General features: G+C 65.1%; 111 protein-coding genes, 2 pseudogenes and 1 riboswitch. Of the genes and pseudogenes, 41 read left to right on the top strand and 72 right to left on the bottom strand.

Features of this window, described 5'->3' with window-relative positions:
• Window positions 1-332: 332 nt before the first annotated feature.
• Window positions 333-3,437, bottom strand: a complete 3,105-nt coding sequence (locus tag E4K64_RS30180; protein WP_167772345.1) for a DEAD/DEAH box helicase — start codon at window positions 3,435-3,437, stop codon at window positions 333-335.
• Between the two features lie 795 nt (window positions 3,438-4,232).
• Between E4K64_RS30180 and E4K64_RS30175 the strand changes: the two genes are divergently transcribed.
• Both E4K64_RS30175 and E4K64_RS30170 read left to right on the top strand, forming a co-directional pair.
• Window positions 4,233-4,469 (top strand): hypothetical protein, encoded by a 237-nt coding sequence (locus tag E4K64_RS30175; protein ID WP_135166727.1) that lies wholly within the window; start codon window positions 4,233-4,235, stop codon window positions 4,467-4,469.
• A 126-nt stretch (window positions 4,470-4,595) separates the two neighbouring features.
• Window positions 4,596-4,880: a hypothetical protein gene (locus E4K64_RS30170; protein WP_135166726.1), complete on the top strand. Its 285-nt coding sequence runs from the start codon at window positions 4,596-4,598 to the stop codon at window positions 4,878-4,880.
• A 1-nt stretch (window position 4,881) separates the two neighbouring features.
• Here E4K64_RS30170 and E4K64_RS30165 read toward each other — a convergent pair whose 3' ends face one another.
• The gene (locus E4K64_RS30165) at window positions 4,882-5,274 is read right to left on the bottom strand and encodes an NUDIX hydrolase (protein ID WP_167772337.1); all 393 of its coding nucleotides are present in this window, start codon (window positions 5,272-5,274) and stop codon (window positions 4,882-4,884) included.
• A gap of 110 nt (window positions 5,275-5,384) precedes the next feature.
• Entirely contained in the window at window positions 5,385-6,470 is a 1,086-nt protein-coding gene (locus tag E4K64_RS30160) for an AI-2E family transporter (protein ID WP_135166725.1), read from the bottom strand.
• Window positions 6,471-6,742: 272 nt separating this feature from the next.
• Here E4K64_RS30160 and E4K64_RS30155 point away from each other — a divergent pair, with 272 nt between their 5' ends.
• Window positions 6,743-6,970, top strand: coding sequence for a hypothetical protein (locus tag E4K64_RS30155; protein ID WP_126257550.1), 228 nt, complete (start codon window positions 6,743-6,745; stop codon window positions 6,968-6,970).
• Window positions 6,971-7,119: 149 nt separating this feature from the next.
• Window positions 7,120-7,422: a hypothetical protein gene (locus tag E4K64_RS30150; protein ID WP_028136298.1), complete on the top strand. Its 303-nt coding sequence runs from the start codon at window positions 7,120-7,122 to the stop codon at window positions 7,420-7,422.
• A 255-nt stretch (window positions 7,423-7,677) separates the two neighbouring features.
• On the opposite strand, the gene E4K64_RS30145 is transcribed toward E4K64_RS30150, so the two are convergent.
• Window positions 7,678-7,896, bottom strand: a complete 219-nt coding sequence (locus E4K64_RS30145; protein ID WP_135166724.1) for a hypothetical protein — start codon at window positions 7,894-7,896, stop codon at window positions 7,678-7,680.
• Between the two features lie 543 nt (window positions 7,897-8,439).
• On the opposite strand from E4K64_RS30145, the gene E4K64_RS30140 reads away from it, so the two are divergent.
• The 3 genes from E4K64_RS30140 (at window position 8,440) to E4K64_RS30130 (ending at window position 10,064) form a co-directional block, all read left to right on the top strand.
• Window positions 8,440-9,027, top strand: coding sequence for a formyltransferase family protein (locus E4K64_RS30140; RefSeq protein WP_135166723.1), 588 nt, complete (start codon window positions 8,440-8,442; stop codon window positions 9,025-9,027).
• Window positions 9,028-9,223: 196 nt separating this feature from the next.
• Window positions 9,224-9,574, top strand: coding sequence for a hypothetical protein (locus E4K64_RS30135; protein ID WP_100174819.1), 351 nt, complete (start codon window positions 9,224-9,226; stop codon window positions 9,572-9,574).
• Entirely contained in the window at window positions 9,519-10,064 is a 546-nt protein-coding gene (locus E4K64_RS30130; protein WP_167772336.1) for a hypothetical protein, read from the top strand. The genes E4K64_RS30135 and E4K64_RS30130 overlap by 56 nt, the downstream gene beginning before the upstream one ends.
• 50 nt (window positions 10,065-10,114) lie before the next feature.
• Here the strand turns inward: E4K64_RS30130 and E4K64_RS30125 are convergent, their stop codons facing one another.
• The gene (locus E4K64_RS30125; protein ID WP_135166721.1) at window positions 10,115-10,513 is read right to left on the bottom strand and encodes a RidA family protein; all 399 of its coding nucleotides are present in this window, start codon (window positions 10,511-10,513) and stop codon (window positions 10,115-10,117) included.
• A 150-nt stretch (window positions 10,514-10,663) separates the two neighbouring features.
• Between E4K64_RS30125 and E4K64_RS30120 the strand changes: the two genes are divergently transcribed.
• Window positions 10,664-11,539 carry a DMT family transporter gene (locus E4K64_RS30120; protein WP_135166720.1) on the top strand — a complete coding sequence of 292 codons (876 nt, stop codon included), beginning with the start codon at window positions 10,664-10,666 and terminating at the stop codon, window positions 11,537-11,539.
• Window positions 11,540-11,740: 201 nt separating this feature from the next.
• The gene (locus E4K64_RS30115) at window positions 11,741-13,171 is read left to right on the top strand and encodes a caspase family protein (RefSeq protein WP_135166719.1); all 1,431 of its coding nucleotides are present in this window, start codon (window positions 11,741-11,743) and stop codon (window positions 13,169-13,171) included.
• A gap of 278 nt (window positions 13,172-13,449) precedes the next feature.
• On the opposite strand, the gene E4K64_RS30110 is transcribed toward E4K64_RS30115, so the two are convergent.
• Together E4K64_RS30110 and cysK are read right to left on the bottom strand one after the other, a co-directional pair.
• On the bottom strand, window positions 13,450-13,692 hold the full coding sequence (locus E4K64_RS30110) for a BrnA antitoxin family protein (protein WP_135166718.1): 243 nt from the start codon (window positions 13,690-13,692) through the stop codon (window positions 13,450-13,452).
• A 3-nt stretch (window positions 13,693-13,695) separates the two neighbouring features.
• Window positions 13,696-14,673 (bottom strand): cysteine synthase A, encoded by a 978-nt coding sequence (gene cysK / locus E4K64_RS30105; protein ID WP_135166717.1) that lies wholly within the window; start codon window positions 14,671-14,673, stop codon window positions 13,696-13,698.
• Window positions 14,674-14,895: 222 nt separating this feature from the next.
• On the opposite strand from cysK, the gene E4K64_RS30100 reads away from it, so the two are divergent.
• Window positions 14,896-15,114, top strand: coding sequence for a hypothetical protein (locus E4K64_RS30100; RefSeq protein ID WP_135166716.1), 219 nt, complete (start codon window positions 14,896-14,898; stop codon window positions 15,112-15,114).
• 1 nt (window position 15,115) lies between these two features.
• Here E4K64_RS30100 and tgt read toward each other — a convergent pair whose 3' ends face one another.
• Window positions 15,116-16,261 (bottom strand): tRNA guanosine(34) transglycosylase Tgt, encoded by a 1,146-nt coding sequence (gene tgt, locus E4K64_RS30095; RefSeq protein WP_135166715.1) that lies wholly within the window; start codon window positions 16,259-16,261, stop codon window positions 15,116-15,118.
• A 181-nt stretch (window positions 16,262-16,442) separates the two neighbouring features.
• On the opposite strand from tgt, the gene E4K64_RS30090 reads away from it, so the two are divergent.
• From E4K64_RS30090 to E4K64_RS30075, 4 genes are all read left to right on the top strand, one after another.
• Window positions 16,443-17,651 carry a patatin-like phospholipase family protein gene (locus E4K64_RS30090; protein ID WP_135166714.1) on the top strand — a complete coding sequence of 403 codons (1,209 nt, stop codon included), beginning with the start codon at window positions 16,443-16,445 and terminating at the stop codon, window positions 17,649-17,651.
• A 128-nt stretch (window positions 17,652-17,779) separates the two neighbouring features.
• Window positions 17,780-18,526: a TetR/AcrR family transcriptional regulator gene (locus E4K64_RS30085; protein ID WP_135166713.1), complete on the top strand. Its 747-nt coding sequence runs from the start codon at window positions 17,780-17,782 to the stop codon at window positions 18,524-18,526.
• Between the two features lie 251 nt (window positions 18,527-18,777).
• On the top strand, window positions 18,778-19,380 hold the full coding sequence (locus E4K64_RS30080; RefSeq protein WP_167772335.1) for a PepSY domain-containing protein: 603 nt from the start codon (window positions 18,778-18,780) through the stop codon (window positions 19,378-19,380).
• Between the two features lie 247 nt (window positions 19,381-19,627).
• The gene (locus E4K64_RS30075) at window positions 19,628-20,665 is read left to right on the top strand and encodes an aspartate-semialdehyde dehydrogenase (protein ID WP_135166711.1); all 1,038 of its coding nucleotides are present in this window, start codon (window positions 19,628-19,630) and stop codon (window positions 20,663-20,665) included.
• 82 nt (window positions 20,666-20,747) lie between these two features.
• On the opposite strand, the gene queA is transcribed toward E4K64_RS30075, so the two are convergent.
• The 5 genes from queA to coaD form a co-directional block, all read right to left on the bottom strand.
• On the bottom strand, window positions 20,748-21,821 hold the full coding sequence (queA, locus tag E4K64_RS30070; RefSeq protein ID WP_135166710.1) for a tRNA preQ1(34) S-adenosylmethionine ribosyltransferase-isomerase QueA: 1,074 nt from the start codon (window positions 21,819-21,821) through the stop codon (window positions 20,748-20,750).
• 143 nt (window positions 21,822-21,964) lie between these two features.
• Window positions 21,965-22,429, bottom strand: coding sequence for a peptidylprolyl isomerase (locus E4K64_RS30065; protein ID WP_126257534.1), 465 nt, complete (start codon window positions 22,427-22,429; stop codon window positions 21,965-21,967).
• Window positions 22,426-22,851, bottom strand: a complete 426-nt coding sequence (locus E4K64_RS30060; protein ID WP_135166709.1) for a hypothetical protein — start codon at window positions 22,849-22,851, stop codon at window positions 22,426-22,428. Before E4K64_RS30060 ends, E4K64_RS30065 begins: the two co-directional genes overlap by 4 nt.
• A 9-nt stretch (window positions 22,852-22,860) precedes the next feature.
• Window positions 22,861-23,424, bottom strand: coding sequence for a peptidylprolyl isomerase (locus tag E4K64_RS30055; protein ID WP_135166708.1), 564 nt, complete (start codon window positions 23,422-23,424; stop codon window positions 22,861-22,863).
• Window positions 23,425-23,460: 36 nt separating this feature from the next.
• Complete coding sequence (gene coaD, locus E4K64_RS30050; RefSeq protein ID WP_126257531.1) at window positions 23,461-23,958, bottom strand: pantetheine-phosphate adenylyltransferase; 498 nt, start codon at window positions 23,956-23,958, stop codon at window positions 23,461-23,463.
• A gap of 255 nt (window positions 23,959-24,213) precedes the next feature.
• Between coaD and E4K64_RS30045 the strand changes: the two genes are divergently transcribed.
• Window positions 24,214-24,471, top strand: coding sequence for a hypothetical protein (locus tag E4K64_RS30045; protein ID WP_135166707.1), 258 nt, complete (start codon window positions 24,214-24,216; stop codon window positions 24,469-24,471).
• Window positions 24,472-24,542: 71 nt separating this feature from the next.
• On the opposite strand, the gene gyrA is transcribed toward E4K64_RS30045, so the two are convergent.
• Both gyrA and E4K64_RS30035 read right to left on the bottom strand, forming a co-directional pair.
• Complete coding sequence (gene gyrA, locus E4K64_RS30040; protein ID WP_135166706.1) at window positions 24,543-27,275, bottom strand: DNA gyrase subunit A; 2,733 nt, start codon at window positions 27,273-27,275, stop codon at window positions 24,543-24,545.
• Window positions 27,276-27,628: 353 nt separating this feature from the next.
• A complete protein-coding gene (locus E4K64_RS30035; RefSeq protein ID WP_135166705.1) occupies window positions 27,629-28,123 on the bottom strand; it encodes a single-stranded DNA-binding protein in 495 nt (164 codons plus the stop codon).
• Window positions 28,124-28,368: 245 nt separating this feature from the next.
• Here E4K64_RS30035 and E4K64_RS30030 point away from each other — a divergent pair.
• The 4 genes and pseudogenes from E4K64_RS30030 to uvrA all read left to right on the top strand — a co-directional run.
• Window positions 28,369-28,722 (top strand): annotated as a pseudogene (locus tag E4K64_RS30030) (outer membrane protein); the annotation flags it as partial.
• A gap of 238 nt (window positions 28,723-28,960) precedes the next feature.
• Window positions 28,961-29,635, top strand: a complete 675-nt coding sequence (locus tag E4K64_RS30025; RefSeq protein WP_135166704.1) for an outer membrane protein — start codon at window positions 28,961-28,963, stop codon at window positions 29,633-29,635.
• A 212-nt stretch (window positions 29,636-29,847) separates the two neighbouring features.
• Window positions 29,848-30,594, top strand: a complete 747-nt coding sequence (locus tag E4K64_RS30020; RefSeq protein ID WP_135166703.1) for an outer membrane protein — start codon at window positions 29,848-29,850, stop codon at window positions 30,592-30,594.
• A 285-nt stretch (window positions 30,595-30,879) separates the two neighbouring features.
• Window positions 30,880-33,858 (top strand): excinuclease ABC subunit UvrA, encoded by a 2,979-nt coding sequence (gene uvrA, locus E4K64_RS30015; protein WP_135166702.1) that lies wholly within the window; start codon window positions 30,880-30,882, stop codon window positions 33,856-33,858.
• Between the two features lie 250 nt (window positions 33,859-34,108).
• Here uvrA and E4K64_RS30010 read toward each other — a convergent pair whose 3' ends face one another.
• Together E4K64_RS30010 and E4K64_RS30005 are read right to left on the bottom strand one after the other, a co-directional pair.
• On the bottom strand, window positions 34,109-34,585 hold the full coding sequence (locus E4K64_RS30010) for a DUF5615 family PIN-like protein (protein WP_167772334.1): 477 nt from the start codon (window positions 34,583-34,585) through the stop codon (window positions 34,109-34,111).
• A 3-nt stretch (window positions 34,586-34,588) separates the two neighbouring features.
• A complete protein-coding gene (locus E4K64_RS30005; RefSeq protein ID WP_135166701.1) occupies window positions 34,589-34,810 on the bottom strand; it encodes a DUF433 domain-containing protein in 222 nt (73 codons plus the stop codon).
• Between the two features lie 71 nt (window positions 34,811-34,881).
• Here E4K64_RS30005 and E4K64_RS30000 point away from each other — a divergent pair, with 71 nt between their 5' ends.
• The gene (locus E4K64_RS30000) at window positions 34,882-35,556 is read left to right on the top strand and encodes an HAD family hydrolase (protein ID WP_135166700.1); all 675 of its coding nucleotides are present in this window, start codon (window positions 34,882-34,884) and stop codon (window positions 35,554-35,556) included.
• Window positions 35,557-35,605: 49 nt separating this feature from the next.
• On the opposite strand, the gene E4K64_RS29995 is transcribed toward E4K64_RS30000, so the two are convergent.
• The 8 genes from E4K64_RS29995 to E4K64_RS29955 all read right to left on the bottom strand — a co-directional run bounded on the left by E4K64_RS29995 (window position 35,606) and on the right by E4K64_RS29955 (window position 42,662).
• Window positions 35,606-36,571 carry a YVTN family beta-propeller repeat protein gene (locus E4K64_RS29995; protein WP_135166760.1) on the bottom strand — a complete coding sequence of 322 codons (966 nt, stop codon included), beginning with the start codon at window positions 36,569-36,571 and terminating at the stop codon, window positions 35,606-35,608.
• A 17-nt stretch (window positions 36,572-36,588) separates the two neighbouring features.
• Window positions 36,589-37,167: an SRPBCC family protein gene (locus E4K64_RS29990; RefSeq protein ID WP_126257520.1), complete on the bottom strand. Its 579-nt coding sequence runs from the start codon at window positions 37,165-37,167 to the stop codon at window positions 36,589-36,591.
• 929 nt (window positions 37,168-38,096) lie between these two features.
• Window positions 38,097-38,384: a HigA family addiction module antitoxin gene (locus tag E4K64_RS29980; RefSeq protein WP_028136268.1), complete on the bottom strand. Its 288-nt coding sequence runs from the start codon at window positions 38,382-38,384 to the stop codon at window positions 38,097-38,099.
• A 5-nt stretch (window positions 38,385-38,389) separates the two neighbouring features.
• The gene (locus E4K64_RS29975) at window positions 38,390-38,677 is read right to left on the bottom strand and encodes a type II toxin-antitoxin system RelE/ParE family toxin (protein ID WP_135166699.1); all 288 of its coding nucleotides are present in this window, start codon (window positions 38,675-38,677) and stop codon (window positions 38,390-38,392) included.
• Between the two features lie 47 nt (window positions 38,678-38,724).
• Window positions 38,725-39,477, bottom strand: coding sequence for an AAA family ATPase (locus E4K64_RS29970; RefSeq protein ID WP_135166698.1), 753 nt, complete (start codon window positions 39,475-39,477; stop codon window positions 38,725-38,727).
• Between the two features lie 107 nt (window positions 39,478-39,584).
• On the bottom strand, window positions 39,585-40,445 hold the full coding sequence (locus tag E4K64_RS29965; protein ID WP_135166697.1) for a PCC domain-containing protein: 861 nt from the start codon (window positions 40,443-40,445) through the stop codon (window positions 39,585-39,587).
• Window positions 40,446-40,454: 9 nt separating this feature from the next.
• Window positions 40,455-42,062: an acyl-CoA synthetase gene (locus E4K64_RS29960; RefSeq protein WP_135166696.1), complete on the bottom strand. Its 1,608-nt coding sequence runs from the start codon at window positions 42,060-42,062 to the stop codon at window positions 40,455-40,457.
• Between the two features lie 105 nt (window positions 42,063-42,167).
• Entirely contained in the window at window positions 42,168-42,662 is a 495-nt protein-coding gene (locus tag E4K64_RS29955) for a hypothetical protein (protein WP_135166695.1), read from the bottom strand.
• A 94-nt stretch (window positions 42,663-42,756) separates the two neighbouring features.
• Here E4K64_RS29955 and E4K64_RS29950 point away from each other — a divergent pair, with 94 nt between their 5' ends.
• A complete protein-coding gene (locus E4K64_RS29950; RefSeq protein WP_135166694.1) occupies window positions 42,757-43,113 on the top strand; it encodes a hypothetical protein in 357 nt (118 codons plus the stop codon).
• Window positions 43,114-43,210: 97 nt separating this feature from the next.
• Window positions 43,211-43,486, top strand: a complete 276-nt coding sequence (locus E4K64_RS29945; protein ID WP_135166693.1) for a GNAT family N-acetyltransferase — start codon at window positions 43,211-43,213, stop codon at window positions 43,484-43,486.
• Window positions 43,487-43,535: 49 nt separating this feature from the next.
• On the opposite strand, the gene E4K64_RS29940 is transcribed toward E4K64_RS29945, so the two are convergent.
• Window positions 43,536-43,931: an SPW repeat domain-containing protein gene (locus E4K64_RS29940; RefSeq protein WP_135166692.1), complete on the bottom strand. Its 396-nt coding sequence runs from the start codon at window positions 43,929-43,931 to the stop codon at window positions 43,536-43,538.
• Between the two features lie 197 nt (window positions 43,932-44,128).
• The gene (locus E4K64_RS29935) at window positions 44,129-45,058 is read right to left on the bottom strand and encodes a tetratricopeptide repeat protein (protein WP_135166691.1); all 930 of its coding nucleotides are present in this window, start codon (window positions 45,056-45,058) and stop codon (window positions 44,129-44,131) included.
• A 103-nt stretch (window positions 45,059-45,161) separates the two neighbouring features.
• Here E4K64_RS29935 and E4K64_RS29930 point away from each other — a divergent pair, with 103 nt between their 5' ends.
• Window positions 45,162-45,437: a GNAT family N-acetyltransferase gene (locus tag E4K64_RS29930; protein WP_126257511.1), complete on the top strand. Its 276-nt coding sequence runs from the start codon at window positions 45,162-45,164 to the stop codon at window positions 45,435-45,437.
• 50 nt (window positions 45,438-45,487) lie between these two features.
• Here the strand turns inward: E4K64_RS29930 and E4K64_RS29925 are convergent, their stop codons facing one another.
• Complete coding sequence (locus tag E4K64_RS29925) at window positions 45,488-45,880, bottom strand: DUF3597 domain-containing protein (RefSeq protein ID WP_167772333.1); 393 nt, start codon at window positions 45,878-45,880, stop codon at window positions 45,488-45,490.
• 333 nt (window positions 45,881-46,213) lie between these two features.
• Between E4K64_RS29925 and E4K64_RS29920 the strand changes: the two genes are divergently transcribed.
• The 7 genes from E4K64_RS29920 to E4K64_RS29890 all read left to right on the top strand — a co-directional run bounded on the left by E4K64_RS29920 (window position 46,214) and on the right by E4K64_RS29890 (window position 53,218).
• Window positions 46,214-47,122: a DUF2189 domain-containing protein gene (locus E4K64_RS29920; RefSeq protein ID WP_135166689.1), complete on the top strand. Its 909-nt coding sequence runs from the start codon at window positions 46,214-46,216 to the stop codon at window positions 47,120-47,122.
• A gap of 145 nt (window positions 47,123-47,267) precedes the next feature.
• On the top strand, window positions 47,268-48,092 hold the full coding sequence (locus tag E4K64_RS29915) for a lytic murein transglycosylase (protein ID WP_135166688.1): 825 nt from the start codon (window positions 47,268-47,270) through the stop codon (window positions 48,090-48,092).
• Between the two features lie 474 nt (window positions 48,093-48,566).
• Window positions 48,567-48,719 (top strand): DUF1127 domain-containing protein, encoded by a 153-nt coding sequence (locus E4K64_RS29910; protein WP_007590701.1) that lies wholly within the window; start codon window positions 48,567-48,569, stop codon window positions 48,717-48,719.
• A 126-nt stretch (window positions 48,720-48,845) separates the two neighbouring features.
• On the top strand, window positions 48,846-50,273 hold the full coding sequence (gene trmFO, locus E4K64_RS29905; RefSeq protein ID WP_135166687.1) for a methylenetetrahydrofolate--tRNA-(uracil(54)-C(5))-methyltransferase (FADH(2)-oxidizing) TrmFO: 1,428 nt from the start codon (window positions 48,846-48,848) through the stop codon (window positions 50,271-50,273).
• 7 nt (window positions 50,274-50,280) lie between these two features.
• Window positions 50,281-51,375, top strand: a complete 1,095-nt coding sequence (locus E4K64_RS29900) for a serine/threonine protein kinase (protein WP_164718581.1) — start codon at window positions 50,281-50,283, stop codon at window positions 51,373-51,375.
• A gap of 93 nt (window positions 51,376-51,468) precedes the next feature.
• A complete protein-coding gene (locus E4K64_RS29895) occupies window positions 51,469-52,023 on the top strand; it encodes a CAP domain-containing protein (protein WP_135166685.1) in 555 nt (184 codons plus the stop codon).
• Between the two features lie 16 nt (window positions 52,024-52,039).
• A complete protein-coding gene (locus E4K64_RS29890) occupies window positions 52,040-53,218 on the top strand; it encodes an aminotransferase class V-fold PLP-dependent enzyme (protein ID WP_135166684.1) in 1,179 nt (392 codons plus the stop codon).
• 14 nt (window positions 53,219-53,232) lie between these two features.
• Here E4K64_RS29890 and E4K64_RS29885 read toward each other — a convergent pair whose 3' ends face one another.
• Genes E4K64_RS29885 through yajC form a run of 6 tightly spaced genes read right to left on the bottom strand, consistent with a single transcriptional unit; the run spans window position 53,233 to window position 58,898 of the window.
• On the bottom strand, window positions 53,233-54,477 hold the full coding sequence (locus E4K64_RS29885) for a threonine ammonia-lyase (RefSeq protein WP_135166683.1): 1,245 nt from the start codon (window positions 54,475-54,477) through the stop codon (window positions 53,233-53,235).
• Between the two features lie 45 nt (window positions 54,478-54,522).
• Window positions 54,523-55,386, bottom strand: coding sequence for a phytoene/squalene synthase family protein (locus tag E4K64_RS29880; RefSeq protein ID WP_135166682.1), 864 nt, complete (start codon window positions 55,384-55,386; stop codon window positions 54,523-54,525).
• A 7-nt stretch (window positions 55,387-55,393) separates the two neighbouring features.
• Window positions 55,394-55,777: an Mth938-like domain-containing protein gene (locus E4K64_RS29875; protein WP_135166681.1), complete on the bottom strand. Its 384-nt coding sequence runs from the start codon at window positions 55,775-55,777 to the stop codon at window positions 55,394-55,396.
• Between the two features lie 60 nt (window positions 55,778-55,837).
• A complete protein-coding gene (gene secF, locus E4K64_RS29870; RefSeq protein ID WP_135166680.1) occupies window positions 55,838-56,857 on the bottom strand; it encodes a protein translocase subunit SecF in 1,020 nt (339 codons plus the stop codon).
• An 11-nt stretch (window positions 56,858-56,868) separates the two neighbouring features.
• Complete coding sequence (gene secD, locus E4K64_RS29865) at window positions 56,869-58,473, bottom strand: protein translocase subunit SecD (RefSeq protein WP_135166679.1); 1,605 nt, start codon at window positions 58,471-58,473, stop codon at window positions 56,869-56,871.
• A gap of 47 nt (window positions 58,474-58,520) precedes the next feature.
• Window positions 58,521-58,898: a preprotein translocase subunit YajC gene (gene yajC / locus E4K64_RS29860; protein ID WP_126257498.1), complete on the bottom strand. Its 378-nt coding sequence runs from the start codon at window positions 58,896-58,898 to the stop codon at window positions 58,521-58,523.
• Between the two features lie 181 nt (window positions 58,899-59,079).
• Here yajC and E4K64_RS29855 point away from each other — a divergent pair, with 181 nt between their 5' ends.
• Complete coding sequence (locus E4K64_RS29855; protein WP_135166678.1) at window positions 59,080-60,084, top strand: ATP-binding protein; 1,005 nt, start codon at window positions 59,080-59,082, stop codon at window positions 60,082-60,084.
• A gap of 191 nt (window positions 60,085-60,275) precedes the next feature.
• Here the strand turns inward: E4K64_RS29855 and E4K64_RS29850 are convergent, their stop codons facing one another.
• On the bottom strand, window positions 60,276-61,661 hold the full coding sequence (locus tag E4K64_RS29850; protein WP_135166677.1) for a LysM peptidoglycan-binding domain-containing M23 family metallopeptidase: 1,386 nt from the start codon (window positions 61,659-61,661) through the stop codon (window positions 60,276-60,278).
• A 109-nt stretch (window positions 61,662-61,770) separates the two neighbouring features.
• Window positions 61,771-62,421: a protein-L-isoaspartate(D-aspartate) O-methyltransferase gene (locus E4K64_RS29845; protein WP_135166676.1), complete on the bottom strand. Its 651-nt coding sequence runs from the start codon at window positions 62,419-62,421 to the stop codon at window positions 61,771-61,773.
• A 228-nt stretch (window positions 62,422-62,649) separates the two neighbouring features.
• On the opposite strand from E4K64_RS29845, the gene E4K64_RS29840 reads away from it, so the two are divergent.
• Window positions 62,650-63,024: a response regulator gene (locus E4K64_RS29840; protein WP_135166675.1), complete on the top strand. Its 375-nt coding sequence runs from the start codon at window positions 62,650-62,652 to the stop codon at window positions 63,022-63,024.
• 4 nt (window positions 63,025-63,028) lie between these two features.
• Here the strand turns inward: E4K64_RS29840 and surE are convergent, their stop codons facing one another.
• The 12 genes from surE to E4K64_RS29775 form a co-directional block, all read right to left on the bottom strand.
• Window positions 63,029-63,796: a 5'/3'-nucleotidase SurE gene (gene surE / locus E4K64_RS29835; protein WP_135166674.1), complete on the bottom strand. Its 768-nt coding sequence runs from the start codon at window positions 63,794-63,796 to the stop codon at window positions 63,029-63,031.
• A gap of 109 nt (window positions 63,797-63,905) precedes the next feature.
• On the bottom strand, window positions 63,906-64,268 hold the full coding sequence (locus E4K64_RS29830; RefSeq protein ID WP_135166759.1) for a hypothetical protein: 363 nt from the start codon (window positions 64,266-64,268) through the stop codon (window positions 63,906-63,908).
• A gap of 126 nt (window positions 64,269-64,394) precedes the next feature.
• Window positions 64,395-65,726, bottom strand: coding sequence for a serine--tRNA ligase (gene serS / locus E4K64_RS29825; protein ID WP_135166673.1), 1,332 nt, complete (start codon window positions 65,724-65,726; stop codon window positions 64,395-64,397).
• A 200-nt stretch (window positions 65,727-65,926) separates the two neighbouring features.
• Window positions 65,927-66,739, bottom strand: coding sequence for a twin-arginine translocase subunit TatC (tatC, locus tag E4K64_RS29820; RefSeq protein WP_135166672.1), 813 nt, complete (start codon window positions 66,737-66,739; stop codon window positions 65,927-65,929).
• Entirely contained in the window at window positions 66,736-67,230 is a 495-nt protein-coding gene (tatB, locus tag E4K64_RS29815) for a Sec-independent protein translocase protein TatB (RefSeq protein WP_135166671.1), read from the bottom strand. Before tatB ends, tatC begins: the two co-directional genes overlap by 4 nt.
• A gap of 93 nt (window positions 67,231-67,323) precedes the next feature.
• Complete coding sequence (locus E4K64_RS29810) at window positions 67,324-67,557, bottom strand: twin-arginine translocase TatA/TatE family subunit (protein WP_028136237.1); 234 nt, start codon at window positions 67,555-67,557, stop codon at window positions 67,324-67,326.
• Window positions 67,558-67,722: 165 nt separating this feature from the next.
• Window positions 67,723-68,487 (bottom strand): SMC-Scp complex subunit ScpB, encoded by a 765-nt coding sequence (scpB, locus tag E4K64_RS29805; RefSeq protein WP_167772332.1) that lies wholly within the window; start codon window positions 68,485-68,487, stop codon window positions 67,723-67,725.
• A 21-nt stretch (window positions 68,488-68,508) separates the two neighbouring features.
• A complete protein-coding gene (locus tag E4K64_RS29800) occupies window positions 68,509-69,348 on the bottom strand; it encodes a segregation and condensation protein A (RefSeq protein ID WP_126257487.1) in 840 nt (279 codons plus the stop codon).
• The gene (nagZ, locus tag E4K64_RS29795; RefSeq protein WP_135166669.1) at window positions 69,345-70,373 is read right to left on the bottom strand and encodes a beta-N-acetylhexosaminidase; all 1,029 of its coding nucleotides are present in this window, start codon (window positions 70,371-70,373) and stop codon (window positions 69,345-69,347) included. The genes E4K64_RS29800 and nagZ overlap by 4 nt, the downstream gene beginning before the upstream one ends.
• Before the next feature lie 46 nt (window positions 70,374-70,419).
• Window positions 70,420-71,937, bottom strand: a complete 1,518-nt coding sequence (locus E4K64_RS29790) for an SPOR domain-containing protein (protein ID WP_135166668.1) — start codon at window positions 71,935-71,937, stop codon at window positions 70,420-70,422.
• Between the two features lie 140 nt (window positions 71,938-72,077).
• Complete coding sequence (gene argS / locus E4K64_RS29780; protein WP_167772331.1) at window positions 72,078-73,868, bottom strand: arginine--tRNA ligase; 1,791 nt, start codon at window positions 73,866-73,868, stop codon at window positions 72,078-72,080.
• 9 nt (window positions 73,869-73,877) lie between these two features.
• Complete coding sequence (locus E4K64_RS29775; protein WP_167772330.1) at window positions 73,878-75,074, bottom strand: deoxyguanosinetriphosphate triphosphohydrolase; 1,197 nt, start codon at window positions 75,072-75,074, stop codon at window positions 73,878-73,880.
• A 129-nt stretch (window positions 75,075-75,203) separates the two neighbouring features.
• Here E4K64_RS29775 and erpA point away from each other — a divergent pair, with 129 nt between their 5' ends.
• Window positions 75,204-75,533, top strand: a complete 330-nt coding sequence (gene erpA, locus E4K64_RS29770; protein WP_024342679.1) for an iron-sulfur cluster insertion protein ErpA — start codon at window positions 75,204-75,206, stop codon at window positions 75,531-75,533.
• A 5-nt stretch (window positions 75,534-75,538) separates the two neighbouring features.
• On the opposite strand, the gene E4K64_RS29765 is transcribed toward erpA, so the two are convergent.
• Window positions 75,539-77,875 carry a hybrid sensor histidine kinase/response regulator gene (locus E4K64_RS29765; RefSeq protein WP_135166665.1) on the bottom strand — a complete coding sequence of 779 codons (2,337 nt, stop codon included), beginning with the start codon at window positions 77,873-77,875 and terminating at the stop codon, window positions 75,539-75,541.
• Window positions 77,876-78,009: 134 nt separating this feature from the next.
• Between E4K64_RS29765 and xth the strand changes: the two genes are divergently transcribed.
• Complete coding sequence (xth, locus tag E4K64_RS29760) at window positions 78,010-78,807, top strand: exodeoxyribonuclease III (protein ID WP_135166664.1); 798 nt, start codon at window positions 78,010-78,012, stop codon at window positions 78,805-78,807.
• A gap of 57 nt (window positions 78,808-78,864) precedes the next feature.
• Here xth and E4K64_RS29755 read toward each other — a convergent pair whose 3' ends face one another.
• The 3 genes from E4K64_RS29755 to E4K64_RS41935 all read right to left on the bottom strand — a co-directional run bounded on the left by E4K64_RS29755 (window position 78,865) and on the right by E4K64_RS41935 (window position 82,292).
• On the bottom strand, window positions 78,865-79,692 hold the full coding sequence (locus E4K64_RS29755) for a tetratricopeptide repeat protein (RefSeq protein ID WP_135166663.1): 828 nt from the start codon (window positions 79,690-79,692) through the stop codon (window positions 78,865-78,867).
• The gene (gene ilvD, locus E4K64_RS29750; RefSeq protein ID WP_126257479.1) at window positions 79,679-81,400 is read right to left on the bottom strand and encodes a dihydroxy-acid dehydratase; all 1,722 of its coding nucleotides are present in this window, start codon (window positions 81,398-81,400) and stop codon (window positions 79,679-79,681) included. Before ilvD ends, E4K64_RS29755 begins: the two co-directional genes overlap by 14 nt.
• 472 nt (window positions 81,401-81,872) lie before the next feature.
• Window positions 81,873-82,292: a hypothetical protein gene (locus tag E4K64_RS41935; protein ID WP_135166758.1), complete on the bottom strand. Its 420-nt coding sequence runs from the start codon at window positions 82,290-82,292 to the stop codon at window positions 81,873-81,875.
• Between the two features lie 491 nt (window positions 82,293-82,783).
• Between E4K64_RS41935 and E4K64_RS29740 the strand changes: the two genes are divergently transcribed.
• Entirely contained in the window at window positions 82,784-82,984 is a 201-nt protein-coding gene (locus tag E4K64_RS29740; RefSeq protein ID WP_135166662.1) for a hypothetical protein, read from the top strand.
• Here E4K64_RS29740 and E4K64_RS29735 read toward each other — a convergent pair.
• The 5 genes from E4K64_RS29735 to E4K64_RS29720 form a co-directional block, all read right to left on the bottom strand.
• The gene (locus E4K64_RS29735; protein ID WP_235884815.1) at window positions 82,962-85,142 is read right to left on the bottom strand and encodes a TonB-dependent receptor; all 2,181 of its coding nucleotides are present in this window, start codon (window positions 85,140-85,142) and stop codon (window positions 82,962-82,964) included. The two genes, E4K64_RS29740 and E4K64_RS29735, sit on opposite strands and share 23 nt — an antisense overlap.
• Before the next feature lie 171 nt (window positions 85,143-85,313).
• Window positions 85,314-85,527: riboswitch (cobalamin riboswitch) on the bottom strand.
• Between the two features lie 101 nt (window positions 85,528-85,628).
• The gene (locus E4K64_RS29730) at window positions 85,629-85,892 is read right to left on the bottom strand and encodes a hypothetical protein (RefSeq protein ID WP_235884814.1); all 264 of its coding nucleotides are present in this window, start codon (window positions 85,890-85,892) and stop codon (window positions 85,629-85,631) included.
• A 109-nt stretch (window positions 85,893-86,001) separates the two neighbouring features.
• A complete protein-coding gene (locus E4K64_RS29725; RefSeq protein ID WP_126257478.1) occupies window positions 86,002-86,214 on the bottom strand; it encodes a hypothetical protein in 213 nt (70 codons plus the stop codon).
• 150 nt (window positions 86,215-86,364) lie between these two features.
• Window positions 86,365-86,541: a hypothetical protein gene (locus E4K64_RS40615; RefSeq protein WP_167772329.1), complete on the bottom strand. Its 177-nt coding sequence runs from the start codon at window positions 86,539-86,541 to the stop codon at window positions 86,365-86,367.
• Between the two features lie 105 nt (window positions 86,542-86,646).
• Complete coding sequence (locus E4K64_RS29720) at window positions 86,647-88,383, bottom strand: adenylate/guanylate cyclase domain-containing protein (protein WP_135166660.1); 1,737 nt, start codon at window positions 88,381-88,383, stop codon at window positions 86,647-86,649.
• 322 nt (window positions 88,384-88,705) lie between these two features.
• Here E4K64_RS29720 and E4K64_RS29715 point away from each other — a divergent pair, with 322 nt between their 5' ends.
• The gene (locus E4K64_RS29715; protein WP_135166659.1) at window positions 88,706-90,919 is read left to right on the top strand and encodes a lytic transglycosylase domain-containing protein; all 2,214 of its coding nucleotides are present in this window, start codon (window positions 88,706-88,708) and stop codon (window positions 90,917-90,919) included.
• Window positions 90,920-90,995: 76 nt separating this feature from the next.
• Here E4K64_RS29715 and E4K64_RS29710 read toward each other — a convergent pair whose 3' ends face one another.
• Both E4K64_RS29710 and E4K64_RS29705 read right to left on the bottom strand, forming a co-directional pair.
• Window positions 90,996-91,208 (bottom strand): hypothetical protein, encoded by a 213-nt coding sequence (locus tag E4K64_RS29710; protein WP_135166658.1) that lies wholly within the window; start codon window positions 91,206-91,208, stop codon window positions 90,996-90,998.
• A 143-nt stretch (window positions 91,209-91,351) separates the two neighbouring features.
• Complete coding sequence (locus E4K64_RS29705) at window positions 91,352-91,540, bottom strand: hypothetical protein (RefSeq protein WP_126257474.1); 189 nt, start codon at window positions 91,538-91,540, stop codon at window positions 91,352-91,354.
• A 1,109-nt stretch (window positions 91,541-92,649) separates the two neighbouring features.
• Here E4K64_RS29705 and E4K64_RS29690 point away from each other — a divergent pair.
• The 3 genes from E4K64_RS29690 to E4K64_RS29680 all read left to right on the top strand — a co-directional run bounded on the left by E4K64_RS29690 (window position 92,650) and on the right by E4K64_RS29680 (window position 95,780).
• Window positions 92,650-94,632: a PAS domain S-box protein gene (locus E4K64_RS29690; RefSeq protein ID WP_135166655.1), complete on the top strand. Its 1,983-nt coding sequence runs from the start codon at window positions 92,650-92,652 to the stop codon at window positions 94,630-94,632.
• A complete protein-coding gene (locus E4K64_RS29685) occupies window positions 94,629-95,300 on the top strand; it encodes a response regulator transcription factor (RefSeq protein WP_126257470.1) in 672 nt (223 codons plus the stop codon). The genes E4K64_RS29690 and E4K64_RS29685 overlap by 4 nt, the downstream gene beginning before the upstream one ends.
• 93 nt (window positions 95,301-95,393) lie before the next feature.
• Window positions 95,394-95,780, top strand: a complete 387-nt coding sequence (locus tag E4K64_RS29680) for a response regulator transcription factor (RefSeq protein WP_135166654.1) — start codon at window positions 95,394-95,396, stop codon at window positions 95,778-95,780.
• Between the two features lie 45 nt (window positions 95,781-95,825).
• Here the strand turns inward: E4K64_RS29680 and E4K64_RS29675 are convergent, their stop codons facing one another.
• From E4K64_RS29675 to E4K64_RS29615, 13 genes are all read right to left on the bottom strand, one after another.
• On the bottom strand, window positions 95,826-96,797 hold the full coding sequence (locus tag E4K64_RS29675) for a tripartite tricarboxylate transporter substrate binding protein BugD (protein WP_135166653.1): 972 nt from the start codon (window positions 96,795-96,797) through the stop codon (window positions 95,826-95,828).
• Between the two features lie 186 nt (window positions 96,798-96,983).
• Window positions 96,984-98,225 (bottom strand): threonine synthase, encoded by a 1,242-nt coding sequence (locus E4K64_RS29670; RefSeq protein ID WP_135166652.1) that lies wholly within the window; start codon window positions 98,223-98,225, stop codon window positions 96,984-96,986.
• 230 nt (window positions 98,226-98,455) lie between these two features.
• Window positions 98,456-99,877 (bottom strand): dihydrolipoyl dehydrogenase, encoded by a 1,422-nt coding sequence (lpdA, locus tag E4K64_RS29665; RefSeq protein ID WP_135166651.1) that lies wholly within the window; start codon window positions 99,875-99,877, stop codon window positions 98,456-98,458.
• 17 nt (window positions 99,878-99,894) lie between these two features.
• Complete coding sequence (locus tag E4K64_RS29660; RefSeq protein ID WP_135166650.1) at window positions 99,895-100,128, bottom strand: hypothetical protein; 234 nt, start codon at window positions 100,126-100,128, stop codon at window positions 99,895-99,897.
• A 22-nt stretch (window positions 100,129-100,150) separates the two neighbouring features.
• Window positions 100,151-101,503, bottom strand: coding sequence for a pyruvate dehydrogenase complex dihydrolipoamide acetyltransferase (locus E4K64_RS29655; RefSeq protein ID WP_135166649.1), 1,353 nt, complete (start codon window positions 101,501-101,503; stop codon window positions 100,151-100,153).
• 63 nt (window positions 101,504-101,566) lie between these two features.
• Window positions 101,567-102,019, bottom strand: a complete 453-nt coding sequence (locus E4K64_RS29650; protein ID WP_135166648.1) for a nucleoside deaminase — start codon at window positions 102,017-102,019, stop codon at window positions 101,567-101,569.
• A gap of 2 nt (window positions 102,020-102,021) precedes the next feature.
• Window positions 102,022-102,324, bottom strand: coding sequence for a DUF5076 domain-containing protein (locus tag E4K64_RS29645; protein ID WP_135166647.1), 303 nt, complete (start codon window positions 102,322-102,324; stop codon window positions 102,022-102,024).
• 3 nt (window positions 102,325-102,327) lie between these two features.
• Window positions 102,328-103,716, bottom strand: a complete 1,389-nt coding sequence (locus E4K64_RS29640; protein ID WP_135166646.1) for a pyruvate dehydrogenase complex E1 component subunit beta — start codon at window positions 103,714-103,716, stop codon at window positions 102,328-102,330.
• Between the two features lie 29 nt (window positions 103,717-103,745).
• Window positions 103,746-104,768: a pyruvate dehydrogenase (acetyl-transferring) E1 component subunit alpha gene (gene pdhA / locus E4K64_RS29635; RefSeq protein WP_135166645.1), complete on the bottom strand. Its 1,023-nt coding sequence runs from the start codon at window positions 104,766-104,768 to the stop codon at window positions 103,746-103,748.
• 263 nt (window positions 104,769-105,031) lie between these two features.
• On the bottom strand, window positions 105,032-106,549 hold the full coding sequence (gene adh / locus E4K64_RS29630) for an aldehyde dehydrogenase (RefSeq protein WP_135166644.1): 1,518 nt from the start codon (window positions 106,547-106,549) through the stop codon (window positions 105,032-105,034).
• Window positions 106,550-106,860: 311 nt separating this feature from the next.
• Complete coding sequence (locus E4K64_RS29625) at window positions 106,861-107,820, bottom strand: helix-turn-helix domain-containing protein (protein WP_167772328.1); 960 nt, start codon at window positions 107,818-107,820, stop codon at window positions 106,861-106,863.
• 214 nt (window positions 107,821-108,034) lie between these two features.
• Window positions 108,035-108,352, bottom strand: a complete 318-nt coding sequence (locus E4K64_RS29620) for an FtsB family cell division protein (protein WP_135166642.1) — start codon at window positions 108,350-108,352, stop codon at window positions 108,035-108,037.
• 99 nt (window positions 108,353-108,451) lie between these two features.
• Window positions 108,452-109,339 (bottom strand): helix-turn-helix domain-containing protein, encoded by an 888-nt coding sequence (locus tag E4K64_RS29615; RefSeq protein WP_135166641.1) that lies wholly within the window; start codon window positions 109,337-109,339, stop codon window positions 108,452-108,454.
• Window positions 109,340-109,696: 357 nt separating this feature from the next.
• Between E4K64_RS29615 and E4K64_RS29610 the strand changes: the two are divergent.
• Window positions 109,697-110,566, top strand: a pseudogene (locus E4K64_RS29610) (flavin-containing monooxygenase); the annotation flags it as partial.
• Between the two features lie 86 nt (window positions 110,567-110,652).
• Window positions 110,653-110,860: transposase (locus E4K64_RS29605; protein WP_135163638.1), on the top strand; the 208-nt coding region annotated here is incomplete at its 3' end.

Here is a 110,860-nt window from a genome sequence, read left to right as displayed (position 1 = left end):
TAATTCCACGTTAGCGGCGGAGGCGGCCGACGGGCCCGGCGCCTCCGTTCGAGTACGGGGGCAGTCGCTGGGAGCGATTTCGCCTGTGGCCATCCTTCGAGACGCCCGCCGTTGGCGGGCCCTCAGGATGAGGACCGGGTGCGCCGCGATCGTTTCGACGAGCGCCGATGCTGCTTAGCCTCATCCTGAGGAGCCTGCGCAAGCGGGCGTCTCGAAGGACGAGGCGTGCGCTCAGGTGGTTGCGGCTGGCTTTTCGCCGGATTCAAAAAACCTTGTGCCAGCAGCACTTAGCTACTGTGCATGGGGTTGTTTTCGCGTTTTTGAAGGCCGCCTCAGCCCTCGTCCAGCAGCTCGAACAGCTCCTCCACCCGCTCGAACGGCGTGTCCTGCATCTTGGCGTGATAGACCACGCGGTCGCCGTCGCGTTGCAGCGACTTGCCCCGCGACTTCCGCAGGCGTCCGGGCAGGAACGTCGCGGCCGCAGCTTCCGGGCCGACGTCGAGGCGGACGATGCCTCTGCGCTTGCATTCGATCCTGAGCCTCGCCGCGGCGAAGAAGTCGCGCGCGACCTTCGGTAAGGGTCCGAAGCGGCGGGCGGTTTCCTCCTCGAGGTCTTCGAGGTCGTCCTCATCCGTGCAACGTGCGGCGCGGGCATAGAGCTCGAGCCGGACCGGCTCGGACTGCACGTAGCTCTCGGGCAGCATTTCACCGAGCGGCAGGTTCAGGTCCGGCACCCACACCGCCTGCCCCTCGTCGAGCTTCTCCGAAGCCATCTTGAGGAGGTGACTGTAGAGCACCGGCCCGAACACCTGGACGTGGCCGGATTGCTGCTCGGAAAACAGGTCGCCCGCGCCTCTGAGGTCGAGGTCGTGCTCGCTGATGGCAAAGCCGGCGCCGGGCCGGCTGAACTCCTCGAGCACGGCCAGGCGCTTCTCGGATTGTCCGGATTGCGTCTCGGTCAACAGGTGAGCGAAGGCACGGATACCGCTGCGGCCGACGCGCCCGCGCAGCTGATGCAGCTGGGCGAGGCCGAACTTCTCCGGCCAGCAGACCACGATGGTGTTGGCACGGGGAATGTCGAGCCCGCTCTCGACGATGTTGGTCGCGAGCAGGACGTCGGCCCTGCCCTCGACAAAGCTCATCATGCGGTCGTCGATCTCGTCCGCGGCCAAGCGGCCGTGCAGGCAGACGATGCGCAGGTCCGGCGCCACCGCCTGCACCCGCGCCAGCATCGGATCGAGATCCTGGATGCGCGGACAGATCAGGAAGCTCTGGCCGTGGCGGCGCTGCTCGCGCAAGAGCGCCGAGGCGATCGCGGCATCCGACAGCGGCGCGATCCGGGTCGCGACCGGCAGCCGGTGCACCGGAGGCGAGGCGATCACGCTGAGGTCGCGGAAGCCGGCAAGACCGGCGGCGAGCGTGCGCGGGATCGGCGTCGCGCTCATCATCAGCACGTGGACGTTCTTGGCGAGGCCGGCGAGCTTGGCCTTCTCGGCCGCGCCAAAATGCTGCTCCTCGTCGATGATGACGAGGCCGAGATCGTCGAACCTGACGTCCTTGCCGGTGAGTGCCTGCGTGCCGATCACGACCTTGATCCGGCCGCTGCGCAGTCCCTCTCTCGTTTCGCGCAGCTCCGCGCCCGAGGTCGCCCGCGACAGGTTGCCGACCTCGATGCCGAACGGGGCAAAACGCTTCTGGAAGGTCGCGACGTGCTGGCGCGCCAGCACCGTCGTCGGCACCGCGACCGCCACCTGCTTGCCCGAGAGCACCACGGCCGCCGCCGCCCGCAGCGCCACCTCGGTCTTGCCGAAGCCGACGTCGCCGCAGATCACGCGGTCCATGGGATGACCGGAGGCGAGGTCGTCCAGCACGTCGTGGATCGCCGTGGCCTGGTCGATCGTCGTGAAGTAAGGGAAGCGCGCGACGAACTTCTCGTAGGCCGATCCCGGCGGCACCAGCTTTTCGCCGCGCCGCCGGCGGCGCTGGCTGATGTGCTTGGCGAGCGCCCTGCCGGCGGCCTGGATCTCGCGCTCCGCTTCGGTGCGGCGGGCCCACCATGTGCTGCCGTCCGCCTTGTCGAGCGAGAGCTTGCCGAGCTCGGCCGCGTAAGGCCACATCAAGGCAAGATCGGACGGCGGCACCAGCACCGCATTGTCGCCGGCGAACTTCAGGCGGATCATCTCCCGCAAGCCGCCACCGCCGGTGTTGACGGTCTGCAGGCCGTCGAGCACGCCGAGGCCGCGCTGGAGATGGATCACCACCGTGCCCTGCTCGGGCACGTCGGCATGGTCGAACGCCGTGCTCCAGGCCCGCGCCATCGGCTGCGCATGATGCGCCCGGCTGCCGAGCACGTCGGAGGCCGTCACGACGACGAGAGGCTTTCTGCCCGGCACGACAAAGCCCGCATCGAGATCGGCCAGCAGCGCCGCCTCGCCGCTCCGCGCGCTCGCCGCCTCGTCCCAGTCCTCGCAGCGCGGCGCCTTGAGGCCGCTCATGCGCTCCATCACGCGCAAGTCGTCCTCCTGCGCCGCGGCGAGAATCAGGCGCGAACCCGCCCGCCGCGTCTCCTCGACGAAAGCACGCAGCGCCTTCCTGGCGGATGTCAGCTTCGAAAACTCCGGGATGGTCTGGAAGGACGCCGCGCGCGGCAGCACCTTCATGCCCCTCGAGAGCTGCTTCCAATCGCGCCGTCCGAGATATTCGCGCTCGCGCTCGGCGCGCGGCGCGGCCTCCTCGATCGTATCGAGCCAGCCGTCGGCGTGCGCCGGGACCCCTGCGTCTGCGATCCATTTGGCGCGCCCGCAATAATCGAACAGGCTCGCGCGCCTGCCGCCTTTGCCGGCAAGGCCAAGCCGCTCCGACATGGGATCGACGAGAAGCTCCCTGGTCTCGAAGATGATCCTGTGCTCGTTCGGATCGAACGCCACGATCCGCTTGATCGCACGATCCGAATGCTCGATCCGGAACGGCCCCAGCGCGCCCGCGGGAAAGATCTCGAAGGTCTGGCCGTGGAATAGCGCCCCGCCCGGATAATCCGGCTCGTCGTCGAGATCGTATCCGAGGGCTTCGAGACGCGTCTCCAGCTCGCGCTCGGAGAACGGGCCGCCGACCTTCAAGCTCAGGCTGAGGCGCGCCAGGCTCGCCGGCGGCGGCAGGCGCTCCATCACCGCTTCCGCCGTCGAGACGAGAAACAGCGGCTTCTTGGATTTTGCGAGGCGCCTCAGCACGGAGGCTCTACGCCCTGCGAGCTCGTGCGACGGCTCGAGCTGATCGAACGGCAAGGTGTTCAGGCGCGGAAACACCAGGACCTCGCAAGCGGGGTCGAGCGCGTGAATGACGCTGCCCAGCCGCTCCGCCCTGTTCTCGTTCTCGGCGAGAAAAACGATGCCGCCGGGTCCGGACTGCTTCCATTGGGCAAGCAGGTGAAGAGCCAGCACCCCGAGCGGCGACGACGACGAGATCGTGGCGCGCTGCACCGCCTTGCTCGTCCTTGGCGACGTCCTGTTTGGCAAAGCCTTGCTTGTCGACGTCCTGCTCGGCAACGTCTTCTTCGGGGACCTCTTGGCCACCCGCGCCTTCTTGGTAAGCCTCACTTGAATCCGTTTCTGGTCGTAAACCGTCGTCAACTGAACGCCAGCCGCCCTCATTCCGATTCGGCGACTTCGCGCCATGCATATGAGATTTGCCCCGTGAACGCACGCCTGGGAGCAACGTTCGGCACGGCACAACGATCCCGACACAAGGGCTTGCTGATCGACCGGTGGAACGGAACTGGCGCGGCGCGGGAGCTGCGTCTGTCGATGCGACGCTTGGCGCGATTGTAACCATTCCGCGCACGGAGAGAAACGAAAAACCCCAGCGCTTGGAGCCACGCTGGGGCGTTTCGTTCAAATAAATTGGTCAAGCAATGACCTTTTCATAGCAGCGATTTCAGCGCCCGTTTGTGAACTGGTTCACATCTTGCGGCAAACAAACGACCTCAGCGCGGAGGCCCTGAGGTCGCCAACCTTTATGGGGAAGGTTTTCTCACGGCCCGGAGCTTTTGGGGGGCTTGGGGTTGGACCGCGAGCCAGGATTCGACGCCTGCCACGCCAAGTCGTTCCATCGCCGCCGCCCGAAAGATTCGCCGGGATGGCCTGAACGTTCGACCCGTTCAATCATGCCGGAGCGGGATACCGCGTTTGAGCGCGCACGCGCCGCGCGCTAGGATGCCGCCTTTTACGGAGGCTCATTTGAAACCAATCCTTTTCATCGCCATCGCGCTGCTTGCGACGGCACCCGCCCGCTCGCAGCCGCTGGTCGATCCGAGCAAGGTTGCTCCGGAATATCGCGAGGCAGCCGAGAAGCGCCGGGCCGAGCAGCTGCGCCAGCGCGAATGCGCGCTGAAGGCGGATCTCGAGAAGGTGCTGCCCAGGGATCGCACCGCTTTTCTTACCCAATGCCTGGACACGATGGCAGCCGGGCAATAGCGGCCGGCCGCGGCCGGCCGAAGGGCCGCGCGTTCTACGACATCCAGCCGCGATGCCGTTCAAGCTTTCTTCAGACATTTGGGATCAGCTGGAATATCCATTTTTCAAAGTCATTGTTGTCCGCACATGAGTTCGGTCCAGATTCAGTGCACGCGCTGCAAGAGCGTGTTTCGCGATCGCGCCGGGCGGTTGCAGGACGGCTATTCCAGGCAATGCCCGACTTGCGAAGTGGTGCTGTTCTTCGCCGAGGATTCCCAGCATCCCTTCATCAAGCGCGCGATGCGCAATGCGCGCAAAGCCCGCAAGGAGATGCGGGAAGCCGGTGCAGCCAGGCTGGCCGCTCCGGGGCCGCGCGCGGCGCAGCCGAGATCGTTCGCCGGACGGACGCAATCGGCGGGACGCGAGGACTAGCTCACTTTCGCTTCTGCTTCCTCGGAAACAGGCGGTCGCGGATGTAGCGCGAGGTCGCTGTCAGACGGATGCCGCGCGGCTTCTGCCAGGCGGCGCGGTCGATCTCCTTCTTGTCGCCAATCGCCAGCCTGCCTTTGGCCCTCTTGGCAATGAAGATCGCGTCGCTCATCTTGCGGCCAGAGCGCTTGTTCTTGGCTTTCACTTCTTTCCAGAGACTGATCCTGCCAAGCTTCAGCTTGGGCAGCTCCTCCCTGATCTCCCGCCGCAGGCAATCCTTGGCGGACTCGCGTGCACGCTTGCGGCCGCCCGGAAACATCCACAGGCCGTCCGACCGGCGTCTGACCAACAATACCTTGCCGCGCCTTGCGGCAACCAGCTTGGAAGACTTCGCCATTGCTGCCGTGGTTGAAACAGAATCGTTTTCGATCGTAACTTGTCTAGGGGAACAGACAAGTTCGCGGGCATGCGTCGTCCCGGCGCGGCACGGCGCCGTTGGCGGCGAGATCAGTCCTTGCCCGCCCCTGCCCGGTCCTCGGTCCTGATCCAGGCCATCATCATCTCCCAGGCCACCGACAGGATGATCGGTCCGATGAACAGGCCGACGATGCCGTGGGCGAGCGTGCCGCCGATCACGCCGACAAAGATCACGATGGTCGGCGTGGTCAGGCCACGCCCCATGACGAGCGGCTTCAACATGGTGTCGATGAAGCCGACGAGGACGAGAAACACGGTGAGCAGCAGCGCCGTGGTGACGTCCTTGGCGGTCCAGATCCAGATGATCACCGGCAGCAGCACGAGGAACGCGCCGATCTGCACGATCGAGAGCAGCAGCACGATGAAGGCCAGAAGGCCGGCGCTCGGCACGGCGGCGAGCTTGAAGCCGATGCCGGCGAGCAGCGCCTGCACGATCGCCACACCGATCACGCCCTGTGCCACGGCGCGGATGGTCGCACCCGCGAGCGACAGGAAATGCTCGGTCTGCTCCGGTACGATGCGAAACAGGAAGCCGCGGCCGGCCGCGACCAGCCGCGGCCCATGCGGAAACAGGAAGCCGGCCACGAACACTGAGACCAGGAACTGGAGCGTGCCGACGCCGGCATCGCCGGCAAGCGACAGCAGCGGGCCCGCCAGCGGCTGGAGATACGGCGCCACCTCGCGCACCAGCGCGCGGACGTTGGTGTAGGCCTGGTCCCAGAGCTCGTAGAGCCAGGGGCCGACCAGCGGCCATGATTTGATCTGCTCGGGCGCAGCCTGAAGCGCCAGATCGCCGGTGCCGAGCTGCTGTGCCAGCTCGCGCACGCCGTCCACCGCGCTGATGCCGAGCCAGGTCGCCGGGCCGATGACGATGCCGAGCGTGATCATGGTCAGGATCGCTGCTGCGGTCTTGGGCCGGCCACCGAGGGCTTTGGCGACCCAGCTGAAGGCCGGATAGAACGCAACCGCGAGCACGCCGCTCCAGGCCAGGATCGGCACGAACGGGCGGATGATCAGGAAGGTCCAGATGATCAGCAGGCCGAGCAGGCCGAGCCGGATCACGAGCTGGATGACGTCCTCTCCGGTCAGGAGCTGACGGAGACTTTTCACGGGCACTGCTTTCCTTGCGGCATGAACGCAAACTTCCGGTGCTTGCGCGGCCCAGCCGTTATTGCCAGCAACGCATCCGGCGTCAAGGCGACTGGAACCGGCCGGCCCCGTGATTGGGAACACATCGGGCCATTCCGCCAGGGCCCGCGACCGCGGCCGCCCCCGACACCGCCCGGCCTTGGCTAACGCCCGTTAACCGGATTCCCGCGCGCCGGTTTACGCCGCTGCAAACGCCCGCGGCTACCGTGGATCGGGGTCACCAAAAAGCATTCCTTGCAATGGCCAACAGCATCTGGACGATCGAAGAATTCACCTGTGCGGGTTGCGGCATGAACTACACCGCGACCAGGGAGGAACACAGCGAAGCCCACGCCGGCCACTTCAAATGCAGCATCTGCAGCGGCGTGGTGCACGCCTGGTCAGGCAAGCATCATTTCTTCGGCTGGCAAGCCGTGAAGACGCGGCCACCCGTGTTCGGAAGGCGCTGGGCGGACGTGGAATGGTAGGCGGCCCACCACGCGGGCATCTTTGATTGCGCCGCACGGTCGCCCGCGACGGGCGGGAGGATCGGCCGAATTGCAGCGGCGCCATTTGGACTCCGTTCACCGATCGCCGCTAGATCAGAACGGATCCTTCGCGCCGAACCAGCAAAATCATGGCCGACCTCAACGCCGTCCTGACCAGGCTCAACGACCGCCTGCTCCGCCTCGAGGGCGAGCTGTTCGTGCTGCGCTCGCTGGCGCGCGCGACGCTGACGGCGGGCGACGACCATGCGGCGCGCATGCGCAAGCTGGTCGAAGCCGCAAAGGTCGCGCTCGACGACGAGGCCAGGCGCCCTCTCGACAAGCCGACACGCAAATATGTCGACGCGGCAACCGCGCTGGTGGAGGAATTGCTGGTCGAGCCGACCCCGGCGCGGCCCTTGTTCACGGTGATCGACGGCGGCCGTCGCGATTGACCGACAAGCGCGTCGGCCCGGCGATCAGCTGGCGCTGCTGCATGCCGGGCGCGCGAGTGCCGCTTCGATAGCATTGTCCCTGCGAGTAATTGTCATCGTAGCGGTGCGGGCAGCGGGCGCGGCGGCGTCCCGTAGCCTTGCCTCGCAGACCCCGCTAAAGCATGATCCGGAAAAGTGCGCAGCGGTTTTCCGAAAAGATCATGCTTAAACAACAACCTAAAGCGCGATGACGATTCATCCTAATCGCATCGCGCTTTAGTTCGTCGTGGAATTATCTGCCTTGAGCCGGCTGAGGCCCGCCTCGATGATCGCGATCTCCTCGTCGATCTGGCCGATCGGCAGGCTGAAATCATAGCCGGACCTGCTCTTCAGCTCGACCGCGAGCCGCTGCCTGTGCATCATCAGCTCGTCGAGCCCACGGCGGTTCTTCAGCCGCACATAGCTGTCGACAATCTGCTCAATTGCGCGCGGCATGAGATTTGTCCCGGCGAAAAGGCCCACGCGGCGCACCCGCGCCGGCGGGACATTTTCGGTGTCGCGGTACGCAATACAAATCCGCGACGGATTAGTCGATACGCCGGGCTGGTTGAGATCGCGTTACCATTCCGTGATTTTCTCAATACGCGGCATTGAAAGGGCCGCTGACGATCGCGCCAGCGGCCCAAGCCGGGTTTAAAAACGGATACGGGTTGAAATGTCGCCAGCCCCGGTCCACGCACTCTTATCAGCCCACCCAGCGTCCCTCTGTTAAAAACGAAACACAGGAACCGATTATCGGACGCTTGCCGTCCCGCCGTGGCCGCGCGGCAACGCTCGTCAGTGACGCGGAAGCAAGTGCGCGGCGATCTGCGCCCGCCATGGCGGCACCGGAACGGCTGGCTGCGCAATCATGGCGTCGATCGCAGCCCGCGCCCTCGGCGTATTGTTGATAACCCACGCAAACGCTGCGCGGGTGGTGACAGGACGTCCGGACGTGTTATCGGGGATGACGCAGTTGCGAGATCGGATCGGATACCCATGCGCATTACCCTCGTCGGCTCCCGCCATTTCGGCGTGACCACCCTGAACATGCTCCGGGAGCACGGCGTTTCGATCGTCCGGGTCGTGGTGGCCGACGCCGAGGATCGCCTCGCCGCGGCCGCCAAGGCGGCCGGCATCGAGGTCGTGGTGCAGGCCAACCCGAAGCTGGTGGTAGCCTCCGAGATTGCCCCCGATACCGATCTGATCATCACGGCGCACAGCCACGCCCGGATCGGCAAGGACGCGCTCGCCGCCGCCAGGTTTGGCGGGATCGGCTATCACCCCTCGCTGCTGCCCCGTCATCGCGGCAAGGCCGCCGTGGAATGGACCATCAAGGAAGGCGATCCGATCGCCGGCGGCACGATCTATCACCTCGCCGACCGCATGGACGCCGGCGCCATCGCCGCCCAGGACTGGTGCTTCGTCAAGAAAGGCGAGACGGCGCGAGAGCTCTGGGAGCGCGCGCTGGCCCCCCTCGGCCTCAAGCTCCTGGCCGATGTGATCGACTACGCCAAGGTGCACAAGGCGCTTCCCGCCAAGACTCAGGACGAGCAGTTCGCGACCTCCGCGCCAAGCCTTTCGTGAAGCCTGTCCAAGAGTTCGCTCCTGACGTTTACCCTTAACGTGAAGCCGCATTGATTCCGCTTGGAAAATCGCAGCCGAAAACGCAAATAAACTATTGTTCCCACAGGAACAATTTTCGATTTGGCATCGCAACAAATTTCCGTCACATTTGGTCCAGATAAGCGACAGCATATCAGACACATTCAAGGACGGATTTATGCGTTTTGCTCGCATTGCGGTGTTCTGTGCCGCTTCAGTTTTCACCGGCACCCTCGCCGCTTCCGCCTTTGCCCAGACGCCTTATGACGGCAACTGGCAGGTCACGATCGTGACCAAGAGCGGCTCCTGCGAACCCACCGCGAGTTCCATGCTGACGGTTGCCGACGGCAAGATCACTGCGCCCGGCGCTAACGTTTCCGGGACCATCGGCAGCGGGGGTCTTGTGAAAGTTTCGATCAATGGTGCATATGCCAACGGTCAACTCAACGGCAACGCCGGATCGGGGAAGTGGAATGGAGCATCTGCAGGCATACCGTGCAGCGGGCGATGGGAAGCATCGCGCCAATAAACCAATCGAGACTCGCGCCCGGAGCCGGCGGCTGCTGATCGCGGCCGCCGTTTTGTTTGCGGCAGGGATCGCCGGCACTGAAAGCAAGGCCCAGTCGAGCCCGTTCGCCCCACTGGCGGGCAGCTGGAGTGGCGCGGGGACGGTGGCCCTGGACGACGGCTCGACCGAACGGATCCGCTGTCGGGCCAAGTACGCCCCGATCGGCCCCACCATGGAGCTGACCCTGACCTGCGCCAGCGACGCCTACAAGTTCAACTTTGGGGCCAGCCTCAAGGCTGAGGGCGGCGCCATCACCGGAAACTGGTCCGAAGTCAGCCGCAACATCTCTGGATCGCTCCAGGGGCGCGGCGCCGGTGGCAATTACGAGCTGGTTGCCTCTACCGCTGGCTTCAATGCCAACATCTCGCTGAAGACGAGCGGCAACAAGCAGAACGTCGCGATACGCGCCGACAGCCAGTTCCGCGGGGCGAACATCTCGCTGTCGAAGTAAGCCAGCAGTCGATCTGACAATCGATCCGGCGACCCCGCCGGATCGATTTTTTATGCGGCCGGCACGAACGCGGTGACCTCGATCTCGACCTTGGCCCGCTCGTCCACGAGGCCGCCGATATAGAGCAGTGTCGAAGGCGGGAAATTGCGTCCAAGCGTTTCCTTCCAGGCTGCACCAATGCCGGCCCCGGCTGCTTCATATTCGCTGCGGCTAGTCAGGTACCAGGTCAGGCGGACGATGTGCTCCGGACCCGCGCCGGCCTCGTCCAGCAGCTTGATGATCCGCTTCAGCGCCATTTCGACCTGCGCCGCCAGGTCGAGCGCATAATTGCCGGTCTCGTCGCCGCCGGTCTGGCCGGCTAGGACCACCCAGCGCCCCGGCCCCTCGACCGCGACGCCATGGGAAAAGCCACGTGGTTTCGTCCATTCGGCCGGCTGCAAGATTTGCATGAGCGAAGCTCTCCCGATTTTGTTGTTGTTCGATGATGCCTAGCACGACCCGCTGCATCGCTGCATCCGCAGATTTGGCCGTTGCAAACGGCGGCGATGTCGCCGATACCGGCCGTCCTTTCACATTCCATCCTCCCGCAATCACCGCCAATGAGCGCGACACCGTCCAAAACGATGGCTGCACTGTGGATGGCCGGCTGGCTGTCGCTGATGCTGGTGATGGCGGTTGCCGGGCGCGAGACCACGCGCGAGTTGAGCGTCTTCCAGATTATGGAAGTGCGCTCGGTGATCGGGTTCGCGCTCCTCCTGCCCATCATCTCCCGCGCCGGTGGCTTCAAGGCGGTCGCGACCAGGCGCCTGCCCCAGCACCTCGCTCGCAACGGGGTGCATTATTTTGCCCAGCTCGGCTGGTTCTACGCCTTGACGCTGATCGGAATCGGGCAGGTCGTCGCGATCGAATTCACCATGCCGATCTGGACCGCCGTGCTGGCCGCGACGTTCCTGTCCGAACGCATGACGCTCTGGAAGATCGCCGCTGTCGTGCTCGGCGTCGTCGGCGTCGTGATGATCGTGCGGCCCGCCACCAGCGAGATCAATCCGGGCCAATTGATCGCGCTCGCGGCTGCAATCGGCTTCAGCATTTCCATGATCTTGGCGAAGTCGCTGACCCGCACCGAAAGTGCATTGTCGATCCTGTTCTGGATGATCGTGGTGCAGGCCGTCGTGGGCTTGCTGCCGACGCTCGCCGTGTGGATCTGGCCGTCGCCTCGTTTATGGGGCTGGCTGTTCGTCATCGGGGTCTGCGGCACCTTCTCCCATTATTGCCTCGCCAGTGCGCTCCGCCACGCGGATGCGACGATCGTGGTGCCCATGGACTTCCTGCGGGTTCCGCTGACCGCGACCGCGGGCTGGCTGCTTTATTCCGAGCGGCTCGATGGCTGGACCGTGCTCGGCGCGGCGCTGATCCTGTGCGGCAATCTCCTGAATTTGAAGCCGGTGCCGCCGGTTCCCGCCCCCGCCCGATGAACCTCGCGCCGCCTCGCACGACAAAACGAAGTGGCCGTGTGATTTAGATCACGTTGGAGCGATCCTTCACCGTGCATATTCGGCCACACAGCAGCGGGTTGAAACGGACGTTCTGCCGTTTTGGTGGCGCGAGGTCGGGCACTTCGTGTAGGTTCGTTGCCAATTTGTTGCTGCCTGCAATTCGATTCTGGGGATTTCAGAATGCGCTATCTCACCCTCCTCGCCTCGCTGATGTGCATGGCGCTGTCGGTCAGTGCCGCGAAGGCTGACCGCCGCGTCGCCTTTGTCGTGGGCAACGGCTCCTACAAGAACGTCGCGCAATTGCCGAACCCGCCGATCGACGCCAAGGCGATGGCATCGACGCTGCGCAATGTCGGCTTCGAGGTGATCGAAGGCTCCAATCTCAGCCGCGACCAGATGACGGAGAAGCTGCTCGATTTCGGCCGCAAGGCGCAGGGCTCCGACATCGCGCTGTTCTACTATGCCGGTCACGGCATCGCCGTCAGCGGCACGAACTACCTGCTGCCCGTCGACGCCGACATCAAGTCGGAGATGGACGTCAAGCTGGGCGCTGCCATCAACATCGACCTGACGCTCGAGCAGACCATGGGCGATGCCAAGGTCAAGCTCGTCTTCCTCGATGCCTGCCGCGACAATCCGTTCGCCGCCAAGATCAAGTCGAACTCCGCGACCCGCAGCGTCAACGTGCAGAGCGGTCTTGCCGAGATGAAATCCGGTGAAGGCACCCTCATCGCGTTCGCCACCGGTCCCGGCCAGACCGCGCTCGATGGTCAGGAGGGCAACAACAGCCCGTTCACGCGTGCGCTGATCGACAACATCACCAAGCCCGGCGTCGAGATCCAGCAGGCCATGACGTCGGTGCGCGCCCAGGTCAATGAAGAGACCCGCAAGGGCCAGCTGCCCTGGGGCCACACCAACCTGACCGGCTCGGTCTATCTCAATCAGGCCCCGACCACGCAGGTCGCCAACGCGGCCCCGACCGCTTCGGGCATGGTGCCCGCTGCGACCGGCGGCTCGGACGGTGTCGAGCTCGAATATTGGCGCTCGGTGAAGGAGTCCAACAAGCCGGAAGAGCTCAACGCCTATCTCACCGCCTATCCGAACGGTCAGTTCAAGGCGCTGGCGCTGGCACGCCTCGCCGCCATCAAGAGCGGCCCCTCGACCGCGACCCGCACCCTCAACGCTGGCGTCGATCCCGCAACCTTCACCGACGAGGCCACCCAGGTCACCGAGGACCAGATCGGCCTCGACAAGACCAAACGCCGCGACGTGCAGCGTCGCCTGACGGCGCTCGGCTTCGACACCAAGCAGAGCGGCGCATTCGACGACGAGACGCGATCCGTGCTCAAGCGCTGGCAGACGGCGCGCGGCTATCCCTCATCAGGCTACCTCAACAAGCTTCAGCACAAGGCTCTGCTCTCGGAGATCGTGGCTGCCCCGGCGACCGCGAGCGACACCAGCCAGAAGCCGGCCCGGCGCGCCGCCAGCGCCCCGGCCCAGAGCAGCGCGCCGGCGCCGGCCCCTCAACGCAGCAATCCCGGCGATGCCGCCGGTGCGGCCTTCGTCGGCGGGGTCGTCGGCGGCATGATGGGCGGCATGTTCCGCCGCTGAGGCGAGACGACGATCTCAGAATGCAAAAGCCCGGCTCACGCCGGGCTTTTTCTTTGCTACGACGGTGTCGCAGCATGACGGTGTGGGAGCGGTGCCTAGTCCCTCCTCCTGCCCCGGACGCAGTGCAGCGCCCTTCAGCGCTGCGCTGCTGAGCCGGGGCCCATGTCGCAGAGGAGTTCGCGGCCTCTGCGTCCCGGCTCAGCGCCGCAACGCGCGTGCGTTGCGGCTGTCCGGGACACGGGACGGATCGTCGTCCCAACCGGCAATGACGACGTTCGTTACTTCCCCGCGGCCTTTCGCAGCGCCTCGTTGATGCGATCCTGCCAGCCGGGGCCGCCCTCCTGGAAGAACTCCAGCACGTCCTGATCGATGCGCAGCGTGACCTGCTCCTTGATGCCGGGAACAGCCGTCGGTTTAGGCGGCGGCACGGCGACCTTGGCCGTCACCTTCTTGAACGCTGCCTCTGCTTCCGTCCTGGCATCGCCCAGTGTGCGCGGCCGCCTCGGTGGTTGCTCCGCCATGTCCTAGATTCCTTCAAACAAAGCCGTCGAAAGATACCGCTCGGAGAAGGACGGCACGATCGCCAGGATGGTTTTTCCCGCAGCGTCCGGCCGCTTGCCGATCTGCAGCGCGGCCGCAATCGCAGCTCCCGAGGAGATGCCGCCGGGAATGCCCTCATGCCGCGCCAGCGCGCGCGCGGTCTCGATGGCGGTCGTCGAGTTGATCTTGACGATCTCGTCGATCACGGCGCGGTCGAGGATGTCGGGGACGAAGCCGGCGCCGATGCCCTGGATCTTGTGCGGGGTATGCTGTCCGCCCGACAGCACCGGGCTCTCCTCCGGCTCGACCGCGATCACGCGCAAGCCGGCCTTGCGCGGCTTGAGCACCTGGCCGACGCCGGTGATCGTGCCGCCGGTGCCGACACCGGCGACGAAGAAGTCGATGTTGCCGGCGGTGTCGTTCCAGATCTCTTCCGCGGTGGTGCGGCGGTGCACCTCGGGATTGGCGAGGTTCTTGAACTGCTGCGGCATCACCGAGTTCGGCGTCGTCTTCAACAGCTCCTCGGCGGCGGCGATCGCGCCCTTCATGCCTTGCGCCGCCGGCGTCAGCACCAGTTCGGCGCCGAGAAAAGCCAGCATCTTGCGCCGCTCGATCGACATCGATTCCGGCATCACCAGCTTGAGGCGGTAGCCGCGCGAGGCCGCCACGAAGGCGAGCGCAATACCGGTATTGCCGGAGGTCGGCTCGATCAGCACGGTGTCGGGCTTGACGATGCCGGCCTTTTCCATGGCGACGATCATGGCCGCGCCGATGCGGTCCTTCACGCTTGCGGCAGGATTGAAATATTCAAGTTTTGCCAAAATCGTCGCATTCACGCCGTGCATGCCGGGCAGCCGGCGCAAGCGCACGATCGGCGTATTGCCGAAGGCCTCGACGATCGAGTCATAGATCCGGCCGCGGCCGGCTTGGTGCGCTGCACCCGTGTTGGACGATGCGTCCATGATGAACTCCCTGTGGCGACAATCTGCACGTCTATCGCGGCATTGCGCAGTTACAGACAGCTTGCGGCGACACGCAAGCGGCAATGCGGCACATGTTAAATACGCTGCATCGCAAAATCACGTGAGCGGCGAAGATCAGAAAACCAACGCATTTGTGTTGCGACCTCGTCAACCGATTCTGCTTATGTTAGACTTAGGTCTTAAAGCAGGGAGGTCACCGCGATGTCAGCAGTTGCTGAAGTGTTGTCGACCGTCGCGCCGAACCGCGATCCGCGTTGCAGCGAGTTGCCCACCTGTCCTGTCTGCGCCGACTCCATGGTCGCCGCCGAAGCATCCGCCTACGTCTCGGACCACATGATCAGCTATCTCTGGACCTGCGATAATTGCGGCTATGGCTTCGTGACCAAACATGCCGTGAAGCAACGCTTCGTGTGCAACTGAGCTAGCGTGGGGCGATGTCGCCCCTCGCCCAGTCCTCGCGCGTACGCCGATAGAACTCCTCAAACGTTCCGCCTGCGATCGCGTCTCTGATGCCCTGCATCAGGAACTGGTAGTAGGCGATATTGATTTCGGACAGCAGCATCGCCCCTAGCGTCTCGCCCGCCTTGACGAGATGGTGCAGATAGGCGCGCGCGCAGTCGCGCGTCGACGGCCATGAGCTCTCCTCATCCAGCGGACGCGGATCGTCGGCGTGGCGCGCATTGCGCAAATTCACCTGGCCGAAGCGCGTGAAGGCGACGCCGTGCCGGCCGTTGCGCGTCGGCATCACGCAGTCGAACATGTCGATGCCGCGCTTCACGGCTTCGAGGATGTCGTCGGGCGTGCCGACGCCCATCAGATAGCGCGGGCGCTCTTTCGGCAGCACCGGCGCGGTCTCGTCGATCATCGCCAGCATCACCTCCTGCGGCTCGCCGACGGCAAGGCCGCCGATCGCATAGCCATGGAAGCCGATCTCGACCAGGCCTTGCGCACTCGCGTGACGAAGCCGGGGGATGTCGCCGCCCTGCACGATGCCGAACAGCATGTAGCCGTCGGGCGCGCTCTCGAAGGCGCGCTTCGAGCGCTCGGCCCAGCGCAGCGACAATTGCATCGCGCGCTCGATGTCGGCGTGCTCGGCCGGCAGCCGCACGCACTCGTCCATCTGCATGGCGATGTCGGAGCCGAGCAAGCGCTGCACCTCGATCGAGCGCTCCGGCGACAGCTCGACCTTGGCGCCGTCGATATGCGAGCGGAAGGTGACGGCGTTCTCGGTGACCTTGCGCAGGTCCGACAGCGACATCACCTGGAAGCCGCCGGAATCCGTCAGCATCGGCCCGTTCCAGCCGGTGAAAAGCTGCAAGCCGCCGAGCGCCGCGATCCGCTCGGCGGTCGGGCGCAGCATCAGGTGATAGGTGTTGCCGAGCACGATGTCGGCACCGGCATCGCGCACCTCGCGCCAGTGCATGCCCTTCATGGCACCGGCGGTGCCGACCGGCATGAAGGCCGGCGTCCGCACCACGCCGTGAGGTGTGGTCAGGCGCCCGGTGCGCGCGGCGCCATCGGTGGCGAGCAACTCAAAGTGATTGGGAAGATCATTGTCGAGATTCATGGCGGTGCTTATTGCGTGTCGGAGCAGGTCGATCAACCCGCGCAGCGGCCGGCGGTGCCTCAGACTGGGACATAATCGAGACGATTATTCCCGCTGCCAGCCTTGTTAAACAAAACGAAACAGTGTAGTTTTACCAGGGGCTGGACGAGATGCCGCGGCGCGAATGTGCCGGCGGCGCCAAATGCATGATCGCCAGCCACCGACAATGCTGCTTCCTTCCTGTTCGACTGACCTCTCCGGCCGCCCGTACGACCGGATCAGGCGCGCAACCGGCCGCCTGACCGGCATCCTGGTCCTGACGTGCAGCCTGGCGCTCGCCGCCTGCACCTCCCTGCCCCGCACGCCCTACACGGCCAACGAAGCCAGCACATCGCGCGTGCTCGAGATCGATGGCCTCAGGCGCTACGCCGACGACCCCGTCACGAAATTCAGCTTCGACAAGGACATCAGCACCGCGACGAAGTCCTATCTGGCGCTCTCCGGCGGCGGCGCCGATGGCGCCTACGGCGTCGGCGTGCTCAACGGCTGGACCGCGGCGAGAACCCGCCCCACCTTCTCCGTGGTCTCGGGCGTCAGCACCGGCGGCCTGATGGCGCCGTTTGCGTTCCTCGGCCCGCAATATGACGACACCCTGAAGGAGGTCTACACCTCCGGCATCGCGGAGAGCCTGCTGAACGATCCCAGCATCATGCGCGTGCTGTTCGGATCCGGCCTGTTCGGCAACACGCGGCTGCGCGAGCTGGTCGCACGCTTTGTCGGGCCGGAGATTCTGGCGCAGGTCGCGCGCGAAAACGCCAAGGGGCGAAAGCTGCTGATCGTGACGACCGATCTCGACACCCAACGCACCGCGATCTGGGACATGGGCAAGATCGCCGCCGTCGGCACGCCCGAGGCGCTCAAGCTGTTTCGCGACGTGATGGCGGCCTCCGCCAGCATTCCCCTGGTGTTTCCGCCGATCATGATCGACGCCGAGGGCCAGGGCCGCAAGTTTCAGGAGATGCATGTCGACGGCGGCGTGACCGCGCCGGTGCTGACGCTGCCGGAAGCCCTGCTGTTCCAGGGCAGCCGACTGCCGAGCAGTGCGAAATTCGACATCTACATCCTCGTCAACAAGAAGATCGAACGCAATTTCGAGCTCGTCTCCAACGGCACCATCGACGTCGCCTCGCGCAGCCTGTCGGCGATCACCCAGTCGCAGACGCGCTCGATCATCTTCTCGACCTATGATTTCGCGAGGCGCAACCGTCTCGGCTTTCATCTCTCCTACATCGCGCGCGACTACCCGGCGCCGCCGTCGGAAGGGTTCGACACCGCCTATATGCGGGCGCTCTATCAATACGGATATGACAAGGCCGCGTCCGGCCAGGCCTGGAGCTCGACGCTGCCGTGAGAATCGATGACGGAACCGCTGAAACCGTTGACGATACGGCCAATTCGGCCAGATTCGCGATGACGCCCCGGCTCCTGCGCGATATAGAGCGAATGACGAACGTCAGAAACGCGCAGGAATCATTGGGCATGGGATTGACTGCGACCAGGACCAGACCGGCAGCGCCGCGGCGCGAGGTGCCGAAATCCCGCGGCGGCCGGCCGACGAAGACCGCCGCCATCGAGCGCGACCAGCGGCTGATCGAGGTCGCCACCCGCCTGTTCCTGGATCGCGGTTTCGACGCGACCTCGCTCGACGCGGTCGCGGAAGCGGCCCGGGTGAGCAAGCCCACCGTCTATTCCCGCTACGGCGACAAGCGCGGCCTGTTTGCCGCCGTGCTGAGGCGCGAGATTGCGCGCTGGCTTGCGCCGCTGTCGGCCGCGGCAGAGACCCAGCTGAGCAGTGCCGCCGACATCTCGGTCGAGCAGCGGCTGGTCGAGATTGGGCGCGAGATGCTCTCGTTCACCTGCGGTCCCGACGCCGTCGCCTTCAGCCGCATGATGACGTCTCAGGCCATCAACTTCCCCGACGTCGCCAAGCTCGGCAAGGAGGAAGGCTGGCTCAAGGCCGTTGCCACCACTGCGCGCTTCTTCGACCATCTGGTTGCGCAAGGCGCGCTCGACGTCGAGGACACCACCATTGCGGCCGAGGTGTTTCTCGACGTGGTCGTCGGACACACCCACCGCATGGCGACCTTCGGAACGGTCCTCGAGCCGAAATCGGCCGAGAAGCGCATGCGTATCGCGATCAAGCTGTTCCTTGCTGGCGCGCTGGGTCCCGCCGACCGGGTCCGAGACGCCGCAAAGGGCCCGGCGCGGCGCCGCTCCTCCCGCTGACGATTCCGTGAACGCGCGCTCTCTCCCTAAGGGGGCCGCCGCAACGGCATTGACCAAAACAGAACGATACGGTATGGTTTAGTTATACGTCGGTACGGGCCGCTTTTAAGCCAGCCCCAAGGAGGTCCGGACCGATTCGATCGTCACGGCAGGTACAGCCCGCCGCGGCGTTCCGCGGCCGGCCTTTGCCCAGGGCCGGCCGCGAATTCTTTACGTTCATCCGGCACACTCGCAGGCCGAAGGTTTCGCACATGACGACAGCCAGACGACGGACCTTGCAACTGCTCGCGATCGCCTTGCCCGCGCTGCTCCTCGTCGCGCCGTTGCAGGCGACCGTGACCGCGGCCACGCCGACCGCGCTTCACCGCGACACAGATGGTGATGCCGAGGCAGAGCGCCAGGCCGTCAGCCGCGAGATCGAGCGCTTCCGCAGCTCGTCGGTCTCGATCAGCCAGGCCATGGCGATCGCCGAAGCCCGCCACGCCGGCGCCACCACCGCAGATGTGAGTTTTGACGGCGGCTCCGGCGTCGCGGTGTATCGGGTCAAAACCCTGCAAAACGACCGGATCTGGCGCCACACCATCAACGCTGCGACGGGCGAACTCGTCGGCGGGGAAGCTGCCCTGCCCCTCGCCGAGCTCGACCACGACGACCGCAACAACCTTGCAGCACTCGGTGCGATCAGGCACCGCCTCGCGGATGCCGTGCGCGTTGCCGAGCGCGCGGCCTCGGGCAAGGCGATCAGCGGCGGCCTCGTGCGCGAACGCGGCCGGCTCAGTTTCGCGATCGTCGTGATCAGCGGCGACGACCTCAAGGAGGTCATCCTGGAGCCCCCGGGCGCCAGGGCAAAGTAGCGGCTGCCAGATAGCGGCAGAGTTCGCCCCCGGCATCGACCGGGGCGAAAAGCCATTGACGACCGCAAGACTCTCCCGCATAAGTCGCCGCCATGTTCACGACCACCAAACGCACGACCAAAACCACCACGGCCTCAGGGGCCCGGGGAGGCGTGCGCGCGTAGTCGTCGACTGGAACGCATCAGCTCTACCGAAGCCCCGCCCTCGATGGTCCGGGGCTTTTTTGTTGTCTCATTCGCAAATCTCAATGGAGGACAAAGTGAGTAACGATCCCGTCGTCGCGATTGTCGGCGTCACCGGTGCGGTGGGCGCCGAATTCATCGCCACCATGGACAAGCGCGGCTTTCGCGTCGGCAAGCTCAAGGCGCTCGCCAGCGCCCGCTCGGCCGGCAAGACGGTGTCGTTCCGCGGCAAGGATATCGTGATCGAGGAGCTGACCGAGCGGTCCTTCGAAGGTGTCGATATCGCCCTGTTCTCCGCCGGCGGCGGCATCTCCAGGAAGTATGCGCCGATCGCGGTCAAGGCCGGCGCGGTCGTGGTCGACAACTCCTCCGCGTTCCGCATGGACCCGAACGTGCCGCTGGTGATCCCCGAGATCAACGCCAGCCGCATCCGCGACCACAAGGGCATCATTGCCAACCCCAACTGCGCGGCGATCACCGCGCTGGTGCCATTGTGGCCGATCCACCAGAAGAACCGCATCAAGCGCGTCATCATCTCGACCTACCAGGCCGCCTCGGGCGCCGGCGCCGCCGCGATGGAGGAGCTGGTCGAATCCACCCGCGCCAATCTCAACGGGCAGGTCTATACGCCGAAGGTGATGCCACATCCCTACGCCTTCAACCTCTTCAACCACAACACGGCCGTCGACCCCGACACCGGCTACAACGACGAAGAGACCAAGGTCATCAAGGAGACCCGCAAGATCTTCGAGGACGACACCATCGCCGTCGGCGTCACCTGCGTACGCGTGCCGGTGCTGCGTGCCCATTGCGAGGCCATCACCTTCGAATGCGAGAAGCCGATCAGCGAAGACCAGGTCCGCGCCATCATGGCGCAGGCGCCCGGCGTGAAGGTGGTCGACGATCGCGTGAAGAACTACTTCCCGATGCCGATCGACGCCTCGGGCCAGGACGACGTCCTGGTCGGCCGCATCCGCAAGGATCTCAGCGACGCTAGCGGGCATTCGATCTCGATGTTCGTGGCGGCCGATCAGCTGCTCAAGGGCGCAGCGCTGAACGCGGTGCAGATCGCCGAACTCCTGCCGCAGCGGGTGATGGCGTAGCAAGGTTTAGGCGAAGGCGTAATCCACCTCTTCCGCTTCCGCGGAGATCGAGTGGTGGGTTACGCCTTACGGCTAACCCACCCTACGGCACTGCCCGAAACAGCAGACACGCATCCCCATACGAATAAAACCGGTAACTGTTCGCGATGGCGTGCGCATAGGCCGCCTTCATCGGCGCCAGCCCGGAGAATGCCGACACCAGCATGAACAGCGTCGACTTCGGCAGGTGGAAATTGGTCATCAGGATATCGACGGCGCGGAAGCGATAGCCGGGCGTGATGAAGATCGCGGTCTCGGCCGCGAAGGGCTGGATCGTGCCATCCTCGCGCGCTGCGCTCTCGAGCAGGCGCAATGACGTGGTGCCGACGGCGATGATGCGGCCGCCATTCTTTCGGGCGCTGTTGAGGCGCTCCGCCGTCTCGGCCGAGATCGTGCCCCACTCGGCGTGCATCTTGTGGGCTTCGGTGTCGTCGACCTTCACCGGCAGGAACGTCCCTGCCCCGACATGCAGCGTGACCTGGTTGACGCCGACGCCGCCCGCGCGCAGCGCCTGCTCCAGCGCCGGGGTGAAATGCAGCCCGGCGGTGGGCGCTGCGACCGCGCCCTCGTTCACCGCGAACATGGTCTGGTAGTCGGCGAGGTCCTGATCGTCGGGCGTACGCTTGGAGGCGATGTAGGGCGGCAGCGGCGGGCTGCCGAGATCGGCGATGGCCTGGTCCAGCGCCGGGCCGTGGAACGAGAACGACAACGTGACCTCGCCCTCGGTGCCCTTGGCATCGACCTCGGCGTCGAGATGGCCGAGCAGGCAGACCTTGCCTTCATTGCCGAAGCGGATGCGGTCGCCGGCGACGAGCTTCTTGGCGGGCTTCACCAGCGCCTGCCAGCGCGAGCCGTCGAGCCGCTTGATCAGCGTCGCCTCGATTCTGGGCTCGGTCTCGCGGCCGATGCGGCGGCCGTTCAGCTGCGCCGCGATCACCTTGGTGTCGTTGACGACGAGCTGGTCGCCCGGCTTCAGCCATGACGGCAGGTCGGCGACGATCTGGTCGCGCAGCGCGCCGTTCTCCACGACCAGCATCTTGGCGGAGTCGCGCGGGCTTGCCGGGCGCAACGCGATGCGCTCGGGCGGCAGGTCGAAATCGAACAGATCGGTGCGCATGTCGGAGTCAGCGCCGTGCCGTCAGACCCTCATGGTGAGGAGGCGCGCAGCGCCGTCTCGAACCATGAAGGCCAGACTGCAGCAGCGGGGCCTTCATCCTTCGAGACGCGCGTTCCGCGCTCCTCAGGATGAGGGTCGCGAGCTTATTCCTTGTCGGCCGCCATCCGCGCCTTGACGATCTTGTCGGGGTTCTGCACCGGCTCGCCGCGCTTGATCTTGTCGACATTCTCCATGCCCTCGGTGACCTTGCCCCACACCGTGTACTGGTTGTCGAGGAAGCGTGCGTCGTCGAAGCAGATGAAGAACTGGCTGTCGCCGGAATCGGGATTGGCGGCGCGCGCCATCGAGGCGGTGCCGCGCACATGCGGCTCCTTGTTGAACTCGGCCTTCAGCTTCTTGCCGGAGCCACCGGTGCCGGTGCCCTGCGGGCAGCCGGTCTGCGCCATGAAGCCCTCGATCACCCGGTGGAACACAATGCCGTCGTAGAAGCCCTCACGGACCAGTTCCTTGATGCGGGCGACATGGCCGGGCGCGAGGTCGGGGCGCATCTCGATGGTGACGGGGCCCTGCGTAGTCTCGAGGATCAGGGTGTTTTCGGTGACGCTCATGCTCGTCTCTCTTGCGTTGGGGGTGAAGTCTTGTCAGGTGACGTTTTGCGGTTACGGAACTGGATCGCGAATGGACGTCCCGCGGCGGCGCCGGCCATTGCATCGGTAAATGGCACCGGCGTGCAGCGTTGCAACGCCTCCATCACCGCGATCCGGTATTGCAGCCGGTCATTGTCGGAGGCCTCCGCGGATTCATAGGTAATCCTCGGATGGCCCAGAATGTTTCCGGCCCGGTTAAAGCTCACGACGACGGTGATGTCGAGTGGGCGAGCCTTGTTCGGCGGTGGCGGTTTCCAGCAGGTGCGCAGATGCCGGAAGACGTCCTGGATGGTGTTGACCTGCGCGTCCTCGGCGGCCGCTCTGGAGAGGCCAAGCAGGAGCGCCGCAGCAGCTACGATGAGCTTTTTGCCACGGCGCGCCATCGCTGCCTCCTATTTGATGTCGGAGGCGACCTGCACCTTCACCATCTTGTCGGGATCGGTCACGGCGCCGCCGGCGGAGCCGGGCGGAGCCTTCTTCAGCTTGTCGACGACGTCCATGCCCTGCACGACCTCGCCGATCACGGTGTACTGGCCATCGAGGCTGCCGCCGTCGGCGAACATGATGAAGAACTGCGAGTTGGCGCTGTCGACGCTGTCGCCGCGCCGGGCCATGCCGACGATGCCGCGGGCAAAATGCACCTTGGAGAATTCCTGCTTCAGGTTCGGATATTTCGAGCCGCCGGTGCCGTTGAAATTCTGGCCGTCGCCGGTCTGCGCCATGAAGCCGTCCATGACGCGGTGGAACGGCACGTTGTTGTAGTAGCCCTCGCGCGCGAGCTGCTTGATGCGCTCGGCATGCTGAGGCGCGATATCGGTACGCAGCTTGATGACGATGCGGCCCTTGGTGCTGTCGATGACGATGGCGTTGGCCTTGTCGAGGTTGGCCGGCAATTGCTGCGCCACCGCCGGCACCGCGAACACAAGCGCGGCAAGGACTGCGAGAATTCGGATCATGACAACTCCGGATCAGATTGAAGAGGACGCGCGCCGTTATCCGGCGAATTTTGCCTTGAGCTGGGCCGCGACGATCGGCGGGACGAAGGTCGAAACGTCCCCGCCCATGCCGGCGATCTGGCGCACCAAAGTGGCGGTGATCGGGCGGACCATCGGCGAGGCCGGCAGGAAGACCGTGTGCACCTCCGGCGCCATCGCCTCGTTCATGCCGGCGAGCTGCATCTCGTAGTCGAGGTCGCTGCCGTCCCGCAGGCCCCGAATCATGATGGTCGCGCCGTGCTTGCGCGCCGACGTCACCGACAGATCGTCGAACGTCACGGCTTCGAGCACGCAGCCGGCCTTGGCCGCCACCGGCCCGCAGACGTCATGGAGCATCTTCAGCCGCTCCTCGGTCGAGAACAGCGGCTTCTTGCCGGGATGGACCCCGATCGCGACCACGAGCTTGTCGCACAGCGACACGCTGTGCCGGACCACGTCCAGATGGCCGTTGGTGATGGGGTCGAAGGAACCGGGATAGAAGGCGATACGCGGCATAGCCCCCTCCTACCGCGCCCGGCCCGGCCCGGCAAGCCGGGCCGGTTCCCGGCCGTTTCCGGCAATATCCCGCCGCCGTGTCGGGAATGGCCGGTTTGTTTCGTCCTGAGCGCGGTCACGAAACAAATGGGGGTGGACACGAAACCATTTCCCGCGCCGGCGAAGACGTCCGGAAACTGGCCATGGTTACTAATCCGGCCAACGAATGACGGGCCGCACACTGGGCGTAGGCGGCCACATCACAGGGGACTGTCAATGATCAAGGCTCTTTCAGCGATCGCACTCTCTGCGTGTGTCGCCGCAGCCCTCACGCTCCTGCCCGGCATTGCTCCGGCGGTCGAAGCCAGCGTGCCGCAGCCGCTGGCTAAGAGCGACCGGCTCGATATCCGCGCCGTCGGCAAGGACTGCTCGCAGCAGGCCTGGCCCAATTTCGAGGCCTCGTGCCTGCGCAAGGCCGGCACCAAGACGAATGTCCGCGAGGCGCGCCTCGTGACCGCCAATCGGACCCCGTAGTCGGGTCTGTAAGGTTCGCGAATGATGAGCGACGAATAGCGAATGGGGCAGTAAGTCCTGGTCGCTACTCCCTATTCCCCATTCGTCCCATTGCCGCTCTCGGCCTCTTCCGTGATGTGCTCGACGGACACCACGTGCTCGTCCTCCGCGGTGTCGAACACGATGACGCCTTGCGTCGAGCGGCCGGCGATGCGGATGCCCTCGACCGGGCAGCGGATCAGCTGGCCCTTGTCGGTGACCAGCATGATCTGATCGGCGTCCTCGACCGGGAACGAGGCGACCAGGTTACCGTTGCGGTTGTTGACACTCATGGCGACGATGCCTTTGCCGCCGCGTCCCGTGGTGCGGTATTCGTAGGACGAGGTCCGCTTGCCGTAGCCGTTGACCGACACGGTGAGCACGACCTGCTCCTGGGCCGACATCTCGGCGTAACGTTCCTGGGCGAGCTGAAAGCTGCCGGACGTCTCCTCAGCCTCGGCGTCCACGGCGGCCTCTTCAGCCCCGGCTTCGCCGGCGACCGCGCGGCGCATCTTCAAATAGGCCGAGCGCTCGTCCGAGGTGGTCTCGACGTGGCGCAGGATCGCCAGCGAAATCACCTTGTCCGAATCGGCGAGCGCGATGCCGCGCACGCCCATCGAGGTGCGTCCGGTGAACACGCGCACGTCGGTGACGGGGAAGCGGATGCACTGGCCGCCGGCGGCGGTCAGCAGCACGTCGTCGCGCTCGGTGCAGATCTGCACGTCGACGATCGCCTCGCTGTCGTCGAGCTTCATCGCGATGATGCCGGAGCGGCGGACGTCAACGAAGTCCGACAGCTTGTTGCGCCGGACGTTGCCGCCCGTCGTGGCGAACATCACGTCGAGGTTGCCCCAGGTCGATTCATCCTCCGGCAGCGGCATGATGGTGGTGATGCGCTCACCCTGCTCCAGCGGCAGGATGTTGATCAGCGCCTTGCCGCGCCCGTTCGGCGCCGCCACCGGCAGACGCCAGACCTTCTCCTTGTAGACCTGGCCGCGCGAGGAGAAGAACAGCACCGGCGTGTGCGTGGACGCCACGAACAGGCGGCTGACGAAATCCTCGTCGCGGGTCTGCATGCCGGAGCGGCCCTTGCCGCCGCGGCGCTGGGCGCGGTAGGCCGACAGCGGCACGCGCTTGACGTAACCGGCGTGCGAGACGGTGACGACCATATCCTCGCGCTGGATCAGGTCCTCATCCTCGACCTCGCCCTCCTGCTCGATGATGACGGTGCGGCGCGGCGTGGCGAACTCGGCCTTCACTTCGGCGAGCTCGGTCTTGATGATGCCGAGCACGCGTTCGCGCGAGCGCAGGATGTCGAGATAGTCGGCGATCTCGCCCGCGAGCTTGTCGAGCTCCTCGCGGATTTCGTCACGGCCGAGTGCGGTGAGGCGCTGCAGGCGCAGGTCGAGAATGGCCCTCGCCTGTTCCATCGACAGCCGGATCGTGCCATCCGCGCTGATGCGGTGGCGCGGATCGTCGATCAGCGTCAGCATGTCCTCGACGTCCCGGGCCGGCCAATCGCGCGACATCAGGGTGTCGCGCGCAGCGGTCGGGTCGGGCGAGGTCCGGATCACGCGGATCATCTCGTCGATATTGGCGACCGCGATCGCGAGACCAACGAGGATATGGGCGCGGTCACGCGCCTTGGCCAGCAGGTACTTGGTGCGCCGCGTGACGACCCGCTCGCGGAAGTCGACGAAGATGGTCAGCAGGTCCTTCAGATGCATGATCCGCGGACGGCCGCTGTCGAGCGCCACCATGTTGACGCCGAAGCTGGTCTGCAGCGGCGTGAATCTGTAGAGCTGGTTCAGCACCACATCCGGCACGGCGTCACGCTTCAACTCGATGACGACGCGGTAGCCTTCGCGGTCCGATTCATCGCGCAGGTCGCCGATGCCCTCGATCTTCTTTTCCTTGACCAGCTCGGCGATGCGCTCGACCATCGTCGCCTTGTTCACCTGGTAGGGAATCTCGGTGATGATGATCGCCTCGCGCTCCTTGCGGATGGTCTCGATCGCGACCTTGCCGCGCATCACGATCGAGCCGCGGCCGAGGTGATAGGCAGAGCGGATGCCCTGCCGTCCGAGAATGACGCCGCCGGTCGGGAAATCCGGTCCCGGCACGATGTTGATGAGCTCGTCGATGGTGAGCGCGGGGTTGTCGATCAGCGCGACGCAGGCGTCGATGACCTCGCCGAGATTGTGCGGCGGGATGTTGGTGGCCATGCCGACCGCGATGCCGCCCGCACCGTTGACGAGAAGGTTCGGGAACTTGGCCGGCAAGACCGACGGTTCGGTCTCGTTGTTGTCGTAGTTGGGCTGGAAGTCGACGGTGTCCTTGTCGATGTCGGCCAATAGGGCCAAGGCCGCCTTCGTCAGGCGCGCTTCGGTGTAACGATAGGCAGCCGGGGGATCGCCGTCGACCGAGCCGAAATTGCCCTGGCCGTCGATCAGCGGCACGCGCATCGAGAAGTCCTGCGCCATCCGGACCATGGCGTCGTAGATCGACTGATCGCCGTGTGGATGATACTTACCGATGACGTCACCGACCACGCGGGCGGACTTGACGTACTTCTTGTCGGGCGTGTGCCCCTGCTCGTTCATCGAGAACAGGATGCGGCGGTGCACCGGCTTCAGACCGTCGCGGGCATCGGGCAGCGCCCGCGCCACGATCACGCTCATGGCGTAGTCGAGATAGGACTTCTTCATCTCCTCGAAGATGGAGACGGGGCGAATGTCCGAGGGTTGCGCCGGCTGGTCGCCGGGCTTGTTGTCGTCGTCAGCCAAGGGGGAATCCGGTGAGTTTTTGTCTGGGAATCATATAGCGCATCGTGCCCCTGATAACCACCCTTGGCGGGGGCTCGGAAAGCGCTTTTTCCGCTTATTTTTCCAATGACTTACGGCGTTGCAAGGAGCACCTGGAATCAACCTGGAACAGGTCTTCCAAAATCGACCCGGCCACGGGGGTCCGTCACGCGGCGAGAGCGCCCCACCGGTCCGCTTGCCTGGCCTCAAGCCGAGTTCAACCCGCATGAAGCGGGCCCGGAAATCCCGAGCCCTTTCTGTCAACTAGTGAGATTTGCTGACCCGGCATCGAAGGCGCCGCCGAGCCCGGCCAGCGCCCCCCTCGTCCGCGCCGCTCAGAACGGGATATCGTCGTCCATGTCGCTGTTGCGGCCGCCGCCGGCGGCAACGGGACGGCGCGGCGCGCTGCTGACCGGGCCGGAGGAGCCGAAATCGCCGCCCGCCTCGTCACCGAAGCTGCCGCTTCCGCCGCCGCCACCGCGGCCGTCGAGCATCGTCAGGGTCGAGTTGAAGCCCTGGAGCACAACCTCGGTGGAGTATTTCTCGACGCCGCTCTGGTCGGTCCATTTGCGGGTCTGGAGCGCCCCCTCGATGTAAACCTTCGCGCCTTTCTTCAAATATTGCTCGGCGACCTTGCAGAGCCCTTCGTTGAAGATCACGACGCGATGCCACTCGGTCTTCTCCTTGCGCTCGCCGGAGTTCTTGTCGCGCCAGGTTTCCGAGGTCGCGATGCTCAAATTCGCAATCGGCCGCCCGTCCTGGGTGCGGCGGATTTCAGGATCCTTGCCGAGATTTCCAACCAGAATGACCTTGTTGACGCTTCCCGCCATCGCCGCTCTCCACTCCGAATGCCACTGATTTCAAAGGCCGAGCGCGCTGCCCGCGTTCCTCTGCGCCCTGTTGGGGCGACCCTATACGCTTGCGGGCGCCGCTCAGCCCATCCCCCCCTGGGTTATCCCCACATATAGCATCGACCGCCGCGACGTTCCAGATTTGTTCTTCCTGGCGGTGCGCCGAAACAAGATCGCGCCAACTCAGCGCGCCGGCGCCCAAGAATGTTCCGCCGAAGGGAACCTACGCCTGGAATAGCGTGCTGCTCTACGTGAAAGGCGGCGGCGCCGTCGTCAGCGACCGCTGCCGGAGCTATGATCTCGTCGCGGGCCTCGAGTTCGGCCGGGCCAACGAGACTCGCTGGGGCGGCACCGTGGGCGCAGGAATCGAGTTTGGATTTGCGCCGAACTGGACGGTGGGCTTCGAGTACGACCACATCTTCCTCGGCAACCGCACCATGACTTTCACCGGCTCCGGCAACCTTCCGGCGGCCCCGCTTGGCGCTGTTACACGCTCCGAGCGTATCAGCCAGGACGTCGATATCGGCTTGATCCGGGTGAACTACCGCTGGGGCGGACCGCTGATCGCAAAATACTGATACCCATCTGATATTGTTCGATGATTGAAGGCCGGCCTCGCGCCGGCCTTTGTCGTTTGGCGGCAGGATCATCGACGCAATGAGTCAGTAACCATCACCTTTTCGACCGCTGTGGCTTTTCGGAGACACAACTTGCGGCTTCAGTGGTGTAAGCACCGCCTCAGTTGGGCCGTTTGAGTCCGATGCCCTTCCGTCAAGGAAGGCAACAACAGAAACTGGGACTGGGATTAAGTTGAAAATGAAAAAGGCTTTGTTGGCTTCGGCCTGTTTGTTCGCTCTGGCGGCCCCCGCTTCGGCCGCTGATCTCGCGGCTCGTCCCTACACCAAGGCGCCGGTCGCTCCGCTGGCTTCCGTCTACAACTGGACCGGTTTCTATCTCGGTATCGTCGGCGGCGGCGCCTGGGAAGCCTCTTCGAGCGACCCGAAGATGCAGGGTGGTTTCGTCGGCGGCACCGCCGGCTACAACTGGCAGACCGGCAACGTCGTGTTCGGCATCGAGGCCGATGGCGCCTGGGCTGACGTGAACGCTTCGGCGACGGCGCTCGGGGTCACCGTGGCGTCCAAGACCGACGCACTCGGCACCGTGCGCGGTCGCATCGGCTGGGCCGTCAACAACATCCTGCTCTACGGCACCGGTGGTTACGCCTGGATCGACAACAAGGTCACCGTCTCCGCACTGGGCGCGTCCGTGTCGGACAGCAAGTGGCACTCCGGCTGGACCGTCGGTGCCGGCGTCGAGGCGTTCTTCGCTCCGCAGTGGTCGGTCAAGGGCGAGTACCTCTATCGCAGCCTCGGCAGCGAGACCTACTTCTCGAACCTCGGTGCTCCGCTGGCCTCCGGCACGATCAACTTCCACACCGTGCAGGTCGGCGTGAACTATCACTTCGGCGGCCCGGTCGTCGCCAAGTACTAAGCTTCGCTGCAACGCTCCTCGCGTTACGAAAGGCCGGCCTTGCGCCGGCCTTTTTGTTGTCTCGCGTCCACCCACATCGCCAGCTGGTGTTTTTCAAGAGATGTGGCCCCCAGGTGACACAACCTTTGGCTTAAATGGTGTAAAGATCACAGGGTCCGCTGCTCTTCCGATTCCGGAAGGCAAGAAAGAGAGACGGGTACTGGGGAATGGATATGAGGAAGCTTTTGCTGGCTTCGGCCAGTTTGTTCGCAATCAGCGCGTTGGCACCGGCCTCGGCGGCCGATTTGGCGGCCCGTCCCTACACCAAGGCTCCGGTCGCGCCGATCGCGATGTACAATTGGAGCGGTTTCTACGTCGGCATTAACGGCGGTGGCGCATCGAGCCGCAACTGCTGGGACGTCAACAATATCTTTGGCGTGCCCGGTCCGGACACGGCTGAAGGCTGTCACAATGCGACCGGCGGCGTCGTCGGTGGCCAGCTCGGTTACCGCTGGCAGTCGGCCAACTGGGTCTTCGGTCTCGAAGCCCAGGGCGACTGGGCCAATCTGAAAGGCTCAAATACCAGCCTGACGTTTGCGCCGCTGGTCAACGAGACCAAGATCGACGCACTTGGCCTCTTCACCGGCCAGGTCGGCTATGCCTGGAACAACGTGCTCTGGTATGTGAAGGGTGGCGCGGCCGTCACGCACGCCAAATACACCGGTCTGGTGGGCGGCGTCGTCCTCGATAGCGCAAGCGAGACGCGCTGGGGTGGTGCGGTCGGCACCGGCCTCGAATTTGGTTTCGCGCCGAACTGGTCCGTGGCGATCGAGTACGACCATCTGTTCATGGGCAAGCGCAACAACTCCTTCACGATTCTCGGCGTCAACGACCGCATCGACCGGATCAAGCAGGACGTCGATATGGGCACCGTCCGCCTCAACTACACCTTCGGCGGCCCGGTGGTTGCGAAGTACTGAGCTTCGTCTCCCAACTCTCCCGTTACGAAAGGCCGGCCTCGTGCCGGCCTTTTTGTTTGGCCTGCTTCTGGGGCATGCGCGTCCATGCAGTTCCACGTTCTGCTGCTGCCAGATGCCGCCAGAGCGCCAACATTCCGTTGACGATTCGCAACTCCCTCTGGAAATCCGCCTCCGTTCTTCCTACGTTCGCTGCCAACCCCATCGGCGCCGATCCGGTTCCGGACGAAGCGCGGCTCTCTTGCTGGCGCGGTCGCGCACCCATGGGATTGCTTGAGGGCAACTCGGATGGATGAAGTGATCAAGGCGAAGCGCCAACAACAGAACGCGGGCTCGAGCCTGCGCGCAATTACGATCCGCGGCGCGCGCGAGCACAACCTCAAGAACATCGACGTCGAGATTCCCCGCGACAAGCTGGTGGTGTTCACCGGCCTCTCCGGCTCCGGCAAATCCTCGCTCGCGTTCGACACCATCTACGCCGAGGGCCAGCGCCGCTACGTCGAATCGCTGTCGGCCTATGCGCGCCAGTTCCTGGAGATGATGCAGAAGCCCGACGTCGACCAGATCGACGGCCTGTCGCCGGCGATCTCGATCGAGCAGAAGACCACCTCGAAGAACCCGCGCTCGACCGTCGGCACCGTCACCGAGATCTACGACTATATGCGCCTGCTCTGGGCGCGCGTCGGCGTGCCCTATTCGCCGGCCACGGGCCTGCCGATCGAAAGCCAGACCGTCTCGCAGATGGTCGACCGCGTGCTGGCGCTGCCCGAGGGCACGCGGCTTTATCTGCTCGCGCCCGTCGTGCGCGGCCGCAAGGGCGAGTACCGCAAGGAGCTCGCCGAATGGCTCAAGAAGGGCTTTCAGCGCGTCAAGATCGACGGCACCTTCCATGAGCTGGCGGAAGCGCCGACGCTCGACAAGAAGTTTCCGCACGACATCGACGTGGTCGTCGACCGCATCGTGGTGCGTGCCGACATCGGCCAACGCCTCGCCGAGAGCTTCGAGACCGCGCTGAAGCTCGCCGAAGGCCTCGCCGTCGTCGAGTTCGCCGACGCGCCTGCGGCCGCTCCCGCTGAAGAGAAGAAGAAGACCGCCAAGATCCACGACAAGAGCGGACCCGAGCGCATGCTGTTCTCGGAAAAGTTCGCCTGCCCGGTCTCCGGCTTCACCATTCCCGAGGTCGAGCCCAGACTGTTTTCCTTCAACAACCCCTATGGCGCCTGTCCTGCCTGCGGCGGCCTCGGCGTCGAGCAGCATGTCGACGAGGACCTCGTCATCCCCGACAAGGAGCTCGCCATCGGCAAGGGCGCGATCGCGCCCTGGGCCAAATCGTCCTCGCCCTATTACGTGCAGACGCTGACCGCGCTCGGCAAGCACTACAAGTTCACCCTGACCACCAAGTGGAAGGACCTGCCCAAGAAGACGAAAGACGCCATCCTGCACGGCTCCGGCGAGGACGAGATCAAGTTCTCCTACGAGGACGGGGTGCGCTCCTACGACACCAAGAAGCCGTTCGAGGGCGTCATCACCAACATCAACCGCCGCTACCGCGAGACCGAGAGCGAGTGGGCCCGCGAAGAGCTGGCGAAATATTTTCACGACGTGCCCTGCGAGGCCTGCAAGGGCTTCCGCCTCAAGCCCGAGGCGCTCTGCGTCAAGGTCGGCGGAAAGCATATCGGCGAGATCTCGGAGCTGTCGGTCAGGAAGGCCGGCGAATGGTTCGAGACCGTGCCTGGCGCGCTCAACGCGCAGCAGAACGAGATCGCCGGCCGCATTCTGAAAGAGATCCGCGAGCGCCTCACCTTCCTGCTCGACGTCGGCCTCAACTACCTCACCTTGTCACGCTCCTCCGGCACGCTGTCCGGCGGCGAGAGCCAGCGCATCCGCCTCGCCTCGCAGATCGGCTCGGGCCTGACCGGCGTGCTCTACGTGCTGGACGAGCCCTCGATCGGCCTGCACCAGCGCGACAACGCCCGCCTGCTCGACACGCTGAAGCGGCTGCGCGACCTCGGCAACACCGTGGTCGTGGTCGAGCATGACGAGGACGCCATCCGCTTGGCCGATTACGTGCTCGACATCGGCCCCGGCGCCGGCATGCATGGCGGCCACATCGTCGCCGAAGGCACGCCAGCCGAGATCATGCGCAACCCGAAATCGCTGACCGGCAAGTACCTGACCGGCGAGCTCGAGGTCGAGGTGCCGGAGCGGCGCCCGCCGAACCATCGCCGCACCATCAAGGTGGTCAACGCGCGCGGCAATAACCTCAAGAACGTCACCGCGGAAATTCCGCTCGGCCTGTTCACCTGCGTCACCGGCGTGTCCGGCGGCGGCAAGTCGACGCTGCTGATCGACACGCTGTACCGCGCCATCGCCCGCAAGCTGAACAATGCCAGCGAAGGCGCCGCCCCGCACGACCGCATCGAGGGCCTCGAGCACATCGACAAGATCATCGACATCGACCAGTCGCCGATCGGCCGCACCCCGCGCTCGAACCCGGCGACCTATACCGGCGCCTTCACGCCGATCCGCGAATGGTTCGCCGGCCTGCCCGAGTCCAAGGCGCGCGGCTACGAGCCCGGGCGCTTCTCCTTCAACGTCAAGGGCGGCCGCTGCGAGGCCTGCCAGGGCGACGGCGTCATCAAGATCGAGATGCACTTTTTGCCCGACGTCTACGTCACCTGCGACGTCTGCAAGGGCAAGCGTTACAACCGCGAGACGCTGGAGGTGCTGTTCAAGGGCAAGTCCATCGCCGACGTGCTCGACATGACGGTCGAGGAAGCCGCCGAGTTCTTCAAGGCGGTGCCGCGCGTCCGCGAAACCTTCCAGACCCTGCACCGCGTCGGGCTCGACTACATCCACGTGGGACAACAGGCGACGACCCTCTCGGGTGGCGAAGCGCAACGCGTCAAGCTCGCCAAGGAGCTGTCCAAGCGCGCCACCGGCCGCACGCTCTACATCCTGGACGAGCCGACCACCGGCCTGCACTTCCACGACGTCAAGAAGCTGCTGGAGGTGCTGCACGAGCTGGTCGCGCAGGGCAACACCGTCGTCGTCATCGAGCACAATCTCGAAGTCATCAAGACCGCCGACTGGGTCATCGACCTCGGCCCCGAAGGCGGCGACGGCGGCGGCGAGATCGTGGCCTGGGGCCCGCCGGAGGACATCGCCAAGGCGCCACGGAGCTATACGGGGAAGTTTTTGGCCCCCGTATTGGAGAAGGCACGGAAGCCGAAGCGGAGACGCGCGGCGAGCGAGGCGGCGGAGTAGACCCGCCGCTCGAGCAACCGGCTCAAGTTGCCTGGAGTGATCTCCATGCCCAGCCGAACCTATGCTCTCTTCCGCAACGCCATCCTCGCCGAGCAGCAGGTGACCTGTATCTACGAGGGCCGGTACCGCGAGCTATGTCCGCACGTCATCGGCACCAACAAGGCCGGCGAGGAAGCTGTGCCGGCCTGGCAGCTCGCCGGCGACAGCAGCGGGCCGCTGCCGCAATGGCGGTGCCTGAAGCTGGCCAATGTCAGAGGAGCCGGTCTACGGGACGGCCGCTGGCACGAGGGTGGCCACTCAGACTTGCGTCAGCAACATCGATATCGACATCAATGTTCACGTCCGCAAATTGCAGTGAGTCACCTCCGGCGCAGCAATACAAAGGACGCGATCGAAAGCGAACCTCGTCAATCACGACATAGCGGCCGAAGAGCCCTTCACCGAAGTGATCGACGGCCTCCAGTAGCCGCTTCCGTACCAGCGGCCCATGATCCGGATCGATGCGCAGCAGGACGAGACCTGGAACGACTTGGTTGCGACGAAAGACAAGCTCGCCGAAATCCTTGTCAGCCGTAAGGAGAAGACGGCCTTCCCGTGACGCCAGCGCAATGACCTCTACATCGCCCAGACTGGCAGCAAATTCGGCGATGTAGAGCACATCGTGACCGGCGCCGCGCAGCTCTCGAACCAGAGAGACCGCGATGCACTCGTCTGCGAGCCAGAGCACGGTTTAGCGAAAAATGATGTCTTCGTCGGCCAAATAGTCTGCCGCAAAAGCCTGGGCTGCCCGAATGTCGTCCGCTGTCAACCGCGGATGCTCCGCTATGATGGTCTCAATGGTCATACCCGCGCCCAGCTCGCACAACACCAGCTCGACCGGCACGCGTGTGCCGCGGATCACAGGCTTGCCGTCCATGATCGCCGGGTTGATTTCAATGCGCTCGTGCCGCATGGCTGTCCTCGAATTTTGCCGAACGATAGCACATCAGGCCACGCTTGTCAGCGAACTCGAAACCCGCCTCCATGCCCTACGCCCTCGCCATCTTCGACCTCGACGGCACGCTCGCCGACAGCTTCCCCTGGTTCCTGCGCACCATCAACGATGTCGCCGACCGCTTCGGCTTTCGCCGCGTCGCCGACGAGGACGTCGAGGGGCTGCGGCATGCTTCGACGCGGGAGATTCTTGCCCGGCTCGAAGTCCCCTTGTGGAAGCTGCCGGCGATCGCGCGGCATGCGCGGCGGCTGAAGGCGGAGGCGGCCAGCGAGATTCCGTTGTTCGCGGGTGTCGAGGCGATGCTGCGGACGCTGGCCGAGAACGGCGTGCAGCTGGCGCTGGTGACGTCCGACAGCGAGGCCAATGCGCGCGAGAAGCTCGGGGATGCCGGGGCGTTGTTTACGCATTTCGACTGCGCGGCCTCGCTGTTCGGCAAGGCCGCCAAATTCCGTAGGGTCATCCGCCGCGCCGGTGTCCCGCCGGGCCAAGTCATCGCGATCGGCGACGAGGTCCGCGACATCGAGGCGGCGCGGGCCATCGGCATTGCCTGCGGCGCGGTATGCTGGGGCTATGCAGCCCCGGCGGCGCTGCGGGCACTGGGGCCGGACCATGTGTTCGAGCGGATGGATGAGATTGCATGGACGCTCTGCCCCGGTGCAGTAGCCCGGATGAGCGAAGCGACATCCGGGAACGTCAGTGGATGAGGATGGCCCTGTCCCGCATGTCGCTCCGCTCATGCGGGCTACGACCGCCCTACTCCGTCCTGCGCAAAAACAACCCGAACGCCCTTGGGCCGTCGCCGGTCTTGATCTCGCCGACGACCTTCAGCTCGGCCGCGTCGATGATATGAAGCGTGTTGCTCTCCCAGCAGGCGACGATGACGCGCTTGCCGTCGGCGGTGGCGTTGATGCCCTCGGGATAGTCGCCGACATTGATGCGCTTGATCGGCTTCAGGCTCGCAACATCGAACACGCTGACGGTCCCGCCATATTGGTCGGTCACGAAGCCGCGGCCTTGCGTCAGCGCCACGGCGTAGGGGCGCATGCCGACGGGCACGCGGCCGATCTCGCGCCCTTCCGCGATGTCGATCACAGAGACGTCGTCGGAGCCGACATTGGCGGTGTAGGCGCGCTTGCCCTCGGTATCGATGGTGACGCCGAATGGACGGGTGCCGACCTTGATCGTCGTCTTGCGCTGGCGCGTCGCGGTGTCGACGACCGAGACGCTGTCGTCGTCGCGGTCAGCCGAGAGCAGCAGCTTGCCGTCCGGCGTCACCGCCAGCCCCGACGGCGAGGCGCCGACCGCGATGCTGGCCGTGACGCTGCGCGAGGCCGTATCGATCACCCGCACCGCCGCGGCATACCAGTCGGCGACATAGACGGTCTTGCCATCTGGCGCCACGGCGATGCCGAGCGGGCCGCCGCCGACCTCAACGCGGCCCGCCACCTGCCGCGTCGCCGCGTCCACCACCGTCACCGCCTTGGCATCGGGACTCGTGACATAGGCAAAGCGCCCGTCCGCGCTAACGGCAACACCGGCCGGCTTGCCGCCGATGGGAATGGTTGACACCGCGCGCGCAGTCGCGAGATCCACGATCATCAGATCGTCGCTGAGCTGATTGGTGATGAAGGCTTCTTCGGCAGACGCGCTGCCGAAGCCCGGGCCAAGAGCAGCACAACAAAGGCCGGCGGCGAGCGCCGCCAGGAGCAGCGCCCGCAAGGCCAATGCCCGCACGATCAGCTACCGCTCTCGATCTTCTTCTTCAGCGCCTCCAGACCGGCCTTGTAGAGCCCGCTCACCGCGGTCTTGGCGGCCTCGTCGCTCAGCTCCGGCGGCGGATCGTTGTTGGGAAAGCCGCGGTAGAACGCGCCGGCCCATTCCAGCTTCGACTTGCCGTCGGGAGCCGGCGACACCGTCAGGGTCGAGGAATAATTGGTCACCGGCAGCACCTTCACGTCGACCTTCGTGATCCGGTACGAATAGCTCATCATGTCGGGCTCGTATTTGTAGAGCTCCTCATCGACAGTCGCTCCGCCCGTCAGCGTCAGCTGCCGCGTCGCGCCGACCTCGTTGCCCTTCTCGCCCGTGGTCTTGGTAACAGGCGGCAGCCAGCTCATGTCCTGAAAGTTGCGGATCGCCGCCCAGACCTTGTCCTGCGGCGCGTTGATCTCGATGGATTCGCGCACTTTCTGCCGCGTCGGCCCGTGGGCCCAGGCTGGTGAAAAAGCCGGCGCAAAAGCTGCCGTCAAGACCGCCGCCCCTGCGGCAGTCAGCACCGCCGCCACGGCCGTGCGCCGTCCAATCGTCACCCTCATCTCGTTTCCTCATGCGTCCAGTTGATCGTGCGCGACTTTGGGCGCGCTGCGATCATCCTAGCGTATTTTGGGGCCGAGGGGAGACCGGTTCGTGGCGCCGTTGCGGCTGACGCCCGGCACGCCCCACAACCTGTTGCGCCGCCCGACGGGTGAAACACCCACAGGAAGGTCAACGCCGGCGCGGCCAAACATTTCTCTTTATCAGAACTTCGGATTATCGTATAGAAAGCCATCCCACCCCGGCCGAGGGGCGTATCGCGATCGTCACGACATGCGGGGTGGTACGTGGTGGACGCAGGCTGCGTTGCCGCGGCGGTGGTTGCAGGGCGGGTCACACCGTGAGCAACTGACTGCGCGGACACGACCGGTGCAGCCTGCGTACGGCAAAATCGTGTGGTCCCGGCGCCCGGGGTCTGTGCGCCAAGTCTTGCGGTGATGCCGCGGCCCGACCGGGCAAGCGCATCAGCCATCCGCAAGGCGACGGGGGCAATAGTGCAACGCTCCCCGAGGAGAGCACGACATAAGCCGTCAAACCACTGCGCAGGGAAGGCCGGATGTTTTGGCTTCACCTGTATGCCGCTGTGCAGCTTTTTTTAAGCACACGCTTTCGCACAGTGGACCGCGGGTGCCAGCCGGCACCCGGCCTTCCCTGCGCCCTCGGCATCTTCGAGGGGCAATAGCTACCGCAAAGCTCGGGCGGAATACGCCGCGAGAACGGGAACCCGCGCGTGCGATTGAGTTTCGAGCGGAAATATGAATTCGCTCTCGTGCCGCGTAGCGCCCTCGCGGCGATCCGAAGCGTCGTCCGGTGCGATGCGCTGCAGAGCCGGGGCCCATGCAGCAGCGCGTTGCTCGGCCGCTGGGTCCCGGCTCAGCGCCGCAACGCTCTCGCGTTGCAGCTTGTCCGGGACACCAACGTGGCGAGCCGATCAAGCCGCGTCGGCGGGCCTTACCCGCCGAGCGATCTCCGCGCCCTTCTCCCGCTCGACGACACCGATGTCGTACTGCCCCTGCAAGTCCAACCAGAATTGAGGACTGTTGCCGAAATACCGACCAAGTCGCACCGCGGTGTCAGCCGAGATACCTCTGCGTCCATTCAGAATATCGGTGATCCGCCCCGAAGGAACGCCGATGTCGAGTGAAAGCCTGTTGGCGCTCAGCCCTCGCGCAACCAATTCGCGCTTGAGCAGCCTTCCGGGATGAACGAGTGGAGCCATGAATGTCAGCCCTTGTGATAATCGACGATTTCTACCTCGTAGGCATCGCCCTTGCTGAATTCGAAACAAATGCGCCAACGCTCATTGACTGTCATGGCCCATTGTCCCCTGCGATCGCCCTTCAGCTTATGCAATCCGACGCTCTTCAATGGACTCAAGTCTCCGAGCGATTTCGCGACGTTCAGCGCAAGCAACAATTCGGCCGCCGCCTCGAAATCGAGGCCACGAAACTGGTTCGGACGCTGGCCATCCCAGATCCTGCGGCTCGCTGAATTCCGCCAAGACCTGATCACGGCAGAAACATACTACGAAAATGGGTGAACAACAATGGATGGCACATTCATTCCCCCAGCACCGCCTCAACGAACCCGCGCGGATCGTTGCAGAATTCGCGCATCACCCGGTAATGATCGGTCTCTTCCACCGTCACGGGCTCGAGGCCGTACTTGGTCAACCGCAACAACCGCGCGTTGGGATAGGCCATCAGCATCGGCGCATGGGTCGCCATGATGACCTGGCAGTTGCGGGAGGAATCCATGCGATGCAGCAGCTTGAGAAACTCCATCTGGCGCGCTGGCGACAGCGCTGATTCCGGTTCGTCGAAGATGAAAATGCCCTGCTTCTGGCATCGCTCCTCGAAGAAGCGCAGGAAACCCTCACCATGCGAGTAGGACAGAAAATCCGGCGGCCTGTCGGAAACCTCGTCGAGATATCTTGCAACCGAGAAGAAGGTCTCAGCGCGGAAGAACCAGCCGTTGGTGATCTTCGGCACCCAGCCGGCGCGAAGCGCGACCGACAACTCGCCGCCCATGATCTCGCGCGCATTGGAATGATCGACCGGGCGATAACCCTTGCCGCCGCCAGCGTCGTCAAAACCTGCGAGCGCTGCAATACCCTCCAGGATGGTCGACTTGCCGGTGCCGTTCTCGCCCACGACGATGGTGATCGCGGTGTCGAAGCTCAGGTCGAATTCCTCGCGGAAGATCGGCAGACAATACGGATATGCCTCCCAGTCCGGAACCAGCGCGCGGTCGAGCCAGACGCGCCGGAGATAAGGAGCAGGCAGCCTGATGTCGCGCTGTCGCCCTCGCATATTCACCACTCCCTGCCCTGTCCGAGAAACTCGCAACCAAGAACATATCAGGAACAGGCGCTCAGAAGAAGTGGCTTCAGCAGCCAATGACAAGTCCAGGCTGCGATCTAGTCCAGCGCCTCCAGCACCAGCTCCATGGTCATCAGCACCGGATTGTCGCCGCGGACCAGGCGCCCCTCCGCCAGGCCGCCGGTGTAGTCGACCAGGGCGACGTCGAGCGCAGCTTCGAGCGCGCCGGAGGGCCCGGGCGCGATCAGCCCGGCCGTCACCGCCAGCTCGGTCGCAAACGGCTCGGTCACTCCGCCATGGGTGAAGCGCGCGCCGATGGTCGAGCCGACGCCGCCATGGATCCTCGCGCGCGCGATGCCGTGCGCACGGCAGAACTGTTCGAGACAGGCGGCAAAATCCTGGTTCGGCCGCAACCGCAGCGCAAACGCGCGACGCGTCGTGCGGGCGCCCATGGGTCCAGCAGCCACCGGCCCGAACAGCTTAAAATTGGTCTCGGGATCTTGCTCCGCAGTGAACATCGCGCCATCGAGCCCGAAGGCGTCGACCTCGAACGGTTCGGCGACGACAGTCTCGTCCGGCAGCATGTGGCCACCGCCGGCCTTGCCGTCCGCCTCCGTCCAAAGCCCATGGCAATGAAAGAACGGCGCGCCGTCGCGCATGCCCAGCGTCAGACTGCCGAGCCTCGTGCGCGTGACGCCGCCGGGCCGGTACGTGTCGCTGTAGAAAGCGGCGTTCTCGCCGGTCTTCGACAGCGCCGGCATCACATAGGCGAACGGCCCGAGCGCGCCGCGCCGGAAGTTGAGCACGCCGCTCGTAAAGCCTTCGGCCGCAAAGCCGCGCCGCGCGGCTTCCAGCAGCGGCAGACCAGCTTGAAGCGTGAACGAGAAGGTGCGCCCCCTCGCCTCCACCCATTGGATGCGCTCTGCGATAGGCGCGCCCGGCTGCTTGATATTCCGCATCGCCTGCGCTCAGCCTGCCTTCGTCTTGTCGAGATCGAGCAGGCCTCGTGCCTCGAGCTCGTCGCGCACCATGCGCTTCGGCACCTTGCCATAGCCGGATTTCGGCAGGGCGTCCCAGAAGAAGAACCGCTTCGGCATCTTGTAGCGCGGCACCTTCGGACCGAGAAACGCCGCCATCTCGGCCTCGCTCACCGGCTGCTCGCCCTCGCGGGCCACGCAGACGGCAACGCCGACCTCGCCCCAGGTCGCATCGGGCACGCCGAGCACGGCGACCTCGCCGACCGCGGGATGCGTCAAAATCTTCTCCTCGATCTCGCGCGGATAGATGTTGGAGCCGCCGGAGATGTACATGTCGGAGGCGCGCCCCGTAATGTAGACGAAGCCCTCCTCGTCCATGTGGCCGAGATCGCCGGTGCGAAACCAGCCGTTGCGGAACGCCTTCGCATTGGCCTCGGGATTGTCGTAATAGCCGGCGAGCACCGCAGGTCCGATCACGCAGATCTCGCCGCTCTGATTGGCCGCGAGCTCGCGGCCCTCGTCGTCCTGGATCGAGACCTGCATGGCCGTGCGCTCGAAGCCGCAGGTGCCGATCCTGGCATGCGGACTATCCTCGGCGTCGTGCAGCGCCGCCGGCAGCACGGTGATGTTGCCGGTGACCTCGCCGAGGCCGAAATACTGCACGATGACCTTGCCGAGCTTCATCAGCGCGGTCTTCTGGTCCTCGCGATACATCGGCGCGCCCGCATAGATCACGTGACGCAGCGAGGAATGATCGTATTTGTCGACGGCGGGATGCTCGACCATCATCTTGAGGATCGTCGGCACGGTGAAGAGATTGGCGACCCGATGCTTCTCGATCAGGCGGAACGCCTCGTTGATGTCGAACTTCTCGGTCGGCAACAAAACCGTGCAGACGCCGCGCGCGGTCTGCACCAGCTGATGCACGCCGGCGCCATGCGACAGCGGCGCCACCACCAGCGATGCGTCGTTCTCGGTCACGCCGGGTGTCAGATCGGCGAGATGGTTGGTGACGACAAAACCCATCTGGCCATGGGTCAGCACCGCCGCCTTGGAGCGCCCGGTGGTGCCCGAGGTGAAGAAGAACCAGCAGGGATCGTCGTGCTCGACGGCAGCGTTCTCGACCGCCGCTCCGGCTCGCGAGGCGATGGCCTCGGCAACCGAGGTCTCGCCGAACGCGCCCTTGCCGTCGACGCTCCAGGTGAACTCCAGCGCGCCGCCCTTCACGGCGGCGGCGTGCTCGGGAAAATCGACATGGCACAGAAAGGCCTTGGCGCCGGAAGCTTCCGCGAGATAGGTGACCTCGTCCGGCATCAGACGGAAATTGGTGGGCACCCAGACCGCGCCGAGCCGGAATGCGGCGAACATCGAGAAGAACATCTCGTCGCCATTCTTGGAATGGACCAGGATGCGGTCGCCCTTGGTGATGCCGCGCGCAGCGAGCGCAGCCGCCAGCGCCGAGACCTGCGCATCGATCTGCCGCCAGGTCCAGGATCTGTCACCCCAGACGAAGCCGGGACGCGCACCGTGCCGCCGCGCATTCTGGGTCAGCATGTAAGCGAGATTCATGACGCGGCGGGACATGCGCAGGGGCTGCATCGGGCTTCCTCTTCGGGGGCGGACGGCGCTCGAGCCCCCCGCTTATTGCGGCCCATTTATCGCCATCGCCCGCGCCCCTGCAAGGCCGCCGGCCGCACACCTGCCCTACGGCTGCTTGAACGTGAACGGGCTCGCCGTAATGGCCTTCTGCTTGACGCAGGCCTGCGGGCCGAAGCCGCCGCAAAAGCTGCCATGCAGATCGAAGCGGATGCGCGCGGCCCCAAGCGCCTTCCGTGGCGGCATGATCTTGTAACTGCGGACATGGCCGTCGAACACCTTGCGCACGCTGCCGTCCGGCAGCGTCACCAGGATGTTCATGACGCAGCCGCCGGTTCCGCAATAAGTGGTCTCGCGGTCACCGCATTTGGTGTCGCTGAAATCGACGATGTAGTCGTCGCGGCCGTCGCCGGTGAGGTCGATCCGACGCACCGTATCGGGCGCGAAGCTCACCTCGCCCCCGTCCTGGCTGGTGCATTCCTCATTGGCGTAGCGCAGCGCCTGCTGCACGCCGGGGGGATAGTCCGACGGATTGAACGGCTTTGCATCCTCGGCACGCGCGGCGGAGGCGATCAGGGCGAGCAGAAGCATCAGATGGCGCATGCGCGTTGGTCGCCGGCATAGCCGCAATCGTTCAGGGAATTTTAAACATGATCGGCGCACCCTCGCTCAGTTCTCGCGTACAGAGTGCCGTATCATGGTCAAAGCGCCCGCTTTCCTCGTGTTGTCGCTGGCGCTGGCCGGATGTGCCGTGGGTACTCAAGCGCACCTGACGCCCGACCCCGCGTTCAAGCCTGCCCGATATGCCTGGGATGGCGCCGGCGAGGATCCCAATCGGCCGGAGGCAGCCTCGCAACCGACACGCGCCGTGGCCAGCTCCGGGCGCAGCAGGTCGCAAGCCGGGCTTCAGCCGCCTTCGAAGGAATGGTGGCAGCAGCAGAACGGCAGCGAGGCCGAGCAGGATGCCCGGGTCAACCGCTCCCTGGTCATCTGCCAGGGATGCCTGCGGCCGCAGCAGCACGAAGATTCCAGGCTCGCCAAAGCCGCCGATTGAACGAACGGCTTCAGAGCGGAAACCTACCGGCCTGATCACGCGTTACGATGTCGTGCGCGAGGCCAATGGCCGGAAGATCGACGACAGCGGAGGCGACATGAGCGACGTTATCGACAACAGGGCCGATCACCGCTTCGAGCTCGAGGTCGAAGGCCGTATTGCGACCGAACATTACAAGCTCGACGGCGACGTCATCACGTTCGAGCACACCGACGTGCCGAAGGAGCTCGGCGGCAAGGGCGTCGGCTCGACGCTGGTGCAAGGCGCGCTCGATCAGGTCCGCGCGGCCGGATTGAAGCTGATCCCGCAATGCCCGTTCGTGAAAGCGTGGATCGAGAAGCACACCGACTATCAGGATCTCGTGGCGAGATAGGGAGACGGGCCCGCCGCCTGCAGCCGGCGGGCCTGCCGATATCTACGGCCTATTGTCCGTGCTTGAGCATGTCCTGGTCAGTCTGGTCCCAGTCCTGCCACAGCTGCAGCACACCGAGCAGCACGAGCACGGCGCCGAGGCCCGTGTGATAGATGCGGAGAAAGCCGTCCCCGGAATAGCCCATGACGTAGGGCGAAGCGATGAGCCACAATCCGATCAGGATCGTCGTCACCTCCTGCCAGCGCTGCAAGGCGACATATTCGAGCTGGCTGATGCCAAAGACGACCAGACCGATGGCGACCGTATTCAGGATCACCGTCTGGTGTCCGCTAATCGCCGCATCCTGGATGGGAAACCACGGCGATGCCACGATCATCGCGCCGAGCAGCATCCCGCACCAGTCTTCCCACGTTCGATGAGTCTTCAAGAAACCGAAATCCGACATCGTTCCCTCCTATGACAGAGGCACACGTCGGCGGCTGGCGATCACGACTTCCGAATGTCTCGCGACCCTGCCGGCCGCATTCGGACGTATGCCCTGCAAAGGACGTGGGAACCGCCGGCGGCTGCGCAAGACCGGGATCGAGGATTATTTCGCTGGCCGCGGGTGTCCGCGGGTCATGAACTCATACCGCACTGCGGCTAGAGCGCCCCGAGCCTCCTCAGCGACTCCTGCGCGGATGACAGGCCGGGCTTCAGCTCCAGCGCCTTCCTGAAATCGGCGATCGCGCCCTGCTTGTCGCCGAGCCGCAAGCGGGCCTGTCCGCGATTATTCCACGAGAACACGTCCGACGGATCGTATTGCACCGCCTTGTCGTAGTCCGAAAGGCCACCCTCGGTGTCGCCCTGGTAGAGCCGGATCATGCCGCGATTGCGCCAGCCGCGCGCGTCGGTCGGTGCGAGGCGGATGGCCTCGCCGTAGTCGGCGGCGGCCCGGTCGAGCTGCTCGCTGTCGCGGTAGACGTTGCCGCGATCGATATAGGCGAGCAGATCGGGCGCAAGCCTGATCCGCATCGTGTAGTCGGCGATGGCGTGCGCCATGTCGCGCTTGCGGTAGTACACCAGGGCCCGATTGCCATAGGCCATGGCATAGTTGGGGTCGCGCTTGATCGCAGCGTCGAAGTCGGCGAAGGCGCCGTCGAGATCGCCTTTATTGAACCGGGACTCGCCGCGATTGCTGTAGGCCAGCGCCGCCGACGGATCGAGCCTGATGGCCTGGTCGTAATCGGCAATGGCGCGCTCGTAGTCGCGCTTGAACGAATAGACCCGGCCGCGATTGTTGTAGGCGCAGGCATAGCCGGGATCGAGCCTGACCGCCTCGTCGAGATCGGACAGCGCCGCGTCGAGCTCGCGCTTCTCGGTCAGACCATGACCACGATTGCAATAGGCGCCTGCGAGCCGCTTGCCGCTTTCGCTCTTGGTGTCGATGACAGTAGAGCAGGCCTTGACCCGCTGGTCCGGCGTGCTGGTCAACCCCACGCATGCATCCCAGGCGGGACCGCCTTCGGCCGCAGCCGGCGCCGTCGAGATCAGCGCGGCAAGCAACGCCACGAGACTGAACAGGACACGCATTTTGCGGATATCTCCCCTGCGGCAACCTTCCTTGGTCGCACCTTGGCAAGCACCGGTTCAGGCGCCTAGATCTGGGAGAGACAGCACGTCGGAAGGATCTTGCATGGCCGCATCGGTACGGGACAACAAGGACAGGAGCCGCTTCGAGCTCGATGTCGGCAACGACATCGCCTTCGCCAATTACCGGCTGACCCCGACGGCGGTCATCATCACCCATACCGAGACGCCGCGCGCGCTGCGCGGCCGCGGCATCGGTTCCGAGCTGGTCAAGGGCGCGTTGGATCTGATCCGCCGCGACGGCAGGAAGGTGATCGCCGGCTGCGGCTTCGTCGTCGATTATCTCGACCGGCATCCGGAGGATGCGGATCTCGTCGCCTGATGCAAAAGGGCCCGCGCGATGGCGGGCCCTTCCGGCACGACGGCGCTCGGTCAGTGCTTGATCTCGGGCGGCAGCTTGCCGCCATTGGCGGCGAGCTTGGACATCACCTGCTTGTGCAGCCAGACGTTCATGCTGGCGGAGTCGTTCATGTCCCCGCTATAGCCGAGCTCCTTGGCGAGGTCCTTGCGCGCCGCGAGGCTGGAATCGATGTCGAGCGCCTTCATCAGGTCGACGATCGAGGTGCGCCATTCGAGCTTCTCGCCCTTGTGCGCGGCCGCCGCCTTGTCGACGATCGCCGCCACGTCGACCGCGGCCATCGGCGCGGCAGCCGGCGCCGATGCTCCCGGCGCCGCGCCGGCGGGCGACGCTGCGCCGCCGGCGGGTGCGGCGGAAGCCGGCTGGCTACCGAAGATCGCGCTCATGATTTTCCCGAAAATGCTCATATCTGCTCCCCGAAAAGGATCCGTTGGAAGGGCCTTGAGTGGCACTTATAGACCAAGTCACTGCGTAGCGCCCGCGAGTTCTGCGAACCGGCCCGCAGCATCAGCTTATCTGCGGCGAAATGACGACCGAATGACGTCGCCGAAGTTGCGCTGCGGCATCGAATCTCACCCAAGCGTGAGGGACAGGACTCGGAAATGGGCGTACGCTTTGCATTCAGCTCGCGATGCCTTCCGGAATTCGCGTCTGGTCGGACTCGCGAAACTCAAGAATGGCGACCGCTCGCGCCGTTTGCAGGCGCCGAATTCGGCCGCTCGGCAAGGGAGCTAGCGACCATGGCCACACTCTACCCGGGCAATGTCCCCACGATGGGCCGGACCGAAGATGCGGCCGGACCGGTGATCCGAACCATCCAACTGTCCGATCTGCACGATGCGCTCCGGCGCGGCTGGGAGGATTTCAAGGCCGTTCCGAGCCACGCCATCATCCTCTGCGTGATCTACCCGGTGCTCGGCCTCGTGCTCGCCCGCGTGGTGATGGGCTATTCGGTGCTGCCATTGTTGTTTCCGCTTGCCGCCGGCTTCGCGCTGATCGGCCCCTTCGCGGCGCTCGGTCTCTACGAGCTTTCCAGCCGGCGCGAACGCTATGAAGAAGCGACCGCCTGGGACGCATTGGAGGTGCTGCGCTCGCCATCGTTCGGCGCGATGCTCGGCCTCGGCGCGCTGCTGCTCGCCCTGTTCGTGACCTGGGTTGCAACTGCGCAAGCGATTTACGTCGCGGCGTTCGGCTATGAGGGCGTCACCGGCATCTCGGACTTCATGACGCGCGTGCTGACGACGCAGCAGGGCTGGTGGCTGATCGTGGTCGGCTGCGGCACCGGCTTCCTGTTCGCGCTCGCCGCGCTCTGCCTCAGCGCCGTGTCGTTCCCGCTGATGCTGGACCGCCATGCCGGTGCGTTGGAGGCGATGAGCACCTCGCTGCGCGTTGTCGCGAAGAACCCGGTGCCGATGGCGGCCTGGGGCCTGATCGTGGCGGTGCTGCTCGCGCTCGGCACCATTCCCGCCTTCCTCGGCCTTGCCGTGGTGATCCCCCTGCTCGGCCATGCCACCTGGCATCTCTACCGCAAGGTGATCGTCTCGGAGCCCGGCGCACGTCCGGTGCCGCCCCCACCGCAGCGTCCGCGCAAGCCGGCTGCTGACTTCCCGGCCAACCTCTTCCCCTGGCGGAACAGGACGGACGCCTGACGATATCGTGACATGCGATCCTGCCGATCTTGAGCTTGAATTCGGCTCGGGCAGGATCGCACCCTGTCGCACGCCTTGCTTTGGCCGCCGTTCCGACCGAGATTGCGCCACCGGTCAGATCGCTTCACGGAATTCATTTACTCGAATGACCTCGACGATTTCTCGTCTCGCTCTCGCAGCCTTCGCCCTCTCCGCGTCAATCCTGTCCGCCCAGCCAGCGTTCGCCGCGGTTGCCTGCGGCTCGGGTAATTTCGATGCCTGGCTTGCGGAGCTCAAAACCGACGCCGCGGCCAAGGGCATCTCACAACAGGCCATTGCCACGGGTCTTGCCGGCGTGACGCTGGATCCGAGCGTGCTCAACCGCGACCGCTCGCAAAAGGTCTTCAGCCAGACCTTCGAGGAGTTTTCCGGCCGCATGGTGCCGCCGCGCCTGCAGCGCGGCTCCGACAAGATGAAGCAATACGGCTCCGTGCTGTCGCGCATCGAGCAGGCCTATGGCGTTCCCGGCGAAGTCCTGGTTGCGATCTGGGGCCTGGAGACCGATTTCGGCGTCAACACCGGCAAGTTCGCCACGATCCGCTCGCTCGCGACGCTGGCCTATGATTGCCGGCGGTCCGAGCAGTTTCGCGCCGAGCTGATGGATGCGCTGCGCATCGTCCAGCGCGGCGATCTGGCGCCAGCCGAGATGAAGGGCGCCTGGGCCGGAGAGCTCGGCCAGACCCAGTTCATGCCGTCGTCCTGGATGAAATACGCCGTCGATTTCGACGGCAACGGCAAGCGCGACCTCCTGCACAACGCGCCCGACGTGCTCGCCTCCACCGCCAATTATCTCGCGGGCTATGGCTGGCAGAAGGGCAAGGACTGGCAGCCGGGCAGTCCGAACTTCGAGGTGCTCAAGCAGTGGAACAAGAGCGAGGTCTATTCCAAGACCGTCGCCTATTTCGCCACCCAGCTCGCTCGCGCTCCTTAAACCCTTATCGGACTTATCGGACTGGGCGTTCCGCCGAAGCATCCGATGGCCCTCTCCCCACCCTTGCCAATACCTGCGCTCGCCTCGCCGACGTGAGTCGGGGCGGCTCTCGAACCAATCAATGAATTGAATATTGATTCATTTTACCTATGCGAATCGCGCAAGTAAGACTTGGGTCAAGACGCTACTCGATCGGCTTGCCGAGCCCTTGCGAGCAACTTATTTCCACAATGATCCAGATCAATTGCGTGCACTTAACTCCGTGATTCCACGGAGCTTTCTCTCCGCCTTTCGATATCTTCGAGCAAGCTCTGGGCAGGAGCGCCCTCCGGTTAAGCGTCCGTTACCTTCGCTATGCGCCCATCGCTTAGCTGCATCGCAACATCGGAACTTTCGCACTGCACCACTCTGATCTATATTCATTTCAACGATGAGGCCCGGGCAAGGGCTGAATCGAACTACAGGAGACTACCTATGCTGCTCTCGCTCATCCGCATGATCCAGGCCTTCCGGGACTATCAGCGCAATGTTGCCGAGCTGTCCCAGCTCAGCGATCGCGAACTGGCCGATATCGGCCTCGATCGCTCGGACATCCCGCGCGTTGCCGCCGGTCAGTATCAGGGCTGATATCCTTCAGCCCTCAACCGGACGAACCGATAGCGCCCGCCTCGTGCGGGCGTTGTCGTTTCCGGAGGCAGAAAACTCGATCTCGGCGATTCCACTGGCCACCGAAAAGCGCTACCTGTCCGCCCCATGACAGGATCCCTATCCAACCCCGTGCACGTGATCGGCGCCGGCCTTGCCGGCTCGGAAGCCGCCTGGCAGGTGGCCAAAGCCGGCGTGCCCGTGGTGCTGCACGAGATGCGGCCGACCCGCATGACGGAGGCGCACCGCACCGACGGGCTCGCCGAGCTCGTCTGCTCCAATTCGTTCCGCTCGGACGATGCCGCCAACAACGCCGTCGGCCTGCTGCATGCGGAGATGCGCCGGCTCGGCTCGCTGATCATGCGCGCGGCCGATGCCAACCAGGTGCCCGCCGGCGGCGCGCTGGCGGTCGACCGCGACGGCTTCTCGGCTGCGGTCACGAAGGCTCTCAACGACCACCCCCTGATCGAGATCGCCCGCGGCGAGGTTGCAGGCCTGCCGCCGGCCGATTGGAGCAACGTCATCGTTGCCACCGGTCCGCTCACCTCCGCTCCCCTGGCCGAGGCCATCCGCGCGCTGACCGACGAGAACGCGCTCGCCTTCTTCGACGCGATCGCACCGATCGTGCACCGCGAGTCCATCGACATGTCGGTGGCCTGGTTCCAGTCGCGCTACGACAAGGTCGGTCCCGGCGGCAACGGCGCCGACTACATCAACTGCCCGATGACCAAGGAGCAGTATGACGGCTTCGTCGCCGCGCTGATCGCGGGCGAGAAGACCGAGTTCAAGGAATGGGAGACCAACACGCCCTATTTCGACGGCTGCCTGCCGATCGAGGTGATGGCGGAGCGCGGCCCCGAGACGCTGCGCCACGGCCCGATGAAGCCGGTCGGCCTCACCAACCCGCATGATCCCGCCACCAAGGCCTACGCGATCGTGCAGCTGCGCCAGGACAACAAGCTCGGCACGCTCTACAACATCGTCGGCTTCCAGACGAAGCTGAAATACGGCGAGCAGCAGCGCATCTTCCGCACCATTCCGGGGCTGGAGAACGCCGAATTCGCCCGCCTCGGCGGCCTGCATCGCAACACCTTCCTGAACTCGCCAAAACTGCTCGACAATCAGTTGCGCCTGCGTGCGCAGCCGCGGCTGCGCTTTGCCGGCCAGATGACGGGCTGCGAGGGCTATGTGGAATCGGCCAGCGTCGGCCTGATCGCCGGTCTCTATGCGGCCGCGGAGGCGCGCGGCGAGACGCTTGTCAGCCCGCCCGGCACGACCGCGCTCGGCTCGCTGCTCGGCCACATCACCGGCGGCCATATCGAAACCATCGAGCCGGGCACGCGCTCGTTCCAACCGATGAACATCAATTTCGGCCTGTTCCCGCCGCTCGCGACCGTGCCGACCAAGAAGCCCGACGGCACGCGACTGCGCGGCAACGAGAAGACGGTGGCCAAGAAGCAGGCGCTGAGCGCACGGGCGCTCACCGATCTCGATCGCTGGATCGCCGATCACCTGCGCATGGCCGCCGCCGCGTGAGTTTTCGATGAGCCTCCCCAAAGACGACGCCGCAGCGCTTTCGGCGCGCTGGACCGAGGGCGTGCTGCTCAAGCGCGACGTGTTCTCGACCGTCGAGCGCGGCCGCTTCCGCGGCGAGAACGGCGAGGTCGACGCCGTGCTGCGCCGGCTCGACGAAGTGCCGTGGTGGTCGTTCCTGCTGGCGCGGCATCTGTTCGCCCGCGAGAAGCATGCTCTGGCGCGCGCCAAGGGCCTCGATGTCGGCCCCGAACTGCTCTGGGCCGGACAGCGCGCCCTGGTGCGCGGCTTCGTCGACGGCGCCGCACTGCATCTGGCAAAGCCCCATGGCGACCTCGCCTATTTCCGTTCGGCCAAGGCGGCGCTGCGCCGGCTGCGCCGTGCCGGGATCTGCCACAACGATCTCGCCAAGGAGCAGAACTGGCTGGTCGGCCGCGACGGACGCGCCTATGTGACCGACTTCCAGCTCGCGGCCTGCTTTGCGCATCGCGGCCGGCTCTACCGCATTCTCGCTTACGAGGATCTTCGGCATCTGCTCAAGCACAAGCGCTCCTATGCTCCGGAAGCGCTGACACCGCGCGAGCGGAAGATCCTCGCCAAGAAGTCCTTTGCCGCGAGCCTGTGGCTCGCCACCGGCAAGAAGGTCTACCGCGCCATCACGCGCGGCCTGTTCAACTTCACCGACCGCGAAGGCGGCGGCCGCCGGCTGGTCAATGATGCGCCGGTGCTGACCGCGTTGATCCGCAAAAATCCGGCCGTGCGCGATACCGCCATCGTCGCCTTCGCCGACCGCCGCTCCGGTGTCGGGCTCTATGCCTTCGTCGAGGCGGACCAGGCCACGCTCGAAGGCCAGTTGCGCAACGAGCTGACGGCCGCAAAGGGGCCGAAGCCGCCGGAACACATCCAGGTCGTGCACGCGCTGCCGCGCGACACCAGCGGCAAGCCCCGCACCGAGATCCTGCAACTGGTTGCCATGAACCAGCTCGATCTGATCGAGCCGATGATGAAGAACGATCAGGACCGCGCCTTCCTCAAGGACATCCTGGAACAGCGGAAAAACCTGCGCGACCGCTTCAACTTCGAGGCGGATCTGCCAACAGGCTGACGGGTTGCCCGCGCCTTGAAGCGTCCACATTGACGATAGAGAAGCGGTCGGATCATTTCGGGCGTGCGGGATCATGGGCATTGGGGGACGATGATGCGTCGTGTCGTTGGCGGCCTGATCGCGGGCTTCCTGCTGCTCATAGCGGCGCCCGCAATGGCGGACTCGGCCGCCGAGCTGATCTCGAACTTCCGCCTCAAGCACGGAGAAGTCCGTGTCGTCCGCGATGCCGTCCTCGACCGCATCGCCATGGACCAGGCCCGCGCGATGGCCGCCAAGGACAATCTCAGCCATGACGCCCTCGGATCGTTCAACCGCCGCGTCGCGCCGGCCGGCGCGGGCCGCGCCGCCGAGAACATCGCCTACGGCTACGACAATTTCGAGAAGACCCTGGGACAGTGGATCGACTCGTCCGGCCACCGCAAGAACCTGTTGCTGCACAACGCCTCCCGCGTCGGCATCGCCAGCGCCAAGAACGCCAGCGGCAAGCGCACCTATTGGGCCATGGTGATCGCGGGCGACTACGAGCCCAAGGGCAAGGGCAAGAAGAAGGACAAGGAGCCCGTCGTTGCCGTGAAGCGCGAAGCTGCCCCCGCGAGCAAGCCAAAGTCCAGCAGCTGTCACATCAAGCTGCTCAGCCTCTGCATCTGAGCTTCGGAGGACGCACTTGATCGACCTCGACCGAATACGCGCCGACACGCCGGCCGCCTCGCGGCTCGCATATCTCCACAATGCAGGCGCGGCCCTGATGCCGGCGCCGGTTGTCACAGCGATCAAGGGGCACATCGATCTGGAATGCGAGATCGGAGGCTATGCGGCCGCCGATCGCGAAGCCGACCGGCTCGACGCGGTCTACAGCTCGGTGGCGCGCCTGCTCAATGCCGCGCCCGACGAGATCGCGCTGGTGGAGAACGCGACAATCGCCTGGCAGATGGCGTTCTATTCGCTTCCGTTTCGGAAAGGAGATCGCATCCTGACCGCGGAAGCGGAATACGCCGCCAATTATGTTGCCTTCCTTCAGGTCGCCAAGCGCACCGGCGCGGTCATCGACGTGGTGCCGAGCGATGCCAGCGGCGAGCTCGACGTCGACGCGCTCGAACGGATGATCGACGAGCGGGTGAAACTGATCGCGATCACCTGGGTTCCGACCAATGGCGGGCTGGTCAATCCGGCAGCGGCGATCGGCAGGATCGCGCGGACGCACGGCATTGCCTATCTGCTCGACGCCTGTCAGGCGGTCGGCCAGATGGAAGTCGACGTCGATGCCATCGGCTGTGACATGCTGTCCGCCACGGGACGCAAATTCCTGCGCGGCCCGCGCGGCACCGGCTTTCTCTACGTCCGCCGCGCGATGCTGCAACGGCTCGAGCCGCCGATGATCGACCACTTTGCCGCCCCCTGGGTTTCACGGGACGCCTATCAATTGCGGGACGATGCCCGCCGCTTCGAGACCTGGGAGAACAACTACGCGGCCCGGCTTGGCTTGGGCGCGGCCGTCGACTACGCCCTCGAGATCGGCATCGCTCCGATCGAACAACGCTGCCGCCTGCTTGCCGGCCGCCTCCGCAGCGGCCTTGCGGCTCTTGCCGGCGTCACCATTCGCGACCTCGGACGCGCGCCGGGCGCCATCGTCAGCTTCACCATGGACGGGCATGAGGCGGACGCCATTGTCGCCGGCGCCGCTGCGGCCGGCATCACGATCGGCGCCTCGGATCCGTCGAGCACGCGCATCGATGCCGAGCTTCGCGCGTTGCCGCATGTGGTGCGGGCGTCACCGCATTATTACAACACGGAAGCCGAGATCGACAGGTTGGTCGAGCATCTGGCGGGTCTGGCTTCGCGATAGGAGAAGCGTGCCGCTCACGTGCAGCGCGCGCGCAATCCGGATGCGCTGAGCCTGGCCATCACCTCGTCGAGATGCGCAGCATCGCGGGTCTCGATGACGAGCTGCAGGAGCGTCGCCTTGGCCGGCAGCTCGGAGAAGGTGCGCTGGTGCGAGACCTCGATGATGTTGGCGCCGGCTTCGGCGAGCAGCGCGGCCACCGCGGCCAATTGTCCGGGTCTGTCAGGGATATCGAGCGAGAGCTGGGTCAGCCGCCCTTCGCGCGCGAGCTCGCGCGTGAGAACGGATGCGATCAGCCGCGTGTCGATATTGCCGCCGCTCAGGACGAGACCGACCATCTGGCCGGCAAAGCGGGGCGGATCGGACATCAGCGCGGCGAGGCCGGCGGCGCCGGCGCCCTCCACGACGGTCTTCTCGATCGAGATCAGGGTCGCTACCGCGCGCTCGAGCTCGGCTTCGTTCACCAGCGCAATGTCGTCGACAAGGCGGCGGACGATTTCGGTGGTGATCTTGCCCGGCGATTTCACCGCGATGCCTTCGGCGAGCGTATCGCCGCGCGCCGGCAGATTGCCGCCGTGAATGGCGTTGTACATCGAAGGATAGAGCCAGGCCTCGACGCCCAGGATTCGCAATGACGGCTTGATCGATTTCGCGGCGATGGCGATGCCGCTGATCAGGCCGCCGCCGCCGATCGGGACCACCAGCGTATCGAGCTCGGGGACCGCTCGCATCATCTCCAGCCCGACGGTGCCCTGCCCCGCGATCACGAGCGGATCGTCATAGGGGTGGACGAAGATCATGCCGCGGGCTTCGCCATGGTGACGCGCGAACGCGGCCGCTTCCTCCAGCGTCGCGCCGGTGACGACCACTTCCGCGCCGTGATGCCTGGTGTTCTCGACCTTCACCATCGGCGTGCCGACCGGCATGACGATGGTGGCGGGAATGCCGAGCCGCTTGGCGTGGTAGGCGACGCCCTGGGCGTGGTTTCCGGCGGACATGGCGATGACGCCGCGCGCACGCTCCTCCGGCGTCAGTGCGGTGAGACGGTTGAGCGCGCCGCGCTCCTTGAACGACGAGGTGAACTGAAGGTTCTCGAATTTGAGCCAGATCTCGCAGCCGCAGATGCCGCTCAGCGTGCGGCTGTAGCTGCAGGGCGTCTCGACGACGGCGCCGCGAATGGTGTCGGCGGCGGCTTGAACGTCACCAGGTGCGACCGGAAAGCCGCTGAGATCGGGCGATGTGGTTTGGGACAATTCAGCCATGGGACAGCATAGAGCATCCGGCGGTTCGAGGCGATAAGCCAGCCGCTATTTGGTAAATTCCCGGGAACGTGAAGCCCGCCACAGCGTCCAGAGCGTGCGCAGCCGCGAGGTCGGCTGCAGCGCGAACGGATTTCGGCCGGGCTGCGACAGGCGCTTGAGATCCGCCCCGACCTGACTCAGCGGCAGGAACGCCGGACGCACCGCTGCCTGAACGTCCGCCAGCAGCGACAAGGCCGTGGTCAAGTGCTGTTGCGCCTCGCCGGCGAGCTGCTCCAGCACGGCGCGCAGGTTCGGCGTCTCCTTGCCGGCAAACACGTCCTCCACCTGGCAGCCATGGCTCGCCAGCACCTGCTGCGGCAGGAACAGCTGCCGGTGCGAAGCATCGCGCGGCAGATTCGTGATGACCTGCGCGATGCCCTGCGCCAGCCCGGCGTGACGGGCGAGATGTTCGACCGCCCCCGACGGCGGCGCCAGAATCCGCGCCGCCAGACCAAACAACGCCGAACAGGTCGCGGCCAGATAGCCCTCCAGCGCCGCCATGGTCGGCATCGGGTCGTTGTAGAGGTCGAACTGGTGCTCCTCGACCAGCAGCGACAGCGGTTCGACCGGCAGGTCGAAATCACGGATCGCCCGCAGCAATTCGGCCGCCACCGGATTGCCCTCGGCACTGCCATGGACGAGGCCCGAGAACAGGTCGGTCCACCATTGAAAGCGGATCTCGCCGGGCAAAGGCTGGCTCACCTGGTCGCGGACGCGGACGATCTCGACATTGAAAGCGTAGAGCGCAAGCAGCGCCCGGCGCTCGGCGGCGGGCACGAACAGGCTCGCGGCATAGCGCGGAAAGTCGTGGCGGCGCACGAGATCGGCGCAGAAGCTGGCGGAATCGGGCGGCGGCGCGGCGCTGCTCATGTGCTGTTCATGGCACCGCGATCAGAGCAGCCGCAACCCGCCGCCGCTCGCCGATCATGATGTTGTAGGTGCGCACGGCAGGTCCGGTCTGCATGGTGTCCAGCACCACCCTCACCGCTTTCAAGGCCTGGCGCAGCTCCGGCGGCGGCAGCCAGAGCCCAGTTCCGGTGCCGATCAGGAGCGTGTCGATGCCGTTGGCGGCCGTGAACACCCGATCGAGCGAGTAGCGGTCGATCTTCTGGGGATCCGTCACGTCCCAGGCCCAGATCGCGTCAGGCAGGCACAGCAGCGAGCCCCGGTGCGACATGCCGGCGAAGGCGAAGCCGCCCTTGCCATAGGCCTCGATCGGCGCCGAGCGCGGGAAATGGGGTGCGTTGGGATCGCCGGCCATGAGCTTGGTCCGAATGAGCTTACTGCCCTCGCCAACTCGTGCGGGGGCGTGCGGTTCGGATCATGCCTTGTTTTTCTTCGCCGGTGTCGCCGTATCGGGCGCATCCTCTCGATGCTCGCCGACGCCGAGATAGATCAGGATCGGAGCCGCGATGAAGATCGAGGTGTAGGTGCCGACCAGCACCACGCCGAACATCATCACCGCGGTGAAGCTGTGGATCGCGTGCCCGCCGAACAAGAGCAGCGCCAGCAGCGCCAGCGTCACCGTGAAGTGGGTGATGATCGAGCGCGACAGCGTCGAGTTGATGGATTCGTTGAGCAGCTGCGGCATCGGCATCTTCTTGTAGCGACGCAGCATTTCACGGATGCGGTCGTAGATGACGACGGTGTCGTTGAGCGAATAGCCCAGAATGGTCAGCAGCGCGGCGATGCTGGTCAGGTCGAAATCAACCTGGCTGATCGACATGAATCCGATCGTCAGCACGATGTCGTGCACGTTGGCGATCATGGCGCCCAGTGCGAACTGCCATTCGAACCGGAACCAGAGATAGATCAGGATCGAGACGATCGCGAGCATCAGGCCGACCATGCCGTAGGCCAGGAGCTCGCCCGCGACGCGCGGTCCGAGCACCTCGACACGACGGTATTCGATGGAATCGCCGAGCGCGCTGCGCACCTTCTGCACGGCATCCTGCTGCGCCTTGTCGCCGCCGGGCTGTTCGGCAACGCGGATCAAGACATTCTCGGGACCGCCAAACTGCTGCAGCTGGATTTCGCCAAGACGCAAGCCATCCAGCGTCGTGCGCATCGCCGCGATGTCGGCGGCGCCGGACTTCGCCCGCACCTCCAGCAGCGTGCCGCCCTTGAAGTCGATGCCGAGGTTCAGCCCGTGGGTGAAGAACAGTATGATGGCGACGATCGAGAGCGCCGCCGAGATCGGGAAGCTGATGCGGCGGAAGCGCGTGAAATCGAAATGCGTGTCGTCCGGGACGATACGCAGCGACGGCAGCACGCCGAGCGCGGCGATCACGGTGAGGACGGCAATCAGAATGCCAAGCCCGATGAGAACGTAGTATGTCACGGTCTTAGCTCCTAGATCGGCACGCTCTGCGGCCGCTTCCACCGCACCCACCCCGCGACGATGAGCCGGGTCATGGTGAAGGCGGTGAACACCGTGGTGATGATGCCGATGCCCAGCGTCACGGCGAAGCCGCGCACCGGGCCGGTGCCGATGTAGAACAGCACCGCGGCGGCAATGAAGGTCGTGATGTTGGAATCGAGGATGGTCGCCAGCGCCCGCTTGAAGCCGGCGTCGATCGCCGAAATCGCGTTGCGGCCGCCGCGCAGCTCCTCGCGGATGCGCTCGTAGATCAGCACGTTGGAGTCCACCGCGATGCCGACGGTGAGCACGATGCCGGCGATGCCGGGCAGCGTCAGCGTGGCGTTGAGCAGCGACAACAGGCCGAAGATCATGGCGACGTTGATGGCCACCGCGATGTTGGCGAACACCCCGAACAGCCGGTAGGTCAGCAGCATGAAGACGATGACGAGGATCGAGCCGACGTAAGCCGCCAGCTCGCCCTTCTCGATCGAGTCCTGGCCGAGGCCCGGACCGACAGTGCGCTCCTCGACCACGGTGAGCGGCGCCGGCAGCGCGCCGGCACGCATCAGGATCGCGAGATCGTTGGCGGACTGGACCGTGAAGCTGCCCGAGATCTGGCCCTGACCGCCCGTGATCGGCTCGTTGATTCGGGGCGCGGAGATCACCTTGTTGTCGAGCACGATCGCAAAGGGCAGCCCGACATTCTCTTGCGTGGCCTGCGCGAATTTGCGCGCGCCCGAAGTATTGAACTTGAAGCTGACGACCGGCTCACTCGTACGCTGGTCGAAGGTCGCCTGGGCATCGATCAAATCGCCGCCGGCGACCAGGACCTGCTTCTTGACCACATAGGGCGTCGGCGGCGGCGACGCGCTCATCAGCAGCTCGGATTCCGGCGGCAACCTGCCCTGCTGCGCCTGGTCCGGCGACACGGTCGTGTCGACCATGCGGAATTCCATCTTCGCGGTCTCGCCGAGCAGCTTCTTCAGGCGGGTCGGATCCTGCAGGCCGGGGACCTGCACCAGGATGCGGTCATTGCCCTGGCGCTGGATCACGGGCTCGACGGTGCCGAGCTCGTTGACGCGGCGTTCGACGATCTGGATCGACTGCTCGATGGTCTTGCGCAGACGATCGAGCATTGCGGCCTGCGGGACGCTGAGGCGGATCACCCCGCCGCCGGCATCCGTCACCTCGAGGTCGCGCTGACCGCTGGATCCCATCAGGCCGCCCAGCGGCTGAGACAATTCGCGCAGCTTGCCGAGCGCAGTCTGGACGTCGGATTCCTTGGTGATGCGAACTTCGGCCGCATCGTTGCGCACGATGACGCCGCCAGTGAAGCCGATCTTGGCATCGCGCAGCGTCCGGCGGACGTCGTCGCGGACCTGGTCGAGCCGTTCCTTCTTCACGTAGTTGGAGTCGACCTCGAGCAGCAGGTAGGAGCCGCCCTGGAGGTCGAGGCCGAGCACGAGCCGGCGCTGCGCCCATGCCGGCCAGGTCTTGACCTGGGCCTCGGGGAAGAAGTTCGGGACCGCGCAGAGGCACACGATCAGCGCCGTCAGGATGATCCCGAGCGCCTTCCACCGCGTGAAATACAACATCGACTGGACCTGTCAGATCAGGAGACTTGAGATGCTCGCGAACGCGCTCACTTCGACGCGGCGTCGTCCTTGGCGGCGTCCTTCGCGCTATCCTTGGATTCCTTCGCCGGCTCGCCCTTGGCACGCACGCCGGAGATCATCTGGCGCATCTGTCGCACCCGCACGCCGTCGGAAATCTCGAACTCGATCTGGTCGTCGTCGACGACCTTGGTGACCTTGCCGACGAGGCCGCCCGAGGTCACGACGGTGTCGCCACGGCGGATGTTCTTCACGAGGTCCGCGTGCTCGCGGACCTTCTTCTGCTGCGGACGCAGAATCAGGAAGTACATGATCACGAAGATCAGGGCGAACGGCAGCAGCGACATCAACATGCTGTTGGTGTCACCGGCGCCCGCAGCCTGGGCATACGCAGGGGTAATCAGCATTCGGACAATCCTCGTGGGAACGGGGGAAAACCGGTCAGGCCTTCAAAGGCGACCGGTTCGGTCAAATTCGCGCGGACTATAGCGGCCATTGCCCCAATTGCAACGCTGCCAGACCGCCCTTTTAGCCACCTTGCGGCGGCTCCTCAGGCCCGATAAGGCTGCGTTCTCAGGAACTTCGGACATGCCCAAAAACCTTAGCAAAAGCCCGGCCGGCAAAGGCCCCCGTACCCCTGCCGGAAAGCCGGCCCGCGTCGCGGCAAATCGCCCCAAGGGGACGATCAAGAGGACCGTCAAAGCCCCTCGCGAGGCAACGCCCAACCACTCCCAGGAGCGCATTGTCCGCGCGCTGGAGACCATTGCGGCGCACCTCTCCGCTCAGGGCCGCCCGGCCCTCGAGCCTGAGTCGTTCGAACGGGCAGATGCCTATGTCTGGCATCCCGACGGCCGCCTCGCGCCCGTGCCGCGGGTCAGCCGCGTCGAGCTGTTCCTGCTCAAGGGCATCGACCGGATGCGCGACATCCTGATGGAGAACACCGAGCGCTTCGCAGCCGGCCTGCCCGCCAACAACGCCCTGCTCTGGGGCGCGCGCGGCATGGGCAAATCGTCGCTGGTGAAGGCCGCGCATGCCAGCATCAACGCGGACCGCAAGCTGGCCGACAGGCTGAAGCTGATCGAGATTCACCGCGAGGACATCGAAACGCTGCCGATGCTGATGGAGAAGCTCCGCGACGCCAGCTTCCGTTTCATCGTGTTCATCGACGACCTCTCCTTTGACGGCAATGACGCGTCCTACAAATCGCTCAAGGCCGTGCTCGAAGGCGGCATCGAGGGCCGTCCCGAGAATGTCATCCTCTACGCCACCTCCAACCGCCGTCATCTGCTGGCGCGCGACATGATCGAGAACGAGCGCTCGACCGCGATCAATCCCGGCGAAGCCGTCGAGGAGAAGGTCTCACTGTCCGATCGCTTCGGCCTCTGGCTCGGCTTCCACCGTTGCAGCCAGGACGAATACCTCGCCATGGTGCGCGGCTATTGCGGCCATTTCGGCGTCAAGGCCGACGATGAGGCGCTGGAGCGCGAGGCGCTGGAATGGTCGACCACCCGCGGCTCACGCTCGGGCCGCGTCGCCTGGCAATTCGTGCAGGAGCTGGCGGGCCGGCTGGGCGTCAAACTGACGGCGAAGTAGCGGGCCAAGCCGTCGCCTCGCCCACAACTGTCATTCCCCGCGAAGGCGGGGAATCCAGCACGCCGCGGCTTCTCGGCTCAACAATAATCGTCTCTGGAATGCTGGATCGCCCGCCCAGTGCGCAACTGCGCACAAGGCGGACGATGACAGCTTGCATGTGGTGATGGCTTGGCCTGCTTCGGGCCCTCGCCTCACGCCCCGTTCAGGAATTGAAGCGGATCAACCGGGCTCGATCCCTTGCGGATCTCAAAGTGGAGCTGCGGCGACGCCACCTCCCCGGATTGACCCGACTTGGCAATGACTTGACCGCGCTTGATGGTGTCGCCGCGCTTCACCAACAGCTCACTCGCATGGGCATATGCGGTGACGTAGCCGTTGGAGTGCCGAACCAGGACCAGATTGCCGTAACCTTTCAGCTCGTTGCCGGAATAGGCGACGACGCCGTCTTCGGCCGCCTTGACCGGCGTCCCCTCGGGCACCGCGAGATTGATGCCGTCGTTGGACTTGCCGTTGGTCTTGGCGCCGTAGCTCGTGACCACCTTGCCGCGCACCGGCCAGCGGAAGGTCGGCAGCGCGCTGGTGGTCTCCGCAGCCTTGGCCGGGGTCTCGGCGGGCTTCTCTTCGACATTGGTGGTGGCCTGGGCGAGGCGCGCGCTCTGCACGGGCGCGCCGGCCGCGGCCATCTTGGTGGCGGGCGCGGGAGCGGCTGCAACGGGCTGCAGCGTGCCCGCAACCGGAGCGGCCGTGACAGGAGCTGCGGCAACCGGCGCCGCGACGGCGGCGGTCTTTGCGCCGGGCACGGTCAGCTTGGCGCCGAGCTTGAGCTTGGCCGACGGATCGAGACCGTTGGCACGGGCAAGCTCGGCCGACGAGATATGGTTCTTGCGGGCAATGCTGGCGAGCGTGTCGCCACGATTGACGAAGTGAGTGCTCGGCGGCGCAGCCATGACGGCAACCGGCTTCGCAGCGGGAGCTGCCGCGACCGGAGTTAGCGCAGGAGCCGGCGCAGCCGCCGTCGCCGGATGCGGGATGATCAGTTGCTGGCCGGGCGACAGCGCGCGCGGGCCCTTGTAGCCGTTGGCGGCAAGGATCGCCTGCGGCGTGACGTGATAGCGCTTGGCGAGCACCTCCAGCGTATCGCTGGTGCCGACGATGATCTTGGTCCCGCCGGCCGGCTGGGCAGCCGCGACCGAGCGCGACGGCACGGTGGCCGTGGTCTCCAGACGCGGTTGCGCCGGCGGCGCGTAGGAGCCGACGCCGCGCCCGCCTCCGGACACTCCGCCACCTGCCGCAACGGGATAGGATTGCGGGGCGGAAACCGCCGGCGGCGGCAAGGGCTGCGACTGATAGGAGCCGGGTTGGGTCTGCGGCCGCGCATATTGCGGCAGCTCACGCTGCGGCGGCGGGGCCTGCTGCACCGAACCGGTCGCTTCGGAGGAGAAGGGATTGGAGAAATTCGACTGGGACAGTCGCGACGACATGTCGGCGCTGCACCCTGCGAAGCTGAAGGAGATCAGCGCCAGCACCGCGACCTGCGGCACGCGGCGCGAGTAAAGCAACTCGGCGACAGCGGACATGGTTACTCACTCGTACGCAACAGAACTGGTCTTTTAAGTAAACACGTACCGAGTAAATAACGGCTTAACCCTCCCAATAAGATATTGGCCGCACAGCCGATCCGGAGATCTACAGCTCCCGCGCCACCCCGGGCAGCGCCGGCACGAAGCGGACATCGACGAGTTCCTTGCGCTCGATCCCGGCCGCGCTGCGGGTCAGGCGGATCAGCGTCTGCACGCCCTGATGCGGACCGACCGGGGCGATCAGGATGCCGCCAACCTCCAGCCGCTCGATCAGATTCTCCGGGATCTGCTCCATCGCGGCGGTGACGATGATGCGATCGAACGGGCCGATATTGGGCGGCAGATTGAGGCCGTCGCCAAGCATCACCTCGACATTGTGACAGCCGAGCTTTTCGAGCCTAGCGCGTGCCGTGTCCGCAAGCCTGCGATAGCGCTCGACCGTCAGGACCTGGCCGGCGAGCCGCGACAGCACGGCAGCCTGATAGCCGGAACCGGTGCCGATCTCGAGCACGCGGTGCCGCTTCTGGAGCTGCAGCTGCTCGGTCATGTAGGCCACGACGAAGGGCTGGCTGATGGTCTGCCCGCAGGCGATCGGCAGCGCGCTGTCGCGGTAAGCCCCGTCGCGATCGGCCTCGTCGACGAATTGTTCGCGCGGCACCTCCTCCATGGTTCGCAGCACCGCCTGATCGCTGATGCCCCGACGCCTCAGCGTGAGCTGAAACATCATCTTTTCCGGCGGGTGCTGATGGGAGGTCATTGCCTGCTTGTGCTGTCTTGGCCGGCCCGGCGGGCGTCGAGCCCGGGCAGGAGAATCATGTTCCTGCTCAGGAACTCATGGTAGCGTTCGTATGGCGCATTTAACCACAGATTGGCTTGCCGCGGACGAAGCTGCGACGACCATTTTCAGGCATCCGTCGGTCGAAACGCGCATTGCGTCAATTCGTGATATCTGCGAACGTTTTCGGCAATGGGCAAGGACTCAACCATGACCGCGACAGGGCTTTCCGGCCGCTCTGTATTCCTCGTCGAGGACGAGGTGATGATCAGGATGATGGTCGCGGACATGCTCGAGGAGCTCGGCTACAAGGTCGCGGCCGAGGCGGGCGACATCAACGAGGCCATGCGGCTCGCCCAGGCGACCGAGTTCGACATCGCCATTCTCGACGTCAACGTCAATGGCAAGGTGATCTCGCCGGTCGCCGACGTGATCAAGGCCAAGGGCTGCCCGTTCATCTTCGCCACCGGCTACGGCTCCTCCGGCCTGCCCGAGCAGTACCGCGACCGGCCGGCGCTCCAGAAGCCGTTTCAGCTCGAGGCGCTTGGCAAGACCATCGAAGCCGCGCTCCGCGGCGGCGGATAAGCAGCTATTTCAGCATTGCGCTGAGCTCTTCCGAAAACGCCTCATTGGTGCGATCGAGCCTCAGCGGGGTGACCGAGACGTAGCGCTCGCGAAGCGCCGCCAGATCGGTGCCGTCAGCCGGCGTGTCCATCATGGCGGCGCGCTCGAAGCCGATCCAGAAATAGGGATTGCCCCGGCCGTCCTTGCGCTCGTCGACCCGCAGGAAACCGAGATTGCGCTTGCCCTGGCGGGTGACGCGGATGCCGAGCACATCCTCCGGCGCGCAGGACGGGAAGTTGACGTTGATGACGGTGTCCTTCGGGATGCCGGCGGCGATCACCTTGCGCAGGATGTCGGGCCCGAACTTGCGCGCGGTGTCCCACGGCGGGCGCTCGCGGGTCTCGACGCTGAACTCCTGCGACAGCGCGAACGACGGCAGGCCCAGAATGGTGCCCTCCAGCGCGCCGGCGATGGTGCCGGAATAGACCACGTCCTCGGCAACGTTGCGGCCTTTGTTGACCCCGGACAGCACGACGTCGGGCAGCTTGGGCCCAAGGATATGGCGCGCGCCCATGATGACGCAGTCGGTCGGCGTGCCGCGCACGGCAAAATGCCGAGGCCCGACTTCGCGCAGGCGCAACGGATCGTTCAACGACAGCGAATGCGACACGCCGGACTGGTCGAGCTCGGGCGCCACCACCCAGACGTCGTCGGACAGAGCGCGCGCGATCTCCTCCACGATCTGGAGGCCGGGGGCGTGGATGCCGTCGTCATTGGTGCAGAGAATGCGCATGCGAAAGGTTCGATTCCGGAAAGCGGGGTCTGAGCCGTCTTATCCGGCTGGGGCCGATCAGGCAAACCGGGTGATTGCGGTCTGGCGGCAGGTTCCCGGCCGGGGCCGGTCAGCGGCGGATGCGCCATTGCGGCAGAAAGCGCGCCAGCCGGCCTTCCGCCCGCAGCTGCATTGCCGGTACGGCCGGACTCAGGACGGGGGCCTCGATCACGCCGAGCGCCCTCAGCTGCGCGACGAACGGGTCCGACGCCGGCGCCTGCGGAAAGCGCTCGCGGGCCACCGTCAGCGCCTTGTCGAAATCGGCTGCATTCACCCCGGGCTTGGCCCGCCGGCTCTGCACGAGATGGTCGTCCCAGAGCTGCGCGATCTCGATGTCGAGCACGCCGCGCAGGCGCTGATCGACGGCCTGAATGCCGGCCCCCGTCACCGCCCATTGTCGACCGATCCAGAAGATGTCGCGGTGCAAGGCCATGAAGGGGGCGGGGTTCGCGTTGTCGAGGGGCCGGCAGGATAGCCGGCCGCCCGATCTTCGCAACGCGATTCTCGTCATGCCGCGTTTTCTTGACGCGAACCGGTATCCACTTCGCTCGAAAACGCTTTAGTCGCGCGCGATCACCTTCACTCCGCCCATATAAGGCTGGAGCACGTCGGGGACGGCGATCGAGCCGTCCTCCTGCTGATAGGTTTCCATCACGGCGATCAGCGCGCGGCCGACCGCGGTGCCGGAGCCGTTCAGCGTGTGCACGAAGCGCGGCTTGCCGTCCGGCCCGCGCGAGCGCGCATCCATGCGCCGCGCCTGGAAGTCGCCGCAGACCGAGCAGCTGGAGATCTCGCGGAACATGCCGCCCTCGCCCTGCCCGGGCATCCAGACCTCGATGTCATAGGTTTTTTGCGACGAGAAGCCCATGTCCCCCGCGCACAGCGTCATCACGCGATAATGCAGATCGAGCTTCTGCAGCACCTGCTCGGCGCAGGACAGCATCCGCTCCAGCTCGTCCTTGCTGGTCTCCGGCGTCGTGATCGAGACCAGCTCGACCTTGGTGAACTGGTGCTGGCGGATCATGCCGCGCGTGTCGCGCCCGGCAGCTCCGGCCTCCGCGCGGAAGCAAGGCGTCAGCGCGGTGAGCCGCATCGGCAGCTGCTTCTCGTCGAGGATGGATTCGCGCGCGAGATTGGTGAGCGAGACTTCGGCGGTCGGGATCAGGCCGAGGCGCTCGGTCCTCAGCCGCTCCTGGTCGGGCGCAACGAGAAGCTCGCCCTTGATCGCCCAGAACTGATCGTCCTCGAATTTCGGCAATTGTCCGGTGCCGAACATCACTTCGTTGCGCACCAGCAGCGGCGGGTTGATCTCGGTATAGCCGTGCTCGGTGGTGTGCAGGTCGAGCATGAACTGGCCGATCGCACGTTCGAGCCGCGCGAGGCCCTTCTTCAGCACCACGAAGCGCGCGCCGGAAAGCTTTGCCGCCGCCTCGAAGTCCATGTAGCCGAGCGCGGTGCCGAGATCGTCGTGCAGCTTCGGCGCGAAATTGTAGTTGCGCTTGTTGCCGAACACGTGGCGCTGCACGTTGCCGTGCTCGTCGACGCCATCGGGCACCTCGTCGAACGGAATGTTCGGGATCGCGGACAGCTCTCTGCTCAGCTCCTCGTCGGCGGCCTTCGCGGCGGCTTCGAGCTGCGGCATCGTGGTCTTGAGCTCGGCGACCTCGGCCATCAGCTTGGCGGCGCGCGCCTCGTCCTTGGCCTTCTTGGCGTCGCCGATCTCCTTGGAGGCCGCGTTGCGCCGCGCCTGTGCCTGCTCGGACGCGAGAATCGCCGCACGCCGCGTCTCGTCGATCGCGAGCAGCGCGGCCGACAACGGCTTCAGACCCCGCCGGGCGAGACCGGCGTCGAAGGCTTGCGGATTGTCGCGGATCGATTTGATGTCGTGCATGGCTGTGGTCCTGGGCTTGTTGCAAGCCTGCAAATTCTCGATTTGCATTCATGCAAATGGCCGCTCCCCCTAGCACAGCTGTCATCATCCGCGAAGGCGGATGATCCAGTATTCCAGAGACGCGGTGATTCCTGGAAGGGCCGCGGCGTACTGGATTCCCCGCCTTCGCGGGGAATGACACCGAGGGGGCGGAGCCGCCCCTACTCCGCCGGATTGGCCGGCGTCGACACGTCGGTGCCGGTAGCCGCTTGCGAGGCCGCGGCCTTCCGCTCCACCATACCGACCGCGATGATCGAGCCCTCGTAGAGCGCCATCAGGGGGATCGCGAGCGAGCACTGGCTGAGCACATCGGGCGGCGTCAGCACGGCGGCGATGACGAAGGCGATGACGATGAAATAGCGGCGCTTCTCGCGCAGCATCTTCGAGCTGACGATGCCGATCCGGCCGAGCAGAGTCAGGATCACCGGAAGCTGGAAGGCGATGCCGAAGGCGAAGATCAGCGACATCATCAGCGACAGATATTCGCCGACCTTGGGCAGGAGCTGGATCTGCGCGGTCTCGTCGCCGCCGGCCTGCTGCATGCCGAGCGAGAAGCGGACCAGCATCGGCAGCACGACGAAATAGACCAGCGCCGCGCCGAGCACGAAGAAGAACGGAGTCGCGACCAGATACGGCAGGAAGGCCTGCTTCTCGTGCTTGTAGAGGCCGGGCGCGACGAATTTGTAGATCTGGGTCGCGACGATCGGGAACGAGATGAAGCCCGCGCCGAACAACGCGAGCTTGAGCTGGGTGATGAAATATTCCAGCAGCGCCGTGTAGATAAACTTGGAGTTCTCGGGGCCCGCGATCCACACGAACGGCCAGACCAGCACGTTGTAGATCTGCTTGGCGAAGAAGAAGCAGAAGATGAAGGCTATGCCAAAGCCGAGCAGCGCCTTGATCAGCCGCGAGCGCAGCTCGATCAGATGGTCCATCAGCGGGGCTTTGCTGGCCTCGATATCGGCGTCGGTCATGACGCTTTGGCGTCCTTGATCGCTTCGGAGGGCGCGGTGTCCTGCGCCACCTTTGCCTGCTCGACCTCACGGGTGATCGCAAGCGGCTCGTTGGCAGCCGCATGCGCTTCGGCTTCCATGAAAGTCGCGGGCGTCGGCGCTTCCGGAGTGGTAGGAGCGACAGGCGGTTCGACAGCCGTGGTCGTCGGCGTCTCTGCGGGCTTGTCCAGCGCATCGACGCGGAGCGCGTCGCTGACGTCCTTTTGGAGCGAGGTCAGCGGATTGAATCCGGTGGCAGCTTCCTTGACCTCGTCAAAACTCTTCTTGAGGTCGGCCATCTCGGCCTCGCGCATCGCTTCCTGAAACTGGCCCTGGAATTCGGCGGCCATCTTGCGCGCCTTGCCCATCCATTGTCCGACCATGCGCAGCACGCCCGGCAGCTCTTTCGGGCCGATGGCGATCAGGGCCACGACCCCGATGAGGACCAGTTCACTCCACCCGATGTCGAACATGAGGTCTTCCGTTCACGCGAAGCCGCAACCGGCCCAATCCCTTGCGCGCAGGATCGGGGCCGCCCTACCCGCGTCTCGCGTGCTGCTTTCGGCTCAGACGGCCTTGCTGCCGACGTCGGTCCGCGCCGCGGTCGGTGCACCATTGTGCTCGATCGACTTGGCCGGCTCGGGCTTCTCGGCGGACTTGTCGTCGTCCTGCATGCCCTTCTTGAACGCCTTGATGCCTTGCGCCACGTCGCCCATCAGATCCGAAATCTTCCCGCGGCCGAACAGCAGCAGGACCACTGCGATCACCAGGATCCAGTGCCAAATGCTGAGAGAACCCATCCTGCAACCCTCCAAACGCGCATAGCCGGGGACCCGGCCGATCTTACCGAAACCTAGGCTTGGCAGGCCTCAAAAACAAGGACCAAGGCAGCGCCAATTCGCTGTCGGCGCTACGTAATCTTGCTAGTGTTAACCGGTCGCAGGGGACCGTAAGCGGACGGTACGTCAGTCCTCGCTGCCGCCCTCGCCGCGATCCTCAGTGCCGGCTTCCGCAGTCGTTTCCGGAGTCTCGGGCTCGACCGCAGGTGCGAGCGCCAAATCGAGGTCATCGCCCGGTTCCAACGGATCCTCGTCCTCGCGCAGCGTCGGATCGTCAGACGGTGTCGGCACGCTGAATCCGGTCGGCAGGCGCGAATCCAGGAGACCCGTGCCTTTCAGCTCCTCGAGGCCCGGCAGGTCGCCGAGCTGTTCCAGGGTGAACTGCGACAGGAAGTCCTCCGTGGTTCCAAAGGTCAGCGGACGGCCCGGCGTCTTGCGCCGGCCACGCGGCTTGATCCAGCCGGTCTCCAGCAGCACGTCGAGCGTGCCCTTCGAGGTGACGACGCCGCGGATCTCCTCGATCTCGGCGCGCGTCACCGGCTGGTGATAGGCGATGATCGCCAGCACCTCGATCGCGGCGCGTGACAGGCGGCGGGTCTCGGTGCTTTCCCGCGTCATCAGCCAGGCGAGATCGCCGGCCGTGCGGAAGGTCCATTTGTTGGCGACGCGGACGAGATTCACCCCGCGCAAGGAATAGTCGGCCTGGAGCTGTTCCAGCGCGGCCTTGACGTCGACCCCTTCGGGCATGCGCTTGGCCAGCGTCGCGGTGTCCAGCGGTTCACTCGAAGCGAACAGCAGCGCTTCCAGCAGCCGCAATTCCTCGGGACGTGCCTGGGATTCGTTCTCCATCGGCTCGGCCTCTTCTACCCGCACTTCAGCCAGGCTTGCCATGGCAGATTCTCCTTCTTGCACTTAAGCGACCGGCGCATCAGGCGCAGGAGCTGCGTCCGGGACCGGTTTTGGGCGCCCCTTCCGGAAATAGATGGGCGCAAACGCCTCTTTCTGATTCAGTTCCAGCTGACCTTCGCGCACCAGTTCCAGCGCGGCGGCAAAGCTGGAGGCGAACACCGTCGCGCGCTGCGTGGGATCGGCGACATGCCTGACCAGAAAATCGTCCAGCACGCCCCAGTCGTCCTGTTCGTTGAGGCTGCCGACCAGCCGCTCCAGCGTGGCGCGCGCTTCGGCGAGCGACCACACCGTGCGCTTGGCCAGATGCACGCTCGCCAGCACGCGCGATTGGCGCTGCGCGGCATAGGCGGTGAGCAGATCGTACAATGTCGCGGTGTATTTCGGATGCTTGATCTCGGCGATCTGCTCGGGCTCGCCGCGCGGGAAGATGTCGCGCTGCAATTGCGGCCTGTTCATCAGGCGGTTGGCGGCTTCGCGAATGGCTTCCAGCCGGCGCAGGCGGTTGGCGAGCGCGGTGGCCATCTGCTCGGCGCTCGGGCCCTCCGCGCTCGGCGGCTCGGGCAGCAGCAGGCGCGACTTCAGGAAGGCGAGCCACGCCGCCATGACGAGATAGTCGGCGGCAAGCTCGAGCCGGATCTTTCGCGCCGCCTCGATGAAGTGGAGATATTGGTCGGCCAGCGCCAGGATCGAGATCTTGGCAAGGTCGACCTTCTGCTGCCGCGCCAGCGCGAGCAGCAGGTCAAGCGGGCCCTCATAGCCCTCGACATCCACCACCAACGCCGGCTCACCCTCGGCAAGCTCTGCGGGCCGCCCGGTTTCGAAGGATAGAATTTCTGCGGTCATGCGGATGCCGTGGTTGTCCGTGCGATCAATGCGTCCAGCTCAGCGCGTGCGGCCTCGCGGTCGAGCGGCTGCGGCGCCTTGCGCGCGCCGAGCGCGGCATTCGCCCGCTCCAGCGCCCGGCCCGACAGCAGAGGCGTCTGACCGGCAACCGCACGCATCTCCTCGATATTGCCGTTGCAATGCAGGGCCACATCGCAGCCGGCCGCGAAGATGGCGCGGGTCCGTTCGGCGATATTCCCCGACAGCGCGTTCATCGACACGTCATCACTCATCAACAAACCCTGGAACCCGATTGCGCCGCGAATCACGTCAGCAATCATTGTCGCAGATGTCGTCGCCGGATGGGCGGGGTCGACCGCGCTAAACACAACATGTGCAGTCATGGCCATCGGCAGGTCCGACAGCGGCTTGAACGCCGCGAAGTCGGTCCGTTCCAGCTCGTCCCTCGGCGTATCAACCGTCGGCAACTTGAAATGGGTGTCCGCGGTGGCGCGGCCATGACCGGGAATGTGCTTAAGGACCGGCAGCACGCCGCCCTGCTCCAGCCCTTCGGTGACGGCGCGCGCGATCGCCGCGATCTTGACCGGTTCGGTGCCGTAGGCCCGGTTCCCGATGACGGCATCGGCGCCCGCGACCGGCACGTCGGCCAGCGGCAAGCAATCCACGGTAATGCCGAGATCGGCCAGGTCAGCCGCGATCAGGCGGGCGGACAGGCGCGCCGCAGTGAGGCCAAGCGCCGAATCAGTGTCGTACAAGGTCGAGAACACGGCGCCCGGCGGATAGACCGGCCAGTGCGGCGGACCGAGCCGCTGCACCCGTCCGCCTTCCTGGTCGATCAGGACGGGCGCGTCGGCGACACCGACCTCCTTGCGCAATTCTGCAACCAATGCAGCGACTTGCGCTGGCGTTGCGACATTGCGCTTGAACAGGATGAAGCCCCATGGGCGCTGGTCGCGGATAAACTCCCGCTCGACGGCGGTCAGTTCCGTTCCGGATACGCCGGTAATGAAGGCCCGCGTGCTCATAACGGCCGATTAACCCTGACCCGCGAGGGGGTCAAGGAAACGGCCGTTAATTCCTCTGGACGAAGCAGGCGGACAGGCCGGCGGACTTCAGGCTGTTGCACGCATGCGTCGCTTCCTCCGCCGAGGCATAGGGACCAGCGAAGGCGCGGTAGACGACGCCCTTGCCCTTGTCGGTCAGGTCGACCCGCTTGATCACCGGCGAGCGGGAGCCGAGCACACTGCCATATTTGCTCTGAAGCACGCGGTAGGACGAGGCGGCGCTTTCCTCGCTCTGCTGCGAGGAGACCTGCACGATGTAGCCACCGCCGCTGCTGGCGGGCGCGATCTGGGTCGGCGTGGTCGCAGCCATCCGCTGCGGCGGCTCGGCCGCCGGGGAAGATTGCGGCGCCAGCGACATCGGTTGATTGGCGCTGGCATTGGCCGAGGTCGGCGGGTTGCGCGGCGCAGCCGGTGCCGGCGCGGCAACAGGCTTCGGCGCGGAAGTGGGCTTGGCGGCGGCAGCCGTTTGCGGTGCGGCGCTGTCGGTCTGATCGCCCTTCACGGCGACGGTCCTGATCGGGCGCGGCGAATTGTTCGGCAGCGTGCCGTTGCTTGCGCCTGGCGGCGGCACCGTGGACGGCGACACGCTCGCGACCGATGGCGGGTTCGCATTCTGGTTCAGCGGCGGGAACACCACGCGGGGACCGCCTGCCTTGGCGTTGACGTCCACCGGCGCCTCTTCGCGCGGCACGATCTTCTCGGTGCCGTCGCCGCTCACCATGCGATCCGGCACCTTGGCCGAGGAATCCGTCGGCGCGGGCACGATCTTGGTCGGGGTGTTGTCCGCCTTGATGATCGGCGGCTCACCGCTGCGGGGCGAGCCGATATAGGTCTTGTAGGCGAAGGCCGCGCCGGTGCCGACCACGGCCAGCGCCAGGATGGCCGCGACCGTCATCATGCCGCCGCGCTGCTTCTTGGGCTCGTCGAGCTCCTCCTCCGGATACTCGCTCTGGTACGCGTAAGGATCGTCCGGATAGGCCGGCTCACGCTGGTAGTCCTGCTCGCCCGCCTCGAGCCGGCCATAGAGCGCATCGTCGTAGCGCGACGGATCGGGCTGCTGCAGATACGGCTCCTGATGGGCGGCCTGCTGCTGGTAGGCCTGATCCTGATAGGCGTGATCCTGATAGGCCGGCGGCTGACGAAGTTCAGGCTCCGGCGCGGCGGGCGGGACCGAATAGCGATGCAACGGATGAACCGGATTGACGGTTACCGGATAGTCAGGCTCCGCGGGTGCCGGCTGCGGCTGCACATTGGCGCGCCGCACCCATGAGGGCGGTCCGGGCGGCGCAGGCTCGGCATCGTCATGCCGATCATCGTCGTGCCGGTCGTCGTCCTGATAGCCCTGGGTGGGCGGAGATATGGCCGGCGGACGCGCACCTGGCCGCGACTGCGCGGCGAAAGGATCGGTCTGTCCGATCAGGCGGGCGAGCTCAGCCAAGGGATCGCTGTCCGTCCTGCCATGCTGATCGCCACCGCGACCATAGTCATCGGAAGGAAACGGTCTGTCCTGATATCGTTCGGCCATCGTGATGATGCGTCCCTTCGGGAAAGCCGCGCGCCCCTCGACCAAGGCACGGCTTTCGACCCACAAGGCTTTCAACCAAGTCTAAGCGATCCGGCTTCTGCCGGTTACCCCCGAATTCCCCTTAAGTAGTTCGCCCCAAACTACCGCATCTCGTTCGGAGCATGGACGCCGAGGATGGCGAGGCCCGATGCCAGAACCGAGACGACGCCCTGGACCATGGCCAGCCGCGCCTTTGTTAGATCTGCATCATTATTGATAATGAAGCGTAAATAGGGCAAATCGCGCCCCTTCGTCCAAAGTGCATGAAATTCGCTGGCTAAATCATAGAGATAAAAGGCAATTCGGTGCGGCTCGTGGGCCGCGGCGGCGGCTTCGAGCATGCGAGGATATATTGCGAGGCGCTTGAGAAGTTCAAGCTCGACCGGGTCCGACAACCGTTCGACCGCCGACTCACTGAGCCAGGCGACCCGTTCGCCGGTATCCTCGGGAAGCTCCGGGAACACCTCGGCCCGCGCGTTGCGGAAGATCGAGTGGCCGCGGGCGTGACCGTACTGCACGTAGAACACCGGGTTGTCGCGCGACTGTTCCATGACCTTGGCGAGGTCGAAGTCGAGCACCGCGTCGTTCTTGCGATAGAGCATCATGAAGCGGACGGCGTCCTGGCCGACTTCATCCACCACCTCACGCAAGGTGACGAAGTCCCCGCTCCGCTTGGACATTTTCACCGGCTCGCCATTGCGCAGCAGCTTGACGAGCTGGACGATCTTGACGTCGAGCGAGCCCTTGCCCGACGTCGTCGCCTTCACCGCCGCCTGCATGCGCTTGATGTAGCCGCCATGATCGGCGCCCCAGACGTCGATCATCTCCGCAAAACCACGGTCGAACTTGTTCTTGTGGTAGGCGATGTCGGAGGCGAAATAGGTGTAGGAATTGTCCGACTTGATCAGCGGACGATCGACATCGTCACCGTAGGCGGTCGCCTTGAACAGCAGCTGCTCTCGATCTTCCCAGTCCTCGACCGGGGCGCCCTTCGGCGGCGGCAGGCGGCCTTCGTAGATGTCGCCCTTGGCCTTCAGGAAGTCGATGGTCTCGGCAACCTTGTTGTTGCCGCCTTCGATCAGCGAGCGCTCCGAGAAAAACACGTCGTGGCGGATGTTGAGGGCGGCGAGATCGTCCTTGATCTCGTCCATCATCATCGCGATCGCCTTGGCGCGGACCGTCGGCAGCCACCTGGCCTCGCTCATCGCGAGGAGCTTGTCGCCGTGCTCCTTCGCCAGCGCCTGCCCCACCGGCTTGAGGTAGTCGCCGGGATAGAGGCCTTCCGGGATCGCGCCGATGTCCTCGCCGAGCGCCTCGCGATATCTGAGGAAGGCGGAGCGCGCGAGCACGTCGACCTGGGCGCCGGCGTCGTTGATGTAATATTCGCGCGTGACGTCGTGGCCGGCGAACTGGAGCAGGCTCGCCAGCGCGTCACCGAACACGGCGCCGCGGCAATGGCCGACATGCATCGGCCCGGTCGGATTGGCCGAGACGTATTCGACATTGACCTTGGAGCCGCCGCGGACGCGGCCGTAATCGGCGCCTTCGCGCAGCACCGTCCGCAGCGCCTCGGCCCAGGCGGCCGGCTTGAGTGTCAGGTTGATAAAGCCGGGACCGGCGACGTCGACCTTGGCGATCAGCGCGTCGGCACGCAGCCGCTCGGCGATCTGCTCGGCGAGGTCGCGCGGCTTTGCCTTGGCCTCTTTCGCCAGCACCATGGCAGCGTTGGTCGCCATGTCGCCATGGGAGGCATCGCGCGGCGGTTCGACCACCACGCGTGAGAAATCGATGCCCTCGGGCCAGTTGGCGTCCTTCGCAAGCGCGCGGCAGGCGGCATGCACGCGTGCGAGCACGTCGGCGAACAAATGCAGGGATGAGGATGTGTCGGGCATGGCCGCCGCCTAACGCAAATCCGGGGTCGAGTCAAAGAGCCGCTGGTGCTCGGTCAGGGCGAAACGGTCGGTCATTCCGGCAATGAAATTGCCGATCCGGCGGGCCCTGTCGCCCTCATTGTCCGCCTCCGCCCCGAGCAGCCATTCCGGCGGCAGCTCGCCAGGGGATTGCAGGTATTTCGCGAACAGGTCGAACAGGATCTGCTCCGCCTCCCCCATCACCCGCATCACCCGCTTGTGGCGGTACATGTGCTGGTAGAGGAAGGCCTTGATGGCGGCCTCTTCCTCCGCGACCTCGGGTGGGAACGCGACGAGGGTCCGGCTCTGCTGGCGCACGTCCTGGGCCGATTGCGGCCTCACCGCGGCGAGGTTCTTCTGCGCCTGCGCGAACACCGCGCCGATCAGGTGCGAGATCAGCTCGCGCACCAGTTCGGCGCCGCGCCTGAGGTCTTCGAGGTCAGGATAATGCGCAGAGGTCTCGGCGATGATCTCCGCCGTGAGCGGCATCACCTTGAGATCGTCGAGATGGAACAGGCCGGCGCGCAGGCCATCGTCGATGTCGTGGGCGTCATAGGCGATATCATCGGCAATCGCGGCAACCTGCGCCTCCAGCGAGGCGAAGCTCCACAATTCGAGGTCATAGGTCTTGACGTAGTCGGCGATGCCGACGGGAGTGCCGTGCTCGCGATAACGCCCGACCGGCGCGCCGCTGCGATCGGTCAGCGGACCGTTGTGTTTGACGATGCCCTCCAGCGACTCCCAGGTCAGGTTGAGCCCGTCGAACTCGGGGTAGCGGTGCTCCAGCGAAGCGACGACGCGGAGCGTCTGGGCATTGTGGTCGAAGCCGCCGAATTCCTTCAGGCAGGCATCGAGCGCCCGCTCACCGGCATGGCCGAACGGGGGATGACCGAGATCGTGGGCAAGCGCCAGGGTTTCGGTGAGGTCCTCGTCCAGCCCGAGCTGCCGCGCCAGCGCGCGGGCAATCTGCGCCACCTCCAGCGAGTGGGTCAGCCTCGTGCGGTAATGATCCCCCTCGTGGAACACGAACACCTGGGTCTTGTACTTCAGCCGGCGGAACGCGGTGGAATGGATCACCCGGTCGCAATCCCGCCGGAACGGGCTGCGGGTCCGGCTCGGCGGCTCCGCCACCAGCCGGCCACGGCTTCGGTCGGGATCGCAGGCATAGGGCGCGCGGGGGGCTGCCATTCCGACGGACACGACGAATTTAGTCCCTATCCATTTGATTCTGCGTATCCTTGCACTTAACTATGCCGGACGCGGGATACCAAATGAAATGGGTATGACGCAGGACGACCGGACTATCGGAGACCGACAATGACCACTGCCGTGACCATCAGCGACCGGGCCGCACGCCGGATTGGGGAGATCCTCAAGGGCGAAGGGTCTGGCGCGATGCTGCGCATCTCGGTCGAGGGCGGCGGCTGCTCGGGTTTCCAGTACAAGTTCGACATCGACCGTGCCCGGACCGACGACGATCTCGTGATCGAACAGGACAATGCGGTGGTGCTGGTCGATTCCGCCTCGCAGCCGTTCCTGGCGGGATCGCAGGTCGATTTCGTCGACGATCTGATCGGCGCCTCGTTCCGTGTCAACAATCCCAACGCCACCGCGTCCTGCGGCTGCGGCACCAGCTTCTCGGTCTGACCCGGCTACGTGCCGGTCGCCTGCCTTTCCTCGTCCGTCCACTCCATTGCGACCGGCATCAGGTCCGGCTGGAGCGGCGCGTCGTCCGACATCGTGTAGCCATCCAGCGCGCGCAGCAGGGCGGCGACCAGCGCCAGCTTGCGCAGCGGCTTGGCGAGGAAGTCCGACATGCCGGCCTCGCGGCAGATCCTGACATCCTCGGGGAAGGCGTTCGCGGTCAGCGCGACGATCGGAAGGCCTGCGAAGCGCCCGCCTTGCGCGCGGATGGCGCGGGTGGCGGCAAGCCCGTCCATGTCGGGCATGCGCACGTCCATCAGCACGACGTCGTAATTGCCTTCGGTCGCAGCCGCGACCGCCTCGGCGCCATCGGTGACGACCCGCAGCTCGACGTCGAAGGCCCCTAACATCTTGCTCACGACCATGCGGTTGACCGCATCGTCCTCGGCGACCAGCACCTTTAGCGGCCGATCAAGGCCGGCGATGCGGGCCTTGAGCTCGTCGGCCTCGTCGCGCTCCGACGCCTGGTCGGATGCCTGCGCCAGGCTCCAGGGCAGCACCAGCGTGAAACGGAAGGTCGAGCCCTGCCCCGGCGTCGAGGTGACGCCGATCGTGCCGCCCATCTGCTCAATGATGCGCCGCGAGATCGCAAGGCCGAGCCCGGTGCCGCCGAAGCGGCGGCTGATCGAGGCATCGGCCTGCGCGAAGTCGCTGAAGAGCTGGCCGAGCTTTTCGGGGGCGATACCGATGCCGCTGTCAGTCACCGCCCATTCCACGGTCGCCAGCAGGTCGCGGCGCGCCTGACAGGTGGCAGAGATCGTCACCTCGCCTTCATCGGTGAATTTCACCGCGTTGGACGCGAGGTTGAGCAGCACCTGGCGAATGCGCGCGACATCGCCGCGCAGCGTCGGCGGCAGGTTCGGATCAAGTCCGATCTTGATTGCCAATTCCTTGCTCTTGCCCTTGGCGCTCGCGCGCGCGACGCTTGCGACAGTCTCGACCAGCGTCTGCGGGGCGAAATCGATCGCCTCGAACTGGAAGCGTCCGGCCTCGAGCTTGGACAGGTCGAGGATGTCGTTGAGGATGCGCTGGAGAATGTCGCCGGATTCGCGGATCGTGGTGACCGCCTCGCGCTGCTCCGGATCGAGCCTGGTCTCGAGCAGCATGCTGGCAAGCCCGAGCACGCCGTTCATGGGCGTCCGGATCTCGTGGCTCATCACCGCGAGGAAGTCGGACTTGGCGCGGCTCTCGGCCTCGGCCTTTTCGGCGCGCCAGCGCTCGGTCACATCGCGCCCGAAGCCGCGATAGCCGAGGAACTGTCCCTCGCGGTCATAGGCCGGCTTCGCCGTCAGCGACCACAGCCGCGCCTCGCCGCCGGCGACGACCTTGAGGTTCATCTCGTGCAGCGGCTCGTTCTGCTCCATCAGGCCGACGACGTTGTAGGCCGCGCTCTTGTCCTCGGGGCAGAGCATGTCGAGCACGTCGGCGAAATACGATCCCTTCAGCAGCGGCAGCGGCACCTGCGCGACGTCGGCGAAGCGGTCGGGGACGTCGACCAGACGCCCCTCGGCATCGGTCTGCCACAGCCAGTCGCTGGCGTTCTCCTGAAAATCCTTCAGCAGCAGCGAGATGATCTCGGTCTGCCGCTCGAGCTCGAGCTGGGCCTTGAGATTGCCGAGGAAGAGATTGCCCTGCGAGACGATGTTGCGCGCCATGAAGAACGCGAACAGCAGCAGGAACACGGCCGTCACCAGATAGGGCCCGGTGCCGCACAACAGCAGCGCGCCGGCGCAGGCGACCGTCACGGTGGCGAGATAGACGAGGCCGGCGCGCGGGAAGGTCGAGAGTGTGAACGCGCCGCCGGACATCATCCCGACAATCAGGCAGGCCAGGATCAGCTGGCTGGTCGGCTCGATGCGGCTGAACAGAGCCAGCGGCAGCGCGCTCCAGATCGCGGCGAGGAAGGCCGCCTGCCGCAGCATCTGCCGCGCGGCACGGGGCGAGGCCTCCTGCGGCGGGTTCTGATGCGACCTCCGCCATGACCGCACCGCGAGCGAGGCGGTGGTGGCGAGCGTCAGGCCCCAGATGGTGAGGAAGTCGTTCCAGCCGCGGCCCCAGAACAGGATCAGCACGATGGCGACGTTCAGCATCGTCACCGCCATGGTCACCGGGATCAGCTGCGTCACGGCGTCGATCTGCTTGGCGCGGATGCGGCGGATCTCGCGCTCGCTGAGACCGGCGGTCAGCCCGTCCTCGATCTCGAAGCCGCCGAGCCAATACAGGAAGGCGCCGATCAGGCCGTCACGCGGCGCAGTTCGCTTCATCGACTTGTCCGGCCAGCCCATCCGAGGAACCTTTTGACGATCAATGCCCTTCCGCCTGCTTAAGCCGGGTTAATTTTGTGGGAGATTTTGCGGCATCCTTGACGGGCGCGTTTGCAGTTTGTTCTAACCATGGCCCCTGCCCGGAGCCCGCCGACATGACCATCAGAGTAGCCACCTGGAACGTGAACTCGGTCCGGCAGCGGATCGACCTGCTGCTGACCTGGCTGAAGGAGTGCCAGCCGGACATCGTCTGCCTCCAGGAAATCAAATGCGTCGACGAGGCCTTTCCGCGGCTGGAAATCGAGGCGCTCGGCTACAACGTGGTCACGCACGGGCAGAAGACCTTCAACGGCGTCGCCCTGCTCTCGAAGCTCCGCTTCGACGAGACCAAGTCGGGGCTTGCCGGCGACGACGAGGACGCCCATGCCCGCTTCCTCGAAGGCGTGGTGACGCTCAAATCGGGCGTGCTGCGCATCGCCTGCCTCTATCTGCCCAACGGCAATCCGGTCGGGACCGAGAAATATCCCTACAAGCTCAAATGGATGTCCCGACTTCTTGACTATTCGAAGGAGCGCCTCAAGACCGAGGAGCCGCTCATCCTCGCGGGCGACTTCAACGTCATCCCGCATGCCCGCGACGTGCATAATCCGGCCGCCTGGACCGAGGACGCCCTGTTCAAGGCCGATACGCGGGAGAGCTTTCAGTCCCTGCTCGGCCTCGGCCTGACCGACGCCTTGCGGGCGGTCACCGACGAGGGCGGGCTGTACACCTTCTGGGACTACCAGGCCGGCGCCTGGCAGAAGAACCAGGGGCTGCGGATCGACCATCTGCTGCTGTCGCCGCAGGCCAGCGACAAGCTCGCCAATGTCGGGATCGACAGCTATGTGCGCGGCTGGGAGAAGCCGTCGGACCACGTGCCGGTGTGGGCGGATCTGGATCTGGAGGCGGCCTAATCGGCGAAATAGTGGGCACGGCGCCAAGGCGCCTTTGCCCGCCCTACGCGATCCCGTCTATTCCCGACGGCCCTGCACCCATTGCTCCAGCATTTGCAGGGCCATGGCGCGGTCGTCGTCGGAGGCCTTGGCGAAGGCGCGGTTGTAGCTTTCCTTGATCCAGGTCTCTTCCGTGCCCGCGCTGTCACGCGCCAGGGTCAGCCACATCAGGCCGCGGGCGGCCTGTCGCGGCAAACGGTCGCCGTTGAACAGCATCTGGCCGAGCAGCGCCTGTGCCTGGTGCTGGCCCTTCTGCGCGGCAAGACCGAGCCAGCGCGCGCCATAGCGGAAATCCTCACGCGAGGCGTCCGGCGTCTTTAGGTACAGCCGGGCGAGATCGTATTGCGCGTCGGCATTGCCGAAATAGGACGCCGCATAGGAGAACATCTCCCGCGCCCGCTCCGGATCCGACTTGATCTTCGAGTTCGGGATGCCGCTGAGATAGTACCGGCCGAGCGCGACGAAGGCGTTGGCCACGATCTGCGCCTGGGGCGCCGACGGGCTGTCCTCGGCATGCGCGTTGGCGATCCGGCTGAAATATTCGAAGGCGCGCAGATCGTCCTGGGCGACGCCGTCGCCATTGGCGTACATGCGGCCAAGCTTCCACTGCGCGATGGGGTGGCCGCCCTCGGCGGCATATTGCAGCGCACTGAGCGAGGTTTCCTGAGGCACAGCCGCCGGCGCGATCTTGCCGCGCACGGTCGCCGCGGTCCCCGGCAAGGTGGTCACGACCGGGATGGTCGCGTCCTTCGGGTTGACCGGAGCGCCGTCGAAGGCAAGCGCCGGCGCGACCAGCGCACTAGCCCCCAACACAAACGCAACTATGGCACGCCTAGATGTCCGCATAGCACTGTTTCTCGTGCGCGCCGCCCGGATGGGTCACTGCCCCCCCGACCGCTGGTCCAACCTGCTGAGCATACTTCCAGAGCGCACCCGACGTATGGTTAGTCGCGCGAGCGCTCCATTTGGTCTTGCGCTGGGCGAGCTCGGCGTCGCTCAATTTTACGTTAAGGGTACCGGCGACCGCGTCGATCTCGATGATGTCGCCGTCCTCGAGCAGCCCGATCGGGCCGCCAATGGCGGCTTCCGGGCCGACATGGCCGATGCAGAAGCCGCGGGTGGCGCCGGAGAAGCGGCCGTCGGTAATGAGTGCGATCTTGCCGCCCATGCCCTGGCCGGTCAGCGCCGCGGTGGTCTGGAGCATTTCCCGCATGCCGGGGCCGCCCTTCGGCCCCTCGTAGCGGATCACGATGACTTCGCCTTCGCGGTAGGTGCGGTTCTGGACCGCCTCGAAAGCATCCTCCTCACGGTCGAAGCACCTGGCCGGACCGGTGAACCTGAGGTTGGACATTCCCGCGACTTTCACGATCGCACCTTCTGGCGCCAAATTGCCCTTCAGACCGACCACCCCCCCTGTCACGGTGATGGGCTTGTCTGCCGGGTGCACCACGTCCTGGTGCGGATTCCACTTCACGCTCTTGAGGTTTTCGGCGATCGTGCGGCCCGTGACGGTAAGGCAATCACCGTGCAGGAAGCCGTTGTCGAGCAGCGTCTTCATCAGAAGCGGTATGCCACCTACTTCAAACATGTCTTTGGCGACATAACGGCCGCCCGGCTTCAAATCCGCGACATATGGTGTCTTTTTGAAGATTTCGGCGACGTCGAATAAGTCGAACTTGATGCCGCACTCATGCGCGATGGCCGGCAGGTGCAGCGCAGCATTGGTCGAGCCGCCGGAGGCGGCGACCACGGCAGCCGCGTTCTCCAAAGCCCTGCGGGTGACGATGTCGCGCGGGCGGATGTTGGACGCGATCAGGTCCATGACCTTCTCGCCCGCGGTCATGCAGAACGCGTCGCGGATTTCATACGGTGCCGGCGCACCGGCCGAGTAAGGCAGGGCGAGGCCGATCGCCTCGGAGACCGTCGCCATGGTGTTGGCGGTGAACTGCGCGCCGCAGGCGCCCGCCGAGGGGCACGCCACGCGCTCGATCTCGTCGAGGTCCTCGTCCGACATGGCACCGACCGAGTGCTTGCCGACGGCCTCGAACATGTCCTGCACGGTGACCTGCTGTCCGCGGAACGTGCCGGGCAGGATCGAGCCGCCATAGATGAAGATCGAGGGCACGTTGAGACGAACCATCGCCATCATCATGCCGGGCAGCGACTTGTCGCAGCCGGCGAGCCCGACCAGGGCGTCATAGGCGTGGCCGCGAACGGTGAGCTCGACGGAATCGGCGATGCATTCGCGCGACGGCAGCGACGAGCGCATGCCGTCATGTCCCATGGCGATGCCGTCGGTGACGGTGATGGTGCAAAATTCGCGCGGGGTGCCGCCGGCCGATGCCACGCCCTTCTTCACCGCCTGGGCCTGGCGCATCAGCGCGATGTTGCAGGGCGCAGCTTCATTCCAGCAGGAAGCGACGCCGACGAAGGGCTGGTGGATCTGCTCGGTGGTCAGACCCATGGCGTAGAAGTAGGACCGATGCGGCGCACGCGCAGGGCCTTCCGTCACGTGACGGCTCGGCAGCCTCTGCTTGTCAATCTTCGTGCGCATCGCAAACCAGTTTCCCCGGTCAACCCTTTCAGACCCGAAAAATCAGAGCCAAGATTTGAATCGACCTTGGGATTTTCCGACGCCTTCGAAGCTGCCGCTGCCCTTCAAAAACATTAGAGTGATTTTATTCATGTTCGGGTGTGGCCAAAAAGCGGCGGCGATGCACACCGCCTCTCATGAAGGTTAAATGCGGGTCGAGTGTTGCGCGGGCAGCACAATCGTTACCGGGAAGACACGGATTTGCCTACCTTAATACCCTTGGCAGGATGACACTCCACAACTTCGAATTTCGCAGCGCGAACATTGCGTCCTATTCCGAACCGGGCGCCTCGCTGAGGCAAGTGAGTCGGCGCCTGCCTGCCGGCAAAGCCACCATCGCGCGTCCCCAGCGAGAGCAGCGTCGCTCAAAGGACCCAGCGTTTGAGCATTCGCAGGTGGACGGCGGCGCTGGACCGCCGTCCAGACTTTGACGTCAGTACTGATAGGGATATTGCCTCGGGCAAATGTATTGCCCGTAGCTGTCATAGTAGCAGTTCGAGTTGTAGTAACCGTAGGCACCCGCCGCAGCAGCTGCGCCCACCGCCGCAGCGCCGTACCCCCAACCTGGACGATAACCGCGACCATAACCGGGGTAGCCCGCGATGGGACGGCCCGGGCGACCTGCGATTGGACGGCCGGGACGCCCCGCAATCGGGCGGCCCGCTATCGGATGCGATGGCCGCGCGATGCGTCCGGCGTGCATGCCACCGGCGCGCATGCCACCACCGTGAAAGCCAGCTCCGCCGCCACGGAACCCGCCACCTCCGCCACGGCGGGCATACGCATCATCAGGGATGAGAGTTGCAGTGAGCAGAGTGAACGCCGCTAAAGCGACGAGAGTGTATTTCAACATCATGCTCCTCCGACCTTGGAGTTCAGGAGCACTCAAGACTGCTGGCCTGCCTGCGGGCGATGTTGACGTAGATCAAGCATAATTGGCGCTGCTACGACGCGTGCTCTCCAGCAATAAGCCTGCGCCCGTTGTAAGCGTCAGCAAAAACGCCGTGCCCGCATGCTCGGGCAAAAAGTGCACACTACTTTCGGCAACCTATCGATAGCCTCTAACACGGCATGGGACGCGAACGCTGGGTTCAGATCGGGATAATTGCGCTGGGAATGGCACCGCCGGTCCTGCTCATTCTCCTCCTGATTTTTGGGAAGTGAGGCGTCGAGCCCGCTCCCTTCGACGCGACGGCACAACGACAGGTGGCAGACGGGCGCGGCGATTGACAGCACGAGCACAAGGACCGCGAGCGCGTTTCACCAACATTTGGGACAACCGAATTTGCTGATTGGCAACGCACCTGCGGCCCAGCCACACTGCCGCCGGACGCAGGGGCGGGCATGACAGTCCAACTGACGGCGGAAGCACTGGATCTGCTGCTGGGCGGCCTGATCGCCGACACGCCCGACCTCAAAGCCGATCCAACACCCGCCACCCACCGATGGGTCGCACAGGTTCTCGCGCTCATCGAAGCAGGCAGGCTGGCCGCTTTGCCGGCGAAATGCAGCCCGCGTGAAATCAGAACGTGGCGCCGGCCCTGAGCAGATAGGTGCGACCGGGAAGCGGATAGGCGCTGAAGCGGCCGTCCGTGAAGGTGCTGGCGATGGCGTAGTCGTAGTAGAGTGCATTCAGCACATTGCTCACGCTGAGCGACCAGAAGTAGCGCTCATACTGGCCGCTGAGCTTGAGGTCGATCGTGCCATTGGCCGGGATCGGCTTCTGAGTGCCCGCCTGGTCGTTGTCCATGCGCCGCTCGCTCCAGAAGCGCGCGGTGGCATCGAGCACCACGTAGTTCTGCCAGACGTTCCAGGTGACACCCGCGCTCGCCGTATAGCGCGACACCAGCGGCACGTCGTTGCCTGCCCAGACGCCCTCGCGGAAGACCGCGCGGGTATAGGCCATGCCGGAGCGCAGCAGCAGGGCGTCGTTGACGCGATAAGACAGACTGGTCTCCGACCCGTAGCGGCGGGTCGGGTCGAGATTGGTGTTGTAGAACAGGACCGGGTTGAAATGGACCTCGTTGGTGAGGTCCATCAGATAGAGACTGCTCTGCAGCTGCAGTCCGCCGCCCTTGACGCGCAGGCCGCCCTCGATGTCCTGAGAGGTCTGGGTCTTGAGTTGGAACGTTTGCGGGATCACGGCGAAGGTCAGGGGATCGAACGACGGTCCCGAGGACAGGCGCTCGTCGACGTCAGGCGTGCGGAACGCGCGCGCGGCGCGGCCGAACAGCGAGACCATGTCGTTGAGGCGATGCTCGGCCCCGAGATGCAGCGCATATTGGGTCTCGTCGCTGGTCAGCGGCAGCGCGCCGATGTCGGCGTTGAACGGCGCTGCCGCGTCGAAATTGTCGCGTGCCGCAAGACTGACATTCTGCACCCGCGCGCCGTAGGAGATGTCGGTCGTGGGCAGCACGCCCAATGTGTGCTGGAAATAACCTGCGACCGTCTGCTGCCTGAGGTCGTAATTATGCCAGGCGGCGAGCCCCTGCCCGGCGCCGCGGTTCTGCTCAAAGCTCGCATCGTAATAGTCGATGCCGGTCAGGAGCTGCGACGGCATGCCGAGCAGCAGGCTCTTCACGGTGAGCCGCGGCGTGATCGACCAATTCGTCAGGTTGGAATGGACATAAGTCGACGTGAAGAAGGCTGGAACCGGCGTCGAGCCGGAGAAGAACGCACTCTGCTGCTTCTTGTCGCGCAGACCGCCGTCGACGATAAGATCGACGCCGTTGACCAGGGTCTTGGTGAAGCCGGCCGTCGCGCTGAAGCCCTGCTGGTTGGCGTAGTTGAACGGCGTGCTGGTGCCTCGGCGATTGGTCCTGAGCTCGTCGAGACCGATGGAGGGATCGACGGTGCGACCGCCCGGCAGCCGCAGCTCCTGATTGTCGCCGGTGACGGTGAGAAAAGCGGACAGGCCGGGCATCGTGTAGTTCAGATTGCCGACGCCGTTCTCCTGAACGTAGCGATTGTTGTCGCGGTAGCCATCGGTCCTGACGGTATTGCCGTAGAACGAGGTCGACCACGGGCCGGAATTGAGCGAGGCCGAGACGTTGCCGAGCCTGGTGTCGAAAGAGCCGAAGCCGGCCTCGATGCGCGCGGTCACGGGCGGTCCGCCGACGCCGGTCTTGGTGACGATGTTGATCACGCCGCCGACCGCGTTGTCGCCGTAGAGCACCGCTCCGGAATTGCCGCGCGTGATCTCGATACGCTCGATGGAATTGAGCGGGATGGTGGAGAGGTCCACCTGCGCCATGTCGATGTCGTTGAGCCGCCGGCCGTTGACCAGCACCAGCGTGTTGGCGGTGGCAAAGGCGCCGAAACCGCGCAGGTCCACGCTGGTCTTGGCGCCGATCTGGCCGCCATAGAACGTCGTGATCTGGGCCCCCGGCACTTGTGTCGCGATGATCTCGGCAAGCGTCTGCGACGGCGAATGCGCGATATCCGCGGCCGTGATGACGGTCGTGGCGGCCCCGACGATGCCGCCGTCGCCGGTGAGGGCCTGCGAGCCCGAGCCGGATGGGCCGGTGCCATCGCCTGCCGGCGCGGCGTTTGCGGCTCGCCGCTGCCGCGTCGCATCGCCCTCACCGATCGCCCTCGCCCGCGTGCGGTTCTGATCGTCGGGCTTGCTCACCTCGATCGGCGGCAATTGCTCGGCAAGCCCCTGCTCGGCGAAGGCGGCAGGCAGGTCGAGCGAATGGAGCAAGACGGACGCGAACAGGCCAGCGCTGAGGCGCCGGGCGGCACAGACTAGACGGGACAATGTTGTAACCTCGGTAGGACGTCAGTGGCACGTCACAGCGAACGAGGTTTCACGGCAGAGCGATGGACTGCTCCGATGAAGCCAATGTCTGTACTCCCCGACCGACATCTTCGCGTGTGACCACGGCTGACGGCAGGTCTCCTGGCTCGCGGGTCGTTACCTTACGTCGCCTTCCCAGGACCGAGATTCCCAGTGGCACAGGACGAAAGATTCACCGCTTACAGTTGCGGGGGCAGCCGTGGCGTTGAGACATATCCCGGCATTGGGACATCCCGCACCACATTCCCTTTTGATCTCCGTGAGGAGAACCGTCGCGCTCATTTACGTGTCGCCCGCCCCGGGAGTCAATCGACCGGTCGATCGTTGTCGCCAGCGCGAGCCGGCGGCGACGCCGCGGCCAATCCAGGTCCATGAGAGCTGTGCCGGGGCTCAGGTTCGCCCGCGCAAACGTTGGGCCTGGGCCCAGGCGACAGCGACGTCGCGCGGCGGAACATCGACGCGCTTGACCGGGGTCAATTCGCCGGAGGCCGAGACGATCGCGGTTTCCTCGCGGCGGCAGCGCGTGCAGACAAAGCGGACCTCATGCGGGGACGCTGACCAGCTCGACCGCTTCACGTTGGCGGCCATCGGCCAGGCCTCGCAATGCGAGCACGACACCAGAAATCGACCGGGATCGAGCATACCCATTTCCATCGGACTCCGCGTCCTGCCTGCCTCCTTCAATGACTAACCCAAGTGAATCGTTCCGGTGCCCCAGCACCACCGGTTGCGAGAGGCACCTCCGGGACAGCCGGCCCTGCGCTCAGCGCGCGCCCTTGAGGGTGCAGGAGGTCGAGCAGGTAACGGTGGTGCCGCGATCGCATGCTTTGCAGGCGTTGACGCACTGGTTCATGTCGCGGGGATTGTAGCTGGAGTTCCGCAAGGGGCAGGCCGCCGACGTCGAGCCGGTGATGTCCTGCTCCTGATCGCAGGCCGCCGTCATGAGCGCGATGATGATCACGGCAACGAGGCGCATGGGATGCCCTATCAGGCATGGCAAATGACGTTCACGGGGCACGCTGCATTGCAACGAACACCGGCCTTCCCACCACGGGCACCGCCGATCAGCGACGCCCGCATGCCATCAGGATGCGCGCCAAACCTTAAGAACGGATTGCAGCCGGCCTCAGGCCGCAGCCTTGGTCGCGATCGCCTGGCGCATATCGACCGCCAACTGACGGTACTGCTCCGAAAGCTTCAGATAGAACTCGCGCTTCTTGCTGTCGGTGGCGAGCTTGGCGATCAGCTCGCATTCGGCGGTGAGCGTCTCGAACCGTTCCAGCCTGTCCTCAAGTTCTGGCATCGGCGTGTCCCCATCAAACGCCTCAAGGACATCCAACCTAAGCCCGGGAAATAGGTCACGGCGAACATCGTTATCGAGCAGAAGCAATTTTTCCGGTGCGGCAGCCTATTTGCTGTCGAGGCGCCAGGCGCCGTCCCATCCCTCGTCGGGCGGGCTCGGCTCGAACTGCGCGATGCGGCCGAGCATCGTGCGCGAAGGCCCGTCGCCGGGGACGGCTTCGAGCGCCGCGTTGAAGGCAGCGCGCGCCGCATCGAAGCGCCGGGCGCGATAGGCGGCGAGCGCCTCGGCATAGTGCGTGCGCAAGCTGGCTTGCGCATCGGTGAGTGCCCCCGCCCTCGCCATCACCTCGAAGATCGCCTGCGGCGCGCTCTGGCCGGCGACCGCGAGGCGATCGATCTCGCGCAGCTCGAGCCGCGATCCGATCGCTTCAGCAGTTGCCTGCGAGACCAGGATGCGGGTGCCGTAGACCTTGTTGACCGCTTCCAGCCGCGAGGCCAGGTTCACGGCATCGCCCATCACGGTGAAGCTCATCATCAGTTCGGAGCCGATGCTCCCGGTCAGCACCTCGCCGGTGGCGATGCCGATCCGCAAATCGCACGGCGCCGGCATGGCGCGGATGCCGAGCAGGTCGGGCAGCTGCCGCTGGAGCGCGGGCACCTGATCGGCCATCTCGATCGCCGCGATGCCGGCCAGGAGGGCCTGCTCGTTCTCCTCGATGAAGGGCGGACCCCAATAGGACATGATGGCATCGCCGATATATTTGTCGATGATGCCGCGATTGTTCCTGACGGGTGCGGACATCACCGTGAAATAGTGGTTCATCACCTTGACGAGGCCGCGCGGCGTCATGCCCTCGCTCATCGAGGTGAAGCCGCTCATGTCGCAGAACATGATGGTCATGAGCCGGCGCTCGCCGTCGATCGCGACCTCCGGCCGGTCGATCAGCCCCTGCACCACCTTGGGATCGATGTAGCGGCCAAAGGTCTCGCGGACGCGCTCGTTGTGCCTGAGCTGCTCGGTCATGCGGTTGAACGCGGCGGCGAGCTCGCCGATCTCGTCCTGGGTGGAGACGGTGATGGTCTTGTCGAAGCGGCCTGCCTCGACCTCGCGGGTGCCGGCCAGCAGCAGCCGCACCGGGCGCGTGATCCCGCTGGACACCAGGAGCGCAAAGGCAAATCCGACCACCGCTGCGAGCAAGGTCACGGCTCCCGACACGATGATCGCCTGGTATTGGCGGCTGATCACTTGCGAGGTCGAGAAGAAGACCTGCGTCAGCATGTCGGCCCGGATCGCATCGACCTTCCGGTTGAACGCATCGCGCAGGGTGTCCAGCTGTTCCAGCGTGGCGCGGGCCTGGACCATGTCCTTGGCCTCGATCTGCTTGAGCAGTTTCGCATTGCCCTCGTCCAGATTGCGCCGCAGCTCGGTGACGGCGCTCTCGATGCGGACGTCGAGCCGTGCCAGCGCGGCATTGTCGGAATACGTCCTGGTATCATCGATGATCGCGTTGATGAGCTTGCGCGCTGTCTCGGCTTCTTCCTCGAACTTGCGGTCCAATGCCTCGAAGTCGCGAAGCCGCGCCGCATACGCCTCCTCGTCCGACGACGACTCCATCTTGGTCATGACCATTTGCCGCAGCGCCAGCGCCCGCTCCAGCGAACGGATATTGGCGCGGGCCAGATGGCTGTAGGCCGGGATGTAGCGATTGGTCAGTTCGTCCAGCAGGATACCGACCTGGCTCGACATCACCATCGACAGGATCGAGGTGACCAGCATCAGGACGATCAATCCGAGGGCGATGCCGACGATCTTGCGCCGGATCGACTGGTTGAAAATCGGCATAGGTGCGGGCAAAGGCCAAAAGGATGAAGGACGGAATTCCATACACCGGATCCGGCTGCGGGAACACGCGCAATCTGGTTCCTTCTGGCGCCTTGAACCGCGCTCGCCGTCGCGCGCGCCCAATCGTTAACAAAGGTTAAAAAGGAACAACCTTTGGTCGAGTTCCAGGAGTTCCCGCATCACATCCGTATTTCGCCGCATTGTTGCGACAGCGTGAGGAATGCGAGACGATGCCGGTGGCATCGTATTCGGTGTCTTTGATTCTCAAGCCGCATGTCGTCGCGGACCTTGGTTTGTGGTGGTTTCGCAGGGGGACCATGGAATGAACCAGTGCCTACGCTCGCTCGCGTGTGTTGTTGCCGTGGCCGCATTGGCTCTCCTTCCCTCCGAGCTGGCGGCAAAAAGCGGTCACAAATCGTCCGCGCCCAAATCGTCCGCGCCGAAGAAGACGCATGAGGCGAAAGCCGGCAAGCAGCGTCACGCCGCGGCGAAGTCCTCGGCGAAGTCGCGCCACGGCAAGCATGCCGAGGCCAAGCGCAAGTCGAAGAAGACCGACGACGCGCCGTCCAGCAAACCGGCGTTGCCGCCGCTGACCGGCGATCTCGCCGCGCTGAAGGACGCGATCGACCTTGCGCGCAAGGGCAAGAGCGAGGATGCAAGCGCGGCGCGCGATCGCATTGCCGATCCAGCCGGACAGAAGCTCGCGGATTGGTTCATGCTGCGCCATTCCGAGAGCACGGCGAATTTCAAGCGCTACGCCGCGTTCCTCGCCGCCAATCCGGACTGGCCGAGCCGCACGCTGCTGCGCCGCCGTGCCGAGGCGCGGCTGTGGCAGGAGAAGAGCGACGCTGCCACCGTGCACAAATTCACCATGGACCGGCCGATCAGCGCCAAGGGCAAGTTCGCGCTCGCCCGCGTGCTGCTCGCTGAAGGCGATACCGACAGGGCGGCGCGGCTGGTGCGCGAGGCCTGGCGCACGGATGAATTGTCCGAGCGCAGCGAGGAGGATTCCTACGAGGCGTTCCGCGACCTCCTCACCGCGGACGATCATCGCGCCCGCATGGACAAGCGGCTCGGCGCCAAGGACTACGCGGCGGCGCGGCGCGCCGCGAAACGGCTCGGCGAGGATGCGCTCGCGATCGTCAAGGCCTGCGCCGCCGTGACCGGCAAGGCCGGCAAGGCCAAGGATTATCTCGATGACGTAGCGGCCGAAGCACGCCGCGATCTCGGCTATGTGCTGTGCCGCGCCCAATGGCACCTCCAGAAGGACCACATCGACGACGCCGCCGAGGTGATCCTGGCGGCGGCGCCCGAGACCATGGCGGCGCAGGATACCGACGCCTGGTGGCGCGAGCGCCGCATGCTGGCCCGCAAGCTGCTCGACCAGGGCAAGTTCAGAACCGCCTATGACGTGGTGCGCACGGCCGCGGTGCCGGACAAGGAAGTCTATCGCGTCGACTACCATTTCATGTGCGGCTGGATCGCGCTGCGCTTTCTCGACGATCCCAAGACGGCGATGGTGCACTTCGCCGCCGTCGACGAAGGCTCGGCCAATCCGATCGCGCTGTCGCGCGCCCATTACTGGCGCGGCCGCGCCGCCGAGGCGATGGGTGCTGCGGCCGATGCGCGCATGAGCTATCGGGCGGCATCGCGCTATCCGACCGCCTATTACGGCCAGCTGGCGCGCGCCAAGCTCGGCCTCGACCGCGTCGAGCTGCGTGCGCCCTCGCCCGTCCTGGCCGCCGCCGATACGCCGCCCGCGGACGAGCGCGTGCGCGCCGCCGACATGCTCTACGGCATCGGCGAGCGCGACATGGTGTTCTACTACGCCGAGGACTTTGCCAAGGAGAGCACTGACGTCGCCGCGCTCGAAGCGCTCGGCGAGCTCGCCAGGCGTCGCAACGATGCCCGCGTGATGCTGGAGGTCGGCAAGACGGCGCTGGCGCGCGGGCTCGCACTCGACCATTACGCTTTTCCGACCATCGGCATCCCCGAGCACCGGCAGGTCGCGCCGGAGATCGAGACCAGCGTGATCTATTCGGTGGCGCGCACCGAAAGCTCGTTCGACCAGCGCGACAAGTCGCCCGCCAACGCGGTCGGCCTGATGCAGGTGACGCCGGAAGCGGGACGCGACACCGCCAAGCGCTTCGGCCTGACCTATGACTGGGACAAGATGGTCTCCGATCCCGTCTACAACACGCAGATGGGCGCGGCCGAGCTCAGCGCGCTGCTGTCGGAATATCGCGGCAACCAGATCATGACCTTCGCCGGCTACAATGCCGGCCGCGGCCGTGTGCGCGAATGGGTGCAGGCGCGTGGCGATCCCCGGGATCCCAAGGTCGACCCTGTCGACTGGGTCGAGCGCATCCCGCTGTCGGAGACGCGCAACTACGTCCAGCGCGTGATCGAGAACGTGCTGGTCTATCGCGCGCGGTTCGAAGCCAGCAGCGTGGTCGCCGGCAAGAGCGACGAACGCGTCGTCACGCACGAGGCCGGAGCAACGGCACCCGTAGCGGCCGCAGCTCCCGCTCCCTAGTCGACGCCGCCGGGGCTGGACACGGGCGCCTGCAAGGTTGCGGGGCTGCGGCTTCCACGCGAGTGCAGTCGCGCAGCTAGATGTCACCTCCTTCCGTTGCGATCAGATCGCGACCGTCCAAGTGGACGCCGGTCGAGGCTCTTGCGAAGGTCCAGACAAATATCGTCCAGCTCCAGCAGGAGACGGCAGTCATGACCGCCAACATCTCGATGATGTTGCCGGCGACGGCCTCGACGCTCCCGATGGCCGGCTCTGTGAGCCGCGCCGACCAATACATCGACGTCCTCACGACTTCGCCTCGCCGATAGCAATCGTGGTCACAGTAACGGAGCTTTGTCTGCACATGCCGGACATAGCCGGACCCGATCGACCGCGAGCAGGTGCTGCAGGTGGCCGGGCACGACGGAGGCTCGTGATTGACCACCACGAATTTCATGAAGCCGCCCTCACGTCATTTGTCGCGAGCGCCTGGCAGAACAGCGCGTAGCATTGATAGTCGCAGTAAGGCAGACGGGTCGCGATCTCGCGGAGATAGCTGCCGCCGATCGGCTCGCAGCACTGCATGCACCAGGTCTGCCGGAACGGAGTACGGTCGTTTACGAGCACGAACGCGAATCTCATGTGGCACCTCCCAAGGCGAAGCAGTAAACGCTGTCCAACGGAGACAGTGCGGGTGGTGGAGCGCAAAGATGGTTTCGGCCGTCCGGATTATCCCTGTTTCGCTCCACCTTTTGGGGTGGGATCAGAATGTATCTCCCGTCCTCCCGGCGCCGTGCATAGATCTGGCCGTCGATGTATTTAATATCGGTCGGATAGCAGTCAGCGCTGTTGCAGCAACTGACGCTCGGATTGTCCGGCATGTGCCAGGTCGAATAGAATTGTTCGTGCAGCGCCTGGTCCTGGGGTGGGTGCTGGCGATGAACGGCACCCTGTCCAATCTCCTGTGCTTGGACCGCAGTGGAGCCGAGGAGAATCATCGAGCACAAGAGCTTGCATGAGCGCTTCAACGCACGGGCTCCCGGGTCAGACCTGCGGAACGAGGTCAGTTCTCCAATTCGCCTCAGGCAACCTGAGCCCGGAACAACCACCGGCGGTCGCGTTCGCGGCGGGTGCGGAAGCGATCGACACACTTCTTGGAACAGAGCGCGGTGCGCCAGGAATAGTAACGGATCAGACCGAATTTGCCGCCGCACACTGCACAGCCATTGACCGAAGAGCAGCGTTCGGACTCGGATAGGCGACGCTCAGGAAGTTGCGACGTATCGCACATTGTTCTCTCCCTCTCTTGCTTGCGCCAGTCGTTCCCTCGACTTCATGCGGGTCGTGAATTGCCGCGACGCGGCTGTCGAGAAATGAAGCCGCCCGTTCTTGGCTGTCGACACTCCCGATGGTCACGAGACTAGGTCCCCGGTACGATGCGCTCAATTGTACGGAGGTAAATGTGCGTAATGACTTGGAATGAAGGAGCTATACCTAGGTTTGCCCCGTAGTTGCCCGGGGACTAACGGCTTATTCCCGTTCAACGAGACGACGCACGATGCGCGCCTTGCACGGGCACCGCGAAACAATTGGTCCGGAACGGCGTGCTTGATGCTTCGGGGTGCATCTTCCCGCGCGCAGTCGTTCAATGGCGAAACGCCCCTCCCTGCCCCCCACTTTGGCCGTAATTGCTCCTCTCGCGGCAACGTGCTCTACTCGTGCTCACGCAGAGAGCGCCGGGAGCGTCTGCGATGAAGTCGGGCCGGGCAGCAACGTTCGGGAAGTCAGCCACGCAATTCCTCGTCGGCTGCGTCAGGCAGGTTGTCACTGCCAAGCCTCGCACCGAGCCTGACGCTGGTTTGCTCGAGGCGGTCAAGCCGTGGCAGCAGGTCTTCGAGCACAACCCGGTCATGTACTTCATGGTCGATCGGGCCGGAACCGTGATCAACGTCAACAGTTTCGGCGCGGCACAGCTGGGCTACACGGCCGCGGAATTGATCGGCCGATCGGTGATGGGTGTCTTCTTCGAGGAAGATCGCGACTTCGTCCGATCGTGTGTCGCGCTATGCCTTAAGACCATTGATCAGTCACACACCTGGGAAATCCGGAAGGTTCGCAAGGACGGCTCGGTGCTATGGGTGCGCGAGAACGCCAAGGCCATGTTGCGGGCCGATGGCGAACCGCTCGTGCTGGTGGCCTGCGAGAACATCACCGAGCGCAAGGAAGCGGAGAATGCACTGCGACAGAGCGAGGCTTACCTCGCCCAGGCGCAGGAATTGAGCCACACCGGGAGTTTCGGCTGGAGCGCCGCAACCGGCGAGATCACCTGGTCCAAGGAAACCTATCGCATCTTCCAATTCGAGGAGGGAATCAAGCCAGAGATCCCGCGCATGCTCGAGCGCATCCATCCCGAGGACCGGCCTGCGGTACTCCGGACCACGGGTCGGGCGGCACGCGAGTGCAAGGATTACGATCACGAGTACCGACTCGTGATGGGCGACGGCTCGATCAAGTACGTCCGCGCGGTGGCCCGGGCGGCGCGGGATGCCAGCGGTCAGGTCGAATTCGTCGGGTCGGTGTCCGACATCACGGCGACCAAAGAGGCCGAGCGCAGGCTGCGTGACAGCGAGCAGCGCTTTCGCGATTATGCCGAAACCGCCTCCGACTGGTTCTGGGAGACGGGACCCGACCATCGCGTGACCCAGGTATCGGAACACTCCGATACCATCACCGCGCCTGCGGGATTGATCGGACTGACGCGGTGGGACATTGCTCCGGACGCCGCTCTCGAGCCCGAGAAGTGGCAAGAACATCGCGCGGCGCTCGATGCTCACGTCCCATTCCGCGACCTCGTGTATCGCAGCAGGGACCGAAACGGGCAGCCGATCTATGTTCGGACCAGCGGCAAGCCGATCTTCGGCGCCGACGGCACTTTTCTCGGATATCGTGGCGTCTGCACCGACGTGACCGCCGCCATCCGTGCCGATCAGGCGGAAGCGGCGCTGCGCAAGGCTCAAGCCGAACTCGCCCACGTGACGCGCGTTACGACACTGGGCGAACTGACCGCTTCGATTGCGCACGAGATCAACCAGCCGCTCGCCGCAGTGATAGCCAATGCTGACGCGTGCCTCGGCTGGCTGCAGCGCAGTCCGCCCGATATCCAGGCGGCGCGCCGCTCCGTGGAGTGGATCATCGAGGACGGCACGCGTGCCAGCGACGTGATCCGCCGGGTTCGGGCGCTCGCCAAGCGGACCGAGGTCGAGATGGCTCCGCTCGACGTCAACGGCGTCGTGCGGGAGGCGGTCGCGCTCGTTCAGCGCGAGATGGCCAGTCACGCCGTGTCGATTCGAATGGAGCTGTCGTCGGCGCTGCCCAAGATCGTTGGCGATCGAATCCAATTGCAACAGGTTCTGATCAACCTGATCATGAACGGGATCGAGGCCATGGAAAGCGTCAATGATCGCCCGCGCGAGCTGGCGATCCGTTCGGCAGCGAGCGGTGACGGCGCGATGCTGCTCAGCGTTTCCGACTGCGGCGTCGGCATCTGTGAGCAGTCGATAGACCGCCTGTTCACGCCGTTCTTCACCACGAAATCCTCCGGCATGGGCATGGGGCTGTCGATCTGTCGCTCCATCATCGAAGCCCATGGCGGACGGCTTTCCGCCGCACCGAACCAGGGGCGCGGCGCGACTTTTCAGATCACCTTGCCGCTTGATCGAGAGGAAACGTCGTGACCGAGCGCGCCCGGCCTTCCCCTCCGCAGGAGGACGGCGATGAGCCAATCGTCTTCGTGGTCGACGATGACGCTTCCATGCGCCGGGCGCTCACCAATCTTTTCGAGTCGGTCGGCCTCAAGGTCGAGGCATTCGGCTCGGCGCCGCAACTCCTTCAGGCGAAGCCGCCGGAAGTCCCCAGCTGCCTGGTGCTCGACATCCGCCTGCCTGGAGTCAGCGGCCTTGACCTCCAGGCCGATCTTGCCAAGGCAAATATCCACACGCCCATCATCTTCATTACCGGTCATGGCGATATTCCCATGACCGTTCGAGCGATGAAGAGCGGCGCGATCGATTTCCTGACGAAGCCGGTGCGCGACCAGGATATTCTGGACGCAGTCCAGGCCGCGATCGAGCGAGATCGCAAACGGCGCGACCTCAACAGGACCGTCTCCACGCTCAGATCACGCTTCGAGTCACTGTCCTCGCGGGAGCGCGACGTCTTGTCGCTGGTGACGTCCGGCCTGATGAACAAGCAGGTCGCCGCCAAGCTCGGATTGGCGGAAATCACCGTCAAGATCTATCGCGGCCAGATCATGCGCAAGATGGGCGCGAAGTCGCTGGCAGAGCTCGTGAGAATGAGCGAGGCGCTCGGCATCGGGCCGAACAAGTCCGACGTACAAACCTAAGTATGAGTTTCCAACGGTGACTGGCCGGTCCACCCTGGGTTGATGTCGGGCCATAGCGGCGGCGAGCGCAATCCCGGACGAGGAGCGGACGTCTTGTCAGCGGCTTCGGTCATTTCGGTGCTGGACGACGACCCTTACGTTCGGGCCGCGATCAACAATCTCCTGGAGTCGCGCGGGTACGTCGTCCGCACGTTTGCCTCAATCGAGGAGTTCTTGAGGTCGACCGATTCGAATGACACCTCATGCGTGATCGCCGACGTGCAGATGCCGCCGGTAAACGGGATCGATCTCTTGACGCAGATGCGCGCGCAGGGTTCGGCTCCGCCGTTTATCTTCATCACAGCTTTCCCGGACGAGAGCGTTCGTGCGCGTGCGCTAAAAGCGGGCGCAACGTGTTTTCTCGCCAAGCCCTTCGCCGCCTCGGATCTGATGCAATGCCTGGACCATGCGCTGGCAGCGGGTCGCGAAAGCCTGGAGTGATCGCCCGGCCGTGAGCGCCGGCACGTGACAACAGCACCGCCCGCTTCAATCCACCTTGATGTTCGCCGCCTTGATGATCGGCCACCATTTTGCGATCTCGGCCTTCTGACGGATGCCGAGCGCTTCGGGCGCGAGCTGGTCCTTCGGTGTCATCTCCAGACCCTGGTTTTCCAGCTGCTTCCGCACGGCGGGATCGTTCAGCGCTTCCACGGCCGCCGCGTTGAGCTTTGCCACGATCTCCTTCGGAGTGCCCTTCGGAACCCACATGCCTGACCACAGCGTCATGTTGAAGCCCTTCAGGCCCGCCTCCTCCGCGGTCGGGATATCCGGGGCCGAAGACAGGCGCTTGCTGTCGGTGATGGCGTAGGCGCGGATGGTGCCGGCGCGGACCTGAGCGATCGAGTTGGAGGTCTGGTCGACGATGATGTCGATCTGGCCGGCGATCAGATCGTTCAGCGCAGGCGCGGTGCCGCGATACGGCACGTATTGCAGCTTGATGCCGGAGACGCTTTCGAAATAGACGCCGGCGATGTGGCTGCCGGAGCCGGCGCCGGCGGTGCCCGCCGTCGGCGGCGAGCTGCGCGACTTCAGCCATTCGACCAGCTCCTTCAGCGATGTCGCGGGCACCGCGTTCTTGCTGACGACGATCATCGGGTTGCTCGGCAGCAGCACCACCGGCTCGAGATCGGCGACGAGATCGTATTTCAGCTTGTAGACGGCGCCATTGGCGACGTGGGTGCCGAGATGGCCGAACGAGATGGTGTAGCCGTCCGGCGGCGACTGCACGGCGCGGCCGACGCCGATCGAGCCGCCCGCGCCGGTGACGTTCTCGACCACGACGGCCTGGCCGAGCGAGGTGCGCATCCGCTCGGCGAGCACACGCGCCATCGCATCCGACGGGCCGCCGGCCGCGAACGGCACGATGATGGTGATGGGACGGGAGGGATAGTCATCGGCGCGCGCGGCGCCGGTGAACGTGAGAATGGCAAATAGCGCAGCCCAGGCAGCCTTGGTCATTGTCTTCTCCCCAGCGATGTCATTTTTGTTTTCTTTGCCTCTCCCCGCTTGCGGGGAGAGGCCTGAATTCGCGCGTAGCGCGGATTCAGGGTGAGGGGAAGTCTCCGCGAACTCGACTGCCACCGGCCTCGCGGAGGCTCCCCCTCACCCCGACCCTCTCCCCGCAAGCGGGGCGAGGGAGAACTCCTAGAATTGCGTGTAATCGATCGGCTTGTGACGGTCGAGCGTGCGGGTGACCGGCGGCAGCGGATACTTCAGGCCGGTGGCGCAGTTGAACAGCATGACGCGGTCGGCCTTCGAGACGCGGCCGTCGGCGAGGCTCTCCTTGTAGGCCGCGTAGGTGGCAGCGCCCTCGGGACATAGCAGCAGCCCCTCCTCGCGGGCGACCTCGTTCAGCGCCGCCGAGATCTTGTCGTCGTCGACCGCGATGGCAAAGCCCTTGCTCTCGCGCACGGCGCGCAGGATCAGGAAATCGCCGATCGCCTGCGGCACTCGGATGCCCGAGGCGATGGTGTGGGCGTCCTCCCAACGCGTCGCATGCTCGGTGCCGGCCTCATAGGCCCGCACCATCGGCGCGCAGCCGGAGGCCTGCACCGCGACCATGCGCGGGCGCTTGCTCCCGATGAAGCCGATCTTCTCGAGCTCGTCGAACGCTTTCCACATGCCGATCAGGCCGGTGCCGCCACCAGTCGGATAGAAGATCACGTCGGGCACGTCCCAGCCGAGCTGCTCGGCGAGCTCGAGGCCCATCGTCTTCTTGCCCTCGATGCGGTACGGCTCCTTCAGTGTCGAGGTGTCGAACCAGCCGACCTTGGCCTTGCCCTCGCCGACGATCTTGCCGCAATCGTCGATATAGCCGTTGACGCGGTAGACGGTCGCGCCCTGCAGCTCGATCTCGCTGACGTTCACTTCGGGCGTGTCGGCCGGGCAGAAGATCGTGGTCTTGATGCCGCAGCTTGTGGCGTAAGCCGCCAGCGCCGCCCCGGCATTGCCGTTGGTCGGCATCGCCATGTGCTTGATGCCGAGCGCCTTGCCCATCGACACCGCCATGACGAGGCCGCGCGCCTTGAATGAGCCGGTCGGCAGACGCCCTTCGTCCTTGACGATGATCTCGCCGCCGCCGAGCTTGTTGCCGAGCTTGGGCAGCCGGATCAGCGGCGTGGTCACCTCGCCGAGCGAGACGATGTCCTTGCATTTGCGCACCGGCAGCAGCTCGCGGTAGCGCCACATGTCGCCGGGGCGCTGTGCGAGGGCGTCCTTGGTCAGCGCCTTCTTCACGCCGGCGAGGTCGTAGCGGACGAGGAGCGGCTTGCCGGCCTTGGAGAGATTGTGGACCTGGTCAGCGGCGTAGTGATCGCCTTCCATCGCACATTCGAGATGGGTGACAAAGGTCGGGCGCTCGATGGTGAGGTTGTCGTTGTCGTGCATGGGTTCATTCCCTCTTGTTATTCGTGTTCCGCTATTCGATCCGTCACCCTGAGGCGCTCGTCATGCGGCGCAGCGCGCCGTATGACGAGCCTCGAAGGGCGACCAGCCCGGCTGCTGCAGTTCGGCCGCTCATCCTTCGAGGCTCGGCCTCCGGTGCTCCGCACCGGCCGCCTCACACCTCAGGATGACGGAACGACCAGCGGCGCGCACCGCCGCGCAATCCCCTTGCGTCAAATATTCAGCACCCGTCCATACGCATCCAGCACGGCTTCCTTCATCATCTCCGACAGGGTCGGATGCGGGAACACGGTGTGCATCAGCTCCTCTTCCGTCGTCTCCAAATTCATGGCGACGACGTAGCCCTGGATCAGCTCGGTCACTTCCGCGCCGACCATGTGGGCGCCGAGCAGCTGGCCGGTCTTCTTGTCGAAGATCACCTTGACGAGGCCCTGGTCCTCGCCGAGCGCGATGGCCTTGCCGTTGCCGACGAAGGGGAAGCGGCCGACGCGGATCTCGCGGCCGTTCTCCTTGGCCTTGGCTTCCGTCAAACCGACGGACGCCACCTGCGGATGGCAATAGGTGCAGCCCGGGATCATGTTCTTGTCCATGGGGTGCGGTTTGAGGCCTTTGATCGCCTCGATGCAGATCACGCCTTCATGCTCGGCCTTGTGGGCGAGCATGGGGGGACCTGCGACGTCGCCGATGGCGTAAATGCCGGGAACGTTGGTCTTGCCGTAGCCGTCGACCACGACAATGCCGCGGTCGGTCTTCACGCCGAGCTTTTCGAGGCCGAGATTCTCGATGTTGCCGACGACGCCGACTGCCGAGATCACGCGTTCGAACTCGGTCGCGACAGGCTTGCCCTTGCCGTCGTCAATGGTGGCGAGGACGCTGTCGGCCTTCTTCTCGAGCTTGGTCACCTTGGTCGAGGACATGATCTTGATGCCCTGCTTCTCCAGGCGCTTGCGCGCCAAGCCGGCGATCTCGGCATCCTCGACGGGGAGGATCTGCGGCAGCACCTCGACCACGGTGACGTCGGAGCCCATGGTGTGGAAGAACGAGGCGAACTCGATGCCGATCGCGCCGGAGCCGACCACCAGCAGCGATTTCGGCATCCGCTCCGGCACCATCGCCTCGAAATAGGTCCAGACCAGCTTCTTGTCGGGCTCGAGCCCCGGCAGCACGCGCGGCCGTGCGCCGGTTGCGACGATGATGTGCTTGGCCTGATAGCTCCCCTCGCCCAGCGCGCCCCTCGGCGCCTCGACGTCGGACTTCTTCACGGTGACCTTGCCCGGCGCGTCGATTGAAGCCGCGCCCCAGATCACGCTGACCTTGTTCTTCTTCATCAGGAAGCCGACGCCGTCGTTCAGCCGCTTGGAGACGCCGCGCGAGCGCTGCACTACGGCCTTCGGATCGAACGAGACCTTCTCCGCCGACAGGCCGTAATCCCCGGCATGCTGCATATAATGGTAGATCTCGGCCGAACGCAGCAGCGCCTTGGTCGGGATGCAGCCCCAGTTCAGGCAGATGCCGCCGAGATAGGATTTCTCGACGATCGCCGTCTTGAAGCCGAGCTGCGCGGCCCGGATCGCGGTGACATAGCCGCCGGGACCGGAGCCGATGATGATGACGTCGAAGGATGTGTCGGCCATAGCGGCTCCCGTTCAGCTCAAGAGGCGCCGCGGGCGCGGCGCTTGACCAGAAAAGACCTCACCAGCCATTCGAACGTCACCGCCACGACCATGACGGCCAGAACGGTGAGCACGATAGGCTGGGCGATGTTCCGTGCCAGTTGCTCACCGGCAAAGAACGCAGAATGAAGAAAATCGAGCCCAACCGGGTTGAGCGCGACGACCGCGCCGAGCAGCAGCGATATCCATGGCCAGCGGGTCCGGACATGCAAGGTTGCGCCCTCTGCCGCCGCGTCAGACCATCATCATCACGGGGTTTTCGATCAGCTGCTTGAAGGCGCCGATCAGCTCGGCGCCGAGCGCGCCGTCGATGGCGCGATGATCGCAGGACAGGGTCACGCTCATCATGTGCGCGATCTCGATCTTGCCGCCGCGCACGACGGGCCGCTCCTCGCTGGTGCCGACCGCGAGGATGGTCGCATGCGGCGGGTTGATCACGGCGGTGAAGTGGCTGATGCCGTACATGCCGAGGTTGGAGACGGCGGTGGTGCCGCCCTGGTATTCCTCGGGCTTCAATTTGCGGGACCGTGCACGCGCGGCAAAATCCTTCATCTCGTTGGAGATGGTGGAGAGCGTCTTGGTCTCCGCTTTGCGGATGATCGGCGTGATCAGGCCGCCCGGCATCGCCACGGCGACGCCGACGTCGGAATGATGGTGCTTGACCATGCCGCTTTCGGTCCAGCTGACGTTGCAGTTGGGAATCTTCTGCAGCGCCACCGCCATCGCCTTGATGACGAAGTCGTTGACCGAGATCTTGTAGAGCGGCTTCTTCTCCTTGTCCTTCGGAGCTGCCGCATTGATCTCCTCGCGCGCGGCAAGCAGCTTGCCGATGTCGCAGTCGATAGTGAGATAGAAATGCGGGACGTTCTGGATCGACGCGGTCAGGCGCTGCGCGATGGTGCGGCGCATGCCGTCGTGCGGGACGATGTCGTAGGAGCCCGGCTCGAACAGCGAGAGGATCTGCTTGTCCGACATGGTGGGCGCGATCGAGGGCGCGCCGGAGGGCGCAGCCGCGGGCGCCTTGAGGCCCTTGCCCGACTTGGCCTGCTCGACGTCGCGCGCGACCACGCGGCCGTGCGGACCGGTGCCGGTGACCATGCCGACATCGATGCCGGCTTCCTTGGCGAGACGCCGCGCCAGCGGCGATGAGAACACGCGACCGCCGTGGCCGTTGCTCTGCGCGGCCGGAGCTGCGGCCTGCGGCGCGGGGGCCGCGGCAGGCGGCGGTGCAGCCTTCGGCGCGGCGGGCGCGGGCGCCGCCGCCGGAGTCTCTGCGGGCTTGTCTGCTTTCGGCGGCGCGGCCGAAGCGCTCGGCTTGGCGCTACCCGCCGCCTTCACATCCTCGCCCTCGCCGGCGAGCACCGCAATCACGTCGTTGACCGGCACGTCCTGCGTGCCCTCGGGCACCAGGATCTTTGCGATCGTGCCCTCGTCGATGGCCTCGACCTCCATGGTCGCCTTGTCGGTCTCGATCTCGGCGATGACATCGCCGGATTTGACCTTGTCGCCTTCCTTCTTCAGCCACTTGGCGAGGTTGCCCTTCTCCATCGTCGGCGAGAGAGCGGGCATCAGGATGTTGATGGGCATGCTGACCTCAAGAAGAACTTTGCAAAACGTCGTCTTCGACAACCGAAGACGAACAGACCAGGTTTAGTTGCCGATGTCGCCCTGCCACAGGCGCTCATTGGCTGGATTGGAACGCCAATTCTTCATCATGGTGATGGAGCGGTCGTCGGCAAGGTCGATCCAGGGGATGCCGAACTTGTCGAGGATGTCCTTGGAGCCTTCGAAAGTGACGGACTCCCCGATCACCACCAGCTTGACCTTGAACAGCGCGAGCGCGCCCGCGCACATCGCGCAGGGCGACAGCGTGGTGTACATGACGGTGTCGTGGAACGAGATCGCGCCGGCCGCGCGCAGGCAGCTCATCTCGCCGTGCAGGATCGGATTGTTCTCCTGCACGCGGTTGTTGTGGCCGCGGGCGATGATCTTGTCGTCGCGCGTCAGTACCGCGCCGATCGGCAGGCCGCCTTGCGCGATCGAAGCCTCGGCCTCGCGGATCGCCTCGAGCATGAGATCGAAATGATGGGATTCGATGGCCACGGTCAGTGTCCCTTGCCGCGCGGCGTCGTGGTGCCGGTGTCGGTGGGACGCTCGATCTCGGCCTGGAACATCTCCAGGATCCGGTTCAACGCGTCCTCCTCGGTGTATTCGCTCTCGCGCGCATAGGCGCGCGCGGCGTGGCGGGCGAGATCGACGAGCAGCAGGCCCCACATGTCGGGCTCCTCGAAGGCGCGCTGGAACGCCATCGACAGCCCGCCGTCCAGCACGAACACGCGCAGGATCTCGACCGCGTCGTCGCGGCTCATGACGTCGGGCGGCAGTGGCTGCTCCTTCGGGCCCGACATGGCCTACCTGTAGCAGACGGCTTTGGCGGCCTCGACGACTTCCGCCGCCGAGGGCAGCGCGAGCTTCTCCAAATTGGCGGCATAGGGCATCGGCACGTCCTTGCCGGAGACGCGCGCAACCGGCGCGTCGAGATAATCGAAGGCGTTCTCCATGATGCGCGCGGCGATCTCGGCGCCGACGCCGCTCTGCGCCCAGCCCTCTTCCACCGTGACGGCGCGCCCGGTCTTCTTGACCGAGTTGATGATGGTCTCGGTGTCCATCGGCCGCAGCGTGCGCAGATCGATCACCTCGGCCTCGATGCCGTCCTTGGCGAGCTCGTCGGCCGCCTTCAGCGCATAGGTCATGCCGTTCGACCAGGAGATGATGGTGACGTGGGTCCCTGCGCGCACGATGCGGGCCTTGCCGATCGGGATGATGAAATCGTCGAGCTTGGGGACTTCGCCGGTGTGACCGTACAGCACCTCGTTCTCGAGGAAGATCACCGGATTGGGATCGCGGATCGCGGCCTTGAGCAGACCCTTGTAGTCGGCCGCCGAGAACGGGGCGACGACCTTGAGGCCGGGTACGTTGGAGTACCAGGCCGAATAATCCTGGCTGTGCTGGGCGGCGACGCGCGCGGCGGCGCCGTTCGGGCCGCGGAACACGATCGAGCAGCCCATCTGGCCGCCGGACATATAGAGCGTCTTGGCCGCGGAATTGATGATCTGGTCGATCGCCTGCATGGCGAAGTTGAAGGTCATGAACTCGACAATGGGCTTGAGGCCCGTCATCGCGGCGCCGACGCCGACGCCGGCGAAGCCGTGCTCGGTGATCGGAGTATCGATGACGCGCTTGGCGCCGAACTCCTGGAGCAGCCCTTGCGTGACCTTGTAGGCGCCCTGGTATTCGGCGACTTCCTCGCCCATCACGAAGACGTCGGGATCGCGGCGCATCTCTTCGGCCATGGCATCGCGCAGCGCTTCGCGGATGGTCTGCGTGATCATCTCGGTGCCGGCGGGCACTTCCGGATCGGGTTCGGCGACGGCCTGCGGCGCCGGTGCGGCCTTGGGCTGAGGCGCTTCGGCCTTCGCAGCGGCGGGGGCGGCGGATTCCGCGGCCTTCTGCTGCGCGGCCGGCGCGGGCGCCTTGGCGAGATCGGCAGCGCTCTCGCCGTCGGCGAGGATGGTCGCGATCGGCGTGTTCACGGCGACATCGGCGGTCCCCTCGGGGATCAGGATCTTGCCGAGCGTCCCCTCGTCGGTCGCCTCGACCTCCATCGTCGCCTTATCGGTCTCGATCTCGGCGATGACGTCGCCCGACTTGATGGTCTCGCCCTCTTTCTTCAGCCATTTGGCGAGGTTGCCCTTCTCCATCGTGGGCGACAACGCGGGCATCAGCACTTGAATTGGCATGTCTTCTCCAAACGAAAGCTTGCGCGCGTTCAGCGGTAAACGTCGGTCCAGAGCTCGGCGGCATCCGGCTCGGGATCATGCTGGGCGAAATCGGCGGAGGCGTTGACGATGTCGCGCACCTCGGCGTCGATCGCCTTGAGATCGGCCTCGCTGACCTTCGCGGCCAACAGGCGGTTGCGCACCTGCTCGATCGGGTCCTGATCGTGGCGGACCTTCTCGACCTCCTCGCGTGTACGGTATTTTGCAGGGTCGGACATGGAGTGGCCGCGATAGCGGTAGGTCTGCATCTCCAGGATGTAGGGGCCCTTGCCGGCGCGGCACCAGGCGGCTGCCTCGTCGCCGGCGGCCTTCACGGCGCGGACGTCCATGCCGTCGACCTGCCTGCCGGGGATGTTGAAGGACACGCCGCGCTTGGAGAAATCCTGCTGGGCCGAGGCGCGCGAGACCGAGGTGCCCATGGCGTAGCGGTTGTTCTCGATGACGTAGATCACCGGCAGCTTCCAGAGCTCCGCCATGTTGAAGCTCTCGTAGACCTGGCCCTGATTGGCCGCACCGTCGCCGAAATAGGTGACGCTGACATTGTCGTTGCCGCGATAGTTATTGGCGAAGGCCAGACCCGTGCCGAGCGAGACCTGGGCGCCGACGATGCCGTGGCCGCCGTAAAAATGCTTCTCCTTGCTGAACATGTGCATGGAGCCGCCCTTGCCCTTGGAATAGCCGCCGCGGCGGCCCGTGAGCTCGGCCATGACGCCGTTGGCGTCCATGCCGGTGGCGAGCATGTGGCCGTGATCGCGATAGCCGGTGATGACCTGATCGCCCGGCTTCAGGGCCATCTGCATGCCGACCACCACGGCCTCCTGGCCGATATAGAGGTGGCAGAAGCCGCCGATCGCGCCCATGCCGTAGAGCTGGCCGGCCTTTTCCTCGAACCGCCGGATCAGGAGCATGTCGCGGAGCGCCTTGAGCTCCTGCTCCCGCGTGAATTCCGGAGGCGAACCGCCGTCGGTCTTGTCCTGTGGAGTGCTTGCGGCGGCTTTCTTGGGTGCGGCCATAGGAATTCCGGGTCAGAGAAAACTTTCGCCCTCTCTAACCCAAGTCAAACGCCCTTGGAAAGCACCGCGGCGACTTGGCACGACTTTCATTATGCCGCACTGCAACGTGGTCGAAATATTGGAAAATCTTTGGCGCCGATCGGGCAACAAATCTACGCGTCACGATGCGGAGCTGAGACCAGCTCAAGAACTATGCATCATGCCGATCCCCGTCGTCGAAGCGGACGGCGCCGGACATGGCGCCGCCCTCTCCGCATTCCCGATCAGAAGAAGCCGAGCTTCTTCGGGCTGTAGCTGACCAAGAGGTTCTTGGTCTGCTGATAATGATCGAGCATCATTTTGTGGGTCTCGCGACCGACGCCCGACTGCTTGTAGCCGCCGAACGCCGCGTGGGCGGGATAGGCATGGTAGCAATTGGTCCAGACCCGGCCGGCCTGGATCGCCCGGCCGAAGCGGTAGCAGCGGTTGGCATCGCGGCTCCAGACGCCGGCCCCGAGGCCGTACAGCGTGTCATTGGCGATCTCGAGCGCCTCGTCGTCGGTCTTGAACGTCGTGACCGAGACCACGGGACCGAAGATCTCTTCCTGGAAGATTCGCATCTTGTTGTGGCCCTCGAACACGGTCGGCTTGACGTAGAAGCCGCCGGCGAGATCGCCGCCGAGCTCGGCCCTTCCGCCGCCCGCGAGCACCTTGGCGCCTTCCTGCTTGCCGATGTCGATGTAGGACAGGATCTTCGCCAGCTGCTCGCCGGAGGCCTGCGCGCCGATCATGGTGGTGGCATCGCGCGGGTCGCCCTGCTTGATCGCCGCAACGCGGGTCAAGGCCCGCTCCATGAAGCGGTCATAGATGTCGGCATGGACCAGCGCACGGCTCGGACAGGTGCAGACCTCGCCCTGGTTCAGCGCGAACATGACGAAGCCTTCGATCGCCTTGTCGAAGAAATCGTCGTCCTCGGCCGTGACGTCCTTGAAGAAGATGTTCGGCGACTTGCCGCCGAGCTCCAGCGTAACGGGAATGAGGTTCTGGCTGGCGTACTGCATGATCAGCCGGCCCGTCGTGGTCTCGCCGGTGAAGGCGATCTTGGCGATGCGCGGGCTCGAGGCCAGCGGCTTGCCGGCCTCGAGGCCAAAGCCGTTGACGATGTTGAGGACGCCGGGCGGCAGGATGTCGGCGATGAGCTCGGCCCAAACCATGATCGAGGCCGGGGTCTGCTCGGCAGGCTTGAGCACGACGCAATTGCCGGCGGCGAGCGCGGGCGCAAGCTTCCAGCAGGCCATCAGCAGCGGGAAGTTCCAGGGGATGATCTGGCCGACCACGCCGAGCGGCTCGTGGAAATGATAGGCGATGGTGTCGTGGTCGATCTCGCCGATCGAGCCTTCCTGGCCGCGCACGACGCCGGCGAAGTAGCGGAAATGGTCGATTGCCAGCGGCAGGTCGGCGGCGCGGGTCTCACGGATCGGCTTGCCGTTGTCCCAGGTCTCGGCGATGGCGAGACGCTCGAGATTCTCTTCCATGCGATCGGCGATCCGGTTCAGGACCGCGGCGCGCTCGGCGACGCTGGTGCGGCCCCAGGCCGCCTTGGCGGCATGCGCCGCATCGAGGGCGGCCTCGACGTCCTGCGCCTCGGAGCGCGCGATCTTGCAGACGACCTGACCGGTCACCGGCGAGGCGTTGTCGAAATATTTGCCGGAGATCGGCGCGACGAACTTGCCGCCGATGAAATTGTCGTAGCGTTCGGCAAATGGAACTTTGGTGACGCTGAGGAATTCCACCTTGTTCATTGATCACTCCCGTTGATTGCTGCTTGCTTGCCGTCGTGTGCTCACGACTTGCGCCGACGATGATGCGGGAGGCGTTTTCTGTCAGCCCCGGCGGGAGCGATGGTGGGGCGGACCTGTCGCAGTTCTGCGACAGTGATTGTGTCCCGGACGCGCTGCAACGCTCTTCGCGTTGCTGCGCAGCGCGGGACCCAGAAGCGGCACAGCAGGGTGTGGAGATATGGGCCCCGGCCTCAGCAGCGCATCACGTCGCAAGAGCGACGCGCTGCGCTGCGTCCGGGGCACGAGATGGGGGGTTGAGTAACCTGCCCGGCTCAGTGGTTCAGTTCGAACCGCTTCAGCTTCCTGTGCAGCGTGGCGCGGCTGACGCCGAGGGCCTTGGCGGCCGCCGAGACATTGCCGCCGGCGCGGAGCAATGCCCGTTGCACCACGGCGCGCTGACCGCCGGCAAGATGATCGTGCGCGGCATCGCCGCCGAGCAGATCGGCTGCGGGCACCGGCCGCAATGCCCGGCCGGGGGCAATTCCGAGCGCCGCCCGGGCGGAGCGGGTCGCGCCGATCACGAGATCGTCCGCATCGACCGCGAGGAGGCCTCCGCATTGGCCGTCCGCAGCTTGCGTCAGCACGATGCGGGCATGGGCGAACGCCTTACGGAACAGGTCCGCTTCGATCCGCTTGGCCGCCTCGCCCGCCGCAAGTGCGATCAGACTGGAGAACGCATCGGTCTGGTCGGCGCGGCAGGAGGAGACGTCGAGCACGCCGGCGAGCGCGGCCTCATGGTCGTAGATCGGAACGGCGGTGCAGCTCAGAAGCGTGTTGCGGGCGAAGAAATGCTGGTCGCGGTCGATCGTCAGCGCACGCTGCTCGACGAGGCAGGTGCCGATGCCGTTGGTGCCCTCATGCTCCTCGCTCCAGAGCGCACCGGTCCACAGGCCCCAGGATTGAAACGTCGCATCGTCCGCCGGTGTGCCGCGGCGATCGACCGGCACGCCCTCCCCGTCGGCGAGCAGCACGCAGCAGCCGCTCGCGCCGACGGCCTGATAGAGCCGGTCCATCGCGCCTTGCGCGGCCGCCAGCAGCGGCGCGACGCGCTCGCGCGCCCGGTGCAGCTCGGCTTCGGTCAGCCGCAGCGGCGAGGTGCGGCCGCCGGGATCGAGATGATGCAATCTGGACGAACGGCGCCACGAGGCCACGAGCGCGGACCGAGCCGCCTGGCCTGACGCGATGGCGGCCTCGACACGGGCCGCGTGATGCCGGGGCATTGACCCATTCATCACAGTTTCCTCCGGATGACAGACTAGAAGGTGCCGGCGCCACCCGTTTGATCTGCGTCAACTTCAGCGAGCGCTACACAAGCCATGAGCCCGCCGCGGTGCGGTCGTCAAGGCGGCAGCCGGTTCCGGAGTTACGACCTTCGAAGGAGCAAAGCGCAACGAGGTCGGATTTCGCCAGCCGCTTTCGTGTCGGTTTCAAAGCTTGCGGAAAACGCTACTTCGCCGGGATCATCCGAACGAGATCGCGCGGATTGACATAGTCGAGCTGGAAGCGCGCCCGCTCGTCCAGCATGTCGGGGTCGATCCGCTCGGACCGCAGCAGCGACACCCGCTGCTCGCTCCTGGCGCGCTCACGCTTGAGCTGGGCCAGTTCGCTGGTCAGCGCGATGATCTCCTGATCGAGCTCCTGGCGGGCGTTCAGGCCGTATTTGCCGGTATAGGCGTTGACGCCGAAATAGCCGACGATGGCCGCCGCCATCGCATAGAGGGTAAGGCCGGTCAGGATCGATTTCAGGCGCGCGCGGGAGACCATCCTGGCAAGATGGGACAGGTTGGTTAAGGGAGTGCTAATTCCGCCATCCCATACCGAACCTTCATGGTCGGGAACGGGTCCGATTGGGACGCAGCGAGACTAACTCAGGCAGCTCTTGCGATATTCTGCTGGGGTGATGTTCAGGTGTCTGCGAAAGATCCGGTTGAGATGGCTCTGATCGGAAAATCCGCTCAAGAGCGCAATCTCCTTCAGAGCGAGCCGATCCCTGCGCAGGTGTTGGCACGCGCGCTGCACCTTGCGGCTCAGCACATAGGCATGCGGCCGCATGCCGTAGTGGACCTGGAATTTGCGCGCAAACTGCACCGGCGTGCAGTTGCAGATATTGGCGAGCTCCTCGAGCGTGATGTTCCTCGACATGTTCTGCTCGATATAGTCCTCGATCAGCCGCGCGTGGGCTGGCCTGAAGCGCCCCTGTGCACAGGGCATCTTGAATTGCACGGAGGCATATCTTCGCAGGAGGTGCACGCTCGCCTGAAGTGCCAGCGCATCATAGCAGAGCCGTCCGCCCGGAGCTCCTTCGGACACCTCGTGCACCATGCGGTCGCCGATCCAGGTCAGCACCGGATCCTCGATCCTGAGCAGGTCGTGAAGCTCGATGCCGTCCGGATCGCGGTCAAACGCTTCGCTCGCCGTCTTCGCCATCAAGGTCGGGGAAATGTAGAAATGGCTGACCTCGATGTCGTGGCTCCAGCGCCAGTTCGAAGGCTCCGCACGCGTTAGCAGTGTCGTAACGCCGCGGCCAACATGATCCTGCTTCCAGACGCCGGTCACCCGGCGATTCATCGACGTTGTGCCTTCGCGATACACGACGATCAGGAAGTTCTCGTTTGGGGGGACCCAGATGTCCGATGGCGCATAGCGGAAGACGCGCAGCCGAAAGTCGGATTTGCCCACCGCCGAACTGTCCAGCATCAGCTCGCCGGGCGCGTAGCGTGGCAGCTCCTCGACCGTGATGAATTGGCCCATCGCGCGAGCCTCCCCTCCTTAGGAATTTGTGGCGCGGTTGACCGCTTCCGCTTCTCATTGGCCGAACGGCAGGAGGAGAGCATAAGCCGGTTTTGCAGTTTGCCAAGCGAACTGTGTCGAGGTCCGGCGCCGGGCTCCGTCCAAAGGATTGTCGGTTTTGTTCAAGCCCCAAAGCTCGGCGTCTCGTAGCCTTTCTCGCGTTCCGGGCAGAGCAGGAGAAGCGGCGGAGCGGCCGCGGGCCAAACGAGCCCATTCCATCGCGCTGCTGGGATCGAAATGACGCGATGCACCAACGTCCGACGACCTCATGGACGGGGGAAGGTCGCGTGCGCTCTGGAAACGTGAGGAGGGACTCATATGGAAACCGATGGCAAGACCAATGGAAGCAATGGCGCGCATGACCCGGCCAAGCTCGATGCCCTCGTGGTGGGAGCCGGCGTCGCAGGACTCTATCAACTCTACCGTTTGCGCGAGCAGGGATTGAGAGTCAGGGCGATCGACGCCGCGTCGAGCGTCGGCGGCACTTGGTACTGGAATCGTTATCCCGGGGCGCGCTTCGACTCGGAAGCTTACATCTACCAGTATCTGTTCTCCGAGGAGCTCTATAAGGGATGGAGCTGGAGCGAGAAATTCCCGGGCCAGCCGGAAATTGAACGATGGCTCAACTACGTCGCCGACCGTCTCGATCTCCGCAAGGACATCCAGTTCAGCACAACGGTCAGAAGCGCCCATTTCAACGAAGCAACACAGCGCTGGTTAGTCACGACCGATAAGGGCGACGTGATCGACACCCAGTTCCTGGTCACCTGCTGCGGCATGCTCTCGGCCCCCCACGTGTCGTTTCCGGGCCAGGAGACTTTCAAGGGACGCCTGTTCCACACAGCGCGCTGGCCAAAGCAGCCGATCGACTTCGCGGGGAAGCGCGTCGGTATCATCGGCAACGGCGCAACCGGCATCCAGGTCATCCAGACGATCGCGGGCGAGGTCGGCCATCTCAAGGTCTTCATCCGTACGCCCCAATACATCATCCCGATGAAGAATCCCAAATTCAGCGCGGCGGATGCGCAGGCCTACAAGTCCAAGTTCGAGCACTTCAAGCAGCGATTGCCGCACACCTTCACAGGTTTCGAATATGATTTCGAGCATGCGTGGGCCGGCCTATCACCCGAGAAACGCCGGGAGGTGATCGAAGATTGCTGGAATGACGGCTCGCTGAAGCTATGGATTGAGCTGGTCCCGCAAATCTGAACAGCGCGATAAGTGGAGTTTCTGCCTGACGGCGGGCAAGATTGACCCGCGAATCAGGAGAGACGATGAGCAGACGAGCACGGCGGAACCACACTCCGGCTTTCAAGGCGAAGGTGGCACTTGCCGCCGTCAAGGGTGACCGCACGCTGGCGCAACTGGCGGAGCAGTTCGACGTTCACCCCAATCAGATCACATCGTGGAAGGCCCAGCTCGAAGGCAGCGCTGCCGATGTTTTCGGTCCGGGCGGCGGGAGTCGGATCGCCGAACCCACCG

The sequence above is a fragment of the Bradyrhizobium frederickii genome (genome assembly GCF_004570865.1).
GTDB lineage: Bacteria > Pseudomonadota > Alphaproteobacteria > Rhizobiales > Xanthobacteraceae > Bradyrhizobium > Bradyrhizobium frederickii.
This window is presented reverse-complemented; position numbering and strand designations above follow the sequence as displayed.

What these genes read in the sequence shown, in the direction of transcription:
- tatC (WP_135166672.1), bottom strand. Translation starts at nt 66,739, where the DNA reads ATGACCGACGCCGATATCGAGGCCAGCAAAGCCCCGCTGATGGACCAT.
- erpA (WP_024342679.1), top strand. Translation starts at nt 75,204, where the DNA reads ATGACCACTGCCGTGACCATCAGCGACCGGGCCGCACGCCGGATTGGG.
- E4K64_RS29850 (WP_135166677.1), bottom strand. Translation starts at nt 61,661, where the DNA reads ATGTCCGCTGTCGCCGAGTTGCTTTACTCGCGCCGCGTGCCGCAGGTC.
- E4K64_RS29620 (WP_135166642.1), bottom strand. Translation starts at nt 108,352, where the DNA reads ATGGTCTCCCGCGCGCGCCTGAAATCGATCCTGACCGGCCTTACCCTC.
- E4K64_RS30075 (WP_135166711.1), top strand. Translation starts at nt 19,628, where the DNA reads ATGGAGGACAAAGTGAGTAACGATCCCGTCGTCGCGATTGTCGGCGTC.
- surE (WP_135166674.1), bottom strand. Translation starts at nt 63,796, where the DNA reads ATGCGCATTCTCTGCACCAATGACGACGGCATCCACGCCCCCGGCCTC.
- E4K64_RS29925 (WP_167772333.1), bottom strand. Translation starts at nt 45,880, where the DNA reads ATGAGCATTTTCGGGAAAATCATGAGCGCGATCTTCGGTAGCCAGCCG.
- E4K64_RS29615 (WP_135166641.1), bottom strand. Translation starts at nt 109,339, where the DNA reads ATGGGCCAATTCATCACGGTCGAGGAGCTGCCACGCTACGCGCCCGGC.
- E4K64_RS30125 (WP_135166721.1), bottom strand. Translation starts at nt 10,513, where the DNA reads ATGCAAATCTTGCAGCCGGCCGAATGGACGAAACCACGTGGCTTTTCC.
- E4K64_RS29790 (WP_135166668.1), bottom strand. Translation starts at nt 71,937, where the DNA reads ATGGCCGAACGATATCAGGACAGACCGTTTCCTTCCGATGACTATGGT.
- pdhA (WP_135166645.1), bottom strand. Translation starts at nt 104,768, where the DNA reads ATGGCCGCACCCAAGAAAGCCGCCGCAAGCACTCCACAGGACAAGACC.
- serS (WP_135166673.1), bottom strand. Translation starts at nt 65,726, where the DNA reads ATGCACGACATCAAATCGATCCGCGACAATCCGCAAGCCTTCGACGCC.
- E4K64_RS30135 (WP_100174819.1), top strand. Translation starts at nt 9,224, where the DNA reads ATGCGTTTTGCTCGCATTGCGGTGTTCTGTGCCGCTTCAGTTTTCACC.
- E4K64_RS30080 (WP_167772335.1), top strand. Translation starts at nt 18,778, where the DNA reads ATGACGACAGCCAGACGACGGACCTTGCAACTGCTCGCGATCGCCTTG.
- E4K64_RS29910 (WP_007590701.1), top strand. Translation starts at nt 48,567, where the DNA reads ATGCTGCTCTCGCTCATCCGCATGATCCAGGCCTTCCGGGACTATCAG.
- E4K64_RS29640 (WP_135166646.1), bottom strand. Translation starts at nt 103,716, where the DNA reads ATGCCAATTCAAGTGCTGATGCCCGCGTTGTCGCCCACGATGGAGAAG.
- E4K64_RS30085 (WP_135166713.1), top strand. Translation starts at nt 17,780, where the DNA reads ATGGGATTGACTGCGACCAGGACCAGACCGGCAGCGCCGCGGCGCGAG.
- E4K64_RS29930 (WP_126257511.1), top strand. Translation starts at nt 45,162, where the DNA reads ATGGCCGCATCGGTACGGGACAACAAGGACAGGAGCCGCTTCGAGCTC.
- E4K64_RS29840 (WP_135166675.1), top strand. Translation starts at nt 62,650, where the DNA reads ATGACCGCGACAGGGCTTTCCGGCCGCTCTGTATTCCTCGTCGAGGAC.
- E4K64_RS30145 (WP_135166724.1), bottom strand. Translation starts at nt 7,896, where the DNA reads ATGCCGCGCGCAATTGAGCAGATTGTCGACAGCTATGTGCGGCTGAAG.
- E4K64_RS30170 (WP_135166726.1), top strand. Translation starts at nt 4,596, where the DNA reads ATGAGTTCGGTCCAGATTCAGTGCACGCGCTGCAAGAGCGTGTTTCGC.
- E4K64_RS41935 (WP_135166758.1), bottom strand. Translation starts at nt 82,292, where the DNA reads ATGTTGAAATACACTCTCGTCGCTTTAGCGGCGTTCACTCTGCTCACT.
- E4K64_RS29690 (WP_135166655.1), top strand. Translation starts at nt 92,650, where the DNA reads ATGAAGTCGGGCCGGGCAGCAACGTTCGGGAAGTCAGCCACGCAATTC.
- queA (WP_135166710.1), bottom strand. Translation starts at nt 21,821, where the DNA reads ATGCGCACCGATCTGTTCGATTTCGACCTGCCGCCCGAGCGCATCGCG.
- argS (WP_167772331.1), bottom strand. Translation starts at nt 73,868, where the DNA reads ATGCCCGACACATCCTCATCCCTGCATTTGTTCGCCGACGTGCTCGCA.
- E4K64_RS29980 (WP_028136268.1), bottom strand. Translation starts at nt 38,384, where the DNA reads ATGGCTCCACTCGTTCATCCCGGAAGGCTGCTCAAGCGCGAATTGGTT.
- nagZ (WP_135166669.1), bottom strand. Translation starts at nt 70,373, where the DNA reads ATGAGCACGCGGGCCTTCATTACCGGCGTATCCGGAACGGAACTGACC.
- adh (WP_135166644.1), bottom strand. Translation starts at nt 106,549, where the DNA reads ATGAACAAGGTGGAATTCCTCAGCGTCACCAAAGTTCCATTTGCCGAA.
- E4K64_RS29960 (WP_135166696.1), bottom strand. Translation starts at nt 42,062, where the DNA reads ATGCAGCCCCTGCGCATGTCCCGCCGCGTCATGAATCTCGCTTACATG.
- E4K64_RS29940 (WP_135166692.1), bottom strand. Translation starts at nt 43,931, where the DNA reads ATGTCGGATTTCGGTTTCTTGAAGACTCATCGAACGTGGGAAGACTGG.
- E4K64_RS30020 (WP_135166703.1), top strand. Translation starts at nt 29,848, where the DNA reads ATGAGGAAGCTTTTGCTGGCTTCGGCCAGTTTGTTCGCAATCAGCGCG.
- E4K64_RS29990 (WP_126257520.1), bottom strand. Translation starts at nt 37,167, where the DNA reads ATGAGGGTGACGATTGGACGGCGCACGGCCGTGGCGGCGGTGCTGACT.
- lpdA (WP_135166651.1), bottom strand. Translation starts at nt 99,877, where the DNA reads ATGGCCGACACATCCTTCGACGTCATCATCATCGGCTCCGGTCCCGGC.
- scpB (WP_167772332.1), bottom strand. Translation starts at nt 68,487, where the DNA reads ATGGCAAGCCTGGCTGAAGTGCGGGTAGAAGAGGCCGAGCCGATGGAG.
- E4K64_RS29775 (WP_167772330.1), bottom strand. Translation starts at nt 75,074, where the DNA reads ATGGCAGCCCCCCGCGCGCCCTATGCCTGCGATCCCGACCGAAGCCGT.
- trmFO (WP_135166687.1), top strand. Translation starts at nt 48,846, where the DNA reads ATGACAGGATCCCTATCCAACCCCGTGCACGTGATCGGCGCCGGCCTT.
- E4K64_RS29885 (WP_135166683.1), bottom strand. Translation starts at nt 54,477, where the DNA reads ATGGCTGAATTGTCCCAAACCACATCGCCCGATCTCAGCGGCTTTCCG.
- E4K64_RS29740 (WP_135166662.1), top strand. Translation starts at nt 82,784, where the DNA reads ATGACAGTCCAACTGACGGCGGAAGCACTGGATCTGCTGCTGGGCGGC.
- E4K64_RS30025 (WP_135166704.1), top strand. Translation starts at nt 28,961, where the DNA reads ATGAAAAAGGCTTTGTTGGCTTCGGCCTGTTTGTTCGCTCTGGCGGCC.
- E4K64_RS29875 (WP_135166681.1), bottom strand. Translation starts at nt 55,777, where the DNA reads ATGGCCGGCGATCCCAACGCACCCCATTTCCCGCGCTCGGCGCCGATC.
- E4K64_RS29730 (WP_235884814.1), bottom strand. Translation starts at nt 85,892, where the DNA reads ATGGAAATGGGTATGCTCGATCCCGGTCGATTTCTGGTGTCGTGCTCG.
- E4K64_RS30155 (WP_126257550.1), top strand. Translation starts at nt 6,743, where the DNA reads ATGGCCAACAGCATCTGGACGATCGAAGAATTCACCTGTGCGGGTTGC.
- E4K64_RS30140 (WP_135166723.1), top strand. Translation starts at nt 8,440, where the DNA reads ATGCGCATTACCCTCGTCGGCTCCCGCCATTTCGGCGTGACCACCCTG.
- E4K64_RS30115 (WP_135166719.1), top strand. Translation starts at nt 11,741, where the DNA reads ATGCGCTATCTCACCCTCCTCGCCTCGCTGATGTGCATGGCGCTGTCG.
- E4K64_RS29765 (WP_135166665.1), bottom strand. Translation starts at nt 77,875, where the DNA reads ATGGGCTGGCCGGACAAGTCGATGAAGCGAACTGCGCCGCGTGACGGC.
- E4K64_RS29670 (WP_135166652.1), bottom strand. Translation starts at nt 98,225, where the DNA reads ATGCACGACAACGACAACCTCACCATCGAGCGCCCGACCTTTGTCACC.
- ilvD (WP_126257479.1), bottom strand. Translation starts at nt 81,400, where the DNA reads ATGCGCACGAAGATTGACAAGCAGAGGCTGCCGAGCCGTCACGTGACG.
- E4K64_RS29625 (WP_167772328.1), bottom strand. Translation starts at nt 107,820, where the DNA reads ATGAATGGGTCAATGCCCCGGCATCACGCGGCCCGTGTCGAGGCCGCC.
- E4K64_RS29810 (WP_028136237.1), bottom strand. Translation starts at nt 67,557, where the DNA reads ATGGGTTCTCTCAGCATTTGGCACTGGATCCTGGTGATCGCAGTGGTC.
- E4K64_RS29855 (WP_135166678.1), top strand. Translation starts at nt 59,080, where the DNA reads ATGCCCAAAAACCTTAGCAAAAGCCCGGCCGGCAAAGGCCCCCGTACC.
- cysK (WP_135166717.1), bottom strand. Translation starts at nt 14,673, where the DNA reads ATGGACGCATCGTCCAACACGGGTGCAGCGCACCAAGCCGGCCGCGGC.
- E4K64_RS30045 (WP_135166707.1), top strand. Translation starts at nt 24,214, where the DNA reads ATGATCAAGGCTCTTTCAGCGATCGCACTCTCTGCGTGTGTCGCCGCA.
- E4K64_RS29830 (WP_135166759.1), bottom strand. Translation starts at nt 64,268, where the DNA reads ATGGCCTTGCACCGCGACATCTTCTGGATCGGTCGACAATGGGCGGTG.
- E4K64_RS29915 (WP_135166688.1), top strand. Translation starts at nt 47,268, where the DNA reads ATGACCTCGACGATTTCTCGTCTCGCTCTCGCAGCCTTCGCCCTCTCC.
- E4K64_RS29880 (WP_135166682.1), bottom strand. Translation starts at nt 55,386, where the DNA reads ATGAGCAGCGCCGCGCCGCCGCCCGATTCCGCCAGCTTCTGCGCCGAT.
- E4K64_RS30090 (WP_135166714.1), top strand. Translation starts at nt 16,443, where the DNA reads ATGCATGATCGCCAGCCACCGACAATGCTGCTTCCTTCCTGTTCGACT.
- E4K64_RS29715 (WP_135166659.1), top strand. Translation starts at nt 88,706, where the DNA reads ATGAACCAGTGCCTACGCTCGCTCGCGTGTGTTGTTGCCGTGGCCGCA.
- E4K64_RS30130 (WP_167772336.1), top strand. Translation starts at nt 9,519, where the DNA reads ATGGAGCATCTGCAGGCATACCGTGCAGCGGGCGATGGGAAGCATCGC.
- xth (WP_135166664.1), top strand. Translation starts at nt 78,010, where the DNA reads ATGACCATCAGAGTAGCCACCTGGAACGTGAACTCGGTCCGGCAGCGG.
- E4K64_RS29655 (WP_135166649.1), bottom strand. Translation starts at nt 101,503, where the DNA reads ATGCCCATCAACATCCTGATGCCCGCTCTCTCGCCGACGATGGAGAAG.
- E4K64_RS29900 (WP_164718581.1), top strand. Translation starts at nt 50,281, where the DNA reads ATGAGCCTCCCCAAAGACGACGCCGCAGCGCTTTCGGCGCGCTGGACC.
- yajC (WP_126257498.1), bottom strand. Translation starts at nt 58,898, where the DNA reads ATGCTGATTACCCCTGCGTATGCCCAGGCTGCGGGCGCCGGTGACACC.
- tatB (WP_135166671.1), bottom strand. Translation starts at nt 67,230, where the DNA reads ATGTTCGACATCGGGTGGAGTGAACTGGTCCTCATCGGGGTCGTGGCC.
- E4K64_RS30120 (WP_135166720.1), top strand. Translation starts at nt 10,664, where the DNA reads ATGAGCGCGACACCGTCCAAAACGATGGCTGCACTGTGGATGGCCGGC.
- E4K64_RS29645 (WP_135166647.1), bottom strand. Translation starts at nt 102,324, where the DNA reads ATGTCGGGCCCGAAGGAGCAGCCACTGCCGCCCGACGTCATGAGCCGC.
- E4K64_RS29920 (WP_135166689.1), top strand. Translation starts at nt 46,214, where the DNA reads ATGGCCACACTCTACCCGGGCAATGTCCCCACGATGGGCCGGACCGAA.
- E4K64_RS29970 (WP_135166698.1), bottom strand. Translation starts at nt 39,477, where the DNA reads ATGCGAGGGCGACAGCGCGACATCAGGCTGCCTGCTCCTTATCTCCGG.
- E4K64_RS29895 (WP_135166685.1), top strand. Translation starts at nt 51,469, where the DNA reads ATGCGTCGTGTCGTTGGCGGCCTGATCGCGGGCTTCCTGCTGCTCATA.
- E4K64_RS29945 (WP_135166693.1), top strand. Translation starts at nt 43,211, where the DNA reads ATGAGCGACGTTATCGACAACAGGGCCGATCACCGCTTCGAGCTCGAG.
- uvrA (WP_135166702.1), top strand. Translation starts at nt 30,880, where the DNA reads ATGGATGAAGTGATCAAGGCGAAGCGCCAACAACAGAACGCGGGCTCG.
- E4K64_RS29965 (WP_135166697.1), bottom strand. Translation starts at nt 40,445, where the DNA reads ATGCGGAATATCAAGCAGCCGGGCGCGCCTATCGCAGAGCGCATCCAA.
- E4K64_RS30000 (WP_135166700.1), top strand. Translation starts at nt 34,882, where the DNA reads ATGCCCTACGCCCTCGCCATCTTCGACCTCGACGGCACGCTCGCCGAC.
- E4K64_RS30060 (WP_135166709.1), bottom strand. Translation starts at nt 22,851, where the DNA reads ATGGCGCGCCGTGGCAAAAAGCTCATCGTAGCTGCTGCGGCGCTCCTG.
- E4K64_RS30065 (WP_126257534.1), bottom strand. Translation starts at nt 22,429, where the DNA reads ATGAGCGTCACCGAAAACACCCTGATCCTCGAGACTACGCAGGGCCCC.
- E4K64_RS29955 (WP_135166695.1), bottom strand. Translation starts at nt 42,662, where the DNA reads ATGCGCCATCTGATGCTTCTGCTCGCCCTGATCGCCTCCGCCGCGCGT.
- E4K64_RS29800 (WP_126257487.1), bottom strand. Translation starts at nt 69,348, where the DNA reads ATGACCGCAGAAATTCTATCCTTCGAAACCGGGCGGCCCGCAGAGCTT.
- E4K64_RS29720 (WP_135166660.1), bottom strand. Translation starts at nt 88,383, where the DNA reads ATGCCGATTTTCAACCAGTCGATCCGGCGCAAGATCGTCGGCATCGCC.
- E4K64_RS29725 (WP_126257478.1), bottom strand. Translation starts at nt 86,214, where the DNA reads ATGCGCCTCGTTGCCGTGATCATCATCGCGCTCATGACGGCGGCCTGC.
- tgt (WP_135166715.1), bottom strand. Translation starts at nt 16,261, where the DNA reads ATGAATCTCGACAATGATCTTCCCAATCACTTTGAGTTGCTCGCCACC.
- E4K64_RS29755 (WP_135166663.1), bottom strand. Translation starts at nt 79,692, where the DNA reads ATGCGGACATCTAGGCGTGCCATAGTTGCGTTTGTGTTGGGGGCTAGT.
- E4K64_RS40615 (WP_167772329.1), bottom strand. Translation starts at nt 86,541, where the DNA reads ATGCCAGAACTTGAGGACAGGCTGGAACGGTTCGAGACGCTCACCGCC.
- E4K64_RS29950 (WP_135166694.1), top strand. Translation starts at nt 42,757, where the DNA reads ATGGTCAAAGCGCCCGCTTTCCTCGTGTTGTCGCTGGCGCTGGCCGGA.
- E4K64_RS30055 (WP_135166708.1), bottom strand. Translation starts at nt 23,424, where the DNA reads ATGATCCGAATTCTCGCAGTCCTTGCCGCGCTTGTGTTCGCGGTGCCG.
- coaD (WP_126257531.1), bottom strand. Translation starts at nt 23,958, where the DNA reads ATGCCGCGTATCGCCTTCTATCCCGGTTCCTTCGACCCCATCACCAAC.
- E4K64_RS29935 (WP_135166691.1), bottom strand. Translation starts at nt 45,058, where the DNA reads ATGCGTGTCCTGTTCAGTCTCGTGGCGTTGCTTGCCGCGCTGATCTCG.
- E4K64_RS29845 (WP_135166676.1), bottom strand. Translation starts at nt 62,421, where the DNA reads ATGACCTCCCATCAGCACCCGCCGGAAAAGATGATGTTTCAGCTCACG.
- E4K64_RS30110 (WP_135166718.1), bottom strand. Translation starts at nt 13,692, where the DNA reads ATGGCGGAGCAACCACCGAGGCGGCCGCGCACACTGGGCGATGCCAGG.
- secD (WP_135166679.1), bottom strand. Translation starts at nt 58,473, where the DNA reads ATGTTGTATTTCACGCGGTGGAAGGCGCTCGGGATCATCCTGACGGCG.
- E4K64_RS30005 (WP_135166701.1), bottom strand. Translation starts at nt 34,810, where the DNA reads ATGCGGCACGAGCGCATTGAAATCAACCCGGCGATCATGGACGGCAAG.
- E4K64_RS30035 (WP_135166705.1), bottom strand. Translation starts at nt 28,123, where the DNA reads ATGGCGGGAAGCGTCAACAAGGTCATTCTGGTTGGAAATCTCGGCAAG.
- E4K64_RS29675 (WP_135166653.1), bottom strand. Translation starts at nt 96,797, where the DNA reads ATGACCAAGGCTGCCTGGGCTGCGCTATTTGCCATTCTCACGTTCACC.
- E4K64_RS30165 (WP_167772337.1), bottom strand. Translation starts at nt 5,274, where the DNA reads ATGGCGAAGTCTTCCAAGCTGGTTGCCGCAAGGCGCGGCAAGGTATTG.
- E4K64_RS30100 (WP_135166716.1), top strand. Translation starts at nt 14,896, where the DNA reads ATGTCAGCAGTTGCTGAAGTGTTGTCGACCGTCGCGCCGAACCGCGAT.
- E4K64_RS29705 (WP_126257474.1), bottom strand. Translation starts at nt 91,540, where the DNA reads ATGAGATTCGCGTTCGTGCTCGTAAACGACCGTACTCCGTTCCGGCAG.
- E4K64_RS30150 (WP_028136298.1), top strand. Translation starts at nt 7,120, where the DNA reads ATGGCCGACCTCAACGCCGTCCTGACCAGGCTCAACGACCGCCTGCTC.